Source organism: Komagataeibacter xylinus (assembly GCF_009834365.1).
Classification (GTDB): Bacteria; Pseudomonadota; Alphaproteobacteria; order Acetobacterales; family Acetobacteraceae; genus Komagataeibacter; species Komagataeibacter xylinus_D.
This window is the reverse complement of sequence record NZ_CP041349.1, coordinates 113,813-228,178: the sequence shown is the minus strand read 5'-3', so window position 1 is coordinate 228,178 and position 114,366 is coordinate 113,813. Positions and strand designations below refer to the sequence as shown.

Annotated in this window: 103 protein-coding genes and 11 pseudogenes (2 of these 114 only partly in view); 48 read left to right on the top strand and 66 right to left on the bottom strand. The window is 57.6% G+C overall.

The genetic code is table 11. From position 1 onward, the window contains the following. The 4 genes from FMA36_RS17935 to FMA36_RS17920 all read left to right on the top strand — a co-directional run. A protein-coding gene (locus FMA36_RS17935) for a zinc-binding alcohol dehydrogenase family protein (RefSeq protein WP_159264125.1) crosses the window boundary here: on the top strand, positions 1-658 show its 3' portion. It extends 362 nt beyond the left edge of the window; only the last 658 of its 1,020 coding nucleotides appear in the window; its start codon lies beyond the left edge, outside the window; the stop codon is at positions 656-658. Between the two features lie 77 nt (positions 659-735). Then, positions 736-1,170 carry a cupin domain-containing protein gene (locus tag FMA36_RS17930; RefSeq protein ID WP_159264123.1) on the top strand — a complete coding sequence of 145 codons (435 nt, stop codon included), beginning with the start codon at positions 736-738 and terminating at the stop codon, positions 1,168-1,170. A gap of 523 nt (positions 1,171-1,693) precedes the next feature. Further along, positions 1,694-2,374, top strand: a complete 681-nt coding sequence (locus FMA36_RS17925; RefSeq protein WP_010511735.1) for a hypothetical protein — start codon at positions 1,694-1,696, stop codon at positions 2,372-2,374. Between the two features lie 70 nt (positions 2,375-2,444). Beyond that, positions 2,445-2,747, top strand: a complete 303-nt coding sequence (locus FMA36_RS17920) for a hypothetical protein (protein WP_159264121.1) — start codon at positions 2,445-2,447, stop codon at positions 2,745-2,747. Between the two features lie 352 nt (positions 2,748-3,099). Here the strand turns inward: FMA36_RS17920 and FMA36_RS17915 are convergent, their stop codons facing one another. The 5 genes from FMA36_RS17915 to FMA36_RS17895 all read right to left on the bottom strand — a co-directional run bounded on the left by FMA36_RS17915 (position 3,100) and on the right by FMA36_RS17895 (position 6,355). Continuing rightward, complete coding sequence (locus FMA36_RS17915; RefSeq protein WP_159264119.1) at positions 3,100-3,507, bottom strand: hypothetical protein; 408 nt, start codon at positions 3,505-3,507, stop codon at positions 3,100-3,102. A gap of 13 nt (positions 3,508-3,520) precedes the next feature. Then, positions 3,521-4,333: a hypothetical protein gene (locus FMA36_RS17910; protein ID WP_159264314.1), complete on the bottom strand. Its 813-nt coding sequence runs from the start codon at positions 4,331-4,333 to the stop codon at positions 3,521-3,523. Between the two features lie 110 nt (positions 4,334-4,443). After that, positions 4,444-4,938, bottom strand: coding sequence for a hypothetical protein (locus FMA36_RS17905; protein WP_159264312.1), 495 nt, complete (start codon positions 4,936-4,938; stop codon positions 4,444-4,446). Further along, positions 4,938-5,768 carry an FAD-binding oxidoreductase gene (locus FMA36_RS17900; protein WP_159264311.1) on the bottom strand — a complete coding sequence of 277 codons (831 nt, stop codon included), beginning with the start codon at positions 5,766-5,768 and terminating at the stop codon, positions 4,938-4,940. Before FMA36_RS17900 ends, FMA36_RS17905 begins: the two co-directional genes overlap by 1 nt. A 35-nt stretch (positions 5,769-5,803) precedes the next feature. Then, entirely contained in the window at positions 5,804-6,355 is a 552-nt protein-coding gene (locus FMA36_RS17895; RefSeq protein ID WP_240906605.1) for a hypothetical protein, read from the bottom strand. A gap of 312 nt (positions 6,356-6,667) precedes the next feature. On the opposite strand from FMA36_RS17895, the gene FMA36_RS17890 reads away from it, so the two are divergent. From FMA36_RS17890 to FMA36_RS17865, 6 genes are all read left to right on the top strand, one after another. Next, the gene (locus tag FMA36_RS17890) at positions 6,668-7,420 is read left to right on the top strand and encodes a BRO-N domain-containing protein (protein ID WP_159264309.1); all 753 of its coding nucleotides are present in this window, start codon (positions 6,668-6,670) and stop codon (positions 7,418-7,420) included. A 59-nt stretch (positions 7,421-7,479) separates the two neighbouring features. Further along, complete coding sequence (locus tag FMA36_RS17885; RefSeq protein ID WP_025440137.1) at positions 7,480-7,773, top strand: HU family DNA-binding protein; 294 nt, start codon at positions 7,480-7,482, stop codon at positions 7,771-7,773. A gap of 126 nt (positions 7,774-7,899) precedes the next feature. Next, entirely contained in the window at positions 7,900-8,121 is a 222-nt protein-coding gene (locus FMA36_RS17880) for a hypothetical protein (RefSeq protein ID WP_408885664.1), read from the top strand. Next, positions 8,121-11,339: a MobF family relaxase gene (mobF, locus tag FMA36_RS17875; RefSeq protein ID WP_159264305.1), complete on the top strand. Its 3,219-nt coding sequence runs from the start codon at positions 8,121-8,123 to the stop codon at positions 11,337-11,339. Before FMA36_RS17880 ends, mobF begins: the two co-directional genes overlap by 1 nt. Positions 11,340-11,495: 156 nt before the next feature. Further along, a complete protein-coding gene (locus FMA36_RS17870; RefSeq protein ID WP_159264303.1) occupies positions 11,496-11,720 on the top strand; it encodes a hypothetical protein in 225 nt (74 codons plus the stop codon). Between the two features lie 244 nt (positions 11,721-11,964). Then, the gene (locus FMA36_RS17865) at positions 11,965-12,450 is read left to right on the top strand and encodes a Ros/MucR family transcriptional regulator (protein WP_159264301.1); all 486 of its coding nucleotides are present in this window, start codon (positions 11,965-11,967) and stop codon (positions 12,448-12,450) included. Between the two features lie 119 nt (positions 12,451-12,569). Here FMA36_RS17865 and FMA36_RS17860 read toward each other — a convergent pair. The 9 genes from FMA36_RS17860 to FMA36_RS17820 all read right to left on the bottom strand — a co-directional run bounded on the left by FMA36_RS17860 (position 12,570) and on the right by FMA36_RS17820 (position 21,068). Then, positions 12,570-13,708 (bottom strand): IS3 family transposase gene (locus FMA36_RS17860; RefSeq protein WP_159264299.1). Its coding sequence is split into 2 segments (ribosomal slippage): positions 12,570-13,465 and positions 13,465-13,708, totalling 1,140 coding nucleotides; the frame shifts between segments, so codons are not numbered across the junction. A 279-nt stretch (positions 13,709-13,987) separates the two neighbouring features. Next, complete coding sequence (tatC, locus tag FMA36_RS17855) at positions 13,988-14,767, bottom strand: twin-arginine translocase subunit TatC (RefSeq protein ID WP_159264341.1); 780 nt, start codon at positions 14,765-14,767, stop codon at positions 13,988-13,990. A gap of 23 nt (positions 14,768-14,790) precedes the next feature. Next, positions 14,791-15,189, bottom strand: a complete 399-nt coding sequence (locus tag FMA36_RS17850) for a Sec-independent protein translocase subunit TatA/TatB (protein ID WP_159264297.1) — start codon at positions 15,187-15,189, stop codon at positions 14,791-14,793. A gap of 331 nt (positions 15,190-15,520) precedes the next feature. After that, positions 15,521-15,904, bottom strand: a complete 384-nt coding sequence (locus FMA36_RS19925) for a DUF3455 domain-containing protein (protein ID WP_159264295.1) — start codon at positions 15,902-15,904, stop codon at positions 15,521-15,523. Positions 15,905-16,098: 194 nt separating this feature from the next. Further along, a complete protein-coding gene (locus FMA36_RS17840) occupies positions 16,099-16,323 on the bottom strand; it encodes a twin-arginine translocase TatA/TatE family subunit (protein ID WP_159264293.1) in 225 nt (74 codons plus the stop codon). 1,111 nt (positions 16,324-17,434) lie between these two features. Further along, a complete protein-coding gene (locus tag FMA36_RS17835; RefSeq protein ID WP_240906604.1) occupies positions 17,435-17,803 on the bottom strand; it encodes a hypothetical protein in 369 nt (122 codons plus the stop codon). A 177-nt stretch (positions 17,804-17,980) separates the two neighbouring features. After that, entirely contained in the window at positions 17,981-19,288 is a 1,308-nt protein-coding gene (locus FMA36_RS17830; protein ID WP_159264291.1) for a carbohydrate porin, read from the bottom strand. Between the two features lie 171 nt (positions 19,289-19,459). Continuing rightward, a complete protein-coding gene (locus tag FMA36_RS17825; RefSeq protein ID WP_159264289.1) occupies positions 19,460-19,729 on the bottom strand; it encodes a hypothetical protein in 270 nt (89 codons plus the stop codon). A 100-nt stretch (positions 19,730-19,829) separates the two neighbouring features. Beyond that, positions 19,830-21,068 (bottom strand): cupin domain-containing protein, encoded by a 1,239-nt coding sequence (locus tag FMA36_RS17820; protein WP_395372518.1) that lies wholly within the window; start codon positions 21,066-21,068, stop codon positions 19,830-19,832. Between the two features lie 1,032 nt (positions 21,069-22,100). On the opposite strand from FMA36_RS17820, the gene FMA36_RS17815 reads away from it, so the two are divergent. The 3 genes from FMA36_RS17815 to FMA36_RS17805 all read left to right on the top strand — a co-directional run bounded on the left by FMA36_RS17815 (position 22,101) and on the right by FMA36_RS17805 (position 25,985). Next, positions 22,101-23,273 carry an oxalate decarboxylase family bicupin gene (locus FMA36_RS17815; protein WP_159264335.1) on the top strand — a complete coding sequence of 391 codons (1,173 nt, stop codon included), beginning with the start codon at positions 22,101-22,103 and terminating at the stop codon, positions 23,271-23,273. A 110-nt stretch (positions 23,274-23,383) separates the two neighbouring features. Further along, positions 23,384-25,318: a PAS domain-containing sensor histidine kinase gene (locus FMA36_RS17810; RefSeq protein ID WP_240906603.1), complete on the top strand. Its 1,935-nt coding sequence runs from the start codon at positions 23,384-23,386 to the stop codon at positions 25,316-25,318. Next, the gene (locus tag FMA36_RS17805; RefSeq protein WP_240906602.1) at positions 25,308-25,985 is read left to right on the top strand and encodes a response regulator transcription factor; all 678 of its coding nucleotides are present in this window, start codon (positions 25,308-25,310) and stop codon (positions 25,983-25,985) included. The genes FMA36_RS17810 and FMA36_RS17805 overlap by 11 nt, the downstream gene beginning before the upstream one ends. A 197-nt stretch (positions 25,986-26,182) precedes the next feature. Here the strand turns inward: FMA36_RS17805 and FMA36_RS17800 are convergent. Then, positions 26,183-27,286 (bottom strand): annotated as a pseudogene (locus tag FMA36_RS17800) (IS3 family transposase). Between the two features lie 116 nt (positions 27,287-27,402). Between FMA36_RS17800 and FMA36_RS19615 the strand changes: the two are divergent. Next, positions 27,403-27,672, top strand: a pseudogene (locus FMA36_RS19615) (IS5/IS1182 family transposase); the annotation flags it as partial. Between the two features lie 83 nt (positions 27,673-27,755). On the opposite strand, the gene FMA36_RS17795 reads toward FMA36_RS19615, so the two are convergent. The 13 genes from FMA36_RS17795 to FMA36_RS17730 form a co-directional block, all read right to left on the bottom strand. Next, entirely contained in the window at positions 27,756-28,316 is a 561-nt protein-coding gene (locus FMA36_RS17795; RefSeq protein WP_159264287.1) for a GDSL-type esterase/lipase family protein, read from the bottom strand. Next, complete coding sequence (locus FMA36_RS17790; RefSeq protein WP_159264285.1) at positions 28,307-28,960, bottom strand: hypothetical protein; 654 nt, start codon at positions 28,958-28,960, stop codon at positions 28,307-28,309. The genes FMA36_RS17795 and FMA36_RS17790 overlap by 10 nt, the downstream gene beginning before the upstream one ends. A 1,174-nt stretch (positions 28,961-30,134) precedes the next feature. Then, positions 30,135-32,243, bottom strand: a complete 2,109-nt coding sequence (locus FMA36_RS17785; RefSeq protein ID WP_159264283.1) for an alpha/beta hydrolase domain-containing protein — start codon at positions 32,241-32,243, stop codon at positions 30,135-30,137. 567 nt (positions 32,244-32,810) lie between these two features. Beyond that, a complete protein-coding gene (locus tag FMA36_RS17775) occupies positions 32,811-34,124 on the bottom strand; it encodes a DUF1173 family protein (RefSeq protein ID WP_159264279.1) in 1,314 nt (437 codons plus the stop codon). After that, complete coding sequence (locus FMA36_RS17770) at positions 34,121-36,463, bottom strand: type IV secretory system conjugative DNA transfer family protein (RefSeq protein WP_159264277.1); 2,343 nt, start codon at positions 36,461-36,463, stop codon at positions 34,121-34,123. The genes FMA36_RS17775 and FMA36_RS17770 overlap by 4 nt, the downstream gene beginning before the upstream one ends. 3 nt (positions 36,464-36,466) lie before the next feature. Further along, positions 36,467-37,018, bottom strand: a complete 552-nt coding sequence (locus tag FMA36_RS17765; protein WP_159264275.1) for a hypothetical protein — start codon at positions 37,016-37,018, stop codon at positions 36,467-36,469. Next, positions 36,993-38,174, bottom strand: coding sequence for a secretion/conjugation apparatus DotM-related subunit (locus tag FMA36_RS17760; protein ID WP_159264273.1), 1,182 nt, complete (start codon positions 38,172-38,174; stop codon positions 36,993-36,995). The genes FMA36_RS17765 and FMA36_RS17760 overlap by 26 nt, the downstream gene beginning before the upstream one ends. Continuing rightward, positions 38,171-38,680 carry a lytic transglycosylase domain-containing protein gene (locus FMA36_RS17755; protein WP_159264271.1) on the bottom strand — a complete coding sequence of 170 codons (510 nt, stop codon included), beginning with the start codon at positions 38,678-38,680 and terminating at the stop codon, positions 38,171-38,173. The genes FMA36_RS17760 and FMA36_RS17755 overlap by 4 nt, the downstream gene beginning before the upstream one ends. Next, positions 38,677-39,099, bottom strand: a complete 423-nt coding sequence (locus FMA36_RS17750) for a hypothetical protein (protein ID WP_053324024.1) — start codon at positions 39,097-39,099, stop codon at positions 38,677-38,679. The genes FMA36_RS17755 and FMA36_RS17750 overlap by 4 nt, the downstream gene beginning before the upstream one ends. Further along, positions 39,096-39,344: an IcmT/TraK family protein gene (icmT, locus tag FMA36_RS17745; RefSeq protein WP_053324023.1), complete on the bottom strand. Its 249-nt coding sequence runs from the start codon at positions 39,342-39,344 to the stop codon at positions 39,096-39,098. Before icmT ends, FMA36_RS17750 begins: the two co-directional genes overlap by 4 nt. Further along, positions 39,344-40,507, bottom strand: coding sequence for a type IV pilus twitching motility protein PilT (locus tag FMA36_RS17740; protein WP_159264269.1), 1,164 nt, complete (start codon positions 40,505-40,507; stop codon positions 39,344-39,346). The genes icmT and FMA36_RS17740 overlap by 1 nt, the downstream gene beginning before the upstream one ends. Then, complete coding sequence (locus FMA36_RS17735) at positions 40,504-41,544, bottom strand: type IV secretory system conjugative DNA transfer family protein (RefSeq protein WP_159264267.1); 1,041 nt, start codon at positions 41,542-41,544, stop codon at positions 40,504-40,506. Before FMA36_RS17735 ends, FMA36_RS17740 begins: the two co-directional genes overlap by 4 nt. Then, positions 41,537-41,995, bottom strand: a complete 459-nt coding sequence (locus FMA36_RS17730; protein ID WP_159264265.1) for a DotD/TraH family lipoprotein — start codon at positions 41,993-41,995, stop codon at positions 41,537-41,539. The genes FMA36_RS17735 and FMA36_RS17730 overlap by 8 nt, the downstream gene beginning before the upstream one ends. A gap of 326 nt (positions 41,996-42,321) precedes the next feature. Here FMA36_RS17730 and FMA36_RS17725 point away from each other — a divergent pair, with 326 nt between their 5' ends. Then, positions 42,322-42,711: a hypothetical protein gene (locus FMA36_RS17725; RefSeq protein ID WP_007396668.1), complete on the top strand. Its 390-nt coding sequence runs from the start codon at positions 42,322-42,324 to the stop codon at positions 42,709-42,711. A 210-nt stretch (positions 42,712-42,921) separates the two neighbouring features. Here FMA36_RS17725 and FMA36_RS17720 read toward each other — a convergent pair whose 3' ends face one another. After that, positions 42,922-44,082: a pyridoxal phosphate-dependent aminotransferase gene (locus FMA36_RS17720; RefSeq protein WP_167518070.1), complete on the bottom strand. Its 1,161-nt coding sequence runs from the start codon at positions 44,080-44,082 to the stop codon at positions 42,922-42,924. Between the two features lie 211 nt (positions 44,083-44,293). Here FMA36_RS17720 and FMA36_RS17715 point away from each other — a divergent pair, with 211 nt between their 5' ends. Together FMA36_RS17715 and FMA36_RS17710 are read left to right on the top strand one after the other, a co-directional pair. Further along, entirely contained in the window at positions 44,294-44,671 is a 378-nt protein-coding gene (locus FMA36_RS17715; protein WP_019087395.1) for a helix-turn-helix domain-containing protein, read from the top strand. Next, positions 44,671-45,903, top strand: coding sequence for a type II toxin-antitoxin system HipA family toxin (locus FMA36_RS17710; protein WP_159264261.1), 1,233 nt, complete (start codon positions 44,671-44,673; stop codon positions 45,901-45,903). The genes FMA36_RS17715 and FMA36_RS17710 overlap by 1 nt, the downstream gene beginning before the upstream one ends. Positions 45,904-46,071: 168 nt before the next feature. Here FMA36_RS17710 and FMA36_RS17705 read toward each other — a convergent pair whose 3' ends face one another. From FMA36_RS17705 to FMA36_RS17655, 11 genes are all read right to left on the bottom strand, one after another. Then, positions 46,072-49,155, bottom strand: a complete 3,084-nt coding sequence (locus FMA36_RS17705; protein ID WP_025440153.1) for a secretion protein — start codon at positions 49,153-49,155, stop codon at positions 46,072-46,074. A gap of 13 nt (positions 49,156-49,168) precedes the next feature. Then, positions 49,169-49,570 carry a hypothetical protein gene (locus FMA36_RS19610; protein WP_240906601.1) on the bottom strand — a complete coding sequence of 134 codons (402 nt, stop codon included), beginning with the start codon at positions 49,568-49,570 and terminating at the stop codon, positions 49,169-49,171. A 274-nt stretch (positions 49,571-49,844) separates the two neighbouring features. After that, positions 49,845-50,315, bottom strand: coding sequence for a hypothetical protein (locus FMA36_RS17695; RefSeq protein ID WP_025440154.1), 471 nt, complete (start codon positions 50,313-50,315; stop codon positions 49,845-49,847). A 93-nt stretch (positions 50,316-50,408) separates the two neighbouring features. Continuing rightward, entirely contained in the window at positions 50,409-50,954 is a 546-nt protein-coding gene (locus FMA36_RS17690; RefSeq protein ID WP_159264257.1) for a hypothetical protein, read from the bottom strand. Positions 50,955-50,971: 17 nt separating this feature from the next. Beyond that, the gene (locus FMA36_RS17685) at positions 50,972-51,673 is read right to left on the bottom strand and encodes a hypothetical protein (protein WP_240906600.1); all 702 of its coding nucleotides are present in this window, start codon (positions 51,671-51,673) and stop codon (positions 50,972-50,974) included. Between the two features lie 531 nt (positions 51,674-52,204). Further along, positions 52,205-53,443 carry a DotG/IcmE/VirB10 family type IV secretion system protein gene (locus tag FMA36_RS17680; RefSeq protein WP_110095204.1) on the bottom strand — a complete coding sequence of 413 codons (1,239 nt, stop codon included), beginning with the start codon at positions 53,441-53,443 and terminating at the stop codon, positions 52,205-52,207. Then, a complete protein-coding gene (locus FMA36_RS17675) occupies positions 53,443-54,423 on the bottom strand; it encodes a DotH/IcmK family type IV secretion protein (protein WP_102325803.1) in 981 nt (326 codons plus the stop codon). Before FMA36_RS17675 ends, FMA36_RS17680 begins: the two co-directional genes overlap by 1 nt. Continuing rightward, a complete protein-coding gene (locus tag FMA36_RS17670) occupies positions 54,420-55,055 on the bottom strand; it encodes a DotI/IcmL/TraM family protein (RefSeq protein ID WP_053323851.1) in 636 nt (211 codons plus the stop codon). Before FMA36_RS17670 ends, FMA36_RS17675 begins: the two co-directional genes overlap by 4 nt. A 132-nt stretch (positions 55,056-55,187) precedes the next feature. After that, complete coding sequence (locus FMA36_RS17665; protein WP_180999767.1) at positions 55,188-56,066, bottom strand: hypothetical protein; 879 nt, start codon at positions 56,064-56,066, stop codon at positions 55,188-55,190. A 248-nt stretch (positions 56,067-56,314) separates the two neighbouring features. Next, a complete protein-coding gene (locus tag FMA36_RS17660; protein ID WP_025440161.1) occupies positions 56,315-57,118 on the bottom strand; it encodes a helix-turn-helix domain-containing protein in 804 nt (267 codons plus the stop codon). 355 nt (positions 57,119-57,473) lie between these two features. After that, on the bottom strand, positions 57,474-57,851 hold the full coding sequence (locus FMA36_RS17655) for a hypothetical protein (protein WP_102325804.1): 378 nt from the start codon (positions 57,849-57,851) through the stop codon (positions 57,474-57,476). Between FMA36_RS17655 and FMA36_RS17650 the strand changes: the two genes are divergently transcribed. From FMA36_RS17650 to FMA36_RS17625, 6 genes are read left to right on the top strand one after another with little or no spacing between them, the layout of a single operon-like run. Then, positions 57,850-58,239 (top strand): hypothetical protein, encoded by a 390-nt coding sequence (locus FMA36_RS17650; protein ID WP_239020025.1) that lies wholly within the window; start codon positions 57,850-57,852, stop codon positions 58,237-58,239. The genes FMA36_RS17655 and FMA36_RS17650 overlap by 2 nt on opposite strands. Beyond that, entirely contained in the window at positions 58,236-58,823 is a 588-nt protein-coding gene (locus FMA36_RS17645; protein WP_010511933.1) for a hypothetical protein, read from the top strand. Before FMA36_RS17650 ends, FMA36_RS17645 begins: the two co-directional genes overlap by 4 nt. Continuing rightward, complete coding sequence (locus FMA36_RS17640; protein ID WP_159264255.1) at positions 58,823-60,007, top strand: hypothetical protein; 1,185 nt, start codon at positions 58,823-58,825, stop codon at positions 60,005-60,007. Before FMA36_RS17645 ends, FMA36_RS17640 begins: the two co-directional genes overlap by 1 nt. 9 nt (positions 60,008-60,016) lie before the next feature. Beyond that, the gene (locus FMA36_RS17635; RefSeq protein WP_110095201.1) at positions 60,017-61,429 is read left to right on the top strand and encodes a hypothetical protein; all 1,413 of its coding nucleotides are present in this window, start codon (positions 60,017-60,019) and stop codon (positions 61,427-61,429) included. A 22-nt stretch (positions 61,430-61,451) separates the two neighbouring features. Next, positions 61,452-63,812 (top strand): DotA/TraY family protein, encoded by a 2,361-nt coding sequence (locus tag FMA36_RS17630; RefSeq protein WP_110095200.1) that lies wholly within the window; start codon positions 61,452-61,454, stop codon positions 63,810-63,812. Between the two features lie 23 nt (positions 63,813-63,835). After that, positions 63,836-64,333: a hypothetical protein gene (locus FMA36_RS17625; RefSeq protein ID WP_061275192.1), complete on the top strand. Its 498-nt coding sequence runs from the start codon at positions 63,836-63,838 to the stop codon at positions 64,331-64,333. Positions 64,334-64,738: 405 nt separating this feature from the next. Here FMA36_RS17625 and FMA36_RS17615 read toward each other — a convergent pair whose 3' ends face one another. The 3 genes from FMA36_RS17615 to FMA36_RS17605 all read right to left on the bottom strand — a co-directional run bounded on the left by FMA36_RS17615 (position 64,739) and on the right by FMA36_RS17605 (position 66,727). Further along, complete coding sequence (locus FMA36_RS17615; protein WP_061275198.1) at positions 64,739-65,275, bottom strand: hypothetical protein; 537 nt, start codon at positions 65,273-65,275, stop codon at positions 64,739-64,741. Continuing rightward, positions 65,272-66,276: a thiol:disulfide interchange protein gene (locus tag FMA36_RS17610; protein ID WP_167376464.1), complete on the bottom strand. Its 1,005-nt coding sequence runs from the start codon at positions 66,274-66,276 to the stop codon at positions 65,272-65,274. Before FMA36_RS17610 ends, FMA36_RS17615 begins: the two co-directional genes overlap by 4 nt. A 61-nt stretch (positions 66,277-66,337) precedes the next feature. Beyond that, entirely contained in the window at positions 66,338-66,727 is a 390-nt protein-coding gene (locus tag FMA36_RS17605; RefSeq protein WP_087608997.1) for a hypothetical protein, read from the bottom strand. 541 nt (positions 66,728-67,268) lie between these two features. Between FMA36_RS17605 and FMA36_RS17600 the strand changes: the two genes are divergently transcribed. From FMA36_RS17600 to FMA36_RS17550, 12 genes and pseudogenes are all read left to right on the top strand, one after another. Further along, entirely contained in the window at positions 67,269-67,568 is a 300-nt protein-coding gene (locus FMA36_RS17600; RefSeq protein WP_039736669.1) for a WGR domain-containing protein, read from the top strand. Positions 67,569-67,952: 384 nt separating this feature from the next. Continuing rightward, positions 67,953-68,621, top strand: a complete 669-nt coding sequence (locus FMA36_RS17595; RefSeq protein WP_019092075.1) for a Ros/MucR family transcriptional regulator — start codon at positions 67,953-67,955, stop codon at positions 68,619-68,621. A 77-nt stretch (positions 68,622-68,698) separates the two neighbouring features. Further along, a complete protein-coding gene (locus tag FMA36_RS19250) occupies positions 68,699-68,851 on the top strand; it encodes an AbrB/MazE/SpoVT family DNA-binding domain-containing protein (RefSeq protein WP_029335895.1) in 153 nt (50 codons plus the stop codon). Positions 68,852-68,938: 87 nt separating this feature from the next. Next, positions 68,939-69,253, top strand: coding sequence for a type II toxin-antitoxin system PemK/MazF family toxin (locus tag FMA36_RS17590; protein ID WP_306308847.1), 315 nt, complete (start codon positions 68,939-68,941; stop codon positions 69,251-69,253). Between the two features lie 519 nt (positions 69,254-69,772). Continuing rightward, positions 69,773-70,286, top strand: a pseudogene (locus tag FMA36_RS17585) (transposase); the annotation flags it as partial. A 198-nt stretch (positions 70,287-70,484) separates the two neighbouring features. After that, complete coding sequence (locus FMA36_RS17580) at positions 70,485-70,961, top strand: hypothetical protein (RefSeq protein ID WP_370664434.1); 477 nt, start codon at positions 70,485-70,487, stop codon at positions 70,959-70,961. 11 nt (positions 70,962-70,972) lie between these two features. Beyond that, positions 70,973-72,220, top strand: a complete 1,248-nt coding sequence (locus FMA36_RS17575; protein WP_019092071.1) for a TolC family protein — start codon at positions 70,973-70,975, stop codon at positions 72,218-72,220. Next, positions 72,217-73,368 (top strand): efflux RND transporter periplasmic adaptor subunit, encoded by a 1,152-nt coding sequence (locus tag FMA36_RS17570; protein WP_019092070.1) that lies wholly within the window; start codon positions 72,217-72,219, stop codon positions 73,366-73,368. The genes FMA36_RS17575 and FMA36_RS17570 overlap by 4 nt, the downstream gene beginning before the upstream one ends. Further along, a pseudogene (locus FMA36_RS17565) lies at positions 73,368-76,441 on the top strand (efflux RND transporter permease subunit). The gene FMA36_RS17570 and the pseudogene FMA36_RS17565 overlap by 1 nt, the downstream one beginning before the upstream one ends. Continuing rightward, positions 76,441-77,112, top strand: coding sequence for a response regulator transcription factor (locus FMA36_RS17560; protein WP_007396721.1), 672 nt, complete (start codon positions 76,441-76,443; stop codon positions 77,110-77,112). The pseudogene FMA36_RS17565 and the gene FMA36_RS17560 overlap by 1 nt, the downstream one beginning before the upstream one ends. After that, a pseudogene (locus FMA36_RS17555) lies at positions 77,109-78,445 on the top strand (sensor histidine kinase). The gene FMA36_RS17560 and the pseudogene FMA36_RS17555 overlap by 4 nt, the downstream one beginning before the upstream one ends. 169 nt (positions 78,446-78,614) lie before the next feature. Beyond that, positions 78,615-79,025 carry an RrF2 family transcriptional regulator gene (locus tag FMA36_RS17550; RefSeq protein ID WP_010511654.1) on the top strand — a complete coding sequence of 137 codons (411 nt, stop codon included), beginning with the start codon at positions 78,615-78,617 and terminating at the stop codon, positions 79,023-79,025. Positions 79,026-79,269: 244 nt separating this feature from the next. On the opposite strand, the pseudogene FMA36_RS17545 reads toward FMA36_RS17550, so the two are convergent. The 3 genes and pseudogenes from FMA36_RS17545 to FMA36_RS17535 all read right to left on the bottom strand — a co-directional run. After that, positions 79,270-80,024, bottom strand: a pseudogene (locus tag FMA36_RS17545) (IS5 family transposase); the annotation flags it as partial. 44 nt (positions 80,025-80,068) lie between these two features. After that, positions 80,069-80,980: a sulfite exporter TauE/SafE family protein gene (locus FMA36_RS17540; protein WP_010509936.1), complete on the bottom strand. Its 912-nt coding sequence runs from the start codon at positions 80,978-80,980 to the stop codon at positions 80,069-80,071. A 190-nt stretch (positions 80,981-81,170) separates the two neighbouring features. Next, a complete protein-coding gene (locus FMA36_RS17535) occupies positions 81,171-82,568 on the bottom strand; it encodes a sensor histidine kinase (RefSeq protein WP_025440171.1) in 1,398 nt (465 codons plus the stop codon). A 453-nt stretch (positions 82,569-83,021) separates the two neighbouring features. On the opposite strand from FMA36_RS17535, the gene FMA36_RS17530 reads away from it, so the two are divergent. Continuing rightward, positions 83,022-83,708: a response regulator transcription factor gene (locus tag FMA36_RS17530; protein WP_007396728.1), complete on the top strand. Its 687-nt coding sequence runs from the start codon at positions 83,022-83,024 to the stop codon at positions 83,706-83,708. A gap of 431 nt (positions 83,709-84,139) precedes the next feature. Here the strand turns inward: FMA36_RS17530 and FMA36_RS17525 are convergent, their stop codons facing one another. The 3 genes from FMA36_RS17525 to FMA36_RS17515 form a co-directional block, all read right to left on the bottom strand. Next, positions 84,140-84,847, bottom strand: a complete 708-nt coding sequence (locus FMA36_RS17525) for a VIT1/CCC1 transporter family protein (RefSeq protein WP_007396730.1) — start codon at positions 84,845-84,847, stop codon at positions 84,140-84,142. Next, a complete protein-coding gene (locus FMA36_RS17520) occupies positions 84,837-85,406 on the bottom strand; it encodes a cytochrome b (RefSeq protein ID WP_257997690.1) in 570 nt (189 codons plus the stop codon). Before FMA36_RS17520 ends, FMA36_RS17525 begins: the two co-directional genes overlap by 11 nt. A 258-nt stretch (positions 85,407-85,664) precedes the next feature. Next, positions 85,665-86,147 carry a hypothetical protein gene (locus FMA36_RS17515; RefSeq protein ID WP_087609004.1) on the bottom strand — a complete coding sequence of 161 codons (483 nt, stop codon included), beginning with the start codon at positions 86,145-86,147 and terminating at the stop codon, positions 85,665-85,667. 569 nt (positions 86,148-86,716) lie between these two features. Between FMA36_RS17515 and FMA36_RS17510 the strand changes: the two genes are divergently transcribed. Next, positions 86,717-88,258 (top strand): carbohydrate porin, encoded by a 1,542-nt coding sequence (locus FMA36_RS17510; RefSeq protein WP_110096150.1) that lies wholly within the window; start codon positions 86,717-86,719, stop codon positions 88,256-88,258. A gap of 73 nt (positions 88,259-88,331) precedes the next feature. Here FMA36_RS17510 and FMA36_RS17505 read toward each other — a convergent pair whose 3' ends face one another. The 7 genes from FMA36_RS17505 to FMA36_RS19820 form a co-directional block, all read right to left on the bottom strand. Beyond that, positions 88,332-89,627, bottom strand: coding sequence for a carbohydrate porin (locus FMA36_RS17505; protein WP_025440175.1), 1,296 nt, complete (start codon positions 89,625-89,627; stop codon positions 88,332-88,334). A 249-nt stretch (positions 89,628-89,876) separates the two neighbouring features. Continuing rightward, the gene (locus FMA36_RS17500) at positions 89,877-91,478 is read right to left on the bottom strand and encodes a B12-binding domain-containing radical SAM protein (protein ID WP_025440176.1); all 1,602 of its coding nucleotides are present in this window, start codon (positions 91,476-91,478) and stop codon (positions 89,877-89,879) included. 628 nt (positions 91,479-92,106) lie between these two features. Continuing rightward, entirely contained in the window at positions 92,107-92,805 is a 699-nt protein-coding gene (gene arsH / locus FMA36_RS17495) for an arsenical resistance protein ArsH (protein WP_087609006.1), read from the bottom strand. 20 nt (positions 92,806-92,825) lie between these two features. Continuing rightward, entirely contained in the window at positions 92,826-94,121 is a 1,296-nt protein-coding gene (locus FMA36_RS17490; protein WP_025440178.1) for an arsenic transporter, read from the bottom strand. Continuing rightward, positions 94,121-94,543, bottom strand: coding sequence for an arsenate reductase (glutaredoxin) (gene arsC, locus FMA36_RS17485; RefSeq protein WP_025440179.1), 423 nt, complete (start codon positions 94,541-94,543; stop codon positions 94,121-94,123). Before arsC ends, FMA36_RS17490 begins: the two co-directional genes overlap by 1 nt. Then, positions 94,540-94,893: an ArsR/SmtB family transcription factor gene (locus FMA36_RS17480; RefSeq protein ID WP_087609070.1), complete on the bottom strand. Its 354-nt coding sequence runs from the start codon at positions 94,891-94,893 to the stop codon at positions 94,540-94,542. Before FMA36_RS17480 ends, arsC begins: the two co-directional genes overlap by 4 nt. 155 nt (positions 94,894-95,048) lie before the next feature. Next, positions 95,049-95,177 carry a hypothetical protein gene (locus FMA36_RS19820; RefSeq protein ID WP_258911761.1) on the bottom strand — a complete coding sequence of 43 codons (129 nt, stop codon included), beginning with the start codon at positions 95,175-95,177 and terminating at the stop codon, positions 95,049-95,051. Between FMA36_RS19820 and FMA36_RS19605 the strand changes: the two genes are divergently transcribed. Then, positions 95,162-95,359: an RcnB family protein gene (locus FMA36_RS19605; RefSeq protein WP_240906624.1), complete on the top strand. Its 198-nt coding sequence runs from the start codon at positions 95,162-95,164 to the stop codon at positions 95,357-95,359. The genes FMA36_RS19820 and FMA36_RS19605 overlap by 16 nt on opposite strands. Before the next feature lie 25 nt (positions 95,360-95,384). Here the strand turns inward: FMA36_RS19605 and FMA36_RS17470 are convergent. Next, positions 95,385-95,862 (bottom strand): annotated as a pseudogene (locus FMA36_RS17470) (multicopper oxidase domain-containing protein); the annotation flags it as partial. A gap of 341 nt (positions 95,863-96,203) precedes the next feature. Between FMA36_RS17470 and FMA36_RS17465 the strand changes: the two are divergent. Both FMA36_RS17465 and FMA36_RS17460 read left to right on the top strand, forming a co-directional pair. Further along, on the top strand, positions 96,204-96,833 hold the full coding sequence (locus FMA36_RS17465) for an ABC transporter ATP-binding protein (RefSeq protein WP_110096151.1): 630 nt from the start codon (positions 96,204-96,206) through the stop codon (positions 96,831-96,833). Further along, entirely contained in the window at positions 96,830-97,639 is an 810-nt protein-coding gene (locus FMA36_RS17460) for an ABC transporter permease (RefSeq protein WP_087609007.1), read from the top strand. The genes FMA36_RS17465 and FMA36_RS17460 overlap by 4 nt, the downstream gene beginning before the upstream one ends. 96 nt (positions 97,640-97,735) lie before the next feature. On the opposite strand, the gene FMA36_RS17455 is transcribed toward FMA36_RS17460, so the two are convergent. Next, positions 97,736-98,821 (bottom strand): ATP-grasp domain-containing protein, encoded by a 1,086-nt coding sequence (locus tag FMA36_RS17455; protein ID WP_087609008.1) that lies wholly within the window; start codon positions 98,819-98,821, stop codon positions 97,736-97,738. A gap of 40 nt (positions 98,822-98,861) precedes the next feature. Here FMA36_RS17455 and FMA36_RS17450 point away from each other — a divergent pair. Beyond that, positions 98,862-99,769 (top strand): annotated as a pseudogene (locus FMA36_RS17450) (methyltransferase). A gap of 19 nt (positions 99,770-99,788) precedes the next feature. Beyond that, on the top strand, positions 99,789-100,673 hold the full coding sequence (locus FMA36_RS17445) for an iron-containing redox enzyme family protein (protein ID WP_010509894.1): 885 nt from the start codon (positions 99,789-99,791) through the stop codon (positions 100,671-100,673). 25 nt (positions 100,674-100,698) lie between these two features. On the opposite strand, the gene FMA36_RS17440 is transcribed toward FMA36_RS17445, so the two are convergent. Then, positions 100,699-101,809, bottom strand: a protein-coding gene (locus tag FMA36_RS17440) for an IS3 family transposase (RefSeq protein ID WP_087609009.1) whose coding sequence is annotated in 2 segments (ribosomal slippage) — positions 100,699-101,563 and positions 101,562-101,809 — 1,113 coding nt in all. Because the reading frame shifts where the segments join, the coding sequence is not laid out codon by codon here. 339 nt (positions 101,810-102,148) lie between these two features. Here FMA36_RS17440 and FMA36_RS17435 point away from each other — a divergent pair. Then, a protein-coding gene (locus FMA36_RS17435) for an IS5 family transposase (protein WP_085948970.1) occupies positions 102,149-102,903 on the top strand; the annotation gives its coding sequence in 2 pieces (ribosomal slippage) (positions 102,149-102,488 and positions 102,488-102,903; 756 coding nt in all). A gap of 397 nt (positions 102,904-103,300) precedes the next feature. On the opposite strand, the gene FMA36_RS17430 is transcribed toward FMA36_RS17435, so the two are convergent. Then, positions 103,301-103,825 carry a heavy metal-binding domain-containing protein gene (locus FMA36_RS17430; RefSeq protein ID WP_206065352.1) on the bottom strand — a complete coding sequence of 175 codons (525 nt, stop codon included), beginning with the start codon at positions 103,823-103,825 and terminating at the stop codon, positions 103,301-103,303. 604 nt (positions 103,826-104,429) lie between these two features. Between FMA36_RS17430 and FMA36_RS17425 the strand changes: the two genes are divergently transcribed. Continuing rightward, positions 104,430-105,848 carry an alkaline phosphatase family protein gene (locus FMA36_RS17425; RefSeq protein WP_007396762.1) on the top strand — a complete coding sequence of 473 codons (1,419 nt, stop codon included), beginning with the start codon at positions 104,430-104,432 and terminating at the stop codon, positions 105,846-105,848. Between the two features lie 197 nt (positions 105,849-106,045). Here the strand turns inward: FMA36_RS17425 and FMA36_RS17420 are convergent, their stop codons facing one another. Together FMA36_RS17420 and FMA36_RS17415 are read right to left on the bottom strand one after the other, a co-directional pair. Beyond that, positions 106,046-106,483, bottom strand: a complete 438-nt coding sequence (locus FMA36_RS17420; protein ID WP_231289966.1) for an RES family NAD+ phosphorylase — start codon at positions 106,481-106,483, stop codon at positions 106,046-106,048. 17 nt (positions 106,484-106,500) lie between these two features. Then, positions 106,501-106,866 (bottom strand): annotated as a pseudogene (locus FMA36_RS17415) (antitoxin Xre/MbcA/ParS toxin-binding domain-containing protein); the annotation flags it as partial. 1,101 nt (positions 106,867-107,967) lie between these two features. Here FMA36_RS17415 and FMA36_RS17410 point away from each other — a divergent pair. Next, entirely contained in the window at positions 107,968-108,207 is a 240-nt protein-coding gene (locus tag FMA36_RS17410) for a hypothetical protein (protein ID WP_159264253.1), read from the top strand. A gap of 53 nt (positions 108,208-108,260) precedes the next feature. On the opposite strand, the pseudogene FMA36_RS19960 reads toward FMA36_RS17410, so the two are convergent. Next, a pseudogene (locus FMA36_RS19960) lies at positions 108,261-108,819 on the bottom strand (IS5 family transposase); the annotation flags it as partial. Between the two features lie 507 nt (positions 108,820-109,326). On the opposite strand from FMA36_RS19960, the gene FMA36_RS17405 reads away from it, so the two are divergent. From FMA36_RS17405 to FMA36_RS17395, 3 genes and pseudogenes are all read left to right on the top strand, one after another. Continuing rightward, positions 109,327-110,105, top strand: a protein-coding gene (locus FMA36_RS17405) for an IS5 family transposase (protein ID WP_240906598.1) whose coding sequence is annotated in 2 segments (ribosomal slippage) — positions 109,327-109,654 and positions 109,654-110,105 — 780 coding nt in all. Because the reading frame shifts where the segments join, the coding sequence is not laid out codon by codon here. 57 nt (positions 110,106-110,162) lie between these two features. Beyond that, positions 110,163-110,510, top strand: a pseudogene (locus tag FMA36_RS17400) (IS481 family transposase); the annotation flags it as partial. Positions 110,511-110,716: 206 nt separating this feature from the next. Further along, a complete protein-coding gene (locus tag FMA36_RS17395; protein ID WP_110570269.1) occupies positions 110,717-111,607 on the top strand; it encodes an FRG domain-containing protein in 891 nt (296 codons plus the stop codon). Positions 111,608-111,806: 199 nt separating this feature from the next. On the opposite strand, the gene FMA36_RS17390 is transcribed toward FMA36_RS17395, so the two are convergent. The 3 genes from FMA36_RS17390 to FMA36_RS17380 all read right to left on the bottom strand — a co-directional run. Further along, complete coding sequence (locus tag FMA36_RS17390) at positions 111,807-112,787, bottom strand: IS110 family RNA-guided transposase (RefSeq protein WP_167518069.1); 981 nt, start codon at positions 112,785-112,787, stop codon at positions 111,807-111,809. Between the two features lie 220 nt (positions 112,788-113,007). Then, positions 113,008-113,832, bottom strand: coding sequence for an IS5 family transposase (locus FMA36_RS17385; protein ID WP_159264328.1), 825 nt, complete (start codon positions 113,830-113,832; stop codon positions 113,008-113,010). Between the two features lie 41 nt (positions 113,833-113,873). Further along, on the bottom strand, positions 113,874-114,366 hold the 3' portion of the coding sequence (locus FMA36_RS17380) for an IS481 family transposase (RefSeq protein ID WP_159264208.1). 467 nt of this gene lie beyond the right edge of the window; only the last 493 of its 960 coding nucleotides appear in the window; its start codon lies beyond the right edge, outside the window — the gene reads right to left on this strand; its stop codon occupies positions 113,874-113,876.

The window sequence follows — 114,366 nt, the reverse complement described above, 5'->3', positions numbered from 1 at the left end:
AGCCGCGGCCCTGCCGCTGACAGCGATCACCGCCTGGGAGATGCTGTTCGATCGCCTGGATATCCGTCGGTCAATCCCTGGCGTGAAGCCGGCCGTGCTGATTATCGGGGGTGCGGGCGGGGTCAGCTCCATCGCCATCCAGCTGGCCCGGGTCCTGACCGATGTCACGGTCATCGCCACCGCCTCCCGGCCAGAAACGCGCGACTGGGTGACATCCCTCGGGGCACATCATGTGGTGGACCACAGCAGGCCTCTTGCCGCGCAGGTCGCGGCCCTTCCGACCGGTGCGCCCGGCTTCGTCTTTTCCACGACGCAGACGGATCGGCATATGCCAGAGATTGTCGCGCTGATCGCGCCCCAGGGGCATTTCGGCCTGATTGATGACCCGGCCGCGCTCGACGCCCTGCCGCTGAAGAAAAAAAGCCTGTCGCTGCACTGGGAGCTGATGTTCACCCGTCCGCTGTTCGGCACAGCCGACATGGGCAGGCAGGGCGAGATTCTCAACGACGTCTCACGCCTCGTGGATGACGGGCGTATCCGCACCACGCTTGGAAGGAACCTCGGCCTGATCACGGCGGCGAACCTGCGGCAGGCCCATGCCCTGATCGAGAGCGGTCAGGCAAAGGGCAAGATCGTGCTCGAAGGTTTTTCGGGCTGAAATGGAGAAGACCATGACTGAATCCGCAAAAGCGCTCGTCGAGACAGGGTGTGGAACATGGGCGGAGAACAGGCCTCATGACTGATGAAGAGCATCTGATGACCCTGAACCGTACCGGTGGACGGTTCGATCTCAACAGGATTGCGGCAGCGTTCCCGCAGACCGCGGATACGATGCTGCTGGATACCTATCTGACCGACAGGCCTGAAGCCAGCATCAGGGTGTTCCGGATCTATCGGGACGTGCCGCCGCATTATCATACCCAGTGTGATGAAGTCCTCCATGTGCTTTCGGGAGAAGGGACATTCTGGATTGATGACCCGGCTGAGGAAGCGCCGTTTGTCCCCGGGCACCTGCTGGTCTTTCCGCGGCGTGCGGTGCATGCGGTGCCGCGTATCCTGCGTGATCCTGTCATTTTTCTTGCCATCGACACACCGCGTCGGGCACCGGATGACGTGGTGTTTGTCGATCCTGCCGAAGGCACGCCTTCCGGTTTCATCAAGAGTATCTGAAGTCATGTCGCGGGTCACAGACGAATGGGAGTTGTGTCCCTGCAGCGCATGCCCGCAAAACGCGGCGTAAGCCCAGGGCGTCTGGTTATAGCTGCCTCTCCCGGAAGGCCCGGTTCGGGAAACATCTCTGTTCAGCAGGAAAAAAAGAAAATCAGGGGCGGCCCCTTCGGGGTTCTCTCACTCTGGTTCGCTAAGCGGCTGCGCCGCTAACCTCACTGGAGCCCCCTGCGGGGTCTCCACGCTTTCGCGCAACGGTTCGACCGCTCGCCCGGGGGTTCTTTAGGATGAATACTTATGATATTACTGATAATTCCGCGATTAATAAAATGGGCATAAGGAAATAAAGGAAATAAAAACAGCAGTAAACTAATATTTACTTTTAATATATTGTCTTTCTTATTGTATTTATATTCTGTCTGTACTATTCTTTATTTGTGGAGAGGGAAATGGTTCCCGCCACAGACGCCCCGCCCGGTGCTGGAACACCGGACAGGGCTGACGCCAGACAGAAAGGTTAGGTTTCATGTCCAACGCTACCAACACAATGACCGCCGCCCTTGCTTCCGCGCAAGAGAAGAAAGCAGCCAGCAAGGCAAAATCAGGCCAGAAGGCCCCTGCTGCCCGCCGTTTCGAGGAAGCGGCCCGGCGCGCGCCTGTCATCACCATCGAGGCCGCCGAAGCCCTGATCCCCGTTCCCGACCAGATCACCAAGATCGTTTCCCATTTCGGTCTTGAGGACTTCGACGCCGACGCCCTCGCGGAAACGGCCCGGCAGGCTTTCACCGTCATCGCCCGCAGCCTCTCGCCCGTGCTGGTCGTGACCACATGGAACGGCGAGCAGAACGACAAGGGGCTGGAAATGCACCTCCAGCGCATGGCGGGCGCCGCTGTCGCGTCCGCCTTCGGGGCCGCCCAGTTCTATGACGCCAAGCGCGCGCAGGCCCGCGAACTGTCCTCACAGTTCAACGAGTATCGCGAAGAGGACCGGATGGGCGTCGACGGGCTGGAAAACAGGGCGGCCAACGCCCGCCGCTTCGCAGCCGAGCAGGGGATCAAGGCCGCCGCTCTGGTCGCGTCCGCCCGCGGGGCCCTTGCCGCCTACGAGGACATGATCGGCACCCCGTGGAAGCCCTACACGGCCAGCAACGCCCGCACCATCGACCAGCGGGCCGCAGCCGCCGAGATGGACGCCCTCGGCTTCTGACCGACCCGGCCGGACCCACGGCGGGTCCGGCCACCCACGGCTAGGTACCTTTCCGCAAGGATCGACCCGCATGAGCGAATATGAATCCATGGCAGACCGCGACGAAGCCCTTGAGCTTTCGCGTGCTGCGCCCCACCACGCCTGGGTCCTGACGGACCGGGACGTCTGGCATCGCAATCCTTTTTATCATGGCCCGGAAATGCCGCACCCCGAAGATGACGGCGCCCATGACTTTATTGCCGACCACGGCATCGACGCATGGCGGGAGGCGACCAGGGCCGCAAGGGCCGCAGCCATCGCCGCAGCCGAAGCGAAAGCGCGCGAGATCTCGGACGCCCCCGACCCCTGGTGGCCCGACGATCCAACGCCTTGAGAGACCACGCCGCAGGAGCCCGGAAACCGGGTTCCTGCTTCTGGTGTCCGGGGTCGCCATCGTGCTTGTAAAAAAATGCCCTGAAACCAGCATGTCGCCGCGAGGCGCCCGCCTCAAGCCCGCTACGCGCCGCGCTTCGCGCGGTGAGGACACGCCCCTTTCAGTGAACAGGGCCGCCCGGATCGCAGGGCGGTGCCCCGCGCTCCGGGCAACCCGGTTCACCTCAGGGGCATGCCCTCAGGCCTGACCCGGGCGCCTCGCGGCCCTCCCGGCGGGCAGCGGCCTTCCCTGATCCGCTCCCGGGGAAAACAATGTAGGCCATGCAGTATGCCGGACTGTGGAGATGACAAACCTACTGTGTCGCCCTGCCGAACATGAAGCCCAGCTTGCCGTCATTCATGATGTAGGGCGTGCAGGTCATGCCGGGATGGACCGCGTCGTAGGCTTTTAGCCATCTTGTCGAGACCCAGCCGGGACGCAATGCGAGATTCATGCTCCGGACGTAGCCGTTCGTAGGCGGTGCGTTCGTGGCGACCGGGAGTACCGCCAGCGCGGGCGCAAGGCTCGGGGCATCGTCCCGTGGTTCGCTCTGCAGCGGGATCGGATGCCTGAAATCCATCATGACCCGCTCAGGTGCATCAAGGGCCATGCATCTGTACCCGTCGAGCGCACGGACCGGGGTTCTATGCAGCGCGAAGGCCGGGTGGCTGATGCTGCAGGTGATGGCCGCAAGGATCGCGGCCCGGTGGGAAAACCTCATGCTGGACTCCTCGTCAGCCGGTCAGGATCGAACTGGACGCGGCACTGCCCATTTTTGCTGCGACCGCCGCGCGCCATTGGCCGACCGTGGTGGTTGAACTGATATTGTTCCCCGACATCGCCGTGCTCGATATGTAGGACGACATGAGGCTGCTGTCGTCGGCCGTCGCGATTTCAGCGCCCGCGCTCGGGCCAAAGTTATAATAGGCCCGGGCATCAAGGGCTGTCGGGTTGCTGATGCCACTCTGCTGCAGGCTGGTTGCGGCATCCTTGAGATACTGCGCTGCAGCCACTGCCTGCGTTGCCGGATCCTGCTGGCCCGCCGTGCCGCTGGTGATGGATGAGGCCAGCGAGGGGTCTGCAGCCAGTGCCTCTCCAAGGGTCTGGCTGTAGGTCCCGTTGCTCATCTGGAACGCGCCGGTGATCGTACTGCCGTTTCCGGCCGTGTAGAGGTTCTGGCAACCGGATTCCACCACGCAGGTCGCGGCCAGTGCTGAGGGATTGACGCCCAGCGCCTCGGCGTTCTGGGCTGCTGCATAGCCCCAGGACTGCTGGTATAGGGTCTCGAGCGCATCGCTGTCGGACGTGCCTGCTGTCGTTGTCTGGGTGACGGTGCCGCTTCCGCTGGTGGCCTGGGCTGTGCCCGTCGTGTCCGGGGTCCAGCCACCGAGCCCTGGTTCCTGATAGGTCGCGTTGACATGTGTCGGGAGGCCGCCCGGCACGTTTACTGTCTGTGCGTGCCCGATCGGTGGAACGAGGAGGCCGCATGTTACTAGGACCACGGTCGCTTGCGTCGTGCGGCGGCATGGAAAGGGGAGCCGGATCACCTTGGCCTCCTGTTGCGAGGCGGACAGGATCGGCCAGCATCATGCGACCTGTGTCAGTACTTCGTACGGCGTTTCGGTTCCGGCCCTGAGCGTGTCTATTGTGGACACGCTCAGGGCATCCGTCCGAGCGCAAATCCCGCTATCAGGACGATGGAACTGTATCCCAGGACGCGAAAGGCCGTCTGCAGGTTGTACCGTCTGGTCATGGCCGTGGCCTGGCTCTCGATGGCCCCCCTTAATCCTTTCGTCATATCCGCGGTGATCGCGAGGAGTTTCTTCTCAACCAGTTTTTCGTTGATGGTGCGCAGCGTGTGCACCGCTTCAATGCCGTCCCTGAGGTGACTGCGGATGGCGATCGTGTCCTGCGCCAGGGTTTCGCGCTGCTGTTCGGCCACCAGCCTGCTCTCGGCAACGGAGCGGATGGAGGCGCGCCTGGCTTCAATGCAGAGGGTGCCGATCTGGTCTATCGCTGCGACCAGCGCCGAAAGGACTTCGACTTCGGGCGCGATCGGACGCTCGACCCACTGGGCGGCGACCCGGCGCAGGTTCTCCATTCGGATCGCGAATTCACGGTCCGCCGCCTCGATGTCGCCCTGGGCTGCCATCAGACATTCTCCATCACCACGTCGGGCAGCCCCTTTGGCATCCGGGGCAGATAGTCCGCTCCGAGGTCGCGCAGGAAGAGGGGCACGTCCCGTTTGAGCCAGCGATTGACCCGTAGCCTGTCGAAGACCGAGCTTTTCGGCTGTCCGGGAACCGGCTTGTTCGCAGCAAAATCCATGAATGACTGCCCACGATCCGCGATTTTCTTCAGCCCGTTGATTGCGGGGAAAACTCCATGCGCGGCGCCTCGGTCCAGAGCGTTGAGCACCGCTTCGTTTTCGAGGATCTGGCTGACCGCCTGCGGTGTATCGATACCGACGGGAAGCAGGCCCTCATTTATGACAATAGCCGTGCGGGGCGGCAGGAAGCCATGCTGCTCCTGAAGGTCCTGCAGATAGTCGATGTCCGCATTCTCCATACCGATCATGAAGATCGTCACAAGCGAGACCCCGAGCTCGTCCAGCGCCGCGACAAGGGGAGATGAGCGGATCAGTTCGTGCATCGCGGTCCATCCTCCCCCGATGTCGAGAATCGCATCATGGCGGGATTCAACCAGCTTCTCGATCTGCCCTTCGAGCCAGGCAGCCTGCCCGGTCGGGGACATGCTGTCCGCTTCCAGAACCTGCGGACCAAGCGATGAAAGCGTATGCGAGCGGTTCATGGAATCCGTGTTCCAGATCTCCGGTCTGCCTCCCTGCTGGGCCGTGATCTCGGCCAGTGATTTGAGGAATGTCGTCTTTCCCACCCGCTGGCGCCCGATGGCGACGAGCAGGGTTGGGCGTGTCACCAGCACCGTTGGTTCTGCGGCGTCTGTGGTCGTGGCGGATGCCATGCCTTACTCCCGATGAAAACCGGGCTCCTTCCGCTTCAGTCGCGCAAGAAGGTCCCGCTTGATGGCCTCAGCCCGGGCGCGGCCAATGGGAAAGTTCTTCTCCCCGGTTGTCTCGCTGCCCGAGCACTCTGGTACTGTCGCGGGCAATGATGCGACCTGCGCGTTTTTTTCGGCGGACACTCTTTGTGCGGGTACAGCTGATGCATCGGGGAGGGGGGGAGGTTTTTCTGGCCATCATCGACAAGGTCGGGCTTCCAGTCCTGCGGCAGCCGGCTCGGATGGGTGGTGTGGACGGGGGGATCGACTTCTACCGAGGCGGTCTGTTCCTCAGCATGTCCTTTTCGGGCGTTCCTGACCTGTACCCAGAGCTTCCTTACCTTCCTGAGGCCGGAGTGGTCTGCGGAGATATCGAGGCCGCTTTCGCGCATCACGGCGATGACGGGCTTCCATGAGCCACCAGGCGGTCTGATGGCGGCAACGGCGTCATGATGCTCGGTTAGCCAGAGCAGGACGGAACGGGTCGCTGCCTGGGTGGTCATGGCAACTGCGTGTTCGCGTAGGCGCTTTTGGACATCGATATTGGCCACGGTCAGTATCCCTGTTTCCAGCGTTCAGAGGTTATGTGGGGATTTTCGGCTTCATTGCCACTACAGCGCTCCCTTTCCGCTCCCCTGCCGCTCCCTTATCGCTCCTTTATCGCTCCCCTGTCGCTCCCTCTGATTTAAGGAGCCTCATATACACCATTGCACCGTTGGTGCGGGCGGCTTCGCCGCCAGGAGCGGGGGAGTTGGAAAGGGTGTAAGCAATGCTTAGACCCTTCCGGATGCCGCTGAGCCCATTTTAACAAGAGGTCGCATGTTCCCCGCGCACAATCTCCTTAGGAAAAGGGGAGATATGAGATGCGAGATACCATCCCTAACAGGCCGCGAGTCAGGAAACTGCTCAGTGATCCGGTTCAACCTATTCTGCATAAAAGCGAACGAGACTATCTGACATTTGAAGACACCCGGATCTCAGTTCAGGAAGTCACCGGAAGGCGATGGATCTCGGCCCGGGAGATTTGCTCCATATTGGGCCTCAGCAATCCTTCTGCGACGGTCAAACGGCTTGATGATGATGAATATTGCCGTATTGGCGTGGTGACGGCAGGAGGGACGCAGGAACAGCTCTTCGTCAGTGAAAGCGGAGCCAACCACCTGACGTTCATTTCTCGAAAGCCTGTTGCCAAACGGGTTCGGCGCTGGATTACTGGAGAGGTGATGCCACAGATCAGTCGAACCGGTGCCTATATCCCCGGTGGATGCCCCGGAAGTGGCGTGCAACTTACAGTCACCAGCAGCCAGATGGATCTTCTCAGGCGCCTTTCTCGGCCCGGTCCTCACATGGTTTTTGTGATGCCGGGACAAGAGCCATACATTGAGGAGGTTGATCCTCACCAGTTCATTCACGATCTGGATCGTCACGACGTGGAGGGGCTGGTTCATGCCATGAACCTGATCGGGTCGGTCTGGAGCGTATGCCGCAAAATCGACGGGGTGATGTATTGTTCCGCCGTTCTGCAGAGTGGTATTGGTCGCCAGCTTGATGACGCCATTCGCATCGGGGTAGACCTGTCCCGCAGCATCATCGTGCCCACCCGAGAGAAATCATAAAGCCGCCACGGTTGTGATTCGATCTTTCCGTGTCACCTTAATTGAAAGAGACAGCGTTGATGAAAAGTACCGATCTGATTGACCGTATCGCCGAAGCCACGGGCGGCACGAAGGCCGATGCGAAGACCGCTCTTGAGACCGTCCTGACCTCTATCGTTCAGGCTGCAGAGGTCGGCGACGAGGTATCGCTGCCCGGCTTTGGCAAGTTTACCGTCCGGCACACCGCTGCCCGCATGGGTCGCAATCCGGCGACCGGTGCTGAGATGCAGATTCCGGCCTCGCGCAAACTGGTTTTTGCGCCGGCCAAGGCCGTCAAGGACCAACTCACCGGGGTCAACCAGAAGAAGGCCTGAACGGTCGCATGATTCCGCGTCACGCTTCCCGTGATTCTGACACGGGGGGTGACGATAATGAGCGAGTCAGTCGGAAAACCTAACACGACCGCAAGTTGGGACGACGATATCCGGGAACGGCTTCGAATGATCGAAGACAAGCTGTCCCTGATCATTGAAATTCTCGCCCCGAAGGAATCTGATGGTCCGACACTTGATGAGATCCTCGGCCGACTGGTGACACTTGTCGCCGCGCAGTGCCCTGTTCTCAGGCATATTGACGCCACAACCGGCAGAACCCTCGATATTCAGGAGGGCCGGGCGCCCCTCACCTCTCGACCCGAGGAAAAGGACGGAACGGGTGTCTGATGATGACGTTCCGGAAAATCTCGGCTGAGAGTAGTGGTCGCCTGATCACTGCCTATTTCACGCAGGAGCTGCCAGAGCCAGAGCACGATTTCCGTACCCGGCCCGGAAAAGTGCCCGACGCGGATGGTGGCCGACTGACCAGCTATTACACCGGTCGCGATGGGCGGGCCTCGTGGCGACCGGACATGCGACCCGAGATTGCAGCGGCTCTTGGCATTGATCCGAAGACACCACCTAAGAACGCGCAACTCAATCGCCTGTTTGAAGCAAAGAGGGCCGATAATGGCGATGACTGGTCAAGGAATGCCCGCAAGATCAGTGCCTATGATCTGACTCTGGCGCCACACAAATCAGTTACGCTTGCGGCCGAGTTTGCGCCGACCGAGGCCGAGAGGGCAGCCATCTGGCACGCCATTGATCGGGCAAACGACGCCACCATGCTCTATGTCGCGCGGGAAATCGGCTTCGCGCGGCGCGGTCATGGGGGCGAAGACGGTGCCAACCCGGGCGAGGTCGCCTGGGTGTCATTCCGGCATGATACCGCGCGCCCGACGGTCGAGGCGCGTGACGCGGGGACAGGTCAGACCTATCTGATCGATACGCCAGCAGGCGGCGATCCCCATGCCCATATCCATAATGCCCTGTTCAATGTCGTGGTTACGGAAGAGGGACATGTGGGTTCACTCGACACGAAGCGGCTGCGATCGCGCGTTCACGAATTTGGAGCATATTTCCAGGCACAGCTCGCCGATGAACTGCGCCGGATCGGCATCGCCCAGCAATACGATGCGAGTGAACAGGCGACGGTCATCTCGGCCGTGCCGCAGGATATATCGGATTTCTTCAGCAAGGGACGACGCAACGTCATCAGGGCGGCCAAGGAGTATGCCGCGGCGGAAGGAGCGGACTGGGCGCATATGCCGATCGAACGCAAGCGCCGCATCCTGTCCATGGCCGGCCTGGCAGCCCGGCTCGACAAGGACAAAGGTACGAGTGACCATGAGATATGGCACGAGCAGGCCAGGCGTCTTGGCTGGGAGAAAAAAAGTCTGCTTGGCACGCCAGTAGCGCCCGTGGGCGCCAGGGAACAACGATACGATATTGCCTACCGTTTCGCTGCGCGCCATCTCGCGAGGGAGTTTGAAACAGCCGCCGTGATCGATCACGACAAGCTCAGAACGTATGCGGCCCGGGGCCTGATCGGCACCGGCATCGAGGGTGGCGTGAAGGACATTGATCATGTCGTGGCCCTTATTGAACAGCGTGGTCTTGAACTCGGCGGGGAACGGGTCTCGCTGATTCAGGAGATGCGTGGCGACAGGCTGAGGGTGACGAATTCCGCGCAGATCGCCATTGAGGAGGACCTCGCGATTCAGGCGGCTCGTGCTTCAGGAGACCGGAGCGGGGCGCTGTCGGACCGCCAGATCACGGAAGCGATCGGACGATCACCCCTCGACTTCGCAAGCGAGCATGGAAAGACCCAGAAGGCTGCGATCTACGCTCTTGGCCGGGGCGGTGCGCTCTCCATGCTCACCGGCGTCGCGGGTTCCGGGAAGACGGCCCTGCTGTCTCCGCTGGTTGATGCGTGGAAACATGATACGCGTTATGACACGAATGGTCGCAGGGTTATCGGGATTGCCAATGCCTGGCGCCAGGCGGACGCATTACGTGAGGCCGGCATCTTTGACACAAGCGCGATGCTGCCCTTTTTGGCGCGGCTGGAGCGCGGTGACGTTGATGTGGACCAGAATACGGTGCTGGTGATTGACGAGGTCGGTCAGGTCGGCCCGCGCCAGATGCTTCGCCTGTTACAGTTGCAGCGCGATACCGGTTGCACGATCAAGGCGCTGGGTGACCACGAGCAGGCGCAGAATATCGAGGCAGGGGACGCCATCGAGATGCTGCGCCGGGTCCTGGATCCGGAAGATATGCCTGAGCTTCTGTCCAGTGTCCGGCAGGTATCTGCAAGAAATCGCCAGATTGCTGATCTGTTTCGTGGCGCAGAGCCGGAAGAGAGCGATCTGGAATCCCACGAGTTCAAGGGGGCTGCGGCCAACGCGCATACCGACGAGGAAAATGATGACGACGTCCGTAACAGGTTCCATCTGAAGGAAGTCCGGGACGCGATTGATATGAAACGGGCGGATGGAACGATCCGTCTGGTCGGCGGCGACCATGAGGAAGTCCTGCAGGATATTGCCCGGCTGTATGTGACGCGTCGCGATGCCCTGGCCGCCGAGGGTGCCGGCCTGCGGCGTGGCCGGGCCAAGACGATCAGCATGTCGGCGCTGACCAATCAGGATGCTGCCGATCTGAGTCGGGCAGTCCGTACAATCCTGCAGGAGCGCGGCGAGATCTCGACGCATGAAATCACCGTGCAGGCTATTGATCAGCGCGGCGAAACCTATGATCTTGCGATCGCTATGGGCGACCGGCTTCGGCTGTATCGTCGGACATGGGGCAGTGTGGATGGAAAGGGCGCCACAGTCGGAAATAACGGTGATGTGGTGGAGGTTCTGGCCCATGGCGATGCGGGGCTTCGCGTTCGCACGAAGGACGGGCTTGTTGCCGATGTCGAATGGCGGCGGTTTCGTGACGCGAAGACTGGTCGGCTACTGCTGGGGTTCGGGCATGCCATGACGATTGATGCGGCACAGGGGCTTACTTCAGACGAGCATATCAATGCCCTGCCGCGAGGCGTTGAACTGGCGACGGGATTTACCTCATACGTCGCGGAAAGCCGGGCGCGCGGGACCACATGGACCATGATCTCCGATGGCGCGACGTTTGAGGCGGTCCGGAACCAGAGGGCGCTCGGGGACACGACGCCCATCACCAGTGACGACCTGTGGAATCATGTGGCAAAGAAAATGGCGCATAAACCCTATAAATCATTGGGTACGGATCTGGTTGCGCGAACCCGCAAGGCCCGGGATGCGAGGATCCGGGAACTGATCGCGCTTGGGCGCATGCAGGAGACACTGACGAAGTCAGGTCGCCCCTATGGAAGGGAGATTATTCTGGAAACGCAGGCGCGGCAGGCCGAGCGCCTGCATAAGGCGCGTCTGGCCGAGATCGACACCAGGCTGCAGGTCATGATCAGGAACGCACCAGCGGTCATGACGGGTGCGGAGCAGACGCTTCGGAGCCAACGGGCCGCCCAGGTGCTGGGCAGGCGTCCCCCTGTGCCATCTGCGTCGCCAGGCGCCGCCAGCTAGAGCGTCCGGCTTTCTGCTGTTCTTACCGGATTTGAATCCTGCCGACCATGTGCCATACCGCGACAACATCTCAGATCTGACGCACGCTTTGGTCATTTGCGCAACGAAGTCGGCTGCGTATCGTCAGGCAGGCGGGGAGCAGCAGATAACAGGCCAATGATGGACGATGTGTCTTTCCGGGGAGATCCTGATCCGTTCGACTGCTGGTTGAAGAACGAATTGCGTGCCCGGTTCAATGATGTTGTGCGTGAACCGATCCCTGAAAGTCTGCTGCGCATTATTGGCGCGACTGAAGCTTCCGGGCATGTTCACGCCTCAAGACCTTCCTGGACCGAAGAGGAAGCTGTGTCCGAGTGTTCTGCTGACACCGGATCCAGATGATCTCTTATCGCGGATATGGCGTCTTGATGCTGGGCGGGAAACGGGTAACAGGATTGCCGTAGAAAGCAAGAAGTGTTGACGGTCAGATGAAATACAGATGAGCAGGCACAGGATCCTATTGGATATCTGCTCAAGAGCATACCTGTTCTGCAATCTGCCAAATCGTCGAAAACGCCGAGGACTATTCCCAATAGCGGTGTTATATACAGGGCCACAGTTTTTTCGTCTGTTAAGGTGATGGACAATGCCCGAAGAACAACAAAGACAGTTGGCGCTGACCGTGGAAATCATAACTGCTTATGTATCGGAAAATAAAATATCGCCGGACGAACTTATCAGGCTGATTGGGACTGTTTACAATTCATTGTCCGTCCCGACTACTTCGGGCGTAAAAGAACAGATACCTGCCGTTCCCATCAAGCGGTCCGTATTTCCGGATTATATCATATGTCTTGAAGATGGGAAAAAGCTGAAAATGCTCAAACGGCATCTGCAGGCATCCTATGGCATGACGCCTGAAGAATATCGGCGGAAATGGGGACTTCCATCTCATTACCCTATGGTCGCTCCCAATTACACAGTACGCCGATCGGAACTCGCAAGAGAGATTGGGCTGGGGCGGGATATAATGTCCACTGCCACCAAATCTGGTGATGAGGGCGCGACGGATCCTGCATTGCCTGACAAGCCACAAGGAAGGCGTCGGGGCAGAAAGAAAGCTGTTCACTAGAAGTGGAACGCGCCGTCGGACCGGCCGGCGCGGCGCTCTCCTGGCTCAGGAACGCGGCAATATACGAAGGCAGAACTTCTCTGGACCTGTGACGGTTTTGTGCCGGTATGTGATCTCTTTTACGCGGCTTTGGCCTCGAAAGCGAGTGGGCTGATACTCCCGAGATAGGAGTGGCGCCGTCGCGGATTATAGAAGCCGTTGATGTATTGAAAGATGGCGGCTATTGCCTGACGCCATGTTGGCCAACTTTGTCTCCAGAGCATTTCGGCCTTCAGGCTTTTGAAAAAGGTCTCGATCACGGCGTTGTCGTAGCAATTTCCCTTGCCGGACATGGACGGTGTCATCCTGTATTCAGTCAATTTTTTCTGGAAATCATGGGAACAGTATTGGCTGCCGCGATCAGAATGGAAAATACAGCCAGGTGGTGGATTGCGTAGACGCACCGCCATATCGAGCGCCCTGATAGCAAGGTCCTTTTTGATCCGGTCACTGGCGGCCCAACCGATAACGCGGCGGCTGAACAGGTCAATGACGACAGCAAGGTAAAGCCAGCCTTCGCTGGTCCAGATATAACTGATGTCGCCTGGCCATTTCCGGTTGGCGGCATCAGTCATGAAGTTGCGGCCCAGAATATTGTCTGCAAAACCAAGGGTATGATGACTATCGGTCGTGGCTTCGTGCCGACGCGTACGCACGGGACGAAGATCGTTGGCGTTCATCAGTCGCCCCACACGATGCTCACCAACAGCAAGCCCTGCTTCCTTGAGCTCCATGGTCATCCTCGGACGGCCATAGGTCCGGTTGCTCAGGGCAAAATGCTCGCGGATATGCGCCAGGACCTTCAGGTCGGTGCGCTGGCGCTCGCACATGGGCCTGGAAACCCATGCCCGGTAGCCACGCGTCGAGACCTGCAGGACCCGACACAGGCGCACGATGGGCCAGCGGTCACGATGCGTCCCAATAAACGCGAACCTCACGTCTTTTGGCTCGCGAAGAACTGCGTGGCTTTTTTTAATATTTCCCTCTCCTCCCGTAGGACACGGTTTTCCAGGCGAAGGCGCTCATTCTCCCGGACGAGATCCGTCTGCGCTTCAGCCGCTGTTGCTGTCAGATCGCTCGACCGATACTGCGAAATCCAGTGGCTCAGCGTTGATTTGCCAATCCCCAGATCCGCCGCCGCCTGCGTCCTGGGCAAACCGCTGCTGAGCGCGATCCTGACCGCCTCGCGGCGAAACTCTTCTGTCTGCTTCAATGCCATGGTATCATGCCTCTCTTGTTGAAAGCTTTAAACGCTCAGTCAACCGGCACAAAACCGTCACAGGTCCACTGCAACCGCGGGCTGTAAATGGCCGCATAGCCATGTGATTTCAGAGTGCAGCAGTTGGTATTCGATCCTGCCAAATGCGTTGGCCGATTATATGGTCAAGTCTGTGTCCCCGGTGCTCAGACAGGAAAGCCAGTTTGTCCGAAGGAGCGTTTCCTTTTTAGCCACGGTCTGCCCATTGCAGTTCGATGTCACAATCTAATGGTCCTGATGCTAGCGATTGTCAGCCGTCCGTTCGATTACGCCAGAAGCGAGAATAGAGACTTCGTATAGCAGCATCAACGGGACAGCCAACGACACTTGAGTAATCACATCGGGAGGAGTGATTATGGCGGCGATGGCGAACGAACCCACGCAGGCATAGCGCCGAAAGCTCCTTAAGTGACTTCCCTTTATGAGTCCGAGATAACATAGAGCTGACAAAATCACGGGTAATTCGAAGGCAGCACCAAAAGCCGTAACGATTTGCATCACAAGGCTTAAGTATTCGGAGATTTTGGCCTGAAGTTGTATTTGAGTGCCATCAGGGCCTCCTGCGGCCTGGAATGAAAGAAAAAATTTCCATGCCAGCGGCAGCACCACAAAATATGCCAAAGCGGCTCCCAACAAAAAAAATAGGGGGACTGATATTAATAAAGTCGCAAAAGCTCGCTTCTCCTTGGGATAGAGTCCGGGCGATACGAACATCCAGACCTGCAACAACACAAATGGTATTGATATAAATACGGAAGAAAATATTGAAAGCCTTATGTATGTAAAAAAAGCTTCGCTTAGTGCAGTAAAAATGAGCTGGGGATGATCGCCTTCACGGCGCAGTAAGGCTGTTAATGGCTCTGCGACAAAGTCATATATCCTGTCTGAAAAATGGTAACAGAATATAAAACAGGCCACGATACTGCATAGTGACCAGATTAGGCGCCGCCTGAGTTCCGAGATATGCTCCCATATGCTTACGGGGCTGTCTGCCAGGCGGGCGGTTTGAACATGGTCCATCATAAAATCTCCGAAGCAGAAGCTTATTTCTGCTCATGAGGCGGAGCATGATCTGGCGGCAGTACCGCGTTGACCCGCTCGGCGTGGTCTGCCATCACGTTCGTTGTGTTGTGCGTGGACATCGCCACGATGACTTTTTTTTGCTCGGCGCCAGATCTATATTCGGTATGTGGCTGAAGACAATCCATGATGCGACGAGGATCAACTGACTGCTCGAATGATCGCACTTGGTTTCGAATTTCGCTGAGTTCTAGTTCTCTACTGATGTCAGAAATTCTTTGGACAAACTCACCACGCAATTCACCTATTTTTTTTCGGGCTTCCTTTAGACCGCGCATGATGACAGGCAGATCTTCTGGCCGCAGAAGCATTACGCTGAGCCCCGCTACCACCAAAATTTCGCTCCACGAAAGTCCAAACATGTATTTTTGTCCTTTTTACCTGCAGTTCTGGTGATCGACAGAACTTTTTTAGGTTGGTCCATTCGTGGCCTCTCAGACGTCAATAGTTTCGGCCACATTCCTAGTCATATGGAAACCCGCTCTCCAACATATCCCTTTTCAGCGTGAAATCTGTGGTGCCATAGATGACGGGCACCAGCGTCGCACCGAGCAATTAGACGGCTCCGCACGGCGAGAATCATGTGGATTGTCGTAGGAACCCGCGCAGGCAGCGATCGCCTCACGCCAGCGTTCCACGATGTAAAGGGATCGTTTGCCTGTGCTTTATGGCAATACGCAGCGCGGGGAATTCTTAATCAAATGTGAACCTATAGTTGGCTTCATAGGGCACTCCGAAGCTGAGGTCCTCTAGCGTACACGTACCTGACAATGCCCCGCCCATGGTCTGCACGCGATCGACGTAGCGCGCGCCACTAAGCAGTCCCCTGCCCCCATGTTGCGTAACCTTCAAATGCAATTGCGGCACGTCGGTATGCCTCGCCGAATGTGTCACCTCCATTACGGTGGCTCGAACGGATGACCCATCAGATAGTAACCAACTCGGGCCGGCCGAATGTATCCCATAGTACACATACCCTTCGAATAATTCTGCCGCTGGTTCGTCGAGCTTCCATTCTAATGCTCCTGTCGCGGATCGGTGGCATACATATATTTGCTGCCCCTCAGCATGGAGCATGAATTCCTTTCGCGGTGCTCCACGGGAGGTAGGTTGTCGAGACATGGCAGCACCAGAAGGAAGTAGAAGGGCTACAAGAATTCCACATCGAAGTATAAAACGTATGGGGGCGAGACTGTGACAATTCGTTGGATGAAAGATCATGCCGTTCTCACAACAATCGGACGCTCCTTTGTAACCACATTGCCGTCCTGTCACGAAGGGACAGCCTCTTTGTTGATATGCTCAGTGACTACAGGGCGCTTATCCTCCAGCGAGGTCGGCGGATCGTCGGTGCTAAGATCGCTGATCTCCTTACGGAAGACCTTGAGACCCCTCCCAAGATCACCCATCGTAGATGAAAGGCGTTTCCCTCCACCAAAAAGAACAAGGACCACGCCGAAAACGAGTGCCCAGTGCCAGATACTAAATGAACCCATATTTTATCTCCTCAGTGTTATGCGCGCGCCATCGGTTGATTGGGCCGACCGGGAATAACAGGCCGCACCGACATGGAAGTTCCTCGTCTCTACGCGGGTTTCGTCTCATGACTCGCGCATGGGGATGAGGAACTCGCCGCTGCACCTGGAAGCACCATGAGCGCATAATATTGAGGTCGCCATTGTACTTAGGTTTAGTGAGTCAAAAATTGCGGCAATCCAGACGGTGGCTGTTGATGTGTCGCATGCGGCTCTCCGTGCCATAAATGAACATCATCTCATGTGAACCGCGATCGACAGGAATGGGCGTGCGGATTGGGACGCACCGGTACGCGGAAGTATGAGTTAAGGCGCTGTATTGTCCGCGCCCAATCTGGTGACTGGGTTGGACCGTTTGGGTAGCTGTCTTCTATCCGCACGAAGTTCGGCATGGTCGGCTGAAATCATGCGTCAATGCCCGATTGCAGGACATTATGACAGCCGCGAAGGCTACGTAGTGTCTCGACGACGGCGGTCCAGCCAAGGATAAAATGCGACCAGACGCGGTCAGGTCTGTAAATCTCCCCTGGATTAATTTTGCAAGGATGGTGTCGCTGTTCCGAGCAGTTCGTCACTAGGCCATCCCAGTCCCACCTGTCGAAAAGTGAGAGCTCAGCCCGGTTTAGGCCCGTTCAGCTCGGCTGCAGTTGTGGTCTAACCTAACTGACTGCAGTCGCGCTGCGGCTCCATTGACCTGCTGGCGCTATGTGCTCCATAGAGCAACGCTTTAAGTTTCTGAGCTGACATAAGCAGCAGAGAACGCGTGCGGCGGTCATGTCGGCGTCAGGCCTGTCCCAGCCCCTCTGTCAGGGCCACTGAAGCCACAGGCATTGGCACCCGAGCGCGGCTGTGCCGGCGCAATGTTGCCATAACTCGCGTGGCTGTCAGCTCGGCGTCAGTGACGAGGCGTATCAGCGAGACCCTAATCGCGCGCGCCGCGCCGAAGTTTGCCGGAAGCGATGCGGTATCAGCGCGATTTGCTCGTCGGACTGAAGCGGCATGGTCAGCCGAAAAGCAAGGCAATGTCTATGTTCAATCATACCACTCTAAGGCAGCCGGGCGTGAGAAACCGTCACGGGCCGACCGCCTTAGCGGATCCTGTCGCTCGGTCGAGTTCAGCGAGGTCATGCCACAACCGATCGGTCATGACATTAATATCGCTAGAGACGATGGAAGGAGCCCGGGTTTTGGCCAATAAAGAGAGGTTTTTCCGTTCTCCCAGGATAAGCCGCCCCCGCCAGAACAGCGTAACGGAAACGGCTCCCGTGAGACCCTGGCCGGCGGGGTGTTCAACGTTGATCCTCAGGTGTGGGGGCGGCACGCCAATTTTCTCAAACGCCCGTAGTTGTGTTTCTCCACGGGGGCATGCAATGCCGCGCACAACAGCGTCATGGAGTGCCGAATGCGGATAACCGTTGAAAGTGCCAAACACTGTCAGCATGATACCGGCCTGTACTCCTGGGCATATCAACTCATGGGTTTCTTTTCCATACGCGCTGGACAACCGACCAGACACTAAGGCGTACGTGCAGGCGAGGACAGCCGACATGTGACGCCATTTGTTAAGCTTACGTAGAGAACGTCTGCGCATATTTTTTACAGTCTTTCAATTTATTCATTAGAAGGTTATTTCGCCGTGGATGCCGAATATCGCTTCGTTTCGGACGCGTCGGCCGGCGTTGTCGAGCACGCCTCCACTGGGTGACAGAATCCCTTGAATATCCGGCTGCAGCATCAGCCATGGATTGACTTGCGCCTGATATGTCAGTTCCAGGTGATATTCCCGCTTTTGCCCCGGTAGGCCATCCACCCGGTCGGCTCTTGCCAAAGAGTGGCTCGCGGCACCCACCCCAGCGCCAAGTCCAACGATATCACCATCCCGGTTAAGAGGGTTCTTCAGAGCAATACCACCGTCTACGGCGTAGACGATCTGATTGCGGTCGGTATCGGCAGTCCAGTTACCGCGAATGAAAGCGTCGAGTTCGCTTGAATTCCGGAACTTCTGCAGGGTCTGATCAGCGATGGCATAGACGGACCAATTGGTTTTGTGCAGGCGGCTTGAATCAACCTGGTCCGGAAATCGTCCCGTATCGAAGTAACCACCAATTTTATATATGCCTTCTTTCCCCGCTATTCGCCTACGATATTGGGATTCTGCAAAAAATAGTGCGCCTGTTGAGAAGTTGAACCGGGTTCCAGACGGATCGCTATTCTGGCTCCACGGATCCTGCGTATTGATGAACGGTGCCCCGATGGGGTTATCATCGCCGACTGCAAACAGAAAATTCCAGCATTGCGAGAGCGTGTAACGTAGCCTCACTGCAGGGGTCGCCACGGGAGATACTGGGCCTTGGTCATACAGATCGTTATCGGGCATCATGGGCCATGAAAAAGAGGCATTCAAAAAGCTCAGAGCGACATCGCTGATCATGAAGTCATGTCCAAGATCCAGCTTGCCGATTTTGAATGCAAAGTGCCCATGTGCGAATTTTTGACTGTACCATAACTCGTAAAGCCTAGTGTTGTCGTCAGCTTCAATATTCGAAGTCTGATTAAAAACATAAAGAGGATCATTACTGAAAGGTCGTCCACGAATTTCCATGGCACTGATGTCAAATGTCCCTAAAGGCAGCCCGGTCAAAGTATGTAAATCCGCCAGCATTTCAACCGCCGTTGACCCGACGTAGTTATTTGATGCTTGCGCTCCACCGACTGGGTCGGCCCAGAACTCGTTTGCGTCGGATAAACGGATGTCAATTCCTCGCTTGAGAAGCCAGTCTCGGGCACCTCCCCAGTTCCCGGAAAAATGAGACATTGGGTCAATGCTGTCCGGAACGATCTGCTGCGGTGTTACGCCGGAACTGAAGAAGCGTACAGGGGGAACCTGAGCGCATGCTGTAGTGCATGCACCCGAAAGAAACGCCATGCAAAAAAAAGAATCAGACCACTTCAATCATCTTCACCAATTTGGCTCGCGCGAAGTGGCGGTCTTAGAGTCGATCATATACGACACATTATACATTCTACGTATCAGTTTCTGAGAACATGACGCTATCTGTCTATATTGTTGGAATGGCATGTTATTTTCTTTATAGCATTACGCCGTTCCCATAGGCGTTACATTCGTCAAAAAGTTATTTTTCATCAGATCTATGAAGGTCTGCATTCCAGCTTTTGCAATAGTGTTACCTATATTAACGAACTCCGCGCTCATCCATGGTTTGTCTTTTGCTAGCGTTAGGCATATCGCGTATGAAGCGCCAGCAAGGTAATATTCAAGCTCATCTGCATTCCGCCCTTCGTTGAAGCACTGGCGCGCGACTTCCTGCCCAATGAAAGACGGATCAAATTTTACCCGCAACGACACGTGGCACTCCATTTTGCAAGGACGTGATTTCGAAAAAAACAGGCGGGCATAACAAGGGAAAAAACCGCTCCCGCCATTTAACGCGGGAGCGGTCGGTTGGTCAGAGGGGCATAAAGTCAGGCCGCCCGGTCGGGAATCGCGCAAGCACGTCTGGATCGAGATTCAGGGTCTGTCTGACCATTTCCGGCGGCACATGCGTCAGCCAGTCGGTCAGTGACACCTCAGCGAAGCGATCGGATTTGAATACCGAAATGATCTGCAAGACATCATTTCCCGTATTTTCGACGTAATGACCGAGGCTTTTCTTAATATACCACACGTCGCCCGGATTAAAGTTCGCGGTCTGCGCTTTTGGCCCCGTATTAAACACCGTCACGCGCGCCTTGCCTTTGATGACGAACGCCCATTCGTCAGCGTTTGGATGCCAATGCATTTCGCGCATGCCGCCCGGCTCTATGGTTTCCAAAGCGGCGGCTACAGTCTTGGAGATCGGAAAGTTCCGACTGTCCGCAACCTGCGCCATCCCTCCATGGGTACGGGACAGAGGTTGTGCTTGTGAAAGTTTGTAGATGACTTTCTGGGCACCGGGAACGACCCGGGCGTTTTTCCGATCAACCGGCAGATCCGGTGGGATGTCGCCCTGGAATATCCACAGGTTGTCAAGCGGAATGTTTTTGAAGGCCGCTTCTGGCACGCCGAAGTTTTTTGCAAGAACTTCCGGCGGAGTGTGAGCGAGCCAATCCGTCACCAAGAGGGTATTGAACTCCGAGGATTTCCCATTGTCGAATGCGAGCAGGAATTCTGCGCCATCGGGTCCAAGGCCCTGGAGGGAATGCGGCAGACCGGGAGGGAAATACCAGAGATCTCCAGCCTCAACATCATCAACGCTCGGACGCCCTTCTTCGTCAAGGGTGGTGATGCGGCACTTGCCCGTAAGCATGATTGCCCATTCTGCCTGCTGGTGCCAGTGCATCTCCCGAATGCCGCCAGCGCTGAGACGCATGTTGACACCCGAGATATCCTCGGAAATGGCAAAGTCATCCTGGGTAATTTCTCGAGCCCAGCCACCGTTCTGGATACGTTTATGTGCGTTGTTAAACGAAGCCCAGAATAAGGGCATACCGTCTACGTCAGTTGCCGGCGGAGACTGGAAATCCGGAAACTGCGAGGCGAGCGCAGGGTTTTTCGGTCCCGGGTCGGAACGGCTTGAAGGCGAGACAGCATTCTGCATGCCCTGTGCCGGACGGTCAGGATTTCCGAACGTAGCCGCATGTGCGGCGCCGGCAAGTCCGAAAAAGCTCGCGGCTGAAAGAAATCCTCTGCGTTGCATTGGGTTCATGGTATTCTCCGTTGGTTACCATGATTACAATAGGAACCGGCGCTCAGAGTATCTATTGTACTTAGGTTTAGTTCACGGACGCAGTATCTAAAATTAACTTTACGGTTATGATATTTTTTGCAGTGGCAAACCTACATCGCGCTGATCGTCCGTGTGCGTGCTTACGCCCGATTTGATGAGACCGTATTCGGAAAGTCTTTTTCGTTGTCAGGTCAGTCCGTCGGATTGCACCGCTTTTGCATTAGAAACTTCGCCACTCGAGATCACGTCACCGCGTATTCATATCTCTTCAGGAGGCAGCGATAGAGCATTACAGATCAGACATATGGTAGTGCCGCACGCTAACTGAACACCCGCTCATGAATGTACGTAATCACGGATCATTGACAACAGCAGTCATGATGAACCGCTATTATCATCAGTCTAAAACCAGAGAACCTGGTGGGTGTGACGTAAGTTCTTCTTGATGCCCTGCAGGATGCGATGTTCTCATCGCTCCGTGTAACCATCTTTTATCTGGTTGCCTTACGATTGTGGTTTAGTACGTGCCGCGGCTTCTTCTCGCTGGGCGCGGAATAAGTCGGTTCCTGGGGAGTCGCTGCTGTCTCCTGATCACCGAGACGTTCAGGTTCACCGCCCGGGCGCGTATGATGAATTTCTGGGTCAGCACAAAATCCCGAAAGTGGCGATAGAATCAAAGACGCGCAGCTCGCCAGAAAAAAAAGTTTACGCATAAATCGGTTTACCTCCCTGATTGAAAAAGTTATCGCATTTAACATATGCAGGTTATTGCACGATGCTATTATGGTCGGCTGGTGCCCGCCGGACGGGCACTCCTGTCGGTCGCAGTATTTCGTTCTCCGTCGGCGACTGACCGAAAAGGATGGGGCAAACTGCCGAAAAATGGCGCTCCAAGAAATCATACCTTGGTATAATCGCTCGAATGTCTCGCTTGCCTTATCCTCGGGTGTTATGCGTCCAGACGCAAGCGTGCGGCCGGACAAGCAAAAATCCAAAGTGGGAAGTTACCAAATGGTTGAATTACCCTGGAAAGAAGCCCCTGCTGATACAACCCCTCAGCCTCAGCGCGGGAACCGCGGCGGCACGGTCCTCGGACCGCGCAATCTACCATTAGAACGCGAGAACCCCGACCTAATGGCGTCGCCTGATACCGACGCGGGAACCATTCCCAACCTCAAGTTCTCGTACGGTACGGCGCGTAACCGTCTCGGTACCGGAGGATGGGCGCGCGAAATCACCGAGCGTGAACTCCCGGTGGCAACGACGCTTGCCGGTGTCAATATGCGACTTAATCGCGGCGGGTATCGTGAACTCCATTATCATAAGGAAGCCGAATGGGGCCTGATGCTCGCCGGTAAAGCAAGGGTAACCGCGCTTGACCCACAGGGGCGCGACTTTATCGATGATGTTCAAGCTGGCGATATCTGGAATTTTCCAGCTGGTGTCCCTCATTCCATCCAGGGTCTGGAAGACGATGGCTGCGAGTTTCTCCTTGTTTTCGACGATGGCAGCTTTTCTGAAAATGAGACTTTCCTGATCAGCGACTGGCTGGCCCATACCCCCCGGCACATTCTGGCCAAAAATTTTGGCGTGCCAGCCGCGAAGTTCGATAATCTTCCGAAGGATGTCGAGCATTCACGCTGGATATTTTCAGGAGCCGTTCCAGGGCCGATCGAAGATGAACGGGTGCCTTCCCCACTGGGACAAAGCCCGGTTAAGTACACACATCATCTCATGGAGCAGAAGCCGATAAAAGCAGCGGGGGGTGAAGTGAGAATTGTCGATTCAACAAACTTCCCTGCCGCGTCAACGATCGCTGCTGCCATTGTGGTCGTGGAACCGGGACGGCTAAGGGAACTGCATTGGCATAGCAATAACGATGAATGGCAGTATTTCATCCGTGGTAAAGCCCGGATGACCGTTTTTGCGTCGGGGGGGAAGGCGAGGACCTTCGACTATAGTGCTGGTGACGTCGGTTATGTCCCGTTTGGCATGGGTCACTACCTCGAAAATATCGGGGATGAACCGCTGGTTTTCCTTGAAGCGTTTAAAAGCTCCCAGTTTGCTGACTTCTCAGCCAATCAGTGGCTGGCCCTGTCTCCACATGATATGGTGAAAGCGCATCTGAATGTTGATGACGAGACCATAGCAGCGCTTTCGAAAACCAAGCCTCTCGTGGTCTGACGTACGACGCTTTCCAGTAAGAAATCCCATCGGTCTCCGGTGAGACCGTGGTGCACTTCCACCGCAAGGTCTGCTATACCCCTCTGCCTGACTCAGGCAGAATGACGACGTTGGGAGCCTATGTTGTGACGTTCTCGCCGGTATTATCTTTCCTTGCCATGAGTGGAGGTGCACCAAAAAGATTTTACATCCTTGGGGCTCGATGCATCGCTTTTATTGTTGCGATATGCGTATTTATTCTTAATACTCTGACACAATTCCATGATGCCTTTGCGGTTCTTTATGTCCTCGTCGTGTTTCTGGTGGCAGATACATGCGGCGTAACAATTATTCTTCTGACAAGTGCAGGCTGCATCGCGCTGGCCTGTACGTCTTTTTTGCTGAAGCACTACGGTGAACCTCTGGGCGGCCCATATGCTCGTCTGGCCGTTAGCATCGTTGCAATTGGTGTCGCCGCACAACTTTCGGCAAGAAACAGGAGAACGAGGACATTACTGTCCGAACAAGTGCGGATGCTTGCCCTTACCCACGACACAGTGATCATTCGTGACCAGGACGATACGATCACCTACTGGAATGATGGTGCAGTACATCTATATGGTTGGCGAGAAGACGAGGCGGTTGGAAAAAAAAGTTCTGACTTACTGGGGCGCAGTCCGTTGCCTGCTCATGCAGCGCACGACCTGAAGTCTTCTGGGCAGTGGAACGGCGAGATTACCCGTAATCGCAGATCCGGGGAAACCATTGTAATTGACACAAGATGGATTGTCAGGATCGATAGCGACGGGAGAGAATGCGGCGTTATTGAATTCGGGGCTGATTTGACCGAACAACGTAAGGCGACTGCGGAACGTGAGCGTTCAGAGCAACGATATAGTGCGATCTTTCAGGCCGTCGGGTCCGCCATCTTTGAAGTTGACTGTTCGGTTATGAACATATTAATCAAGGACTGGGAAACACATAGTTCTGTACTGTGGGACGCGCGCGTGGATAAATTCCAAGATTATCCATATATTCGCGATGCAAACGGAGCCGCAGCACTCTTGCTGGGTGCGTCGTCGCCACAAGATCTTACTGGTAATTCGCTCCGAAGTCTCTTCAAAGATCAGGCGGTCTTTCGTGAAGTTCTAAGACAGCTGGCGTTAGGTTACAGCGAATATGAAATCGAAACAACGTTTAACGGCAGCAATAATGCGACACGTGATGTCTTTTTGCGTGTAACCCGGCCATTGAACGATGTGGAAAACCGACATGTTCTCGTGATGGCCTTGGATATCACGGAGCGAAATGAAGCGCAGATGAAACTGCGGGTGGCGCAATCGGAACTCGCACATGCTGACCGTGTCACGACGCTTGGGCAGCTCGCCATTTCGATTGCACATGAAGTCAATCAACCGCTATCCGCGATCATTACATTTGCACGTTCAGGCCAACGTTGGCTGAAAAGGCCACAAGCTGACATCAACGAAGCTTTGTCCTGTTTTGACCAGATCGTGCGCAACGGCACGCGCGCTGGGGAGATAATCAAACGCGTCAGATCCCTTACACGGAAGGAACCTGCCAGCCGGGCTCTTCTTTCCCCCGCTGTCTTGTTGGAAGAGGTTATCCTGCTGCTAAGAGGTGAATTATCTTCGAAAAATGTCGAGTTACGCGTCATGGTATCGCCTGGCTTACCGGCTATTTCGGGCGATAAGGTACAGATACAGCAGGTCATCATGAATCTGATGATGAACGCCATTCAGGCCATGATGACAATTACCGAACGACCGAGGTTACTCGACATCATGGTTGCAGACGGTGAATCCGGATCCAATGCAATTCGCATGACATTCGAAGATTCTGGTCCTGGTTTCTCATGTCTGGACCCGACTGAACTTTTCGAACCGTTCGTCACAACGAAAACCCAGGGCATGGGAATGGGTCTTTCGATCTGCCGTGAAATCATCACAAGTCACGGGGGAACCATTGAGGCAAAAAACAGAGTCCCTTGCGGCGCCAACGTAACGGTGATGTTAAACGCTGCAGGATCATCCCATGGAAACTAAATCTTCCGCGGGTGGCATGCCCGAAGAAGCTAATGGTCATGTACTCGTCATTGACGACGATGCGGACATAAGGGCGTCGCTCGACAGTCTCTTTCGGTCTGCTGATCTCAGGGTTACAACCTTTGGAGATCCTTCGGAATTTCTTGAATCCCAACTTCCGCCTAGTCCTTGCTGTCTTGTCCTGGACGTAAGATTACGGGCCACCGACGGCCTCGACTTTCAGAAGTATCTCATGGAGTCCGGGGCGAACATTCCGGTTATTATAATAACTGGCCATGGCGATATTCCGATGACCGTCAAAGGAATGAAGGCTGGTGCTATCGACTTTCTGGCAAAACCGTTCACTGAGGAGGCTATGCTCCGCGCAGTGTCTGACGCACTCAGCGCCTCATTGCGCTATGCGGGAGAACAGAAGAAGCTTAGTGAAACAAAACTACTCTACACTAGCCTATCACCACGTGAAAAAGAAATTATGGCGTTAGTCGCGAGTGGCTTGATGAATAAACAAATTGCGGGCGATTTGGGTCTCAGTTTGATAACGGTAAAAATTCATAGAGCTAATGTAATGAAGAAAATGGCAGCACAGTCACTTGCTGATCTGGTGCGTCTCGCCGATCTACTGGATGTTAGAGATCATGCTATTACCCGTTACAGCACGCGGAAATAATCCTGCGGTCGTGTATGCACGATCAGTTAATGTATCCGGAAAATGAAGGTGCTTGTGAGGTGTTCAGTCTCGGGATTTGGTGGGTTGGATTGATGAAGTATCTTTATGGTTCTGACGTTCAGATTCTGCAGATGCTAAGAGGCAGCGCCATTTGTTAGGACAGTGTTGGGCGTTGAATAACCTGTACCCGATTGATGTTATGTCGCCATTCTGACGGCATTGCTGCTGGCCATCTGGTCGGGGGTTAACCCCAGACCAGATGGCGTTGGTGCGGTATGATACGCCTCATCAGGCGTAAGTTCACCCAACGGGGTATGCAGACGCTGCCCGTTATAATGGGCGATCCCCTTTGCGAGACCCGCGCGGAGATCTGAGCCGGTCTCAGATGCATGCAGGTAGACCCACTCATATTTCAGTGACGTCCATAGACGCTCGACGCAGACATTGTCCAGCCACAGGCCTCGGCCGTCCATGCTGATGCGGATCTAACTTTCCTCCAATACTTCGGTGAAATGGGCCGTCGTGAATTGCGAACCGTGGTTGGCATTGAAAATATCAGGTGAACCGTAGCGCGTCGGTGCTTCTTGGAGCGCCTCGATGCGGAACTCGGCGCGTCGCCTAACCCATGATCGCCATGAGGTAGAGGAAGCCTCTTCTCCTGGAGGTGTAGGTACTATCAGAACGCCAGGTCTGGTTGGGCCGGTTGATCGTCAGATCCCGCAGCAGATAGGGATATTTCCGGTGCTCAAGATGCGGCACTGTTGTGCGGGGCTTCTGGTAGATTGCCCGCGACGCCATCTTTGGCATGAGCCTGCTGGCTCGTTTGCGGCCAACTTCGTGGTCCAGACGCCGAAGATAACGCGTCATCTGCGCTGACCCTTAATACGGTGTCTTCAGGAGCTGTACCGCGATTAGCCGCTTCCACGCCAAGTTCACCACGTTTTCGGGCATAGGCCGGTAATAAATGCCAGACCACTTAAGCTGAAGTCGCGTATGTATGGCTGCACCACCGAGAGCCGCGGCTGTATCAGGTCGGTCATCTGCGGCCTCTAATTACGCCCAGCTGAGCAAGAGGCATCCCTAAAAAAATCTCGTTTCACCTACAGTTCGCCGATTTTCGCATGTAGCTTTTCTATATCAACTGGACTGGCCGACGCTGTTGACCCCGACTTCCCGGAAAAGATACCCGTCATCCCCGCGATAGCGTGGCATTTCCGTTGGGCGATCATCGTCTGATACACGCCATGTTTAGACGCCAGCTCTGCCAGCGTCAATTCGCCACAGACTGCCTTGAGTGCCACTCGCGACTTGGAATCACTTGATTACCGTTTTCTCGTAACCTTACCCATAAAACCCGTCCTCTGTTCAGGTTGGATTATAGCTTAATCATCGGTCCGAAGATCCGGGACCACCTCTTCTTGCCGCCGCCATTCAGGATGTGACGGACGAGAGCGTTGAACTGGCCTATGTCGATCAGGGAGGGACATACCGGCGAGAAACCTGCGAGAGCAGCACGGGCCTACAGGATCGCCCTTGAGGTCGTCGGCTGGCCGAGCGATCTTTCGCATGGGCATCACGCTGTGGTACGCCGGTTAAGGAATACGAGCGTTGCGCTTCAACACTCGCAAGTCTCCATGTCATTGCGTTCGCGTGGTTCATGCTTAGAAATGCTGCTATACTCGGGTAAGATACATAATACTCTCGAGGTCGTATATGCGTGTAATTAATAAAACGATCAGACAAAGTCAGATCCGCATTAATATGTGAAAATTATGTAGCAGACGGCCCATTACCGTGGCCTGTTAAGCCAGTGAAACTGAAAGCGTTGGCCATGGCGCGGTTTCCTTTATCATTAGGATGCAGATGATCCCCGCTATCAAACTGCGGTGCCATTCGTTCCGGTGCGTCGCGTTCAGCAAGCACTGCGGCAAAATCGGCAACAGCATCGAATATTTCCGCGTTTCGAATCCAGGTGTTCAAACGGCGACGCAAGGTTTCTTTTGGGGGCGTATGGTAGTGTCCGGCAAACGGTGTATCAGGAAGCGCCCCAGCGAATGGTGCTATTGTAGAGGCGGTGACATGAATCCCTGCGGCATGGGCACGTGCAGTTATCATTTTGTAGGTTTGGACCATTGTTTCAAACGATGGTAATGAGACGTCCCTCATAAAAGGGGTGCCTGGAAAGCCGATATCGTTAGTACCCAACTTGAATACTAGCGCGCGTGCTCCGGGCTGGGCCAAAACCTCGCGGTCTAGCCGGGCTAACGCATTGGCACCCATGCCATCACGTAGAAGTTGCGCCGCTGATATACCGGCGTTGATCACAGCCAACCCCAAAGGAGCCGCCCGGTCGGCCAGAAGGCGGGCCAGCGTGTATCGGCATCCAAGCTCGCGCCGGCCCCGTCCGTGATCGAATCTCCGAATGCAACAATCGTGCCGCGTGAGGGTGCTTCAACGAGTACGCTCGCCAGAAACAGCCGAACCGTGGTCGTAGCAGTCGCCTTAGGGCAGATAGCGTCAACCTGTTGACCGGGCAGCAGATACGCGGTGCTGCGGCCCTCCCAATGAAAGCTATTGATGGTGGGTGCTTGCGCGAAGTACATTGAGACTGAAAGAACATCACCTGTATTTACTACTAGGTCGACCGGGTCGGTCAGTACCGTCGCGCCAGGTGGCAGAACGATCGATCGTGAACCCGCCACAGTGATGGTCCCGCGCTGTTTCGGATCAATTTCCGCGCTGTCTGCAGCCAGGGCGCAAGAAATAGCGTCAATATGAACGGACTCATGACCATAGGCGTTGGATAGAAGCAGTCGCGGTGCGCGACCTCCGTATCCGAGTCTCACGCGCTGTCTCACGGTCATGTCAGCAAGCGGAATCAGCTTGGTAGGAAAGATGCTTTCGTCTTTCCAGACTGGCTGAGGGCTTGCGTACCAGGATGGAACGAGGGGTTGGTGGTAACGTGAATTCATCATGCTTCGGTTATGACTCCGGCTGGACTGGTGAGTGAGCGGCGGTGAATATGGCTGCAGCGGGAAAAAATCGGATTCCAGACTGATACATCGTCGTGACTGTTTGAACTGACCCTGATCGCGATCGTAACTATGGGGGTTGACTATCAAGCCAGTACAACAATATGGGCTCATACAGATTTCTGATCTAATGGACTAACCTTCCTGAAATTTATTATGAAACCCTTCTCTTCTTTGTTCTTCTAATAATTTTTTTTGATCAGCGAGGTACAGCATAGAGGTCGACAGAATTATTCAGGCGCCTTTTGGCAACTGGTTGTATTATGGGGACTCGAGTTAAGCTCAGACGTAATAAGAATCTTGAAGTCCGCTTTTTTTATCATAAAAACTACGTAAGCATGTCTTAAACCCGTGCGTCCAGAGGACCGGGATGTCGGGTCCCCGTAGGCACTATTATAGATCGGACTGGCGTCCGTGTGTTACACTTTGGTGTGGATTCGGTCGTTTGTCGGTCTTTGGCTAACACTGCAACTCTGGTAGCCAAATAGATATCCTAGAAATTTTATATCGTTTTCTGTGATTGATGGGTTTAAATGTTTCAAATAATATAAAAAAATAAATTATTTCTCGATATTATACTTAAATATATATTGACTTTTGTTTATGCCTAAAGATCACCGACACTGGTTACGCGAGTAGGCACCCGCTATCCAGAAACTATGGAGAAAAGAGCATTGATTCGATGGCGGCTATCGGGAACGACCCCACGGCCCTAGGCCATACAATTTCCTCTCCATATCCCGGAGAGGAGGGGTCACACCGCATAGCTGAACCATAGCGTCTCGCCATGAAGGAGAGGCTGGCGCCCGCAAAGCCGGAGAGCTTTATGAACGACGAAAATAGGCCGCGGAGCCGAACGTCGGAATTATCGAGAGTGTTCGAGGCATGGGCTGTAAAAAATTCAGCTTACGCGGCCATACAAGAGTCGTGAATAATGAGACTTTCGTCGTGCTAGCATGCACCTGTATAAGAACGGCATGAATACCGGCAGCATAATCTGTTTTAATTTTATCGTTACGATAAAAAAATAGTTGGTCAATTAGCTGCCATAATGCAAATGATAGCTATGTTTTTTTCGATATCACCCGGCGCACCGGACGTTATGGCCGATGTTCGCTTATAGCAAGATATTGCTCTCTTCCGCCTGTTTAATGAGGGTTCGAGTATCCTCGGGAAGCAGCCAGTCCTCTGCCTGCAGCTTGAGTGCTACTTCACGGACCTTTGCGACGAAGCCGGCATGATCACCATAGCGTTCCTCCAAAGATAACCGGGGGTCATTGGTAGCCAGTCGCTCATCGCGACTTATTGGAAATGGAACGAATCCCCCGTAAAATCCGGTGCCGCGCCCAATGCCATACCCTGAAATCCGCTCATTCCAGCCGGTATAGGTGCCCAGACACACGATATGGTGTAATGTGGGTATGCCAGTCATTTCGTTTCCGTCTTCATTGACACGGGGTACAAGAGAAGGCAGGACGCTGCGTATGATTGGTGGCTGCATGCTTACAATGCCACTTAGATCAATATAATCGAAATCGTGCCCTAAAGCATAATCCAGAAAGGGGTTGAGTTTTCCGTCCGGGACTGGGGTATTTGGTATCCTAGGCCATCCCATTGCAGTCGCCGTAGGTTCAACCAGTTCGCCCGCAGCAATCGTCGGGTAGCTTGAGGGCGGTGGTTCGCGTTCCTTCATCACCCACGCAATAAGCATCCTGTTTACAGCCCTCATGGTCGGTCCCAGCGGATTGGGGTTACCGGACATGACTGCTTTCGGCATGCCCGGAAACCATTGTCCCTCCTGTAGGGAAAAGCTCGTCGTCAGGGCCCCATAATGTGTGACGCCAGGAAAGTAGTAGCGACGGACATTAGACGGGAGCGGGATGTCTGCAAGGGCATCGGTTCCAACTAAGTTTGGTGACATACGCAGTCCCCAAAATTCCGATGAACCGAATGTCTCGATTATTTTCGGAATTGTGCCGGTAGCACGACTCCGAGTAAGCAGACTGCTGATTCCTCTTCCTCTTACGGAATCATCATAACTTCCCCACCACAACGTTCCCTCACTGCCGAGTTCATAGAGATTGGCTGCCCCAGATGGCGAGCCAAACCGGACATTGAGCGGTAGCTGTCGGGCCGCGATATGGATGTTCATGCCGTCAAACACCCTGCGACCGTCTTCCCCCTGATTGAAACCCAGATGGACGAAGCTACGCAGAAAATTACCCGCTTGGGATACGCCCGAAGCGACTGTCCATCTTACCGCACCTACCAACGGATTTGGCTGACCCGAAGTATCGCTGGTCGCATGGCGCAGGAATGTAACGAAATCACGTGTCGCGGCAAATCCAATACCAAGTATCTTTGGATCAACCGCTTCATACACTAGCACATAGGCGAAATGGGGATCAAAGCCCTCACGCAGACTGATTTTCGTAGGATCCGGCACGCCAGGAAAGGGCACACTGTCACAGTTCCCGAAACACCAGTCTTCTGAAGCTACTTGAACGGGCGGCCGGTCATCGGCTTCAAAACGGAGCAGGCGAGCGCTCGAAGTATCAAGCGAGGCCGGTGCAGGGCAGGGGATCGGACGGCCGAGGCCCTGAACAAGCGGCAGGGTCACACAGGCTTGCGGCATGTCTCCGAGCCGCACCAGAACAGATCCGGTCAGCTTGTCGCCGTTGGGCTTCCTTGCCACCGGAACACATGCAGTCTGGAGTTCATCATGTGGCGGAATGTCTCCCTGCCAGCCGCTGATCACCCGTATATGGCCATCGGGATCAGCCTGGGCGCGCTCGGGCGTAATATTCTCACCTGTTGCTAGCCCGAACACGCTTAGTCCTCGATTAGGGATGTCATGGAGTACAAGGCCGCTGGCATGTTGCAGGTCTATTGGCTTTATGATCGCGAACGTCGCAGAATAGCTGACACGTTGGCGCATCTTGGCAGGCGCAAGCTTCAGATCGGTGATGATCGCGTTCGGTTGGATGTCTGGGTTAAGTTCACCATGAAACTCGCCGCGTAAAATTTCATATGGATGCGCACCTTTCTTTTGAGGGAGTTGCCTTCTGCTTCGAATGTCCAGTCGGATGATCATGATCTTTTTTCGGTAAATTAAAAATATGATACGGTAATTTAGCCCACCAGAATGTCGTGGGAAAATATTTTTTTCCGATTTGGCGGCAAAGAGACGGGGGATGGTCAGTCCGGTTGGGCTACGCGTTGACAAGCAGTCCTCGGACGACACAATACACAAGTGTTATGTGCCAGCCCAAAGCGTATGCATGTAGCGCTTGCGGCATGACGAAACGCATCTCCAACGGAGTTGGCGCGCTTTCTTCGTTAATCAGTTTCCGGCCGATTTCTTTAGAGCAACCATGATAACCGCGATCAAAACGTGTGTGAAGAGCGGTCAACACAGTTATGCTTTAAGCATGCCCTCAATGCGTGGGTCACGCGTGTAATCTTTGGTAACCGCGCCTTTGCTATCGATAATCCCCATTCGCAGCAAAGCCGCACGGGCTGTCCGCTTGCTCTTCATGTTCGCAAGGGTTTGCTTTCTTATTGCTGCCAGAGCCCCCTGGTGGGAGTTCGGTTTCATGATACTACATATAATGCAGCCAAGTGACGAAGTCACCACGTTTTATGTCAGCGTGCCGGATGGAGATGAGCCTCTATTTCTCGGCGCCTGCGGGATCTCGAAACAAGTAGTCTTCTGGGCTTCAGTTGTCCCAATGGACTGGAGAACACACTCGGTTCAGAGGCTTCGGCACAACATCATTGGCGGATATGATCGTCACGACATGGGTTTTGCTCTGCTTGGTGGAAAAGGCGGTGGCCGGCCACCTATTGTCGCATCCCATGACCACCATCCGCCTGCGCCGAAAGTCATGTTGTAGTAGTTGTCTTTCCCGGCTCGTCTGGCGGCATAGGCCTCGTCCGTGCGGCCAAAAACTTCCATTGGATATCCGGCACTCCGCGCAGTGTCCTGCAGGATGAAATCCGGGAAAACGAGATCCCGTTCCGCGTCGAAACGCAGTGGTTTTTCGAATGCGCGCCCCGCTGCCACGAGGGCATCGGCTACCGCCAGTTCATGACTGCTTTCGAAAGGAAGCATGCTGCGAGAGACGGTCATCAGGGCACCGGTCCTGACTTCCGCCTGGATCCAGCCCCTCCACCGGCTATTGGGCGTTCCGATGGTTCGTGCCGTCACATAGAGCAACGCTACAACGTGTGCCTGCCGCGCCGCTTCGGGCAGAGCGAGCGTGGCTGCCGCCAGTTGGTGCGACCGGGCAAGACGGTTCCTCTCGGCTGCAGGCACTGTCAGAAAGCAGCGGTAACCGTCGCGCTGTCCGTTCAGGGTCATGGTGAAATTGCCCCTGGGATCTGGTTCCAGAGCCTCCACGAACCCGATCAGGAACAGATGGTTTTCCTGTCCTTCTGTCCTGATAACGGCATGGAGACGCCGTCCGAACTTTTCATGCCCTGGGGCAACAGGGCAGAGAAGATCGGAGATCAGTCTGCCCTGCGCCCGGATCCGGGTTCCGGCAGAGGCAATCCGACCCAGGGCCACCGTCGGTGTGCGGTGTCTGGCAAATTGCGGCCGCCATTCGGTCAGCCCCGCCCGTTCCCACAGGAGATGGAGCAGCCCGAGAGGCGTCATCCGGCGCTGTCGCGCCTGTCCAGGCCGATCTGAAGCAGGCAGCGGCGTGTCATCGACTGGCCGGGGTGGCCCCTTGCGGCGCAGGCCGATCGACAGGGTCACAGCGACATCCCCATCCTCACCCTCGCGAATTACGCTATTTACATAGCTGGCGCGCCCACTTTTCTCCGGATCAGGCTTGTAGAACGGGCATGTCTTTTCGTGCAACGACCCTTCATTTGGCCAGACGGCGAGGTGATAACTGTGACTCTCTGCCCGGTAACGGATCTGTAGAGGTAGTACGGCGCCGCGATGCTGGCATAGGCATCGCGCTTTGTCAGAACGCTCCGCGCTCCGGCTTTCATCATATTTTGCCTTCAGGCGGCGTTCCCAGCGCTCCGGGTCAGTCCGGCGCCATTCGAGCTGGAACCTTTCCCCGCCAGGAAGGATGATGATCGTGCCCGTCATGCCGAGGTTTTTTCTCGCAATATCCTGATCTGGGTGAGGATTTCCTTTTCGGTCATTCCGGTGCTGGTCGCGCCCTCCTTCGGTGCGCCTTTTGTCATAGCGTCCCTGACACCCAATATAAGCAGTGCCTGACGCCGGGCTACACCGGGCTGCCGGTCCACGCGGCGTTCAATAGCCTCCAGGCGTCCAAGCAGGTGACCGTCGATGGGAGGTATGGTGCGGGGCGGTGTCTGAAAACCGGGTTTCGGGGTGGAGGCAGCATCACGCAGCATATAGGAAAACGGTGTCAGTATGTCTGTGCCGGCTGTGTGTTCATTCCCTTCATCGTCACTGGCGGTCGCAACCCGGCGTGGTGCGGCGGCGACCGCTGCACCGATCTGTGCAAAATTGCGCAGGATGTCTTGAGAACCTGGACCGAGGCGGTCGACTGCTTCCTGGAGTGCGCGAACATCCGGCTCGTCGTGTACCGTGGTCAGTTCAGACTGAAACAGGCCGCCTTCGATCGTCGCGAGGAGGGCGAGCAACTGCTGGTCCGGGGGCACCCGATTCAGGTCCAGCGGCGCTGCAAGCATGACCGGCTGAGCCATGCGGATCGCGCCTGACCGCCCATTGACGGCGGCAAAGAACGTCTTCGAATGGACGATGCGGCCGGCATACATCGTTATGGCCTCGCCCTCGATGAGTGACTGAAGGTCTGCCCAGGGAATACGGGCGACTTCCCGGACTTCGGCACCTCGTCCTTCCCGGTAACTGCCAGCCGAGTTGCCTTCGAAATGCGTGGCCTGACTGACCTCGATCCGATCGGACTGCTTTTCGATCCACTCGCGCGTGCGCATGGCATCCTGCAGGCGCATGGCGTGGGTGAGGTTGGCGTTGCCGAGCAGGGTAAAGGCTTTGTCGCCGATGCGTGTCGTAAGACCCGGAAGATCCTGAAATCCCAGCCAGAACATGCAGTTCAGGCCGCGTCCCATGGCCAGCTGCCGGTCCATGCCGTCCGTGACGTAGGCGGAGAGTTCGTCGTAGAAAAAATGGAACGGTGCGTCGCCGCTGCCTGCCTTGAGCTTGAAGACCTGCTCGGCGGGGCCGTCAAGGCGGGCGCCAAGAAGCTGGGCCATGACGCCGCGACCGGCCGCGACCACGATCTTGCCCAGTCCGGCCAGCGTATCCGATGAATTCTCCAGCGCGGGCAGCGTGACGACGAGAATGCGGCGGTTCAGCACCACATCGCGCATGTCGATATCAGGGATCTGGGCACGGAATATGTGCCCGAGACTGACGCCAAGCTGTGTGAAGACCCGGGTGAAATACATCTTGGCGTAGCCATGCTGCTCGCTCGGTTTGTTTTCCTTCTGCTCATTCCACGCCAGAGAGGAATCATATCCTGGCAGTTCGCCCAGATAGGCCTGGGCCGGATAGAGGATATCATCGGGAATTTCGGGAACGCTGATCTCGATGGGGTGATCGGAGCCGGGGTTGCGAATCAGGAACACACGATGGCGGGCCAGCGTGCCGATCCAGCGCAGTTCCATGGCGTAGCGCATGGTCTCGATGTTGATCGGCACGCCGTGCGTGTCGCGCATCCAGGTCAGCACCGGCGCGATCGTGCCGGCAAGGCCGACGGCACGGTCCCGAAAGACGCCGTTGGCGTCGTTGCTGGACGGCTCACCAAGCTGGCTGACCAGCATTTCACGGATGGCGTCGGCATTGCCGGTTGCAAACGGATTGAACGTATTGGACTGGCGGATGCCGCTTGCGGTCAGAAAGTTGAGATTGAGAACCTGGTCGTCCAGCCCGAAGCGGCGGGCGAGCGCCAGCACATCGCCGTGGACCGTGTTGTCACCCTTGCCGTCGATCAGGATGAACCCGGATCCGTGCGCAAGAGGATTGGCCAGCAGGGAGATGGCGGATGTCGTTTTGCCTGCACCCGTTGTGCCGGGCACGGCGGCGTGCTGGCGCCCCGCGTCGGATGAAAGCCAGAGTTGCTGGCCGGTCAGTCCGTCCGTTCCAAGATATATGATGCCTGCCGCCGCCTGCGGCCGACGGGTTTTGGGATCAAGATCGTGTTTGTCTCTCAGTCCGCAATACCTGGGCAGATGAAAAGGCAGCACGGGCTGGCGGGTCATGACCCAGAGCGTCAGGCAGAGGGCGAGGGGAAAGGTGATCCCGACGATCGCGGGAGCCAGCACGCTGAGCCCTGCCAGAATCATGAGGGCGAACCCGGAACTGCTGGATTGCAGCTCTTCGGCGATCCGGACCGTGAAGGGACGCGTGTCGCGATAGGTGGAGCCGTGTTTCAGTTGCTGGTGGACCTGCGGTCCGCCGATCTCGCGCTTCACCATGCTTCAGTCTTCCAGCCCGAAAGGAGATTTTCCGGTGCCGATCGTAGGCGCCACGGGCGCGGTTGGTGCCGTGGGGGAAACCGGCGCCGTCGGCGCTGTCTGCGCGCTACCTGGGGGTTGCGGATAAGTGACGACGGGCCGCTGCGTCATGATGCGTCGTGCGGCATCGATTTCCGCGCTCGCCGGGTGACCGTCGGGATTGTCGACCACATTTCCATCGACCGGCATGCGCGCGCCGGAGAGTGGGGGTAGAATTGCAGGCGGCCGTAGCATGCCAGCGGGCCCCGTGTCGGGAACAGCGCGGTCGGAAACCATGGCCTGACGTGTGCCGATGATCAGGATGGCGGCCAGCCCCCCGGCGATGAGCGCGGGCAATGCCTTTTTCAGGCGCCCGCGTCGTGCTGCTGCCGTTTCTGGTACAGTCGGTGCCGCATCGCCCGTCTCCGTCTGCCCGAAATCAGATCCGAGATGGAAATGGAGCGGCTGTAAGCCTGTCCCGTCGAGTTCAATGGTGATGGGCGCCCGGCCATCAGCGTGGAGGATGATACGGGTCATGGGAAGATCCTTGTGCTTCGGGCATCGGGCGCAGGACGGCGAGTGCGTTCTCAACCGCAGGGATGTAGATCGGACGTTGGTGGCGCCGTTCTTCGCTCCAGTGCGCACGCGCGCCGGCGGCCTCGATGCGGGGATTGGGATGAAGGTCTTCGGCCGGGATTTCAGCAGGAAAGCCGAGTGAATGCAGCGCGTACCACAATGATCGGTCGATCAGCTTCACGATGGCGAATGAGGAGGGTGCCAGTACGCCCGCCTGCCGCCGGGCTTCGTGCAGCAGGGTCATGAGCGCGGTCACGCTCCACCCGCTGCGTTCGCAGAGCGTATCGATACAGTTTGTGATTTCCTTGTCCTGCAGGGCAGAGCGGGCGCTTCGCACAACGGACTCTGGCACCGTAAGCGGCGTCAGAGGACCATGCGGACCATCAAGGCCGGCGTCGGCCAGGCCGGCAGAGAGTTCACCAAGCAGGGCGAGGGCGTCCCGGCGCCTCTGGAGGTAGTGCATCGCAAAGGCAACGAGAAGCACCTGTTCGACAGGGGACGCGGCGTGGATGCTGGTCCAGTGGCGGCCCAACTGGCGCGTGAACGCCTCGAGCGCGCCGGTTTCACTGTAGCGGTCCTGTGCATCGACAGCGAAGCGCGCACCCCATTCGGCACGTGTCAGGGCCGGGTCCGCCGGCAGGGGGATACCGTCCGTGGGCGTTACAAGCCTGTCCAGTCGGCGTCTGACGAAGCCTTTCAGTGTTGGAAACATTTCTGCCTGGACCGCGATCAGACCTTCCAGATCGAGCGCTTTTGCAAATCGGCCGGGGGCAGCACGCCACATGCATAACCCACCCAGAAGGGCAATCACGATGGCCACCGGCCATTTCAGGGCATTGCCCAGGATCGCAAGGCCATAATAAAGCTGGATCGCCCGCACCAGGTCCGGTCGATATTGCGCGGCCTGCAACTGGAACCGCAGGCGCATCAGGTCGGGATTAGACGTATGCAGCAGGTTGATCTGCCCCAGCATGGCCCGCAGATAGAAGGCTGTGATCTGCGTATGCCACAGGCTCCAGGCCATGTAGCTGAACAGCAGGACCCCGACGATGATGATGATCGAGGAAAAGAGCAGATAGTCATCGCTGGATGACCATGGGACGCGGTTTGTGCTCATGAGCGATCATCCCTGCGGTTTCTGGCCATCATCGTGAGGGCGATGTCGTAGAAACGCCGGAGATAGGCATTGCCATGGCGTGGGGTATGAGAGTGATAGAATGCCACGGCCTGCCAGAGGTCGCCGTGTGCTTCGTGCATCGCCTGACCAAGGATCCAGGCGCCTGCCTCGATATTGGCGCACGAACTGTCGCGCAGCGCCGCATATGTTTGCGCGGGCGTGCTGTGCCATCGCCTCGCGATGCGATCAACCCATGTCGTGTTGACCTGCATCGGTCCGAGATCCGCCGTGCCGTTACCGTTCGGGCTGACCATTCCGGGGCGGCCGGCCTCGACATAGAGGAGGACGAGCAGCACGCCGCGGGGCACGCCGGAGATTTTTGCCGAAGCCTCCAGACAGGCTGCAATCTGGCGGCCATTTTCTTCGACGCTCGTGGCGCGGGCGGTCGTGCTGGCGGCAAAGAGGGGAAACGCCCCGAGTGCCGCCAGAGCGAGGCGGGGGATCATGTCGCCCCCTGCAAGGTCGGCGCGACATCAGCGATCCGGCCATGGGCTTCGCCCCAGAAGTCGATCAGATGATTGAGGACCAGCGCGTCGTCCATCTCCGCAAGCCTCATCGTGACATCGATCAGACATAACATCACGACCGTAAATGAACCGGCGCGCACCTTGCGGACGGCATAGCCGAGCGCGCTGTCGGGCGTCCTGCTGACATCAAGGGCAAAGCCCGTCCCTGTCAGTTCCAGCCACAGGGCTTCGGCACTGATCAGGAAAATGGGCAGATAGGCTTCAGGGTGTGCCGCGTCAGCCGGTGATATGACCATCCGTTTTCCGGTGCCACGGTCCAGCAGTTCAATCGGCTTGCCGATTTCGGCCAGAAGCCGTGTCTGCGCGGCACTGATCGCCGCCAGATCGATCGCGCTCATGAGAACCGCCTCCTTTGCCATGTCGGCAGGGCGGTGCGGACCGGCCCGATGAGAAAGCGTCGGATGGAGCGTATCGCGGCCGGCAGCGTCAGCCCGAAAAACGAGATCGTCCCGAAAAACACCACGCCGAAGATCCCGATCAGCAGGGTGGTGAGGCTCCAGTGTGTCACGGAGATGAGAATGGGAAAGCAACTGCGGGCATCGAGAATGAAAACCCGGACAGGATAGGCCGTTGCACGCCACATCACGCGTCTCTCCTTTCTTCCGCCAGAGCGGTGTCTTCGGTGATCAGATCGGCATCAAGCAGTTTGCGGATGGCCTTTCCGAAAGACTGGCCCTGCGCCTCGACCGCGTCGGCCACGACGTCCGGCCAGTCTGTTGGCTCGGTCCGGGTCAGCTTGCGGCGCAGATCACGATCGAAGGTGAGGAATTCGCGGATCGCAACACGCCCGCCGCCCTTGCGGGGCACAAGGCGCTGGTTGATGCAGAACCGGAGCGCCTGAGCGAGGGCCGAGACCAGGTTGTCACGTTCCGAGGGGGGACAGAGCGCGATCGCGCGCTGGATCATGAGGGAGACGCTGTCTGCATGCAGCGTCGTGCCCAGGATACCGCCCATCATGGCGATATTGATGGCTGCATTCATGGTCTCGCCGTCCCGACATTCCGTGATGATGCCATCGCTCATCTCGCGGCGTGTCAGGCTGCGGGTGAAGGTGGGAAAAGTCAGGGTAGGGGGGCGGATCTCCGTCTGGCTGATCCGCGATCCTGAAGGCGGACGCAGGTCGTCCAGCAGGAACTCGATGGGCTCCTCGCCGGTTGCCATGTCGCAGTATACGGTCGGGTCCATCAGTTTTTCGATGGCGAGCCCGAATTGCAACGTGGTCTTTCCGGAACCGGTTGCCCCGCCAAACAGGACCATGCCGCTTTTGAGCCTGTTCGTGTCCCGGATTTCCTGTTCGACCATCTGCTGGTCAAGGCTTGCGGGGCGCGCGGGGATTGGACGCATGACGACGTGGACGCCGCTGCCCCGCTTGACCGAAATGGGTGAAAGATTGATCCGGAAACGCAGATTGACCTTGCGGTCCAGTGCCACGCTGTAGGCCGTATCGAGGATATGGCCGACACCAAGCATGGCCATCCCGTCAGAGGCATAGACATGGCCGACGATATCCGCCAGCGCGAGGGAGTCCGTCGCTTTACATGTGGCGTAGCGGATCACGCCGTGCACCTTGATCGTGACCGGATGGCCGGTCTTGATGTCGATGCGCGAGGCGCCGAGGCCATGCGCCCAGCGAAGGAGGGAGTCCAGTCCCGGCGCGTTACGCCGTCGTTCCTCGACCCAGGCAAACGCTTTCCTGCCTTCATCCGGCCAGGGTTCGTCGGTCGTGACGGGGATGGTGATATTCATCGGCAATGCTCCGGATAACCGTAATCGCTTCCGCGCCGGACGTGGCCCTGAAGCCCCGGCTGGCTCGCGATCCGGATCGTGCGGTCATTGAGGTGGAGGGTGTCTCCTCCTCCCACGGCGTCCTGGTGCTCGAACACGACGCGCGGTTCTTCGACGCGCCCGGCGTTCAGCAGCACCCGGTAGCGGGCCATGCCGGTAATGTCGCGCTGCAGGCGCGACAGATCGGAGAGGAAGATCTCGGTCGCCTGCTTCTCTCCATCTGCCCAGCCTTCGGCCACCCACTGGTTCCAGTGTGACACTTCCGCCTTTGTGCGGGGCAGGGCCGCGGCCACCGGGTGATGCGGTTTGCCCCATGTCCGGACGAGATACGTGCGCCAGTCCGGGGGCGCGGATGTCAGTTGTGCCTCCCGGGTGATCTCGAAAACACATTCTGTCTCGTGCGCCACCTGGCCGGTGTCATTGAGCGCAAAGGCCATCTGTGCCTCGGTGACGATGGGGGGCTGCATGAGGGTCTGGCCGCTCCCGATCGGAAGCACGATCGACCGGAAATCATAAGTGGCGTCGAGTGTCTCCTCATGGCGCCGCAGCATCTCGTTGATGGCGAATGCCCGGGCGGCCAGACCGCCCTGCGCGCCGTAAATATGCGCGGCTTCCCGAAGCTGGGTGCTTCGACCGGGTTTCAGGTCATCGCCTGGCTCGTCATTGGGGCGGGTGTTCTGAAGGGCCTCAAGAGAGGGAGGCGCTTCGCCGCCGACTACCTCGTCGAGCGTTGAGGCCCCTGTCACCGGTTTATTGATGGGATTGGCAAGGGCGGGGTCAGCCCCGTCCACCTGATCCGCACCCGGCTGGGGCGGCTGTGGCTCCGGGACCAATGTGCCGCTGCGGGCCGGTGGTGGGGATGGAGACGATGTCGGTAGCCGGACGTGCTGCCCCTCCTCAATGACAACCTTCCCCGTGGAGACAGACGCCGCATGGGTCGGGCTGCCTGCGGCCGTCACGACGATGGCCGAAGATAGAAAGAGCGCCATCTTACGCATGCCAGGCCACCGTTATCGCGTGGTGAAGCGGGTCTACCGAGACCATGGCCTGATCTCCGGCCTGATCGCCCAATGTCCGAAGGATATCCACCACGGCGGCAACACTGTTGGTCGCGACGCGCATTGATCGGGGATGGCCGGTGACAATCACGCTATAGCCAATCTCCTGGCCGAGTTTTGCGACGGCCTTGCCCAGCGGGCCGTCCCACACGAACCAGATCCGGCGGGTCAGGTCATCGGGGAGCGGGGGTTGGTTGGCAGATGCCACGACCGGAGACGGGCGGATGCTGCCAAGTTCCCGAAGATCAGTCGTGGTCTCTGCTATTGACCGCTGCAAGGCCAGTTCAGGATTGGCCATGCCGGTCGTCGCAATGGGAGAAGGTGACGACAGGCTCTGCGCACAGGCGTTGAGCGCCATGGGCAAAAGAAAAATGAGCAGAGAATGTTTCATGAGCTTCTCCGGATAACGGAAGAAGCTTCGAAGATCATCTTGCGACTGCTGCAGCAAAAATTGGCTGCGTTGCTTTTTCTTTCATGCAGGCCCCGAGAGCGGATTCGTGTCCTCTTTTGGGGTATGCTGTCGCCGGATTGACGCGCAGAATTGCGTGGGACAGGAGCAACCCTTTTCTGTTTTCGGCTCTGAACGTGAGGGGATCACCGGCAGCCATCCATGTTGCTGACAGTCCTACCAAGCATCTGATGTGCGCTGAACAATCTGTATCGATGGGACACAATGAGGTATGTCGATGATATGTAGCCGAGAGGGTAGAGTGCAGGATGAAGATCATCAGAACGGCCATCGTGATGGCGATCATTGCAGGCACGAGTGCCTGTTCGTCCACGGGTGATGCTTCCATAAAAAAAACAACCATCGCGGAAGTTGATCAGAATATTCATGATGGTGTGACAACTTCATCCCAGGTGCGTCAGATTTACGGTGAACCGGGGCAGAAAACCTATGAAGATGGTTATGAGGTCTGGATTTATAGTTTTACGTCCGGCAGGGAGGATGGTCTTTCAATAGCGCAGGACGTAGTCGGACTTGGCATGCTTGGAGAAAGATCAAATAACAAAAGCAAGATGCTGACTGTTGTGTTGAGTAACGGGATCGTGCTGAAGCATAGTTTTGCCACCTCGCATTTCAGTTCCAGCAGTGGCTTGAGGTAGTAATATCGCAGGCAGGTAATGGTTTGGTATGAATGTATTGATCTGGGCAAGGCATGCAGCAGGGGTTGACTATAATCAAGACGTGTGCCGCAGAACTTAAGTTGGAAGAAACTACCTGCATGGTCCGTAGTAGTGGGTCGCGGTAAGTGCGTATTCGCATGTCTCCTGATCAGAAACACAACTATACGCGCTCCAGACGTATATCCCCCTTTAAATCACTGCATTGACGGGTAAGCGGTCCTTCTGGTGACGAAACCATGGGACCATGCGGCGGATGGCTTCTTCAATCTGGTCCGTTGCGACCGCAAAGCTGAAACGGATGAAGTATTTCCCGTCTATGGGGTCGAAATCAATGCCCGGTGCTGTCGTAACACCCGTATCCAGCAACAGGCGCTTGCAAAACGCCATGCTGTCATCCGTCAGGTGCCGGATATCGGCATAGATATAGAACGCTCCATCTGGTGGCGCGATATGGCGCAGCCCCATTTCGGGCAGGGCACGCAGCAGCAGGTCACGATTGCGCCGGTAGGTTTCCATATGCCCTTCAAGCTCATCGCGGCAGTCGAAGGCGGCAAGGGCCGCGTGCTGGCTGAGGGCGGCGGGCGGCAGGAACAGGTTACCCATCCGCGCGCGGGCGGCTTCCACCTTTGCTGGCGGGACAACCAGCCACCCCAGCCGCCACGGCGCCATGCTGAAGTATTTGGAAAAACTGTTTACCACCAGCGCATTGGGATCATATTCCAGAATACTGTGCGCGCGTTCGCCAAAACTCAGGCCGTGATAGATTTCATCCGATATGATGCAGATCCCGTGCGCGCGACAGACGTCAACAATGCGCCGTATTTCATCAGGAGACAGGATGGTACCGGTGGGGTTGGCGGGACTGGCCAGGATCAACCCGTCGGGAGCAGGTTCAAGCGCGGCAATGGCGTCGGGGGTCAACTGGAAGCGTTCTTTTTCCCCACATGGAATTTCAACCGGTTTCATATGGAGCGAGCGCACGACATTGCGGTAGGCCACATAACCCGGTCGCGCCATGGCTACATGCGCGCCGGGCACAAAACTGGTCATTAGCGCCAGAACCAGCGCGGGTGATGCGCCACAGGTCAGGATAATCTGTTCAGGCCGGAGCGAAACGCCATATGTTTCGTAATAGTGCAGGGCGATCCGTTCCTTCAGGGGCTGGCTTTCCCAATAGCCCATGGGGTCTGTCGCCAGTATGTGCTGGGCGCGTTCGATCGCTGCGCTTGGCGCGCCGGTGGAAGGCTGGCCAAATTCCATTTGAATGATGCTGCGCCCCTGCGCGGCCAGTTCATGCGCCAGTGCGCTGATGGACAGCGCGTGGAAGGGATCGATTGGCGGAACAGGCATCATGACCTCAAGGTGGAAAATAGACTTATAGGGTGATGATCGCCCTGCGACCAGAAACCGCCCTTGGAAATCAGGCGGCCTGCCCAACGCTTTCTACGCGACGTGCCAGTTCCTGCCAGGAACGTGTTGTGAAGGGCAGAGGCTGTGGAGTTTACAGAATTCCATATATGATGCTATAAGGCACTTTATATGCCAAATATGAGTGATAGTAATGGGCTCACCAAAATCCCGTGCGGCTCTTGAGCGACTGGGGCGTGACCTTCGTGGCGCGCGCCTGCGGCGCGGCATAGCGATAGCCGACCTGGCCGCTCGTGCCGGCACGTCAGCAAGTTCCATCGCGCGCCTGGAAAAGGGAGACCCGGGTGTGGGGATCGGCACTCTGGCCGACGTGCTGGTCGTGCTTGGTCTTCTGGACCGGTTGGCCGACCTGATTGATATCCGCAAGGATGATCTGGGACTGGCGTTGGCTGCTGAACGTCAGCCTCGTCGAGGCCGGTCTTCTGCGACCACGTTACGCAGGCAGCAGGATAAGGATAAGGCCACGCATGGGGGAGCGGATGTTATTGATATGGACGGTGCTTCGTTCTGATGCCTGATTTCAGCGCCCATGTCGTTCTTGGCGACAGCCTGACTCCCGTGGGTCAACTGCGTTTTACGCAGGCAGGTCCACGGCAGTTTTCGACCTTCACTTATGATCCGGCCTGGGTCGAGAATTCTCGGGCCTTTGCCATCCAGCCAACCTTTCCCCTTGGCTCTGGGCCGTTTCATGCGGCTGGCCAGCCAAGGAACGTGCGCGATGCCCTTGCGGGTGTCTTTGCTGATGCTGCGCCCGACAGTTGGGGGCGCAGGCTTCTCGAGCGTGCCTACGGTAATGGGCTTTCCGAGTTTGAATATCTCACACTGTCGGATGACGTATGTCGGCAGGGTGCGCTTCGTTTCGCCGATGATAACGGAGAAATCATTCGTGGCGGCGCCGATGACACCATACCGCGTCTGGTCGATCTTGCCGCTATTACGGCTATCGCGCGGGCATATGAACAGGGCAAGGACATATCCGAAAGGGATATGCAGGCGCTCGCTGGTGCAGGTGGTTCGGGTGGGGCGCGACCGAAGGCCAATGTTCGGGACGGCGATGTGCTCTGGCTTGCAAAATTTACCTCGGTTCACGACCAGTGGCCAATAGAACGTATTGAAGTTGCCACGCTTCGTCTGGCAAGAGCATGCGGAATCCGGACGCCAGAGGTCAGGCTGGAACTGGCTGAAACGCCGTTTCCTGTGGCTCTGATCCAGCGGTTTGATCGGCGTGGGGCTGGCCGGATTCCTTATATTTCGGCGAGGACTGCTCTGGGGAAAACCGGAACGGAACTGGGTTCCTATACGGAGATTGTCGATTTTATCCGGACCTATGCCGCCGATCCCCAGGCAGAGTTCCGCGAACTCTTCCTGCGTCTGGTTTATACTATTCTCGTGTCAAATAAGGACGATCATCTGAAAAATCACGGATTTCTCTATGTGGGCGCTGGACACTGGCGGTTATCCCCCGTTTTCGATGTGAATCCAGCACCCGACCGTAACCCGCATCTGGAAACGGCGATACTGGAGGGCGGTCCGCATGATCGGTCCATCCGTCTGGCACTGGAGGCGTGTGAATTCTTCGAAATTACCCCTGCTGAGGCCCGGCAGATGATCCGCGTGACAGCGCGGCGAATTTCGGATGAGTGGAGGCCTGTTCTGCGAGAGGTTGGTGTTTCCGGGGCGATGGCGCGTCATTATGAAGCCGCCTTCATAAACGATCAGATCGGGATCGCGCTAACGATCTGATAGTCACATATGACTGATAATATCGTATAATATGCCAGATACGACACATAAATTTGTCGAATCTATCCCTGCCAGACGTCGCCGCGCTATTGATCGAACAGCATGGTCAACATCATTGTGTCCGCAATGATCGGGATGTGAGGCCGTCAGGAAAATATCGGTCACCTTCTACCCAATGGTAAATTCGAGTTCCGATTGTTCATCAATGGCGCGCAGGGTTTCATACAATCCTGCGGCCACGCCTCTACCTTCCACGATCTCATCCGCCAGTTCATCCAGAACGCCGGCAAACGCTTCATCGGTCGCGAGACCGAAAACATTCATGCGCTCGCTTTTTCTGCGTTCGATCTCGCTGTTTGCTGTTCCCGAGGGAAATACGGTGGCGAGCATCCGCAGGGCTCGGGCAAAGTGGATCCGTTTGTAAAGGCGCGAACGGAGCGCCGTGTCGCCAGGCGTCGTCGAGAAAGACCAGAGTTCGATTGGCCCCAGGACGTTCACCAGAAGCTGTTCATACTTTGCTTCTCCGGCCGACATGTCCACGAAGAATGGCGCACCATTCTTTCCCGGTCCCGGCAGTGCGTTGCGGATCACATAGGCGCTGGCATCGGACAGCTTAAAGCGTCGGATAAGGCTGTCTGCCGTCTCCTGATCACCGCATTTGAGGACCCATCGGGCGGTTGATATCTTGTAAAGGTCCTCGCTGAAATCGGTATGGTTCTGTGAAATGAAGGCGAGTTGGACGTTGTGCTTGCGCCCCTCGCGGCCGTCGCGGACAGCCTGCTTGTCTACCTGGGGCGCTGGTTCGGTACGGTGCCACTCATCGAAGTCGACACGCTTCGTCGTTTCATACATCTCAGTGAAGCGGGCGAGATGATAGTCCCGCATGGACGGGGGCATATGCGGGTCGTCGGCATAATCGGGATGGAGAAAGAAATTCCGGGCCAGGATATGGCGGCCAAGCATATACATGAGCGCTGTCTGGCGGTTGGCCGCGGGAGAGCCGGATGGTGCCACCTCGGCAAGATCGAGAACGATCACGCGCGCGTCCCCCATATCCAGCCTTGTCGGGGACGCCAGCATGGGAAAATTCTTGATCACGTTCATGATGTAGCGATCAAACGTGTCGATCAGGCTTTCTCCAGTTTCCAGGGTGATCTTGGAATAGCGTTTTTCGATTTCCGGGCTGCGGGCCGCAATCAGCAGATCCTGCAGGACCGGTACTGCATGGCGCTGGGCAAAACCTGCAAGGCGGTATTCCCTGAGATTGACAAGGGCATCGACGACATCCCGCCACCATGTCGGATCGTCCTCTCCCGCATGGTGGGGCAGGCTGATGCCCAGCGATGTTATTGCGGCATCGACGTCGGGCTCGATCCCCGGAGTGTAGATTTTGGGCGTGCCCCCCTGCACCCCGGTACAGAGGCGGTAGGCTTCATCAATCACGTCCTCTACCAGATGGTCCATGCCCTCCCACGGCCTGCCATCCAGCGGCGTAGCAAGGAGCGAGATGAAATTCTGCAGGAAAACGCGCTCGAGTGGCAGAGGATATTCCAGTCCGACCTGGGTATCGAAGACATTGACCTCGAAGCCCGGGATTGCCTGCATCTTGACGTAAACCGCCTCGTGCTGGCGTTCGGGGCCAAGCGCGTTGCGCAGCATCTCGATCAGTCCGCGCGAGGACGGCCCGATATCGAGCTTGCCGATATAGGGGAGCTTCGTGCCGTGGCTGCTGATCGCGGCGCTGCTGAGGATCAAGCCCAGCAGAATGGTATTGGCCAGAACGGATTTTCCGCCGCCAGGCGGGGCGATGATAATGTCTACGACGGATGGGCGTAGCCCGCCCCCGGTCGGATCATAGGGCCAGATTGAACCATCGGGTTTGCGGAAGAGAATGGATCCCCTCTGCCACGGTGACGCACTGCGTGCCCACGGCATCATGGAGAACGCGTCACCGACAAGAGCGAGCGATGAGGTCGCAGTCGAACCGAGCGCCAGGGCAGGGACAGAACCCATGGCCGCCTCCAGCGGATCGCCAGAGATCCGCGTTGTCTTGCTGTTGCCCCACGCATCAATTGCCTGGGAGAGGTCCGACGCCTGCCGTCGCAGCTTCGCCTCTGCTCCAACCGGAGCCCAGGTTGTGGCGGTCATGCGCATCCGCACGGAATTATGGTTGTTTTTCTGGCGCTCCAGCTTGAGTGCGGCAAACGCCCGTCGAATGTCGCTATTTCCGGGAAACATCGCCAGAAACCCGGCTCCGGCTTCCTTGAAGCCGAAGGCGGCGCGGCCGCCACCCTCCAGGATCATGGCGCTGCGCCACGGCAGTCTCTTGCGGCCAAGCACGCTGGAGAGTTCGGAAAACGGGCGCGGATCCTCTGGGCCAATCGTCATGTCGACCGGGGCGTATGTATAATCCCCCACGGTCACGAGCTGTCCGCCTTTCGTTTCGGCGTCGGCATTGAAGATCTGGTCCCGGATCGCTGGCCAGAGCAGGCCCTGCGGATGTGGCTGCGGGTCATCCAGATCGTCCGGAAGCCGTGGCATTACCCGGTCACCCAACAAGGTCGGTTTCCAGGCGGAGCCCGCCGTTTCACGATAGGTCGCTTCGCGCGCGACCTGCAATGCCTGATGTGGACCGAGGAATTCGCAGGAAATGTCGAACCCCTGCAAGGCGGCCTGGACGCGTGAAATGAACGATTCATGGCGGGCCGCCATGATATCGGAGCGCAGGGCAAAACGTTGGGTATTGCCCACGCGAGGAAATTGGGAGGCAAGGGTCCGGCGCTCCTCTGCCACCTGTTTGCGGTCCTCACGTGTCAGCACGCTGGGCCGGGTCCACAGGACATAGCAAGTGGTCTCCCAGCGCATGACGTTTGGCCAGCGTCGGCGCCTCTCTTCGATGACGTCCGAAAGGTCCGCTCCGATCTGTCTGGCTATGGACCGGCAACCATTGAGACTCAGGCGGTCAATCTCGATACCTGAGCGCTCGGGATCGGAAATATACCATCCCACAATGGCATGGCCACGTTCTTCAAGGAGACCCTGCAATTCTATACGCTGCTGCTCGGCGAGCGCTTCCACTTCCTGCCGCGTGCACATGCGACGCAGGCCATTGATGCGCAGTACGGAGACATATTCACCGCGTTTGGTGATGAGATGGTCCCCGTGCGTACTTTCCACATCGCAGAATGAGGCAAGGGGCTGGCGCAGCCCGAGGCTGATGCCGGCCAGCAGACTGGAAAGAATACCGCCCATTGATATGATCCTGTCACGTCATGACCGGTTGGGGATCGGCATCAAGCCATTCCCTGACAAGCGCCGGGTAGATGTCGGTGGGGCCGTTATGGAGACGGCCCAGGGGGAAGAGCCGGATGCCGTCCATCAGGGCGGTCGCGCTTTCATTGATCTGCGGGTCAGCCCGGTTCGCCATCAGCAGGGCAGTCGCCAGCAGTCGGGGAGAGGTTGTCTCCAGCCGCCGCCGGGCTTCGGTCGTTCGCGCGTGCAGAGCGCGGAGCACAGCGAGAGCGCTTTTGCATTGCGCAGGCATCATCGCGGTGTCCGACCCTGACGCGATCGCGTCCATTGCACGATGCCAGACGACATCCTGTCCGTTTGGCCCATTGCCGAGCGTCTGCATGAGGGCTTGATGCGCGCAGCGGGTCAGGGTCATGATGCGGGCCTGCGGCAGTTTCGGCCACCATATCAGGACGGCTTCGCGTTCAATGGCCGGACGGGTCGGATCCTGCAGGATGTTGCATAAGGCGCAGACAGGCCCGGGTCCGTCACCATGCCATGGAAACCTGCGACCAGGCGTTATCAGGCCGCAGCAGGCACATGTGAAAAGGCCCGGCTCACCCATCTCCCCGGCGTCTGGCGCTGACGGATCCCATGGGCGCGGCAGCAGCCGGAAAGACTGTGTGAGACGGGCCATTGCGATCGGGTTCCTAGCCGCCGCTCGTGAATTGATAGGCCTGAGCCTGCGTACCAACGGTTGCCGAGCCACCGGACGCGGTGTTGGCAGCCTTGTTGATCCACTGCGGACCCGTTGCGAAAAGACCGCACAGCACGATGCCGGCGATTGCCATACCGACCTTTCCGGGCGAACGGTTCTGTTCGTTGCGGCTCTGCCAGGCCGCCCATACGCCGCCGATGAAGCAGATGAAGGCAGCGACATACATGCATGCAGCAGCGACAAAGCCGCCCGCTGTCAGTCCCTCCTGGGCGGTGGCCTGCATCTGGGCCCCGATACCGTTTGCGCTGCCGGTTGCGGATTGGGCCAGCGCATGGCTGGCAATGAGGATCGGGACGGCCAATGTGCCAAGTGCCGTGACGGCACGCTGTCTGTATCCGGCCCGTTGTGTCACCAGACGCGTCAGTCGCGCCGCGCTGGTGGTGCCTGTGCGAGAGAGGTTCATGGTCGAGGGCTCCGTTGAAAGAGGGATCATGTCCCCCAAATCATTGTTCTGTCGGCAACATGCGACTTCGAACGCTTTCTTTGCGGACAGGACCTAGCCGGACGTTGTCCAGTGGTTCAGGATCCAGGTTGCTTCCTTGACGGGATTGAGGAGGATCACGCCGAAAACGAACTGGATGAGGCAACTGAGTTTTGAGCGGTTTGTTTTTCCGGTCGCTGACGCGTTCCACGCAACGACCGCCATGAACGCCGCCCAGGCGCCGAACATTTCGAAGAACAGGGCGAAATCACTGACGATTGACAGGATGGCATCCTCTGGGCCAGTCCCGGAAATGACGCTTCCCGTCGTCGCTTCCGTGTAGCCGGTGACAGAAGCTCCCAGCGCAACCTGCGTATCGAGACCGGCAGAGGTGGTGGATTTTGTGAGTATCCTGTCAAAAGTGGCAAAGACGCCGGACAGGACAATCCCGATCCAGGGCACCCAGGGACGGCCGACGAACGGGTTCTGGGGCTGGCGCTGCTGCCATAATCCCCATGCCCCGGTCAGGAAGGCAATCCACGCTGCAATATAGCAGGCCATTGGCAGCAGCCAGGCCATGGCGAGAGCGAGATCGTTGACGAGGTTGACCAGACCTTGCACGTCGATGTGTCCTTGCCTTACTGGATGATGCCGCGTTCAGCCTGGATCACCCACATCGTGCCGCGTTGAGAGATGGCGCGCACTCGACCATATCCGCGGAGATCGGTGCCGATTTCGATTTCGGACTGCGGCGGTTGTCCGGCCGGCGCAGCGTCGTCCTGCACCATGGCAAGCTGGGGAGATGCGGCAAGTATCCGGTAGTGCGGCGTCCATGTCGGGGGCGGAGCAGGAGGCATCTGGCGCATTTTCGCTGTCCGGGACGCTGGAGATTGCGGCGGCGTTGGTGCTGGCTGCGGCTCGGCCGCCGCCGCTTCCAGAGCTGCCCGTGCCTTGTCGGCCGCGGCGCGTGTGGCGGCCGGTCCATCTGACGGGGGTGCTTCGGCGTCGGCCACGGCTCGTTTCGCTTCGAGGAGCGACATCCGGCGGTTGAGATCCGAAGCCTTTGCCGTATCTGCGATACGCAGCCGGTCAAGATCCTGCCGGAGCGCTGCGATGTCGCTGCGGGTCCGCTGCACCAGTGCTGCTTCTTCCGTTACAAGCTGCAGCACCTGCAACTGGTCGTCCGATGTCATGGGAGCCGCTTGCAGCCGGGTTGCTTTCTGGACCGCATCGTCGGTTGGAACGGCCGTTTCGATGCCGATATCGTGTCTCTGCGTAGGCGTGTTCTCAGCCGACGGAGTTGCCGGTATTGGGTCGGCGGGATGGGGCGGCTTTTTCATCGCAAGGAGTGCCTTGAGATCCTCATCTGTAGCTGAGACCTGAGGTGCCGGGGGTGATGGCAATGATGTAGGTGAGTGCCCTGGCGCTGGAGACGCTTTGGGGCCTGCTGGTAGCGGGGCGGAAATCATTCCGACTTCCTGGCCCACGGGAGACGCCTGCCTCTTTGTTATGCCCATCACGAGGAAGAGGGAGAGCAGACTGCCGACGGCAGTACCCGCGATGATGACCTGCCTGCGGCGCGGAAGCGCCCTGAAAAGGGCTATTGCATGTGGAACGGGTCGGTTTCTGTCAGGTGCTGCTGTCACAGGTTGCGGGTGAGGAGAGAGAGGCTCGGCAATTGTGTCCGGTTCAGGCGAAGGGTCAGGCTCGGGCGTCGTGCCCAGCTTGCGAAACGGAACAGGTTCAATGCCGCGATCCGCGCTGAACGGATCCCGGGACGTCGTTGCGGTTGCGGCTGAGGTCATGGTGAATGCTGCCTTCTGGTAGAGAGTGCAGAATTCGCCGATATCATGCGACCGGTGCCCGAAAACTTACTTCTTCATGACGACGTCCGACATGAAGATCACGCCAACACTGACCTGAGCGGCAAGATTTACGCGCGGCTGGGTCGGCATCTGCTGCATGAGCGCGCTGTTGACCTGCGAGGCCGCTGCACCGGCCGCCACGCCCAGTTGTTGCGGGAAATTCAGTGACTGGACGTAGTTGACGTTGCCGAGGGCTCCGATCGAACCGGTCGTGTTCGACGTCATCTCGATCGCCTGCCCGAGCCCTTGGACAAAGGCGGCTGCGGCGGGAAGAACAAAGCGCTCGACGTATAGCTGGTCAACGCTTGAGGCCACCGCAGCTTCCATGGTGTCCGGCGCAACCACCATACCTTCGACCTGGATCGGGGTCGGATCATTCTTATGGAAGACCTGATCAACGCGGACAACCAGCCTGTTCAGATGTCCCCCGGCCCTTCTGACGGATGCTTTCATCCTGTCGCCAGCGAGTGGACCTGAATCAGCTTCCAGGATGATTTCTCCCCCGAGATCGCTGTTGGTTGCTGAAACCGTATGGGCGTAAATCCCCCGCCCGGCAGGAACAAGGACGCGGGAGAGGGCCGTCTGGGAATTTGCTGTCGCGGCCGAAGTTATTGAAGGGGAGACCACCGGTTTTTTTGTCTGTTCCCTTCCGATTTCCGTCTTTTCATACAGGACATTTGTGACAGGAAAGCGTCCATCAAGACGGCCCGCGAGATCCATGATCGCATGTCTGTATGCGGTGATGGCGTCTTTCTGGAGCTGTGGGTCACGTGGCATGGCTGCACGGAAGGCTGCATCCGTCTGCACTGGTACGACGGGAACGCTTGGCACGACCTCAGGCGCGTGCGGGGCTGGCGCTGCGGCGGCCTTGGCCAGCGCCGGGTTGACGTCCGCCCCGACCTCCTGGGCGACTGGGGGCGGGGGAAGCTTGTCGTCGGGATGGGCGGGCGTGCCCGGTGCAATATCGGGTGAATACGACTGTCCCGCAGTCTGTGCCCGACCTGCCTCGTCGCGGATCTGATCTTCGCGGAGTTCCTGCTGGCGCGGATTGGAATTCAGGCCGCCGGGCAGGGGGTTGGCGGCGGGCGGCCTGCCGGGGTCCGAGCGTGGAAGCTCCTTACGGTGGATGGTGGAGATGAGCAGCGTGACACCAAGAACGGTGCCTATACTCCCAAGGATTGCGAGCAGACGCCGGTTTCCGCCCCGCGACGCATCACTGAGCAGCTGGTTGAACCTGGGTTTCATCACTGTGCGTCCCTGATATGGGCCGAGACCGTCCGTCCCGCATCGGAGAGAAGGACAACGGGGGACTCATGGAAGGCATAGAGCGTGTATCCCCCTTCACCCTGCTCCATGCTGTCCGAGGAGGGCGTCATGAGATGAAGGCGCGTGCGAAGATAGACCTCGTTTCCAATCCGCCAGGCGCGTACGTCATCGGGTGAAATACCCTCGACGGCCAGCGGAACGGCTGACGCTGGTGGAATGCCGCTTAGCATGGCGTTCATGTAGGGCTCGCCTGTCGCGGGCACTCCGGGGCGGCTGTCGACCGGCTCCCGGGCATTGGGCCCTCCCTCGGACATGCGAACGGTCAGGTTGTCATCGTAGGATCCACGTCCCGCGATCAGCAGGAAGGAGACCGGCTTTGGCGCGTTCTGAAGCGTTACGAGCAGTCCACCTCTGGGCTGGAGCGACATCGGTTCGATATTGATGGTATTGGAGCCCTTGAACGGGACGCAGGTATAGAAACCCGTTGTCTCAACCGCAGGATTCCCGGCCGACGCGCCGCTTTTGCCGGAAGCACAGTTCGTGCTGCCGTCCGGGTTGGCGGAATTGCCAGACGTATTCCATGCGATCGGCCAGGGCTGTCCCGTGCTGTCCACGAAGGACAATGCGGTCGGATAGCCTTTTGTCGTAAAGATCAGGCTTGTCTGCTGACCAGGCGCAAAGGAGACACGGATCGCAGGGCGCGCATTAGGGGTCGCGAATTCCGTACCGACCTGCTCCGTGGCACGACGCACGTCCTTCAGGCGTTCCCCCAGCCGAAGGATTTCTTCGGGGGTGAAAGGAATGGCCTCATGCTCGGCCTCACCTTCGGCTGCCTGATCCTGATCGTCTGCAGGTGTCGTTGCCGCAGGCCCGGGCTGTGATGGCTGCTGTGCGAGTGCCGCAAGTGGCAGGATGGACAGGGTCAGCGGAAAGAGAGAAAGAATTCGCACGGTTGTCACTCCCTCCCCGACGAGACGACAAGCTGTTCGATGGCCAGTCCATCCGGGTGATCCAGGTCCTCCACGCGATCAATCGTCACGGTTGCCATCAGCATTTGCGTGTTCTGCTGGTTCACGTTTTCGCAGGTCTGGATGAAAGGAAACTGTATTACGTAGCGCGCGTGTCCCTGCACGACTGTCTCGGCGCGTACGGTCGCGGCCCGTGTCGGCTGCGCATAACAGAGCAGTTTTGCATCCCTGAGTTTCGCCAGATTCCCCTGCGTAATGAAAGACTTTGCAAAGGTGTTCCATCCGTTGAGCGTGTAGTGAGCGCCCGCGGTGTTCATCTGGGTTGGAAAATCACGATAGTTGATGTTGTAGGGTGCGATCGCCCATTTGACGGCCCAGCCGAGAAGCTGATCCTGGCCAAGTACCGGACTGGTGAGGGCCACGGCCGGTCGGGGAGCATTCTGGCCGTCAACGTAGAAATAGAGGGGTGTGGGCGGGTGTGCACGGATATAGGCGTCGTGCGCCGCGAACACGATGACCACGCCCGCCAGTGCGATGTTGAGCAGCAGTGATCTGTCTACAACAATCCCCTGAAAGTCGGGGTCGGTAAGCCGCCTGGTTACTGCGGAATTAAACAGCCGCATGGCGCGCCTCCCTTACGGGGGCATGAAAAAAGGTGGTCATCACTCTACTCTCATTTCCCGACGGTGATGAGAGCAGGCTGGAAGTCTATCTTGCGACCGGCACGTTTTTTCTTTGACGGTTCCCGCTACTACTCAGGCGGCAATGCCATGCGTGGCGGCAATGCTGCGGCGGTATCGTCTGCTGACCCGGTCACCACCCTTGCGGGTGGTCCAGAAAAAGCATCCGCTCTTGCAGAGGCATTCCCGCCGGATGTAGTGGTGTTCGCCGATATAATATTCGGCCCTCGCGTGAATGAACCAGGGCACTTTGGCGCCGCGTCGTGGCGGAAGCTGTTCCCAGCAGCTTTGGGATTTCAGCGCGCTTTCCGAAATAAGGAAGTCCCGCGCAATTTCACGCGGGTTCTGAAATGCAAAATGGCGGTATGCGATTTCAATGTTGGCGGCCTCGTGCCACCGTACCTTGTCTCCTCCCTTATGTCCTGTGAGGGTCAGCTTGTTGAGGCTGTTCCTGACAAGCCATGTCCGTCCCCGCCGGGCTTCATGAGGAAGCAGGGAGGCCTGTTCCCATGTCAGGACAGCTTCGGGATCTGCGGGAATGGCGCTCCGCTTTTCGGCAAGTATGGTCTCCGCCTGTATTTTTGAGAGCCTGATGCGCGGTGGCAGGCCAAGCTGCTTTCTTTTTGCACGCACGCTCCCGGCCGAGCGGCCAAGCATCTCGGCTATGTCGGCGGTTTTATCACCACAGAGCCAGCGTTGGCCAAGGATGAGCAACTGGGTCCTTGTCCATGCTCCCCTGCGTGCAGGCGCTTCATAAAAAACATTCTGGGGTCGGTCGGCCCATTGCGCGACTGACTCCTTTACCTCCTGCACTGTCAGGGTAAGCATTGTCGCTACAAGGACCTCGTCGCACAGCCTGGCATAGAGGGCGCGCGTCATTTCTGGCGTGGGATAGGTCTGAAGCCATGTAAACAGACCGTGTTTTATAACCTGGCCGAACGATGCTGACTTCATGGCGGTATGCCCTCGTCATCGCGTTTTCGGGATAGGCTGCGTGTTTTGGCAATAATATCTCTTAAGCGTTATATAACCGTCAAGAAATAAATAGCGCAGAACGCGCTAATATGACTCCGGACGCGGTTTCCGGTCCGCGTTGGTGATCAGCCGGGGCACATCACCTGGAATGGACAGTCCAAGGCATAGTGCCTGCCATAAGAAAGGAGACCCCTTTCCTGGCAGCCTCCATACCTTCATGCACCCGGTCAGTGGTTTGCGATATCGTCGAGGTGACCAATAATGGACTCGAGATCAGCGAGGGCTTCGAGTTGTGATTGCGCGGACATTGCCCACGCGGTCATGTCCAGGGAACGCAAAAGGTCTGCGTCGTCATGTATTCCCGGGATCAGGTAATAAACGGAGACAGACAGTCCTTCGGCAATGCGATAAACCGTTTCAAGGCTTGGATTTCTGAGTCCTGCTTCGATCAGGCTCAGGCTGGTCAGGGAAACGTGTGATTTATGGGCGATCTGGCTCGCTGTTGCCCCCTGAAGCGTCCTGAAGATCTGAATCCTGCGCCCAAATATCTCGAGGAGGTCCTGCCGTTCCCCCGAGGTGAAGGCGACACTGTGTGAATAATGATCGATCGGCAATCTGGCCGGTATTTCCGGCAGGTTAAACGTCTTTGAAATATTGCCAATAATGTCGCGTAATTTCTGGATTGCCAGATTGTAGTCCGAACACTGCTTCATGGTTTTTTTCAGCTGCGTGGCGGATGCCGCCAGATCCAGATGGGCAAACCATGTACCTTCTGGTGCACCTTGCGGAAGAATATCGCGCGGATCTATTTCAAATACCCGTAGCAGCGCCGATAATGTTTCCAGGGAAACCGGACGACCTGCTTCGATGCTCCGTATGACCGATACATTCAACCGTGCCAGTTTGGCGAGGTGCACCTGCGTCCAGTCAAGCGCCGTCCGCCTGTCATAAATGATTTCCCCGATGTCTTTATATAATTGGCCGGATGCAAATAAAGCCTCGGCTTGCATCTTGCCATTGTCATGGGACATTTTCGTTTACTCTCACGGCAGGCATTTTCCTCAGCAAAAGAAACTTCCAACATCCAGAAGATATCGACTGGCCGCGTCCTGACAGCGGATCAGCCGTGACGGAACGTCATGATAGTCGAGTTGGAGCCCGTAAAAAAGGTGTCTGAGGTCGCAAAGGCCGCTGCTCTGGTCAGGAGAGCTTGATGGAGACACTCATATGCCTGTTATGCCTGCCGTGGTTATGGCGCTGGCCTCTGGCCCCATATCTGCCACACCTGCCGCGTTTCATCTGGTCCAGACAACCTCTCCGGACACTCCGCCCCGGCCGGCATTGACGTTGCCCTCAACGGGGACGACCGGCGGGGAGACCTTACCCTCACCGGGAGATGCTGGTCAGGAAGGGCCGGGCGTATTGCCGGGTACTGGTACGGATCCTCGAACATCCGGCAATGTTCCAGCCCGTCGATATTTCCATATCGCCAGTGGATACGGAAAGCAGGTTCCACTTGGCTTCGCCGTACGCCAGATCGTTCCGCATGGGGTGCGCGTCGTGTTCGCGGCGGACGTGGACACCAGCGTTCCTGTTGACTGGCAGGGCGGCCGGGAATGGAACAAGGTTCTGGCGACCACGGTAGCCCAGGCGGGCGACGTCATTGATGTCGGCCATAATAAAGTCGCGGTCCGACATCGAATTCGCTGACCGGTCGCATGATGGCCCGACACCTTCGTCGTAACCACCCGAGGAAGGTTCCATGAACAAGCCCTCATCCGTCCGGAAATCCGGACCTCCTTCCCCGATGCCCAATGTCGCCCTTGCGCTGGATGCGCTCGGCGAGATCTGGCGCATCAGGGGCGGAAAGGACGTCATTGCGATGTTGGACAATGATATGACAGCGAGGACGGCCTGGTACGCCATCCTCGCTGGTGTTGCGCCGCATGAATGGCCTGATCTGGTCAGCTCCCTTGACGCGCTGATCCCCTATCTGCGCGGCCGCAGGGACCTGTTGTCGCCGGACAGCCCTTTTGGACGTGGCGTGATCTCGGAAAGCAGGCGCCAGGCGCTTCATCGCCTTCTTGCTCCGCAAAGGATTGCCCTGCTGGAGGCTGTGACGCGTCCGGCTACACGTCAGGAGGCCGCATGATCCGTCTGCGCTTCCGTGTCCTGTTGTCAGTGGCTGCCGCTCTTGTATCGATACAGGGGCATGCGCAGACCACGTCATCAGGCGCCTCTGGTGCCACGACATCTACGGGAAGCGTCGGCTGCGCCGCCCTGACCCAGGCGGCGGCAACAGCCGTAAACGAACGCGTCCAGGCCAACGACGCCTATGAAAAGCAGCCGGATAGCGTCAACGGCCTGTCCTGCCTGAGCAATTTTTTCAACGGCACCGGACTGAATCTCATCACGAACGGCCTTGACCCCGCAGCCCTCCTGCAGGCCGTCGAGGGCCAGATAGGCGGCCAGGTCTGTCAGGCCGCACAGGCGGCATGGGGTAACGCCATGGGGTCGACCCAATGTGGACTCAGTCTGTCAGGCGTTAACCTGGGGCTCGGTTTTGGCTCGAGTAGCGGACTCATGTGCCCGAGCCTGAGCTTCGGTGGTGGTGGTCCGCCAATTGCGACCGCCATTGCGGGGACGTCGAGCGGTACGACTGACCTGTATATCAACGGCTCTCCCCAGCTTCCGACCGGATACAGCCTGAGCAATCTCGTGGACGGAGTGTTCTGATGCGCAGGCTGCAGATGGTTGCCATTGGTGCCGCTTCGTGCGTCTGCGTGCTGGCAGTCACGCCGCGTCCGGCATACGCGCTTTTCAGTGATGCTGCGGTCGTTGCAGCGATCAAGCTTCTCCAGGCGTTCACGGGCAACGCCCTCAATACGATGACGAAAAACCTGACGGACAGCATCGATTCAAATCTCAGTAGCCTTGCAAACCCGAATTCCGTTGCGTCTCTCCTGACGAAGGGTTTCACGCAAGTTGCCAATTACGCGAAAGCCCAGGTCGGTGCCCAGTCGCAACTCATGGATGCCCAGGACGCGGCGATGGCCGGATTTCTACGGCGTCAGCAGGAAACCGGAATCCGGGACGAGCATATGATGAATCCGGAATTCTGCGCGGGCCTTGATGCCCAGCAGTCCACCGTGGCCGCGTCCAAGGCGGCTCGATCCGCGGTGTATGCCATTGCGACCGTGAGCGATCCCCGTGGTGAGGCAGGTCAGGGGACTCCCTCCTATTACGGCAAGTCACAGGGCACGGATGCGAACATGTCCCTGCACCTCAAGCGCTACTGTTCATCCGACGACGTGGCGCAGGGGCTCTGCTCTTCCGTGTCCCGGCTGCCGAACGCCGACCAGCGTGCCGCCAGCCTGTTCGGCGCCGATACCCTGTCCGCGGATGGCGCAGTGGATGCAGCCAATGATTATGCGACCACGCTCATCCAGCCGGTAGCGCCGGCGGCCCTGCGTGGCGAGCAGCTGTCCAGCCTTCGGGGACGTGAAGCCGCAACCCGGCGCCGGTCGTACAACAGTCGTATGTCTCTTGCCCGCTGGGTCACGGGCTACGTCACATCTCTTGGCGTTCCGTCCGTCACGCTGACGCAGGACCAGAAGGCCGAAATGACGGCCGAGGGGCTCGCACCGCTCGACAAGGCGTCATGGCTGCAGGCCATGGCGCTGGAAGTCAATCGCAGGGTCTCCAGCGTAAGCTGGAACGCCTCGCTCCAGGCAATGCCTCCCGCGTCCGTCATGCGCGAAGTTGCCACCGAGATGGCGCAGTCCAATTACCTTGCGCTGCAGAACTACCGTCTCGGGCTCTACCTCGTGACCATGGGAGCTGCCCGGGTTGCGCAGGAAGAAGAGGTCGCCTTCAAGGACGGCCTGACACCGATGCCTTCCCCCACGATCAATCCCTAGAGGTTTGCCATGTCTGAGGCCCAGCAGAAAACCGGCGATATCGAGGATGTGCTGAAAACCCTTGATCGCGTGCAGTCCGAATACAGGAAGCAGGCACCCGGGCAGGCCGCTGCATATGATCGGCTGCGGCAGGAATCCCGTGAGCCTGACGTCCATAATGATCCCGGCTTCCGTACGCGCGTCGCATACGCCGTGCAGGATGTAGAGCGCCTTTTGGGACCGACGCTTGAAAAGGAGCATCCTCTCCGCACCGAGATGACAGAGCGCGCGGCGCATTACCCAGGTCTGAACGAACCTGTGGTCGCTGCGATGATGCGTGAAACGCATCGCCTTCAGCAGCCAGAAGTAAACGCGATCCGGACACTTGCCAGCGAACTGGTTGAAGGACGTCAGGATCCGGACCACCCGGACATCGCGCACACCATCGAGAACCTGAGGGCGACCGTCTTTCCCGAACCAGGGCATCAGCCAGCGCCAGGGCATGACCATGCTGCCGGGTCTGCGCACGATGAGAAAGGTCAGCCGGACAAAACCCGTGGAATGGCGTCGCCGGGGGAGGGCGCTCCGCCTGGACCGGAGCAGTCGGCCAGCAGTCAACCCGGACAGACCCATACGACGGATCCTCAGAAGGACTTTCGAGAGAAACAGACAGGTCCGGCAAAAGACGCGCCGGAAAGCCGATCGACGATGGATGGCAACGGCACAAAGGAAAAGGCGGCAGCGAACACACGGGAAACGAACGGGGCGGCCAGGGATCAGGAGGACGTCAAGGTTATTCGCGGTGGCGGCTTTGCCCGCCTAGCAGAAGCGATTGCCTCGCGCATTGATAGCCAGCCTGCGAGCCCGGCATCATCGTGGATGGAAAAGGCCGCCGATTTCAGCACCCGGCTGCACAACGCGCGTGACGAAAAGAGCCTGGAGGCGACCGAACGTCTGGGAAAGCAGGCGGTGGAGGCCCTGCGTGACCTCAGGGAGCGGCCAGCTTCCTCCATCATGGCGGCGATTTCAGATGCAGGAAAGGGCGACCCTGACGGTGTTGCCGGTGTGTTGTCGGAGATGAAGGCCGGTGGCCGGTATGCGGATCTGCATAGCCAGTTTGTGACGGAGAAACAGAATAACCAGGCATTTGCGGCGCAACTGGAGAATGTCACCAGCAAGCTCGAAGCCTACGGAAAGGGAAGGGAAGCCGCCGAGGCAACAGGCCAGCGCATGGGAATGCCCGGCAGTGTGACGCAGCGCTTCACCCAGATCGATGCCGAGATCGGCAGGACTGCTGCCGAAGTGCCCGGAAAAAAAGAGGGGGCCAGTGCGCTGGAAGACATGAGCGAGAAGGTCCGCGAGATGATGCACAAGGCTGTGACTGCAGTCACGGATTTCATGACGCGGATGAATCCCGGTCCCACCGCCAGTCCTGCGCCGTGACTGTGCTGCTGGAGGACAAACCATGACGCCCTTTCGTCGCCCTGTATTTGCCATCCTGCCGCTTCTGTTTCTGTCGGCTCTTACCGTGTCCGCGGCAGCGCAGACGGTTGTTGCGACCGGTTCGGGAGATGCAGCCAGCAGCACGGGCTATAACGTGACATGGGACCTGCTTGATCCGGGCAGTGACTGGGCGGCGCAGGTCATCCGGTCCGTATTCCCGGTTTTCGGCCAGGATACGGGCGCGCCCAGCATCGGCAATGAGGCGACCGTCATAGGAACCATGATCGGGTGGTTCTCCGGGTTCGTCATGGCATTTGCGATGGCGGTCGTAAGCTATATCTACTTCATGAACATCCACCGGGGTGCAGAAACAGCGCAACTCCTTGGTAACAACCAGACCAGCATGTCGATCGTGCGGATCGGGATTGCGGCCATCCTGATGTGGCCGCTTCCGACAACCGGCTTCAATGCGGCGCAGGCCGTTGTCGTGCAGGGCTCGCTTTGGGGCATCGGTATGGCGAAGGTCGTCTATGACAAGGCGAAGCAAGCAATCGGACCAGACGGCAAGGTCATCGCACAGCCCCTTATCCCCGGCACAAAAGGGATTGTGACCGGTCTTGTGAAAAATGAGTTCTGCCGGGCCATTATTAACATTGCTGCGAATAACACGAACCTGATTGCGGCCCCGACCGGGCAGACCGTCCTGTCCGTGACCGGCGGGAAGATGGGAATCATCAACTATTCTTACAATATGGCAGCCGGCGCAGGAGACGGGACACCAGTTTGCGGGGCCGTAAGTCTGCAGGCGCCCAATACTGACGCAGTGAATCTGGCTGGTTTCCAGGTCGACCAGGCGGGTATGCAAAAACAGGTTCTTGATTCCGTGATCCTTGGCGACATTCGCAGCCAGGTTGCGCAGGTCGCGCAGAATTACTGGCAGACGAAAACGACAGCGTCCCTGGCCCCACTCATGACCATCATCGTCAATGCCACCAACGATTATGCGTCGCGTCTCACGACGCAGGCGGCACAACTGCGCTCGAAGCTTCAGGACACGGTCAACAATCAGACGCTAGCGCTCCACCAATGGGGGATTTCGACGAACGGAGATGCGGTCAACACCAGCAACCAGATGGATAATCTCGGGTGGACTGGCGCAGGAGCCTACTATCTCGAATTCGCGCGCCTCAATGGCCAGACCCTGTCTCTCATGACCGCAACGCCAACCATCACTACGCCATCCTATTCCGGTCTCGGAAACTATCTTGCCTCGGACATTGCGCCCCTGGTGCAGTCTGCGGACACCTTTATGGAGAACATCGACAGCATGGTTGCGACGCAGGATGGCGTGACCGCGCCAGGCGGGAATGCGGACCTGTACACGGGCGCGATACCGGGTGGAGACGGTGCAGGTGTGCTCGACCAGCTGTTCCGCGCTCTGCACCTGAACGATTATGCCCTGCAGATCGTAACCGGATTTATCGAGCCGTCCGGGACGAACGGCTACTGGACGGATCCGTTTGGCAATCTCATGTCACTTGGAAACTGGATGATCACGACTGCCCTTCTCACGATGGGCACTGCGTCGGTTCTTTCTTCTACGGCCGGGACCGTTGGTATCGGCGTGCTGTCGCTTCTGAGCGGGAATCCAGAAGGTGCCGTTGCGGCAGGGGCCGGGCACGCGCTGATGCACTTTTTTGGCGCGCCGATTATCGGCGGCTGTTTCGCCATGCTTATGCCAGGCCTCACTATCGCCTATGTCATCCCGATGATCCCGTTTGTCATGTGGATGTTTGCCGTGGCTGGATGGTTCATCATGGTCTGTGAGTCCGTGATTGCAGCGCCTCTGTGGATGCTCGCGCATATGACCATGAACGGGGAGGGGCTGCACGGTCATGCAAAACAGGGTTATGCCCTTCTGTTCAATGTCATCTTCCGGCCGGTGCTGATGCTGTTCGGGCTTTTCCTTGGATATTTTATATTTGATTCAGTGTCGTGGCTGATCCACATGTGTTTCGGCATTGCGGCCGGACTGGTGCTGTCAAACGGTTGGATTGTCAGCAACTTCCTCGGCATGATTGTTCTGGTTAGCCTCTTTGTCATGATTCATGTCACTTTGGCGTTCATTTCATTCAGGATGATCTCGATCCTGCCCCAACGGGTTCCCGCCATGATCGGATTCGGTGACGTGGATCGCGTTGATATCGACCAGTTCAGCAGGGACGCCGCCGTTGTCGGTATGGCGGGCACGTTGCTCTCGATTCAGCAGTCTCTGGCAGGAAATAAAGCAGATAATCAGAATGGGCCGGGACAAGGCAACGGTGGCATATCTTCTGGTGCTCGGGCTCTAATAAGTGATACAACAATGAAAAAGAGCGTCTGACTTTAGGGTCAGGAGGAACTGAGATGTCGAACTATGGTGGCCTGAGCGGGGCTGCAGCGTTCATGTTGGGACGTGCATCGCACCAGTACGAACAGACGCTGGGAAACTCCATACAACGTGCGCTTTACGGCCGACGGTCTGCGCGACCGACAGAAGCCGATGAACTCGCTGACCTGCTTTCGCAGATGACAAGTTTACTGCGACAGAAGAACGCGGAATCTGACAGACTTGAGGAGCATCTGCTCAGATCCAGGGAATATGCTTCTGGTCTGGAGGCTCAGATCAAAGACCTGAAAGACACCCTCGCTCTTGCAGATGCAGCAACTGCGCGGCAGGCAGCTCAACTCAAGGCTGCTGGGGACCGAGAGGAACGCCTAGCGTGCGATCTTGAGGCAGCCCACGACAAATACCATCGACTTAGCGATGAGCATACAGTGCTGAAGACTAAAGCCGAGAACATGGAACGACGGATTTGGGGCTACCTTTCCATGGAAAATGAATGGAGAAAGCGGCAGCCCTAGTCGCAAGATCTTTGGTCAGGATGGTCGCCTCTACGCGGGAGACCATTCGTGAAACATTTCATTCTGCCTCTTGTCCTCTCCCCATGGCTTGCGGCATGCAGCGCTGGCAACGTGTCATCCGCTGCCCATGTGCATGGCCCAAAGGCTCCCCCAACCAGGCATGCGCGTTATGATCCGCACGCTGCATACGGATCGACACACGTAATCTGGACACCCCCCACGTACGATCGCGCCGGTACGATCGTCCGGCCTGATGATCCACGGGCGATGTCGGGGCGCGAGGATTATGAACACGCCTCTTGGGCAACAGGCGCTCAGGGCGGCGACAAGAACGCGCCTCCCGGCACGTTCTGAGTGCTCCGCCGATCCTGTCTATTCACCAGCGCAATGCAGACGGACTTGCGCTTACGGCCTGCGGGGAATGAGGCTGTCGGCGGTGGCGACAAATTGGCGAGCGGAACCTAGGCGGCGTTCGCGGATCTGCCAGTTGAGCCACGCGTTCTGAAACGCCACGAGTGTCAGAAATGTCCAGAAGGGCGCGAACTCCAGCGCAGCAAGGATTTGGCTGCCCTTCCAGTGGGAAAGGAGCATTTCTCCGGTCCAGCCAAGAACCAGAACAACGGCGAGCATACTGGCAGCGAGCGCCCGCCTGTATGTCTCATGTTGTCTCTGATCGAGTAAGATCGCGACAACGCGGGGTTCGACGCCATATTCGGCAGCAATCGCGGCGATATCAATAGGGGTACCGTCTGGCGCCCGCGGGTTCTGCATGCCGGCTTTAGGCTTTAGTAATGCCTTCCCGAGGGCTTCAATCAGCGCGGCATTTCTCGTCACATCGGACCAGGCGACCAATGTACGTGGATCGCCAATCACCAGGCGGGCAAGCTTGCGCGTTCTTGCAAAAAAACGTCGCGGGCCGGTCTGGTCCTGTCGTGTCTTCATTGCGAGACCGAGGTGAGAAACGTGGCGACATCGGTGGGAACGCCGTCGATCCGGCCGATCCGGCCATTGCGGTGCATCCAGACGAAGGTTGGGGTCCCTGTGAGCCCTAGCTGCCGTGCAATCTCCGTATTGCGGACAAGCTTCTCCCCACTATCCGGTTCAGGTGCAGTCAATTCCGGGTTTAGACGACCGTTGACCCACGCTTGTGCCATTTCGTTTGCCGGAAGCGACAGCATGGCTCTCGCATTGACGGTACTAGCGCCATTATCCTCGTAATCAAGCAATGACAGCGGGACTATTTTCAGGCGAACTTTCCCGGCATCGACTGCGGGCTGAAGGATATGCATCGCCTTCATCGAGTAGACACATTGCGGGTCTATGAACATAATGACTTCTGGCGCTGAAGGTGTCCCTATAAGGCCTCCCGAGAGACCCTGGAGCCCGGACTGTTCGTTAGCGTCGGATGAAGCGCCAGAGATACTGATTTCTGGGACGGCTCCCGGAATGCCCCTGATCTGGTCTTTCGTGATATCCTGTCCGGTGGCGCCCCACATGCGGGCAGCGACTGCTGCCTTGCCATCCGGGGTCGCATAGATGACCTGAAAACGGTTATCTGCCCGAACAAACATTCCCCTGATGCCATCGACCGGTGCGAGATCGTGGGCGCGCGACCCGGCCAGGGAACGTAGGGTGTCGTAGGGTACCGGGATCAGCGTGCCGCTAAGCACGATCGCGTGGCTTTCCGGGGCGAAAAAGACCAGGAGTTCGTTCCGGGTATGGGCAATGCCAGCTTCGAAGCCGTGGAGATCGGGTAGTTTTTCGATGTTGGCCCCGGCGATCCCAAGGTGGGCAACTGCATCGGTCCTACCTTTATCATTGTGTTCCAGGGGCGGCCCTATGGTGTCGCTCCTGGACTCAATCGGAATAGACACAGAGCATTGCTGTCCTCGCGCTGGCACGTGCATGAACAGGAGAAATGGCAACACGTAGAAACTGCGCATGGCGGACTCCGGACAATACCTATGTCCCGTACGCCCTGATCACGCGACTACGATTAAAAAATCATTCCTTGTTGTTCCCCCTTTCTCGAGACAGGGGATTTTCAAAAGCAGGGTTAATCGGGGGGAGAATAAACGTCTCTTCTGCCTCGCTTCCTAACTCGTCGACTGACATCTCGCTTATCATTTTTACAAGGATATCAACGCGGAGTTGCAAATAATGGCAATCCGGATAGTCCTTTTTCAATTGACAGCCTTTTTCGTAGCAAAGCATCAGGATAGGATAAAGCGCCTGCGCCTGCTCACGCCTCGCGATTGAAGTTTTCGCCGGAGAAGCGATATATTCAATATTGCACCTAAGCGCTAAAATTGCTTGAACCAGCGTTAGACATAGCTGTCCAGATGGTTCGTCATCGATAAGCTCGAAACGCGAGTGAAGTTCATCAAACTTCATGTCATCCTCACACGGATCAAGACGAACACACTGAAGCAACGCAGTGCACGGTTGCCATGTTTCTTACGGAGCGCTGGAGCGGCATAACCCGATATACTTTGCTATTATTCACGATTTTCGTCGTGATTTAATCTGGTCACCTAGCTCCACGGAATCATGATCAGGCTACCCAATCTACACGATTCCGTATCGTTGTAACGTATATCTCATTATTGTTACCGAGTGTTTCGTCGATATTCTGCGGGCAACGTATGTTCGAAACATGCGGAGCTATTGCTGGGTGATCGAAGGGCAGTCATGCCTGGATGGCAAGAAAAAGCGTCTTCTACGTCATCTTGCGATCGGTCGTGGCTTGAAGCAACCACCAACATGCTGGATGACTGACGTATCGGAAGACATCCGCATCGTACCATCCGACCCATAGATCGCAGGAAATGATCCATGCATGCTCCAAGCGAAGTTGCAAAAGGCTGAAAGAAGTTCAGAATATCTGTACTTGGATAATAGATCATGTTAGCATCATGCGATGCGCAGGACCAATATGACATCCAGAAGATCAACGAGCGCCGTTCCCCCAGAGAAAACAATACAGCTTGGACTGTTCCCACTATCGGTCCAGTTGCGCCGTATTCAACCCAGTTTCAATGAGTGGCGGTATTACGGACTGTCAGTTCAGCCCGACCTGTTCGGTGGTGCCGCGCTTGTTCGTAACTGGGGCAGGATCGGGACAGCTGGCACCCAGCGCGTGGATCTCTATCCGGATGAAGGCGCCGCGGTGAATGCCCTGACCGCGATGATCCGTTATCGCCTGAAACGCGGCTATATCGTTACACAGCCATGACTGGCTGCATTACCTGCAGGGGTAACCCGGTGTGATCATCGGACAGGTGATAGAGATAAATACTGTATCCGCTCACCACGTCATGGAAAATTCGTGTGTGGATATATTCGGACTAAAAAACTTATCATCGACATTGGGGTGAGCCGTAGTTTTCGTGAAAGGCCCGTTGCATAAGCCAGTTTACGCCGTCTGATAGCGTAATCAGGGGCAGGCTCCGCCGCATACAATTTGCGTAAAACTTGATGTTCATGGTGCGATGTGATCGATGTATGCAACGTACCGCAATATATAATTCAGCTTTCGATACGCCATATTTTGCCGATTGCATATAGACTTACACTCCGGCAATGTTATTCGGTAAAAATATAGCGGAGAGGCTTTATCATGGACCAATCAGACGACCTATCCCCGGCAATTGTAATTGCCATGAGCGACATCGTGGCAGCGCATCTCGGCAATACCAATACCTCTCTGCCGACAGAACATGTCCCGGCGTTTATCCGCGATGTCTACGCTGCTATCCGCGAAACAACACCGGCCACAGAGAAAAACAGCAGCATTCCTGCCCAGCAGCCTGCAGTTCCAGTCGGGCAGTCGGTGTTTCCTGACCACATCGTCTGTCTGGAAGATGGCAAAAAACTCAAAATGCTCAAGCGTCACCTGCAGACAAGGTACGGAATGACGCCAACGCAATACCGAGAGAAGTGGCAGCTTCCTATGGATTATCCCATGGTTGCTCCGGAGTATGCCAAAATGCGGGCGGCTCTGGCGCGAGACGCGGGTCTTGGACGCAAGATTTTGGTTCCCCCGACCGGTCCCGTGGGCGAGGCAACTGTAGTCCCTTCTGTTGATAGTGCGACGAAAGAAATATCGGTCGATACTTCTGAGGCCGTAGTGCCCGCCAAAAAAACGATTTCGAAGCGATCCAGGTCGTCGGCAACTGAAACCGGATCTTCCGCAGCATCGCCAAGGAAAACGCCGGGTTCCAAGACTTCAGCGAGACCGCGTGCGATACGGAAGACCGGCACGAAAGCAAAAGGGGCCAAGGTCTGACTGATCAGCCCGGCCTATCGGGCTTGGTTATAAGGCAACTAGGCATCCATGCATCACCCGAACGTCAGGATGATCAGATGATGAATGTCCATGAGGAAGGTGATCGAGTTATCATTGAGCCGGTTCGCGCCACACTGCTCAAACTGGAAGATCTCGTCGCCGGGATTACCGATCTGAACGGGCATGATGAAATTGACTTTGGACAGTCTGTAGGTGACGAAAGCTGGTGAGCATCAAATCCCAGGTCACGTGGGTTCCTGACTGCGGCGACATTGTCTGGTTGGAATTTGATCCCTCAGCCGGGGCGGAAACGGGCTGTGCATCGGCCTGCGGTGCTTCTCAGCCCTGCAAGTTATAATGCCAAAGCGGGGATGACGCTTTGCTGCCCCATGACCACTAAAATCAAAGGCTATCCGTTTGAAGTAGCCGTGGTAGTAAAACCCGCCAGTGTGGTCCTCTCTGATCAGGTGAGAAGTCTGGACTGGCGGATGCGGAACGCGAAGCTCAAAGGAAAGGTCTCGGCAAAGGAAATTGAGGCAGTTCGTCAGCATGCCAGATTACTGGCTGGCCGAGGGAAACAGGGAAGCCCGAACATTTCAATGTATTCAAACATGTCCTGCCGGACTTCTTAATATGTGTTGTAGGTTCGACGCTGCATGCGCTTGTCTGATGAGCGATCAACCACGTTCTACGCCGACATACAGGGCAACGTTGGCCTCTGCGCCAGAAAACGGAAACATGAGATGTGCAGCACAGCCGAACAGGGTCACGTTCGGTTGCGGCTGCCAGCACATTCCTGGCGGTAGGTTGCTATACGTTAGCAATGGCACCGGGCTGTGGTCGGGTTTTGTACTCTAATTGGGCAGGGGTGTGAAATCACCTGTTTCAGTCTGGGTGCGGGGTGAGTCTGGAGCCTTATCCTGACGCCGATGAGCGTTCAAAACGCCGGGTACCGGCTAGACGAGCCATCAGCCCGCATATGAGTGCGGCTGCACAACGCGGGCCTATGTATGATACCGGTGATCGGGTTGAAAAAGGCAGAGCTGGGTACCGAGGGCACGACAGCATCATGTCCGTCCGTAGCAAGGAACTTTAACAGATGCTCAAATCCGAGATACGAGCCTAGCCAGCTGTGGCAGAGCAGCACAAGTGGGCAAGACGCCACGCCTTCGGTGGGTGTTATTGACAGCCAGCCGGTTAAAACCGCTACAACAGCGGCCGCTGTGGTTATGACGCGAGCAAAAAAAAATCAAGGGTCGCGAGCGGCATATCTCGACCGACACGCTGTGTCATGTCGTGGCAGCTGTCGTGCATCCCGCCGACATTCAGGATCATAACGGTGCGCCGCTGGCAGCAACCAAAATACGCTCATTGTTCGCTTGGCTGCGCCATCTGATTGGTGAGGGTGGATATGCTGGCGAGAAGTTGCGTGGTGTGCTGGTCGAACGTGGCCGACGGACGATCGAGATCGTCAAGCGCAGCGATCGGGCTGAAGGCTTCATCATCATGCCGAAACGCTGGATCGTGGAGCATCGCTTCGTATGGCTCGGACGCTGCCGCCGTTTCACGAAACATGTCGAGGCACCAATCTCGTTATCCTGTGCACAGGTGATGATTGTCCATATCTGCAGGGTGCTGAGACAAATCAATCAAACCGCTTTCTAATTCAGGCTCTAACAGAGCCTTAAATTCACATATGAAATTATCGCTTACTCTAAATATAGAAATGATAATCATTTTCATAATATAAATTCTCTTTTGTAGACCGGATGTTCAGGTTCACGTCAGGTTTCTCTGTTACCGTCAGAAAGTCATCGTCGTGATGGCAGGAACTTTATGTACGCCGGGGAACAGACGCTTATTATGCAAAGGATAGTGCGGGATAGTCTGTATGCAGCCTGTATTTTCTTCCTAGGGGTGTCGGCCGCTTGGGCGGATGATGGGACAGAGGGCATATGTATGACGGTCCGGCATGGTATACGTTTGCATGTAGATGGCATGTATGGGGGTTATCCCCATTCCGTACTGCGTGACGCCGTGCTGCAGGGCGTGGCGTGCCCCTCTGATGAAGCTGAACGGCATGTCTTCGGTCTCATTGCCGACCCGCCGCCACACCTGCGTATTTCCGTTACGAGGCCCATGGGGCAGGGGCAGCAGGGGGCGATTTCGGCCCGGCTGTTCTCGCAGGGGCATTTTGTCATCGGGGAACGCATGTCCCTTTCGCCCCTGGCGCGTTCGCAGTCCCCGTTTTCGGTCACGTCCGAGATCAATCTGCTGATGGCGCGACTGTGGAGCGATTTGGCCGAACGGATCAGCCATGGTGGTCGCGCCATTCCATGATGGCCTGAAGCATGAACCGCGCCATCCCCCCCATCGTGTCGATCGCCATGGCCTGTGCCCTGCCATGGATGGCCCTGGCCCAGGACGCCCGCCCTGGCCCATCCTTCCATGAAGCCGTCGGCATGGCCTGGGCGATCGATCCCGTCCGCACCGAACTTCAGGTCGGCCATCATTCCGCCCGCGCCCGCGCCAGCGCTGCCGGGTCATGGTTTGCCGGCGGCCCGACCCTGTCGGGTGAATACATGGATGACCACATGCTGGGCAGTAACGAAGGCTATACAACCTATCAGGGCGGCGTGTCGGTGCCGCTGTGGCTGCCGGGGCAGGGCAGCGCCACGAAACAGGTCGCCAGCGCGGAAGCCGCGTCGATTGATGAACAGCTCAATGTCGAACACATGGCACTGTCCATCCGGGTGCTTGATGCAGGCGCCGCCGCCCTGATCGCCCGCAGCCGGGTGGATGTGGCCCGCACCCTGTATGATGCGACCGCGCGCATGGCCGCCAGCGCCACGCGCGCGGTGCAGGGGGGCGAACTGGCCGCGACCGACGGGCAGGTGGCGCAGGCGGCGATGGAGAACGCGCGCGATGAACTGGCCCTGGCACAGGAGGAAGCGCAGAACGCGACTACGGCCCTGGAGGTGCTGCTGGGGCGCCCGGTTGTGCCTGACCTGAGCCGTTATGGTGGCGGCGACGTGACGCAGGCCCGTTTTGTCAGCCCGCGCGACATGGAAGACAACGATCCCCGCATAAAGGTCGCGCACCGCAATGTGGAAGCCGCCGAAGCGAACATGAAACTGGCGCGCCGTTCGTTCATGCCCAACCCGGAAATCGGCGTGGACGCCATTCATGAAAAGCAGTACGGCAGCCCGTGGGATGATCGTGTGGGCGTGAATTTCAGCATCCCCCTGCCCAGCGAGGTCCGTAACACGCCCATCATGTCCGAAGCCCGCAACCGCCTGGCCACGGCCACCAGCCAGGAAACGCAGGCGCGGCGCATGGTGCATCTGGAAATGATGCGCGTGCGTGAACGCCTGATCGCGGCCACCACGGCACGACAGGCTACCCGCAGTGCCGCAGAGAATATGGAAAAGCGGGCCCAGGCGCAGGAACGGGCCTGGCGGGTAGGCGAAGCCGGTGTGGATACGGCGCTTGCCGCCCGGCAGGCGGCCGCCAATACCCGACTGGCCAGTGCCCGGGCTGAGGTGGAATGGCATGTCGCCAGCATCCGCATGCTGATTGCAACAGGTGTTGTGCCATGAAGCGGATTGCCTCCATCCTGTTTCTTCTCGGCCTGCCCGCCCTGCCTGCCCATGCCGGGGAGGGGGCGCTGCCCCCGATCGTGAAGCTGGACGGGGCGGCGGTTGCCAATGAAGGGGTAACCATCGTCACGGCCACGCCGGGTCGCGTGGCACCCATGCTGCCGGTCATGAGCCGGGTCATGCCCGATACGACGCGGGTCGTGCATATCCATCCCGCCGGCAGTGGCAAGGTGCTGGCAGTAATGGTACAGCCCGGAGCATCCGTGCAGCGGGGGCAGGCGCTGGTGCGCTATCAGGATCATTCCCTGCATGTTGCGCGCCTGCAGGCGGTTCAGATGCGTGCAGCGCTTGCTGCCGCCATTGCGGCCCGGACCGATGCGGCAGGCGCGGTGCAGCGGGCTAGGGCACTGGCTGGCGAGAGCATATCATTGGCCGAACTGCGCCGCAGGCAGGACGTGCTGGCACAGGCGGATGCCACCATGCGTGCACGCCAGGCGGATGTGGACACGTTGGGCCACCGTTTTGCCGAGGAGTTCAATTCATCATCGGAGCAGGACAGTCAGGGCGCGGAAGACGAAACCTCGACCCTGATCTCCCCTGTCAACGGCATGGTGCAGGTGATCGGTACGTCAGTGGCGGGTGATGTGGACCCGAGCATGGATGTGGCCACCGTCGCGGATCTGTCCAGCATATGGCTTGTCTCCGACATCCCGCCGGACCAGGCGGCGCGGATCGCACCAGGCGGCCAGCAGGTAACGCGGACGGCAGACGGCCCGTTTACATCCCGTATCGATACGGTGGACGGGATGGCCAGTTCCCTGACCGGGCTGGTCCGGGTCATAAGCCGTGTGTCAAACCCCACTGGCGCGCTGGTGCCCGGTATGGTGCTGGATTCCGCACTGGCTCAGCGTGACAGCGTGGCGGGTCTTGTCGTGCCGTCCGAAGCCATCCAGCAGATTGACGGGCGCAGCGTCGTGTTCGTGCGGGTGAACGCGACGGACTACCGGCCGGTCGTGGTCGATGTGGCACTGGATGACGGGCGGCAGGCAGTGCTGCGTTCCGGCCTGACAGAGGGCGAGCCGGTGGTGGGTCATGGTAGTTTTGCCCTGCGTTCCGTCATCGGTCTGGCCGGAATGGATGCAGACTGATGGCACATGCCTACCTTGCCACCCTGATCCGCGCGCGCATGCTGGTGCTGGGCGGTCTTGGCCTGCTGCTGGCCGCGGGCATCATGACTGTCCTGGGCCTGCCGGTGGAAGCGGTGCCGGATATTTCGCCCCGGCAGGTTCTCGTCTCGGTCGTGGCGCCGGGCCTTGCGACGGAGGAAGTGGAAAAACTCATCACCTTTCCCGTCGAGACCAGCATGACCGGAATCCCCGGCATGACTGACCTGCGTTCCGTATCGCGCGGCGGCGTCTCGGTGGTGTATGTGCAGTTTGCCGATGATACCGACATCAACCTGGACCGCACCCGCGTGAACGAGCGCATGCAGCAGGCGCGTTCAAACATATCCGTGCCCGGCATTACCGTCAGCATGGGGCCGCTGGCCACTGGCATGGGCGAAATCATGCAGTTCCAGATCCGTGGCGCGGGGCGTTCGCTCATGGAACTCAACCGCATCATGAACTGGACCGTGGTGCCGCAGATGCGTCTTGTACCCGGTGTGGTGGATGTCAACGTCAATGGCGGGGCGGAAGAAACCTATGAGGTGACGCTGGACCCCGCGCGGCTGATCGGCAGCAACCTTTCGGTAGGCGAGGTCTATCGTGCGGTGGATGCCGGCAACGCGGCATCCGGCGGCGGATGGATCACGCACCATGCCGAACAGCAGAGCGTGGTCGGACGCGGGCTGGTGGGCAGCCTTGCGGATTTTGGCAATATCGCCGTGCGGACCAACCCCGATGGCTCCGCCGTGCGGCTGCGTGACCTTGGCCGCATCACCAGGGGCGCGCGCACCCGTCTGGGGGCGGTAACGCGTGACGGGCAGGGCGAGATCGTGATCGGCGTGGTGATGATGGAAAGCGGGGCGAGTTCCAACGCAACGCTTGCCGCCATCAACCGTGCGCTGCCGGGCATACGGCAGGCTTTGCCCGCAGGCGTCACGATCGAACCCTATTACACCCGCGCCACCCTGACCGGGCAGACCATCGCCACCGTGCGTGACAACCTGGTCATGGGCGCCGTGCTGGTGGTGGGGGTGCTGGTGGTGGTGATCGGGAGCTGGCAGGCCGCCCTTGTCATTGCCTCGGTCATTCCGGTTGCCCTTGTCTGCGCGATGGCGGGCATGCGGCAGTTCGGTATCTCGGCCAACCTGCTCAGCCTTGGCGCAATCGATTTCGGCATGATTGTCGATGGTTCGCTGGTGGTGATCGAACATGTGCTGTCGCGCAGGGAGGAGGAGCCGGACGCCGAATTCATTCCGCTGGTCATCTCCTCCGTGCAGCAGGTCATGCGCCCGGTGGGGTTTGCCATACTGGTCATCATCATGGTCTATCTGCCGATCCTGACCCTGCAGGGGATCGAGGGGCACATGTTCCGCCCCATGGCGCAGACGGTCATCATGGCGCTGCTGGCGTCGCTGGCGTACTGCTTCATCTGCGTGCCCGTTCTGGCCGCCCTTGCGCTGGGGGGCGTGCGGCCTGCGGGTGATACGCGGCTGATTGCCTTCCTGCGCCGGCCCTATACCCATATGGTGACATGGGGGAAACCCATCCACGCATCCTGTTTGGCGGTACGCTGGTGGTGCTGGCCCTTTCAGCGGGGCTTGCGATGAGGCTGGGCGGTGAGTTCATTCCCCAGCTTGATGAAGGGGCGCTGGCGGTCACCACCACGCGGCTGCCCTCGGCCTCGCTTGATACCGTGCTGGCTTCGGTCACGAAGCAGGAGCAGATCCTGCGCAGCTTCCCTGAAGTGCGCGCGGTGGTCAGCAATACCGGCACGTCCGCCATTCCCACCGACCCGATGGGCGTGAACGAGACCGACAGCTTCATCTTCCTCAACCCGCCCTCCACATGGAAAACCGCCCGCACGCAGGCGGGGCTGGTCGCCGCGATGGATGATACCCTGCGGCGCGAACTGCCCGATGCGCTGTATTCATGGAGCCAGCCGGTGCAGATGCGCATGGATGACCTGCTCTCTGGCGTGCGCACGCAGATTGCCGTCTCGATCTTTGGCGATGACCTGGCCATGCTGGCCGAGCTGGGTGACCGGGTGGTGGCGGCTATGTCCGGCGTGAAGGGGGCAGCGGACGTGGCGGCTGCGGGGGACGGCACCGTGCCGCTGATCGTGGTCGACATTGACCGCACGCAGGCTGCCAGCCGCAATGTGGCGGTGCAGGACATTCTCGATACGGTGGAGGCCATAGGCGGGCATATCGGCGCCCGGCCGGTGATCGTGGATAACGCCATCATCGGCACGCAGGTCCGCCTTGACCCCCGCGTGGCGACATCCGCCGCCGCCATTGGCGCGCTGCAGGTCCGGCGGATGGACGGGCAGGGGAATGCGATGCTGTCACAGGTGGCGCATGTGCATGAAGTCGATGGGCCGCCGCGCATAAGCCGCGACCGGGTACGCCGGCGCATGGTGGTGCAGGCCAACGTGCGCGGGCGTGACCTTGCATCATTCGTGGCCGAAGCACAGGCCCGTGTGGCGCGGGACGTAAAACTGCCTGCAGGATATAACATGCAGTGGGACGGGCAGTTCCGTAACCTGCAATCAGCTACAAGGCGGCTGGAGATCGTGCTGCCCGTTGCCCTTGGCCTGATCTTTGCGCTGCTGGTGGTGGCGTTTGGCGCGGTGCGGCCCGCGCTGCTGGTGTTCGTCAACCTGCCGGTGGCGGCAACCGGCGGCATCGTGGCGCTGACGCTGCGCGGCATGCCGTTCAGCATTTCGGCGGGGATCGGCTTCATCGCGCTGTTTGGCGTGGCGATCCTGAATGGCGTGGTGCTGGTCAGTGAGATCGCAGCCCTGCGGGCACGGGGAATGGCCGTGGCACAGGCGGCCTTTGCGGCCGCGGAATCCCGCTTCCGTCCCGTCATGGCCACAGCCCTTGTCGCCAGCCTTGGCTTTTTTCCCATGGCGTTTTCCGAAAGTGCGGGCGCGGAAGTCGAGCGCCCGCTGGCCAGTGTGGTGATCGGCGGGCTGGTCACGTCCACGTTGCTGACCCTGCTTGTGCTGCCATCACTGTATGCCCGGGTCATGCGGGAAAAGGATCAGGACTGATGCGTATCCTTATTGTCGAGGATGAATACGATCTGGGTGTGGCGGTGCAGGAGCGCGTGGGTCTGGACGGGCATGCCGTGGACTGGTTCACGACGCTGGAGGACGCGCGCGCGGCCATGGCAACGGTGGATTATGATTTCATGCTGCTCGACCTTGGCCTGCCCGATGGAAGTGGGCGCGACCTGTTGCGTGAGGTCCGTCGGACATCATCAGACATCGCCATCCTCATCACCACGGCAGAGGACCAGATCAGTGACCGTATCGCGGGTCTGTCCGAAGGGGCAGATGATTATATCGTCAAGCCCTATGACCTGAATGAACTCGTGGCACGTATTGCGGCAGTGGCCCGCCGGTATGCATCGCCGCGCAGGCACGCGCACTGCCGCGTGGGAGAGATTACGATAGACCGGGAGAACCGGTCTGTATCGCGTGATGGCGAGCGGCTGGACCTGACCGCGCGGGAATGGAGCATCATGGAACTGCTGTCGCGCAGTCCGGGCCGGATCTATTCGCGCCAGCAGATTGACACCGCGCTGTATGCGCTGGACCGGGACGTGGACAGCAATACCGTCGAGGTTTTCATCAGCCGCCTGCGGCGCAAGGTCGGCAACACGGTCATCCGGACCATACGCGGCCGTGGCTACTGCCTCGATGCAAGGGACGGCGCATGAAAAGCTGGAGCCTGTCTACCCGGATCATCAGCAGCGTACTCATGGTCGTGATACTGGGGCTGCTGATCCTCAGTGTCGCGGTAGGTGGATTTACCCGCTACGAGGTAACGGAACGGCTGGACAACTCGCTTCAGGAAGTTTCCGAGCGCCTGCAGACGGCTGTGGAGACACGACTGCATGATCCGGGTGCGGCGTCGTCCATCGCCTGGCTGCCGGAAGTCGGGCCACGCACCCTGGCCTATCAGATCGTGGATGTGACCGGGCATGTCGTGTTGCGTTCCCAGAATGCCCCGCAGGACGCATTCGAGCGCGCGTGGCGGACCGGGTTTGCTAATGTTCCGCATTTTCGCGTTTATGTCGCGTCACCCGTGGCGGAGAAATACCGCGTTCTTGTGGGGGAACCGACCTTCCACCGGCGCGAGGCCGTCCGGCGCGCGATGCTGATCTCTGTCGTGCCCATGCTGCTTTTCATGCCGGTGATCTGGTGGCTGGTGCGCCTGATCGTGCGGCGCGCCCTGCGCCCGCTGGACCTGCTGCATGACGAGATGCGCGCACGTGGCAGCGGCAACCTTCAGCCCATTCCCCCCTTGATCTCCCTGACGAACTAGTCTCCATCCAGCGCTCGATCAATACGCTGTTGGCGCGGTTGGAGGCAGCGCTCTCTACCGAGCGCGCCTTTGCCGCAAGCGCTGCGCATGAACTGCGTAACCCGCTTGGAGCCCTTCTGGCGCAGGTACAGATGCTGGGCCGACTGATGCCGGCGGCTTCGGATACGGGCCGGCGGGTGGAGCTCATTGCCGACCGGACCCGCAGGCTGGGCCGCACGGTGGAAAAACTGCTGCAGTTTTCCCGCGCCTCGTCCGGCGTCGCTTTCCGGCGCGACCGTTTCGACCTGATGACCGTAGTGCATGTCCTTGTCGATGATCTTGGGCATAATCCGTGTGACGGGCAGGGCATTGTCATCGCGCCAGACGGGATTCACCACATATTCGTACATGGTGACATGGATGCGACCGGCATCATGTTGCGCAACCTGCTTGAAAACGCCCTGCTGCATGGAGGGCACCATATGCCCGTGCGGGTGGCCGTGCTACCAGATGGTGGAATCGACATCACCAATGACTGCCCCGCGCTGCCACCCGGCATATTCCAGCGGCTGACTAGCCCATTCGTGCGCGGCGGGACCGGTAATCATGGCAGTGGCCTGGGTCTCGCCATTGCCAGTAATATCGCTACCCAAATGGACGTTACTCTGCGCTTACGTTCCCCACTTACAGGATCTGCCAGAGGATTTGGTGTGTGTGTCACCTTTCCAAACTCGAAGGTAACCTAATTCATGACAGTAGAGGAACAGACGCGCAGGCAACTCCATTTTGCGTACTCTACTCCCCTATGTCACGAATGCCCTGCGTCACGGTTGCCTGGTACAGCAGCCCGTTGGCAATATTCTGAGAGGCTGCTTGGGAAAATCAGTCAACACGTGCCTATGGGTGGTGGGGTTGATGCCTCTTTCGCTGCGTACCGACTACGCTTTCCGTGTGTTGATCCACTTGGCGTGTAATCCTGATTCGCGTGTTACCGTCAGGAACATCACTGAGTTGCAGGGCATTTCGCACAATCATCTTGTGAAAGTTGTACAACACCTGTGTCATGCCGGGATCGTACAAGGTACCCGGGGAGGTACTGGTGGCATCCGTCTGGCTGTGTCTGCCAGAAACATCAACGTCGGTCATATTATGCGGCTCATGGAAACTGAAAAAGAATCCCCTGGCGCCTGTCACCCATCTGGCAATAACCAGTGTATACTGGGCAATGCTTGTCAGTTTCGCCATCTCATAGTACAGGCCGTTGATGCATTTATGGCATTTTCCGATGGAATGAGCTTACTGGATCTCACTAGTGGTTCAGGATAATGTGTTTGCTCACTTTTCCATCCTGGCATGATGCCTCCCTCAAACAGTTGATAGAACATTTGAAGCCGTCGATGAAAAAAATGTCACTGTAGTCATAGTGAATCTCGTGTGAAGTAAGATTCATATAATCTTCAGGTGCAAAGTTCATTTTGTTGCGGGTAATATAATGATAGCGGACGTTATTATTATTACGGTGTTGAAAGATTTTTACCAAAGTACGGACGGCTTCTAGGCTCGGGACACATAGCCAGAACATGACGGTTGCGGTGAGACAGATGGCTGAGAAGAAGACGGTCGGGCATCTGTTGTAGCGGGTTGCAACCCGCCGCCAGCCCTTGAGCCTTCCGAATATGATCTCGATGCGATTGCGGCGTTTATATTTTCTCTTGTCGTATCTGACCGGTTTTCCGCGAGATTTCTGTCCTGAAATGCAGGGCTTTTATACCTTTTGCTTCCAGGGCGTCCCTGAACCAGTCGGCGTCATCCCCGCGATCTCCCGGCATCCATTGTGCTTCAGGAAGACTATCCAGCAGGGCAGCGGCATCGGTATAATCGCTTATCTGTCCCGCAGTCATGAAAAAGCTCAGCGGTCGCCCACTCTGGTCGGTGATCGCATGCAGCTTCGTGTTTATGCCCCTCTGGTGCGGCCGATCAAGCGACCTGGATCCCCTTTTTTAGCCGCACGCTCGAAGCCGTGCGGTGTGCCTGGAGATACGTCGCATCAGTCATGATGGTCTGGGGCTCTGCCTTTCCGGCAGCCAGACCGTCCATCATCCGGGCGCAGATCCCCATGGCGCCCCAGCGCTTCCAACGGTTTTAGAGCGTCTTATGTGGACCGTATTCCCGGGGCGCACCGCGCCAGCGCAAGCCGTTCCGATTGACAAAAATGATGCCGCTCAGCATTCGGCGGTCATCAACGCAGGCTCTACCATGGCTCTTAAAGAAAAAGGGCCGCAGACGCTCCATTTGTTCGTCCGGCAGCCAAAACAGGTCGCTCATCTCCAGTCTCCTCACAGAGCCTGAATCAGATTCCCGCACTTAAATCAATGGGTTGTTATCATAGGGGATGAAGCCAGTCTGGAAAGCACTCGGGGGCTCAACTCGCGTTCATCACCATTTTCCCATTCGACCGCGAAAGTGTGTTGTCGCCATGACACGGACGCTGCGGCTTCATGGGCTACGTGGGCGAAATGCACCGTGACATTTGCCTGCCGCGCTAACTGACTACTGGCGGAGATCACCATCATGACACCCGCCACGACCATGGCGGCATGACCAATATGGTGAAACAAGCGATCATGCAGGTGCGGCAACAGGTACTTCATGATTATTGATGACAGAACCGCCGCCGCAGCAACAGCGATACCCGCAATGCTGGCCCGGGTATTCAACAGGCCGAACTCAGCGTAGAGAGCGATCTTGAGCACATGCAGCATGATTTCGTTGGCCGCGCGGGTTGCGACGATTTCTTCCTTCCGCAGACCAAGTCGATAATAAAACCCATTGAACACCAGGCCGACCGCTCCGGTAAAACCGGAAATGAAGCCGGCGGTAGCACCCAGCACGTGCAGTTCGATAGCGTGGGGCGTTTTCACAGTGACCTGGGGTGCAGGCTTGCGAAAGAGAAGGGGAAGATTCCCCATCAGGAATACGCCAAGAAGCAGCGACAGATAGGCTGGCTCCATACGGCTCAATGCCCATGCGCCCAGGGCGGCGAAGGGCAACGCGGTGGGCGCAAAATGCCGGACGATGTCCCACCGGATCGCCTGCCGGAACGAGATGATGCGCGTCGCCGAACTGGCAACTGTCCCGATCGACAGGGCGGCTGGCACCTGAGTGCCAGGCAGCACCAGCCCCAGCAGGGGCATTAGGAGCAGCCCGGCACCGCCTCCCGACACGGCGCTCAGGCCAAATGCCGCGGCTGATGCAACCAGAATCAGGGACCAGAGCAGCATGGTTTGTATGAATCCCGATTTGGATCCCTGCTCGCCGGGACCGTTGCAGGCGGCCACATCGCATGGGCGCGCGGCATCATTATTTCTGGCGAAAGCTCACGGGGATGTCAGCTTACAATGCCCCAATCTTCAGTCGTATTTGCACATCTCTAACGAGCCAGGAGGTCTGCTGTCTATGAGGCCGTGAAGGCTAGAGCTCTATGGGTAATTTAACGATACACCTTACGCCAGGGTTGTTGTGAGACAAGACGATCGTGCCCCGGTGCAGTTGTACTACGGCTTTCACCATGGTAAGCCCTAGCCCGTTACCGTCATGCGTACGGCTTGTATCAAGACGGACAAAGCGGTCGAATACCCGAAGCATGGCTTCGTCCGGAATGCCTGGACCATTATCGGCTATTTCTATCGTGATGGTCTTGTCCGAAAGCATTATGGTCGCTGTGATGGTGGTCTGGTCGGGCGTATGGCGTACGGCATTCTCGATCAGGTTGGAGAACGCCTGCCGTAAAAGGACTGGATGACCGGTGACGGTAGGGCAGGCGGGAATGATTTCGGTTTCCAGGCGCTGTCCATTGTCTTCGATAACGGAGCGATACGGTTCTAGAACTGATTCCAGAAGTCGTGCGGGATCGAGGGGTTCCATTTCGTTGTTCCATGCCCCGGACTCAAGTTGCGCCAGCTTGAGCAGCGAGGAAAATATTTCCAATGCGGCATCCAGATCCTCGATTGCACACTCGACCTGCTCATGCATGGTATCGGAAGGTCCATGTGCCCCAATGGCGCGCTCAAGATTCTGGCGCATACGCGCCAGCGGGCGGCGCATGTCGTGCGCGATGTCATTGGAGACCTGTTTCAGACTTGCAATCAGGTATTCATTCTGGTCGAGCATCGCATTGAGGCTCTCCGAGAGATGATCAAGCTCATCATCCGTGCCACGTAGCGGGATGCGGCGAGACATATCGCCCTGCATGATGCTCCGTGCCGTCCTGCTTATCGTCTCGATCCATTTCAGGATCAGGTTGCTCAGGAAAAGGCCGCCTGCTACCCCTATCAGACCAAATCCTGCAATGCCCCACAGGATCGTTGTCCATAATGCGCGTTGGAGATGCGTCAGGGGCGAGGCATCCATGCCCACGAAGTAATAGCCGCCGTCATCAAGGCGATAACCTATTCCATAAACGATATCCTGGTTGATTTCTTTCGGCAGGCGATGGGACCATGCCAGCCAGCGTTCGCCCGGCACTGGTCGCAGATGCAGCATGTTGCCTGCGACAATGACCTGTCCGGGGTCCTGAAGCAAATAATGGAAACCGGGTTCATGTTCGATCAGTCCTTGCACAACTGGCAGGAGATGACGGACATCCGCAACACCAGCATCTGCAAATGTCTCATGGCTCTCGTTCTCCACTTCCCGGCGGATCTGCTGGCGCATGGTTGACTGGCTGTAAAGGCCTGACGTTATAGTCATGACCATGCCGCCCAATATAAAAAGACCGGCGAACAACGTGACGATACGAAACGACGTCGTGGCGATGATACGTCGTGTCTCCACATTTCGGCGTCGGGATATCCTATTCCACGACATCATTGGACATATTTATCATGTAGCGACATCCTCTCAGGATATGGATGACCGGACAAGATCCACCCGTCCCCGATCATGACAGGTCCGGTTGGCATAGGCTCCAGCCCTGTAGCCTGACTTTACCCCCAATGGTCTTTCCGCGTTAACCCCTTTGCCTTGTCCTGTCCGGAGAGAAATTACCGTCTTTTATTTTTTATATGCCTGCGCGTACGTAGTATTTGTTTTAATACCGTATAAAATATAATACATATACATCCACATTTATGATATGTATCACATGAAATATTGATATTATTTATTCTGTATTCAATTTGGAGACATGGTCGATACATTAAAAAATGCCAATAATTGTCTATCCATCGTCATGGATGGTGTCATGTAACAATGATTCTGATAACCTGATCAAGAACTCAGTCTCGCTGGGCGGGACATTAAATTTGTTGATTGGCCTGCTTCATGACGCTGGTAACACGCCCCCGCCTGCTTTTGGTTGAAGATGACCACGCAACTACGGATTACGTGCGGCAGGGACTGGAGGAAAGCGGAATTGACGTGGTTTGTGTCGCTAACGGGACCGATGGATCGCAGCATGCCCTGTCGCAAACGTGGGATATCGTCATTCTGGATCGCATGCTGCCTGGTCTGGATGGACTGACAATTCTCATGCGCATGCGCTCTTATGCCATCATGACGCCAGTCCTGTTCCTGACGACGATGGATGGCGTACCAAGCCGTGTCGCCGGTCTGCGGCATGGTGCGGATGATTACATGATCAAGCCATTTGCATTACGCGAGTTGGTCGCGCGCGTGCAGGTACTGCTTCGTCGATCATCTTCCTTCCAGCATACAACAATAATGAATGTGGCTGACGTTGAACTCAATCTGCTGACGCTTGCAGTGACACGGAATGGCGAAAAGGTTCTTCTGCAGCCTCAGGAACTAAAACTTCTGGAATATTTCATGAGGAATGCAGGCACGGTGCTTTCCCGGCAAATGTTGCTGAAGGATGTCTGGCATATGGATTTCCCGGTTCGTACGAACATCGTCGAAACGCATATTTGTCGTCTGCGGGAGAAACTGGGGCAGGATGGCCAACCTCTGATCCACACCGTCAGGGGTAGCGGTTATGTCATGAGTGCGTGACTCCCTGGCGGTATAGGATGATCTTGCATGCATGCCCGGTTCGGCCATCCTGGATGAGATAGGTACGCAAGCAGGATGACCATGGCGTGTAGGCAAATGCCTTTCGGTCCGACATCGTAGTCGGCCATTAATGATCGCAGCGACAACGGAATAGAGATCACTGCGCATATAATTCGCGTCCCGCAGGAGAAGCGGGGTTCCCATAGCCGCCTTGGGAAAGTCTTCAAGGAAGTTGATGCCCACTATCTATTGCCGGGATAGCATAATCCCACAGACCTATTTCTATGTAATATTATATTGTTTTTGTCACGATATAAATGAAATGCAAGTCGCATGCAGAGCACTGAAACGACTGCCTTTGATAGCACAATTACAAGAAGTACATTCACGATATCATTCCATTCATTCAATATACAGAAATATTTAATACATTATGTCTGTACCCCGAATATCCGGCCGATGGCAGCCGTCACGGCCATCGCTACGATGCCCCAGAATATGACCCGCATTGCCGGACGCCATGGTGAGGCCCCACCTGCACGCGCACCCACGACTCCCAATACCGCCAGACCAATCAGGGATACAGCGGATACACTCCACGAGACCACGCTGGCTGGCGACAGCAGGGCTGCCAGCACGGGCAGTATGGCACCGGAAGAGAATGCGCTAGCCGATGCAAAGGCGGCCTGTACCGGACGCGCCGCTGTCGCGTCCGAAATGCCGAGTTCATCGCGGGCGTGCGCCCCCAGTGCATCATGCTTCATGAGCTGAAGGGCAACCTTGCGTGACAGAATATCATCCAGGCCACGCTGACGGTATATCCCGGCCAGTTCGCTCACTTCAGCGTCCCAGCTACTGCCAAGCTCCTTTTTTTCGCGGGCGAGGTCAGCCTTCTCAGAATCCGCCTGCGAGCTAACGGACACATATTCCCCCGCGGCCATGGACATGGCCCCGGCAGCCAGACTGGAAATTCCAGCCAGCAGGATGCTCCCCTGTGTCGCATGGGCGCTGGCAACGCCGATGATCAGGCTGGATGTTGACAGGATACCATCATTCGCCCCCAGAACAGCGGCCCGCAGCCAGCCCAGACGGGAGGTCGCGTGGATTTCTTTGGGGCGCAGCGGTATTTTACTTTCCATATTCATCGGATACATTCCCTGTCAGCAGCATTCTCTGAAAAACATTGTCCCGGAGAATGAAGTAATGAAAACACGCGGCCAGCGCATGACCCGTGGCAAGCACGATGATCAGCCAGCCATTCCACTGGTGCAGCCAGTGCAGAATGCCGACTGTCGATGTCGGAAACCTGCCAAAGGGCGGCATGATCTGGATGGACAGGAAACTCATGGCCTGCCCATTGCCCCATCGCCACAGATACCCAAGGAGGATTTCCAGCAGGACTAGCCCATACAGGCTGTATTCCACGTAGCGCGCCAGCATGGCATCAAGCCAGCGATCGGCGGCGCGGATCTGCCGCCCCCAGCCTAGTCGCCATAGCAGGCGTGCGGGAAACAGAACGCTCAGTACCATGCCTGCCGTCAGGTGGGTCACCACCAGTTGATGGTGTAGCGGGTTCCGGAACAGGCCCCATAAATTCGCGGTTGCGAACTGCAACATGATAATGGCCGTGCATCCCCAGTGGAAAATGATTGTTGGTGCGTCATAACGTGCTGGGGAAAGGCCAGATTTGTATTTCATCCGAACGATCATATCACTCAAACATGACGCGAACCTGAACGATTGGCCGCCTTGCCGATACCTGCGGCCAGTTGGTGTTCAGACTGTAAAAAAAGAACGGAGATGGTAAACCCACGACGACACCGGCAGCGAGCAAGGAACCTGTATCCAGATAACTGTGTGGCGCCCGTGACCTAATGACATCGCAGAATATGTGCAAGCTACGGCCATTTTCGGTAAACCGGATCGCAAATGTGATGGACTGAGCGTGTTTCCCCATTATGGAATGGCACGCTTCCCCTGTGCGATCCGGTTCGCCAGATCGCCCCATAGGCGTGCTGTTGCAAGGTTGATGTCTGCCTTTACCGAAAAAGGAGACTGGGTGCGTGAGAAAGGAGAGAGGGACATCCGTTCGCCGATAACGAAATGCCCTTGTGAAAACAGCATGATGGACAGCGATCCCTGCTGGCCCTGCCCGATGGGGCGCATGACGGCAATACGCATATGGGGCGGCGGTATCGCAATGGTATGGAAAGCGCGTAGTTCTGCATCCCCCGAAGGACAGGCTACGCTCTCCAGCACCGCATCACGCAGGACGGAATGGGGATATCCGCCATACGTGCCGTCGACATGCAGCCGGATACCCTGTTCCACTGTCTCGCAAATACCGTTTGTTTCTGTTTCTGTTTCGGCGCGCGCCACACAGCCGGATATGCTGACTATCATCAGGATTGCCAATCCGTAATTCACTATCGATCTCATAATATTTGTCCGGCCTCCTGGCACCTGACCCTGGCCATGCCATCATGCCGATGCTCGCTGTTCTTGTAACACGCAGACATGACGTGAACCTGAACACGGAAAATAAGGTCACGGGGGAGACGCTGCTAGCAAGAGATCAGCCGTTATGAGCAATGGTAGGGCCGCCAATCCTTGTAGCAGGCAGCATGGTACTCAGTATTACCACGCATGCCGGCGATCATTTTGTGCAGGCAGCCAAAGTGAAAAGTCTGAATTGTTTTCCATAGAAGCGGCAGCCGCGATAATTTATTTTCCGCTATGTGTTTTCGTCCATCGCCAAAGCAGAATAGACACCTTTTTATGACCTTCAGGCATATTTTTTAAAAATAATAAATTAAATTACGAGAACGATATAATATCACAATTCTCTTTTATTCACATTGTGTCTTTAACAAAAACATCATGTTGTGGAAAGAAGACCGGGTATATGATATCTGTCTGGATTACGACCTTTTTTACGATAATATGAGAAACATTTGCGACCGTGCGAACTGACATCACGCAGGATTCCGGCGGTTTGCGTTACCCGATTGTTCCGGCGTGTATGTGAGGGAATTTTCTTCTGGGGCATCGGCGGTTTCATCTCCGTTGCGGGGCAGGCCCAGACCGCCATTGCGGGTGGGCAGGCCCATCTGGGCGCCAGTACACCTTTCTTGGCCCAGATTGACCCGGCGACCGTGCGTGATTCCTGGCAAGCAGGCGCAATCACGACCAGCCACAGCCAAGATACGCCGTCTGCCGGTGGGAGCCTGCTGGGGAATATGGGGGGACTGCGTCCATGGCTGGCCCGCTACGGCCTGACGCTGAGCATTCAGGACGTCAACGAGTTATGGGGTAACGCCACGGGCGGGATCGGCAGTACCAATGGCGATGGCAGGGGATCGGGCACGGGCCCTTCCTATATCGGCATTACCATGCCGACCCTGATGGCGGATCTGGAAAGGATGATCGGGCTTAAAGGCGCGACAATCAACATCAGTGCCCTGCAGATCCGGGGACGTGCCGTCACTCAGGACCATCTGGGCAATTTCAACCCCATCAGCGGATTTGAGGCGGATCGCTCCACCCGCCTGTTTGAACTTTGGTACCAGCAGTCCTTTCTCAGGGGCGCGCTGGACGTCAAGATCGGCCAGCAGGATCTCGATACGGAATTCCTGATCAGCGATTACGCGTCCCTGTACCTCAACGCCAATTTCGGATGGCCAATGGGTCCTTCGGTCAACCTTTATGCTGGCGGTCCTTCATGGCCGCTTGCAGCTCCCGCAATCCGGTTGCGCTACCGACCCGGTGAAAAATACACATTCATGTTCGCGGCGGCGGATGACAATCCGTCGGGTAATCAGGATAGCAGTGTCTTTGGCGTGACCGGAAACCCGGCGGACCCCACCAGCCAGACCATAAGGGATGGAAGTGGCACGCAGTTCAATATGGGAACCGGCGCGCTACTGATTACCGAAATTCAGTATGCCTTCAATCCTCAATCTGGCGACAGTGGACGCGCGGCCAGTCATCCGGGCCTGTCAGGCGTTTATAAACTTGGAGGCTATTATGATACGGCACGATTTCCGGATTATCGATATAACACACAGGGACTGTCTCTTGGCGCGGATGGTGGTACACCCCGCTGGGATCGGGGAAACTGGCTGATTTACGGGATAATCGACCAGTTGATCTGGCGTCCGTCGCCTGATGCATCACGCGCACTTGGCCTGTTTGTCCGGGCGACGGGTAATAGTGGTGATCGCAATATCATAAGCTTCGCCATTGATGCCGGCCTTAACCTGAAGGCGCCCTTTTCAGGCAGGACGAATGATACACTTGGTCTGGGCTGGGGTATCGGTCGCGTCACATCAGGCGTGCGTGCCTATGATCGCGCGCGCGGTGCCCTGGTGCAGGGAAACGAAAATCATTTTGAACTGACCTATCAGGCCCAGATCACACCATGGATGGTCGTGCAGCCCGATTTCCAATATGTCCTGAACCCCTCGGGCGGCACGGGAGATCCATCCTGTCCGACGCACCGGATTGGTAATGAAGCCGTATTCGGGTTGCATACCAATGTGAATTTCTAGATGAACCTGGAATGAAAAGGCGGGACAACACAGTCTGGTCGGATCTTTTCAAAAAAACCTTGTACAGAGTGGTTCAGAATGTTACGCTGCTATGCAGACCGAAGATGGCTTCGTCATGCACATGCTGCCCTTTATTATCGAGAACACCACCACTGGGCGATATGATGCCCTGAATATCAGGCTGAAGCATGAACCATGGCGTGATTGGGATCTGATAGGTCAACTCCAGATGATATTCGGTGCCCTGCATGGGCAGGCCAGAACGCCGGTCCGCCTGGGCAAGATAGGGACTAGCCGCCCCCAGGCCCGCACCAAACCCCGCCATGTCGCCTGCACGTCCAAACGGCCCCTTCAGGGACAACCCAGCATCTGCGGCATAGACGATCTGGTTGCGGTCGGTGTCCGCTGTCCAGTTCCCCCGAATGAAAGCGTCAAGCTCCGTTATTCGCCCGAAATGCTGCAGCGTCTGATCCGCAATGGCGTAGACGGCCCAGTTGGTTTTATGGTTTTTTCTGAGATCGGACTGGTCGGGAAAGCGTCCGGTATCAAAGTAACCGCCAAGTTTATATGTGCCCTGCCTTCCGTACAGGGTCCGCCGGTACTGGACCTCCCCGAAGAAAAGAGCGCCCGTGCGGAAACTGAAGCGCGTGCCACCGGGGTCGCGGTTTTGGTTCCACGGGTCCTTCGCGTTGATGAAGGGGCCGCCCACAGGATTGTCATCGGCTGCCGCGAACAGGAAATTCCAGTGTGGGGACAGGGTATAGCGTAACCGTATCGCAGGCGTGGCCACGGGGGAGACGGGGCCTTGGTCATACAGGTCATTATCGGGCATGATGGGCCAGGAAAAGGACGCGTTGAGGAAGTTCAGCCCGACGCTGCTGACCATGAAGTCATGCCCGAGATCCAGCTTGCCAATCCGGAAGGCCAGGCGTTCTCCCATGAATTTCTGGCTGTACCACAGTTCATATAGCCGCCCGTTATCATCCGCTTCGATATTCGATGTCTGGTTGAAAACATACAGGGGCGTATTACTGAATGGTCGCCCACGGATTTCCATGGCGCTGATGTCAAATGTACCCAGTGGCAGGCCCGTCAGGGTGTGCAGATCCGTCACCATTTCAACCGCGGCGGACCCGATGTAGTTGCTGGATGCCTGCGCGCCCCCCACCGGGTTGGACCAGAATTCATTGGTATCCGATATACGGATATCAATTCCCTGTGCCAGCAGCCAGTTCCGTATTCCGCCCCAGTTGCCGGACAGATGGGTGCGCGGGTCAATATGGTCGGGAATATTCTGCTGTGGCGTAACGCCCGCGCTCAGCACGCTTACGGGAACAGGCTGGGCATATGCAAAAGAGCAGGTTTTCAATAATATGATTGTATGTAACCATATATGATGATTATGCCAGATGCGCCTCATTTTTCGAAAAAATATCGTATAATAAAATCTAAAACAAATTATTTATTGAACAATTCTTTTCATTAATTCAATATATATTTTGATAAGTGGAATAGCTTCGTTATGTCGGAATTTATACGAAATGCGCTTTAACAGGCAATGCATATTAGCGCCTTTATTGTACATCATGCATACTCCTTCATCTTCCCTTAACACGGTTTAGGCTGGCACGAGTTCTGCCTTGACATGACGTACAACGGGCGGCACATGCCAGCGGCCCTGTTCCACATCCGCGATCTCGCGGTCGATCTCGGCAATGACCTGGCGTGAAAACGGGCCAAGATGCAGGTAAAGCGCGCTTGTCATCACCACATAGGGCAGCGCGCGCGGGTTATGCAGGGCGCAGTCCAGCATCATGCGCCAGAACTGCCCGGCCGTTCCCGGCCCCGCACGGTGGATGCGGAACATGAGCCGGACAAAGCTGCGCAAATCACCCTTTATCATCCGGTGCGCGCGCTTGCGCCCGAGCATCCGGCCCAGCCTGCGCACGCGGCCGAAATAGGCGACTGGGTCATAGATGGCCGCAAGCACCGTCCTGTAATCGTTCAGCACGTCGCGACGCGGGCGTTTTGTCTCGAAATTCAGCCCCGCCGTGCATTGGTCGCCCGACTGCGTCTGTTCACTGCCGGAAAAAAGGCGGCCTTCCGCCAGCAGGCGCCGCGTCAGCTGCGTCGTGGGCAGGGCGTAAAGCAGGCCGACCATGCAGACTGGGATGGACGTATCCTCGATACAGTCGATCATGCCCTGGGCGACACTGCCCTTTTCGCTGTCGAAACCCACGATGAAGCCCGCATTGACGAAAATCCCGGCCTTGTGGATTGTCTCGATGCTCTGCTGCAGGCTGCGCCGCGTGTTCTGCTTTTTCTGCATCAGCACGAGGGAGTCTGTATCCGGGCTTTCGATGCCGACGAATATGGCGAAGAAATTGGTATCGGCCAGGCTGCGCAGCAGGTCGGCATCATCGGCAAGGTTGATCGATGCCTCGGTCGAGAACTCGAATGGAAAGTTCTTCTCGTTCTGCCAGCGTTTCAGGTCGGGCAGGAATTTCTTGAGCGCCTTCTTGTTGCCAATCAGGTTGTCATCGACAAAATCCACATGTCCGCGATAGCCAAGCGCGTACAGGGCATCGAGTTCGGCCATGACCTGCGCATTGGTCTTGGTGCGCGGCACTCGGCCATAGAGTTCAATGATGTCGCAGAACTCGCAACTGAACGGACACCCACGCGAGAACTGGATGCCAACATGTAGGTACTGGTCAAGCTTGAGCAGATCAAAGCGCGGCAACGGACTTTTTGTAACATCCGTCTTGCCCATTGGTGCTTCAAACACGCCCTGCCGCGCACCGCTGCGCCAGGCCGCGACGAAATCATCCATGATTTCCTCGGCCTCGCCCAGTACCTGAAAATTGGCGGCGCTGTAAAGCGATGGGCTAGAGGTCACGTCGGGGCCACCCACCACCACCGGCTTGCCGCGCGCGCGGCAGGTCTCGATGATGTGCAGCGCATCATTGCGCTGCGGCAGCATGCCGCCGGTCATGACCATGTCGGCCCAGTCGTAATCGGCATCCACAAGGTCTTCGGTATTGCGGTTGACCAACCGGACTTCCCAGTCCCGGGGCAGGAGGGCTGCGACCGTGACCAGGCCAAGGGGGGCCGCCGGATAGCGTGCGCCCGCAAGATCGCAGGCTTCCTTGTAGTTCCAGAATGAATTGGCGTTGAAAAGCGGGAAGATCATCAGGACCTTGCAGGTTTCGGTCATCATGCAAGGATCCATTGCTGCAAGGACTGGTCATGATCAAGACAGATGCCTTCCCGTCCATTTCGAGACGTGGCAGCCTCAGGCAGGGCGCAACTCGACTGTAAGGGTAACATGGGGTGAACCCCTTTCGTAGTGGTGTCGGTCAGGTGGGCCGGTACAATATCGGTGACCGCCACTATTGCTTTTATCCTGGTAATCTCGAACGACCGTGGCCAACGGCATGAGCAGGCTATGATGCCCAGGCACATCAAGGCGGTATAGGAAGATCGCTATATGCGAAATCAGGACACGGTGTTTGTCTTCACGTCAGGAGGGTGTTGACCACAAGAACCTTGGTAGTTTCTTGTGGATCGTGACGGATTTTACTGTTTATGGAGGTTTTCAATTGGAAAGATTCCATAACGCTATGTTCATGACAAAGTATTTCTTTTTGTTTTTACAAGAGCTTTGATAAAGCGACAAGATGGTCGCACGAAGATTGGGGTTTATTAATCCAGATCACAGGATCACGGATACGGTAAGCCTGAAGTGTTGCCGCTTTGGCGTTGGCTGGAGCGTAGCAGGCTTACGGCCCCGCAGCATGGCCGCCATCCGCAATCACCACGTTGAACGGTTCCGTCCCGTCCCGGCCTCACCGCGCTTCAGGCGGGCGATGGTCCTGCCTGCGCTCGCTATAGCGATCAACGAGGTAATCGGCCCGGTCCCGCAGCAGCCATGTGAACTTCATCAGTTCCTCCATGACATCCACCATGCGGTCATAGAGCGGGGAGGGCTTCATCCGGTCATCATCACCGAATTGCGTATAGGCCATCGGCACGCTGGACTGGTTGGGGATGGCGAACATCCGCATCCATCGGCCCAGAACCCGCAGGGCATTGACGGAATTGAAGCTTTGCGATCCGCCTGAGACCTGCATCACCGCCAGCGTGCGGCCCTGCGTCGGACGGATCGAGCCTTCGGACAGTGGCAACCAGTCGATCTGGTTTTTGAACACAGCGGTTATGTTACCGTGCCGTTCGGGGCTGCACCAGACCTGGCCTTCCGACCAGAGCGAGAGTGCGCGCAGTTCCTGCACCTTCGGATGGGTGGCAGGTACGGAATCCGCCACCGGCAGGCCGGTCGGGTCGAATATCCGCGTTTCCGCGCCGAGGGCTTTCAGGATGCGCTCCGCCTCCAGCACCAGCAGGCGGCTGAACGAGCGTGGTCGCAGCGAGCCATAGAGCAGCAGGATGCGGGGCGGATGGTCAACCCGTGGGTGTGGCTCAAGCCGCGCGAGGTCAACCCGTTCGAGATATTCCGGATGCAGGGCGGGCAGGTCAGGTGCGGTCATGGAGCGGTTCCCTTCATGCGTTACGGGTGGCTGACCCGGGGCAGCCACAGGGCCAGCGCGATGAGCGTGGCCAGCAGGACCGGCGGGGTGATGGCCAGCCCGACCTTCATGTATTGCCCCCACGTGACCCGATGATTCTTGGATGCCAGCACATGCAGCCACAGCAGTGTTGCGAGACTACCAATGGGCGTGAATTTCGGCCCGAGGTCGCAGCCGATGACGTTGGCATAGATCATCAGGTCGCGTGTCAGCGGCGTGATGTCGTGAGCCTGCTGGATCGCCAGCGCCCCGACCAGCACACTCGGCATATTGTTCATGATGGACGACAGAACAGCCGCTAGAAAGCCGGTGCCGATGGTGGCCGTGAACGTCCCTTGATGACCGAGCCAGACCAGTGCGGTCGCAAGATAGTCGGTCAGCCCGGCATTGCGCAGCCCATAGACCACCAGATACATGCCTAGGGAGAAGATCACGATCTGCCACGGGGCACCCCGCAGCACCTTGCGAACAGAGATCACCCGGCCATATCCGGCGACGAGCAGCAGGATTGCAGCAGCCAGGCAGGCTACGACACAGACCGGGATATGAAACGGCGCGGTCAGGAAATAGGCCGCCAGAACCAGGGCTAGCAGCGGAAATGCCGCCCGGAATACATGAGGGTCACGAATGGCCGTGGCAGGTGCGGGCAGTTCGGCGACGGGATAGGTCGCAGGCACCTGCCGCCGGTACCACAGCCACAAGACGGCCAGCGTTGCACCAAGTGCTACCAGATCGACAGGGACCATGATCGTGGCATAGCGATCGAACGCAATGCCAAAGAAATTGGCGCTGACGATGTTCACCAGATTGGAGATGACCAGCGGCAGGCTGGTGGTGTCCGCGACGAAGCCGGTCGCTATGATGAAGGCCAGGGCTGCAGTATGGCTCAGGCGGAGCTGAGTGAGGATGGCGATGACAATGGGCGTGAGCAGCAGGGCCGCGCCGTCATTGGCGAAAACCGCTGCAATGGCCGCTCCCAGCACCACGATCAGCGGGAATAGCGTCTGGCCTCGCCCTTTGCCCCAACGCACCGCGTGCAGGGCGGCCCAATGGAAGAACCCGGCCTCGTCCAGCAACAGCGAGATAACGATCAGCGCGATAAAGGTGAAGGTCGCGTCCCAGACGATGTGCCAGATGACCGGAATGTCGTGCCAGTGGATCACACCAGCCGCCAGAGCCACGGCGGCACCTGCCATTGCGCTCCAGCCGATGCCCAGCCCCCGAGGCTGCCAGATGACAAAAACCAGCGTGACAACGAAAATCAGAAGCGCCAGCATCAGACGATCCGCTTTCCGGATTCATCGACGGTTTTCTCGTTGTCCGCTTTGACGAATGCGCCCTGCTGTGGGTTGGGCAGGATGTCCAGAACCGTCTCGGACGGACGGCAGAGCGCAACGCCGAGCGGGGTGACGACGATCGGTCGGTTCATCAAGATTGGGTGTGCGATTATGGCATCGATCAGCGCGTCATCGCTCAGGGCCGGATTATCGAGGCCAAGTTCGTGAAAGGGCGTGTCCTTTTCCCGCAGGACCGAGCGCACCGGAACGCCCATAAGGGCAATCAGATCGACCAGTTCCGCACGATTGGGAGGCGTTTTCAGATACTCGATAATGCGAGGCTCCTCGCCGCTGTTGCGGATCAGTGCCAGCACATTGCGCGACGTGCCGCAGGCCGGGTTGTGATAGATCGTGATGGTCATGAGCAGGATTCGGGGGACGGACAGCAGGAGGACAGGGTCGCGATCAGGGGCGCACAGAGTTCGGGACTGCCCGCACAGCAGTCCCTGACGAGGAAGAGCATCAGGTCCTGCAGGCGAGCAAGACAGGCGCGATAGACGATCTGCCGACTGTGGCGTTGCGCGCTCAGCAGGCCGGCACGTGTCAGGATCGCGAGGTGGGTCGAGATCGTGTTCTGCGGCATATCAAGATGGCGAGCGACATCTCCGGCGGGCAGGCCGTCCGGTTCATGGCGCACAAGCAGGCGGAAGATAGCCAGCCGCGTGGACTGGGACAGGGCGCTGAGCGCGGCAAGGGCCGATTCCATATCCATATATCTTTGATTGTGGATATATAAAATAATGTCAATCCCTGTCCTGGCGCGGGGGGGGGGGGCGTACGTTCATGCATAAGCCATGAGAGCCTGTGTTCCTTACCCTGCTTGCCGATGGAGGCACCATGATAGATCGATTTCCGGCCGCCATCCTGTCAGCCTGCCTGATCCTGACCAGTGCGACGGCCCGTGCGGATCCGCCATGGGGGCATGGCGGTCATGACCGTCGTGGCAGTGGCGGGGCCGTGACTGGCGGCGCTACCATGGCCTGTGGGCACCGCCATCAGGCTATTACTGGATGCAGTCCGGAGCGCAGTACCTGCTTGTGGCGGCGGTAACCGGACTGATCGCGGGCGTGGTTGCTGCCACTACAGGCGTGGCGATGCCTGTACCGGTCGTGCCGGTCGTGCCTGCTTACCCGACGGCGCCCTATCCGGCAGCACCAGCTTATACGCCACCTTATTGAATGGGCCGTTGATCGTGAATGACCTGTAGCCGACCTCGAACCCCTTCGTCCCTTGCGTGGCGACCGCGTCGGCGCCCTTTCCCAGCCGCTGGAGTTCGGCTACCGGGTCGCCCGCAAGCGCACCCACCGCCATGTCGCCGCCACGGCTGAAGAATGGCGCGAATTCCTTCAGCACAAGGAATATCTCGCGGTCATGGGCGCCAGGATTATCCTTCGGCTCGATATAGACCAGCCCGACCTGCCCGGTATAGGTACCACGGTTGAGATCGCCCCCGGCCATGCCAATGCACCAGTTCCGGCGTATCGGTATCATTGAAGATGTCGATCACGCTGAGCCTGCCTTCCTCAAGCCGCAGCAGGGGGCCGGGAAACTGGCCATTATAAAGCGTGGTTGAAATGATGCGCCCGGGGGCAAGTTCGACCTGTCCCGTGGCGATCCGCAGCGTATGGTCCGCTTTTCCACCCATGACGGGGCCAGCGCCACGGCCCCGGCGCGGGATCATGGCCGCCGGCGTCGTTCGTCCGGACAATGCCAGAAAGGAACGGCGATCCAGCATCATGGTAATATCCGATTATGGGCAAACAGGCAGGGTTCCCAACGCCTACAGCGTTGGCCGGTTTCATCGGGCTGGCGCGGGGGCAGGCCGTCCTGTCGCCGGGACCTGTCCATAAATGGACCGTAGCCCGGGCCATGCACACCGGCGCGATGCCGGTCGCCATGTCCGGCGAGGATATAATATTTCCTCATATCGAGAAATTCAGATATGGGAAAAGGCCCGGGACTGGACGCAACGTGGCTGATGTCTTCGCGCGAACGGGCAGGGATGGCTGTTCAGGAGGATGGATGACTGTAGCGACAGATCAGGCCAGGCCTGTGGCGCTGGAGGTACTGGCCATGCGCAGCGTCCATGGTGGCCCGTTTGCATTCACTGTCCCGGCGGGGGCGTGCGTGGCGATCACCGGGTCATCAGGCAGCGGGAAGTCGGTACTGCTGCGCATGATCGCGGATCTTGACCCGCATGAAGGCGATGCACGCATCGATGGACAGGCCTGCTCGGGCATGCCTGCGGCGCAGTGGCGCCGCCTGGTGCAATATGTCCCGGCGGAACCCGCGTGGTGGTCCGATATCGTGCTGGACCACATGGTGGATACGGACGCGGTGCGCGCGCTGGTCGCGCGCCTTGGCCTGCGGGAAGACTGCCTGCGCTCGCCGCTGTCACGCCTGTCCACGGGGGAACGCCAGCGGCTGTCCCTGATCCGCGCCCTGCTGCTGCATCCCCGTGTCCTGCTGCTTGATGAACCCTGTTCGGCGCTGGATGCCGCCACGACGGACAGGGTTGAAGCCGTTCTTCAGGAGGCAAGGGCGCAGGGGACGGCCATTGTCCTGGTCTCGCACGACATGGGGCAGGCGGGGCGCATGGCCGGGACGCGGTTCCGGATGGCACGGGGACACATGGAAGAAATCGCGCCATGACACCCATAGTGCTGACGACCGGGGACATGCTGGTGGCCGCTGCCCTGATCGCCATCGGCAGCGCGCTGTCGTTCCTGCTGTCGCTGGGGTTGCAGCGGGTGCTGCTGGTTTCCGCCGTGCGCATGGCGGTACAGCTTGCGCTTGTCGGCAGTGTGCTTTTGTTCGTGTTTGGTCATGCCTCCGTGTGGCTGACCATCGGGCTGCTGGCCTTCATGTTCACCGCCGCCGCCCGGGAAGCCGGGTCACGCCAGCAGGTCCGCCTTGGTCTGTGGTGGCATTTCGGGATCGCGGGTGCCTCCACGGTAACAGGGACGGTCATCGTGGTGCTGATCGGGCTGTTGACCGGCCTCCAGCCCCACCCGTGGTATGTGGCCCGCACGGCCATTCCCCTGACGGGCCTGCTGCTGGGCAATGTCATGAATGCAACAAGCCTGTCGATGAATACACTCCTGTCCGCCATCACGCGCGAACGGCAGGCCATCGAGGCGCGGATCATTCTCGGCGCGACCCGCGCGCAGGCAATGAACGGCCTGATTCGCCAGGCCATCCGGACGGCCCTGCTGCCGACGCTGAACCAGATGGCGGCCGCCGGGATCATTACCATGCCCGGAATCATGACAGGGCAGATCCTGGCGGGGATGAACCCCTTGGCAGCCTCAAGGTACCAGGTCCTGCTGATGTCACTTATCGTCAGTGGCAACCTGATCGGCGCGACAGCCGCGGCCCACCTGGCAGCCTGGCGGCTGACGGACAGCCGGGGGAGGCTGCGGCTGGAACGCCTGCTTCCCCGATTGCAGAAGGGGTGAGGCGGTGGAACCACGTATCATGGCATGACAGCGCCGATCAGGGTCATACAGATGCGGAGCCTGTTTCCAGATCATGATCCGGGCTGCACATATGAACTAATTGGACGAAGGATAGCGCCGCATCAGCCTGAGTTGCCGCCACCATGCCGTGGCCAGCGCCATTGCGCTGATCGGGACCGCGCCATCGGCCCGCATCCGGGCCGCCAGCGCGAACAGGGCCGCCTGCTTGGCGAACACGCCACGATAGGCATCCCGCAGGCGCATCGTCGGGTCCCAGAACTGGATGGCTTCGGATCCGGCGCCGTTGATTTCGATAATCCGGAACTCTCCGCGTTGCAGGGCCGCCTCGCTGCCAAAACGTACGTCCAGGCGACCGAAATGGAAGCCGTGCATGGAGCGGGCTATGGCATCGACACGGTCTTCAAGGGCAGGGGTATTGAGCCGCATGGCATCCTCATAGCGGCCGCCCACCCGCAGGGACGCGACCGTGCCAAGGATGACGCGTTCGCCACGCATCGGAACATGGTCAATCCCTCTGGTGGAAAGGGCGCGCCGGTAATGCCCGATCCGCGAGCACAGCCGTGGGTCGGCGGCCATCAGGGCCGCGATGGAACGCACGCCGTCGCCCGTGACCTGTGGGGAATGCCGGATGGCGAGACCGATAAGGCGGCCATGGGCTTCGGTCGGGCCACGGCTGTAGAACAGTCCGGCCTCAAAGGGGCCGGGCACGAATTCCTGCAAGAGGAAGCTGGCGTCGGGGGGGAAGGCCGCGATGTAGGCCGTCAGCCCATCTACGACATCGATCCGTCGCACGCCATGGCCGCACCAGCCGATATCGGGCTTGGCAACCAGCGGGTAGCCCAGTGTCCGCGCCATGGACGCTGCCGCCGGGATGTCAGCGGGGGAGACGAGGACGGTACGGGCGACCCATGGCGCATGCGCCTGACCGATCCGGGCCAGGCAGGCTGCTTTTGATTCGCCTGCCAGTCCCCCGGTCTCGATCGCCGGATTGACCACCGATGGCAGCGTCAGGCTGCGATAGCGTAGCCCCAGCCATAGCCACTGCAGGACAAGGGGTATACACAATACCGGCTTCGGAAGCCGTTCCATCGCACCAAAGCTGCAGGCGTTGCCAGCATGGTGGGAACAGGCGTAATTCGTGCTGCGTTGGGGCTTCATCATGGACAATCCTATCTTCCCCGCGGCAGTTCGGGATCACGCAATGCAACAGGTGGGGATCACGCTGTTGCGATCAGGCTACAGGTTTGTCTGCCCCACGCCAGAGACCCAGCGCCGCGTCAACGCGCGACCGGGTAATGGGTGGGCGGCGAACCCCGTCGATATCTTTGGCTGGAGCCGGCCCTTCCGGCGTGATGCGCTGCCCGTGTCCCTCTTTGCGCAGGCGACGGAAGCAGGGATGCTTGTCGCTGATAACGGGGCCTGGCGCAGCCGGTTCCGGTTCTCCACGCTGGGGGCAACGGGTTCTTCCATTCCGCCTTTCCCACCGTGGCGGCGGATGCGGTGTTCTTCGGCCCCGACAGCTACCGGTTCGGCGCGGTGCTGGCGGCCCACCTGCGCTCCGCCCCGCCGCCCGTGCGGGCAGTGGACATTGGCTGCGGCACGGGACTTGGCGCGATCATGATTGCACAGGTCTGCCCGTCAACCGAAGTGGTGATGGTCGATATCAACCCCGACGCATTGCGGCTGGCGCGGATCAACGTTGGTCTTGCCGGCGTCGGCGGCATCATGGCGTGGCAGGGCGATCTCCTGTCGGGGCTTTCGGGTGCATTCGACCTGATCATCTCCAACCCACCCTATCTGCCCGATCCCGGTTGCAGACTGTACCGAGATGGCGGCGGCAGGCTGGGGGCGGGCCTGTCACTGGCGATTGTCAGAACGGCCATGGAGCGGCTGACGCCCGGCGGGACGTTGCTGCTCTATACCGGGACCGCAATCATCAATGGGGACAATCCCTTCCTGCGCGATGTGGTGGCCCTGCTGGATGGCCGGGAGTTTACGTGGGCAGCCACTGAGCTCGATCCGGATGTCTTTGGTGAGGAGCTGGAGAATGGTCCGCTATCCACGGCGGAGCGGATCGCGGTGATCTGCCTGACCGTGACACGGCGATAGCAGGAGAGGCATGGTGTCAATGAACAATATCCTGACGGGCAAGAGTAGCGACCGGGCGCAGCGGGAACTCCATCTGGCACTGGCCGGGCTCAATCGTCTAAGGCTGACGCCGTGCCTGCCCGAGGAGGACGGTGCGGCGGGACTGGATCTGCCCCGTCTGCTGGCGGAGGAAGCGGGTTTTCTGCGCTCCCTGCGCGAACAGGTCGCACCGATCGCCGCCCAGGCTCCCCGGGAGCCCGCGGCTTTCCTCGCATGGTTCGAGGAACTGGAACAGACCGGTCCCGGCCAGCACGACAGCCTTTTCCCCTGGCTGGCGCATGATGCATCCCGTGAGGCCATGTGCTGGTTCCTTGAACAGGAAGCCGCAGGGGAAGCGGGTTTCGAGGACCTGACGGCACTGGTCCAGGTCCGTATGCCAACGCGCCCCAAGTTGGAATTGGCGCGCAATTACTGGGACGAAATGGGTCATGGCCGGGAAGCCGGCATGCACGGTCCGATGCTGGCGCATTTGGTCCATGCCCTCGGGCTGCGGTCCCAATCGGAGACGACGGTGTGGCAGTCGCTGGCCCTAGCCAACACCATGTCCGGTCTGGCCTGCCGCCGGCATCTGGCGTTTCACGCGGTCGGCGCGTTGGGCGTGATCGAACTGACCGCGCCGGGTAGGGCGGCCATGGTCGCGGCAGGGCTGAAACGATTGGGCGTGCAGCCCGATGACCGGCATTATTTCGACCTGCATGCCGTGCTGGATGTGCGCCATTCCGCAACATGGAATGCAGAGGTTATCAGCCCGCTCATCGCGGAAGATTCGCGTCGTGCCCCGGCCATCGCCGAAGGCGCCCTGATGCGGCTGGAATGTGGCGCGGCCTGCTTTCGCCGCTATCGGGATCATCTGGGCCTGAAGTGACCCTACCCCGAGCGTGCCCTCAGTTTTAAGTTAGGGTCTGTGGGTTGCTGTATGCCTTGTCGGTGTGTTGAGCGAAAACCTCTGGGGTCATGCCCCCGAGGCTGGTGTGGGGCCTGACGGCATTGTGGTCAGGCCGCAAGCCCTTGATGACCGAACGGGCGTGGGCGAGGTTGCGGAACAGGTGCTCGTTGAGGCATTCGTCACGGAACCGGCGGTTGAAGCTCTCGATGAACCCGTTCTGCTGCGGATTGCCTGGTGCGATGTAGTGCCACAGCACCGACCGTTTTTCCTGCCAGGCCTCGATCGCGTTCGAGGTCATCTCGGTGCGGTTGTCACGGACGATCATCATGGGAAAGCCGCGCTGTTCCCCGATCCGGTCGAGTTCGCGGCCGAGCCGTTCGCCTGGCAGCGACGTATCCGCTACCAGCGCCAGGCACTCTCGCGTGTAGTCGTCCACCACTGTCAGCACACGGAAGCGTCGTCCGTTGTTCAGCGCGTCCGAGACGAAGTCCAGGCTCCATCGCTGGTTTGGCCCGTCGGGCAGCATCATCGGCGAGCGCGTGCCCATCGCCCGTTTACGGCCGCCATGCTTACGGACTGACAGCCCTTCCTCGCGATACAGCCGGAACAGCTTCTTGTGGTTCATCACCAGCCCCTCCCTGTCGAGCAGGATCTGCAGGCGCCGATAGCCAAATCGTCGTCGCTCTGCAGCCTGTTCACGCAGCCGCCCCCGCACTGTGGCATCATCCGAGCGGCGTGACGCATAGCGCCAGGTCTTCGGATCCATGCCAATAAGCCGGCAGGCCCGTCGCTGCGAATAGTCTTTCTCCCGGATCGCGCAGGCCACGGCGTCCCGCCGCAAACCGGGCGTCACGAGTTTTTTGCCAGCAGGCCTTCAGCGTCGAGACGTCCATTACGCTCTCCGCCAGGAGCCGCTTCAGCTTCGTGTTCTCTTCTTCAAGAGCCGTCAGCCGACGCGCTTCCGACACTTCCATGCCGCCGTATTTCGACCGCCAGGTGTAGAAGGTCGCGTCGCTGATCCCGTGCCTGCGGCACAGATCCGCAGCCGTCGCGCCCACCTGATGCTCCTTCAGGATCCCGATGATCCGCTCCTGTGTGAAACGTGCTTTCTTCATCGTCTGTCTCTTATGGACAGACCTTACTTCAAATCGAGGGCATTTCAGGGGGCAGGGTCGATATTCCCGAACTGGGAACACTGGGAAATGGACAGGTTGTTGGGCTCGCAGACCAGGCAGTGAGGAAAGTGGCAGGGTAAAAGCTTTATTCGGGTTGGTCGGATTCATGTCAGAAACGCTCTGTACATGCCTACTCTGGTTGCCATGCGGCATAACCCTGACCTTCGAAGCATCTATCTTACGGCGTGTCGTCAGTTAAGCCCTGAATGTGGCACGTGTGGGTTGTACTTTATGGCTGCGTGTGCTGACTGTTTTCCCAGTTTTGGGGGAGACAGAGGGATGCGGCGCTATGGTTTACGCGATGACCAGTGGGAGCGGATAAAGGATCTTCTCCCCGGTCGTGAGGGTTATGTCGGCGGCACTGCGGCGAACAACCGTCTGTTCGTGGAGGCGGTACTGTATCGCTATCGCGCGGGCATTCCATGGCGCGACCTTCCTGCCCGTTTCGGGGACTGGAAAAACGTGCACCGGCGTCTGCGCCGCTGGTGTGAAAGCGGTGTCATCGAACGGATATTTCGTTATCTGGCCGCTGATCACGACAACGAATACATGATGATCGACAGCACAATTGTCCGGGCGCATCAGCATAGTGCCGGAGCTCTCAAAAAAGGGGCACGGATCAGGCCATCGGACGATCACGAGGCGGGTTGACTACAAAGATCCATGCCATCTGCGACGCTCTGGGCAATCCGGTGGAACTCGGCATCACACCGGGACAGGACGCAGATATCACCCAAGCGGAACCGCTTCTGGAAAACATCGACCCGGATGCTTTCCTTGCTGACAAGGCGTATGACGCGGACAGGTTGATCGATCGGCTGATACAGCGCGGGATTACCCTGGTCATCCCGCCAAAACGCAACAGAACAACACGACGGAAAACCGATTTTTCCCTTTACAGCGAACGAAACCTTGTTGAGAGGTTTTTCAATAAACTCAAGCAGTTTCGCGCTATCGCAACCCGCTACGATAAACTGAAGTCAACATTCCTTGCAGCCGTGCAGTTCGCCTCAATCATGATCCTGCTTAACTGACGACACACCGTAGCTGGGCACTTTTAAGGTGCGCCTTGGCGAAGCGCTTGCCGACTGTATGGACGAGGTCGGAAGACATCGAGTAGCCGCGTGTATGGCTTGCCCGAGCACCGTGGCTGACATCCTACAGCGCGGGGCACGGCGATCACGGCTTCATGGGACACGAGAGATGGGCGGACGGCCGTGTCGTTGAGACCGTGCGCGACTGGCGTACCGAGGAGATGTCGCTCCACGTCGTGCGCCTGACATATGCCACGCGCCCACGCGTGCGGAACTCGTGCAAAGCTTCATGGTCTACCTGACGCGACGCTGGATCGAAGGTTTCGTCGGAAGAGATGCGATGGACTAAGACCACGAACGTCCGCTCCCGAGCAGGTTAGACGGGCGGCGGCGCGTCTTAGATGAGGGAGATAGCGGACCAACTATATGGAACCAGCATGGTGCGGGTCCGTAGGGCGCCGAGCCTAAGCGCATTGGTGACGACCGTGAGTGGGATGGCAAGAACGGGGGCCACGATCAGGCGGTGCGTGAAGTCCTTCAGCTCCGAATTGTCGTCAGGCTGTTCGGTCGGTTCCTCCGCCTCCAGCGCAATGCCGCAAAGCGCGCAGTTTCCAGGATGGTCCTGCCGGATCTGCGGACGCATGGGGCATGTCCAGATCGTGTGGCCACCAGTAGGCGGCCAGGCAGCGGTCTGGGGCGCATGGCGGTTCTGATCATGGCAGGCCATATCATGAATCGCCTGGTCGTGGCCCATTCCCTTCTTTGGTTCCATAGTATCGGGGCTGCTCATCGGCTGAAGTGTCATACCGCATATCGGGCATTTGCCGGGATGCGCTTCCCTGATGTCCGGATGCATCGGACAGCTCCAAACGGCACCAGATGTGGACGTATGCTGACCGTCCATCTGCTGTTTTCCTGACATGCGGTCTCTCCCGATGGACGCAACGGGTAAAGACGAGGAAGAAGAGGCGTCTCGGTCAGACATTTAGAATGTCATGGTACATCCGCAGTCGAGCCGAAGGAAGAGTAAAGGGTCTGAAGCCGTTACCCTATTGATTGGATATGAAAACGTGCCTCAAGGAGGCGTCATCGGTGTGGGACCCGATTTGGTCATGGCCAGTTTCTGCGACTGGATCTCTGTCTCTAACCATCAGGGGTTACGTGGCGTCGCCACGCGGGATATACTGTTGGGAGAAGGGCAACGCGGATATGCCGAGCTAGTGTCTGTACAGAAACTGCGGGCTTGTTCTCTACATTCTCTTGTGTCACCCGTTTAAAAAAGGGGATTAGCGGAGTTCCCACAAACTAGTGTATGAGTATAGCTGGTACTGTAACAATATTCGGGGGCTTTTGGCATTCTGTTGGGCGGGGCAGTCAGCCCGTGATCATTGGGAACTGGGACTTGATCAATGACTGAGACGTGGGTTTCGGGTCCGGGAGATTTGTATGATTTACAAGATAAAAGAAAATAACTTTCTGATATATGACTTATTAAATGGTGTAAAAAATAAAAGGAGTGGAAATCAATGGGTATTGAGCACGTAGTTGTATTAATGCTAGAAAATCGGTCATTCGATAGTATGTTTGGACAGTCGCCATCGTCCACCGATCCGATCGACCGACTAACGGGAACGGAGACTAATCCCTGGCATCATCCGGACGGCTCCGTCGAATCGATAGCCGTGTGGACTACGGACGGAACCGACCGTCAGGTGGTGCGCATTCCAGATCCTGATCCCGGTGAATCATTTAAAGACATTTACGAACAGATTCATGGACGCCAGGAAAAGGGCAGCTTGGCTTCGAAATTACCAGACATGTCAGGATTCGTAGATAATTATATGGCCCAGCCTGATCGCCCGGGTTCGCGTAGTCCTGAGTCAGTCATGCATTTCTTCACCCCCGATCAGCTACCTGTATTGACGACGCTGGGTCGGGAATTCGGCATTTCAGACCGTTGGCATGCATCTGCGCCATGTCAGACATGGCCAAACCGTATCTTTGCGCATACGGGCACGTCTGGTGGATGGGTCAATAACTATCCGGACAAGCTCCCGTTTGAAATGCCCACCGTATTCAACAGATTAAGGGAGGTTCATAAGGATTGGAAAATATATTTTCATGACTTTGCGCAATCGACGACTTTGTCCTCTCTTTGGGAATTCTCGCTCTCGAATTTCAAATATTTTGAGGAGTTTGAGAATGATGCGAGAAAAGGGACTTTACCCGCGTATAGTTTCATCGAGCCGCGATATTTTGCTCACCCCATTTTGAGAAAGATGCCCAATGACCAGCATCCGGCGCACGATGTCGTATACGGGGAGGAACTCATTGCATCGGTCTATAATGCGGTTCGCAATGGTCCCTTATGGGATAAGACACTTTTAATCATTACCTACGATGAACACGGAGGATGTTATGATCATGTGACTCCACCAGCAGCAGTATCACCCGACGATAAACATCAAGATGGTTTTAATTTTGATTACTTCGGTGTCCGTGTCCCTGCAATAATCATCTCACCATATGTAAAGCCGGGTCACGTATTCAGGCCACAAGGCAATACCCCTTACGATCATACGACAATAATAGCGACACTTAGAAAACTATTTGGTATTCGTTCTCTAACCAAACGTGACCAGGCAGCGCCGGACTTTCTTGATGAGCTTCTTAAAACACCTGACAATCAAGGTCCAAGCAGCGTTCAGGCTTCAACGTCTTATTCGATGCGTGATTCGATTGATGCCGTCAAAGAGCCTTTAAACAGCCTTCAGATCAGTCTGGCGCAGGCAGCTAGACAATTGCCAACCGCTGGCGCTGATCTCGCGCTTCACAACAAGCGCGTCGCGGCGATGACTACTGCTCAAACGTACCCGTCGACCGTTGGAGAGGCATCTCTCGAAATTCAGGCTCATATGAACGCATTTACAGGACGGAATGCATAATTGCCGCTTGGTTGTTTGTCGCTCCTCAAAAAGAGGGGCGCCCGTTGTTATGGTTGGTGATCGACGTGACGTAATGGTCCCAATGGCTTCCGTTGGGACTTTTAACCGACTAATATCGTCGCAAGTCCTTCATTTATTCTCGGTTTACGACCATGACGTTGCGGTTGCTGGCAAACGCTTTTCATCGTCGATGACGGTTACGCGGGAGGGTAGACTGTCTGACCACTGCCAGAAGACCAGCTTCCTGTCATTTTCCATTGCTCCGGGGGCAAAACTCGGGACGATGATGCCAGCCACACCATTGGCTGTGAGCATTTTTGCGAGTTCCCACGAGGGCGGCATCTTGCCCTGATCGGCAAGATCTTCCCAGGGGCAGGGGAGGAGAAACCGCGATTATCAAGATTGGACGGGTCGGTCAGATCGAGGACGGGTTCGCTATCGACGTCATAGCCACAGATGGTCAAGGGCTGAGGCTTGAACGGGAAGCCTTGCTGGGCCTCGAGCCAGGCAGTCTCCATCCGCAGAGATGTGTAAAGGGCAGGTGTGCCGTCCAGGTTGAACCGGCCTCCATGAAGCGCCGCACCGTCGCCTGACAGTGGGGTGAAAGACCAGCGGGGATTATGAGCCCGGAACACCCGTCCGGTAAACCTCGCGCGTAACCGCCGGTTGCAATCCGATCGAGATAGCGCGCCGGACGGCGTCGGCGTATCTTTCCCGAACGAGCGCCTCGGCAGTCTGATCACCGAAGGAGGGCAGGGGCTGTGACCGATACCATGCGAAAGCCTGTTGGGCTGAGCCCGCCCATGGCCGGACACGATTGAGGATCTCGACCATGTCGCGCAGCCTCGCCTGGGTGGTGGGGCGGCCGAGGCGGGCACTTTTGGAGACGGCGTCGCGGGACAGGCCCAGGGTGGCAGCCAGTTCGCCACGAGTGATATGCAGCATGCTACTCAGCCGTTCGGCCGCGATCAGTCCGGACGGATCGTAGGCGTCAGTAGAGAAACGTGGTCTCGGACATGACAGGTTGCCTCATATATTGACCATAGAATGGGATTATATATGAGGCGGTCTGTCCATGACAAGGATTCCAATTGGATATGCCCATGCGTTTTGGCATGATTACCTTGTCACGCGGCGAGACGGGGTATCTTGCTGTCCGCTAATCGCAAGTATCATTGGTTGCCTTCCCGAACAATCAAACTTGTAAATCCCATAAGTTTTGTTATGCCAACAAACTGACAACTTGTAGGCTGCTGGTCTAATGCTTTTTTTGGCGGAACGCACTGAGAGCTATGCAATCGAAGACCTCCATAGGATATGCCATATCGGTGCAAGCCTGCACACGATCGCCCGCTCAAAGTGATCGAGGCTTAATACCTTTTTGAGTTAATGATACGTTTGTTCGTTAGGCCATCGGGCCTTGATTGGGGCAGCAAAAAACCTGAGCAATGAATCGGCAGGTGGATCGGACAGGTAATCTCTCTCTTCTGCAATGGAGCAGTACTCGCCAATCAGTTAAACTTCCATCCCAAGCATATGCTGGTTTGTCTGGTCACAGATACGCTAGACGAACCCTTTGCCATGCGGATCCGCATGGCTGCAAAGCGGGCTGCTAAACCATGCATGGTTCGACGACGCCAGTTGACCCCGCGCAGTGTAACAGTTTCCGGCAGCTTATAGGCATAAACCGGCAGCTGCTGCAATAACGGATGAACGCGGAATGACCCGTATTTCTCGCTTGGAGACATCGGATCCTGTTGGCTGGAGTGACGCGCGGTAACCGCCACTGCCTGGCTGCAGGCTCCCCCACTCAGCACCTAGTAGCCTGCATCCACCGTAGCCGAAGCCGATACCTGCGGCACAGCGGTGGTCGATCTCGTCGATACCGATCTCCGGCGTGGTCTTGGAGCCCTGTTGTTCCATTGGAACGCCAACTTGTCTCAGACGTGCCAGATATACCGTCGAAATATCAAGCAGGAGCAGATGGAGTGATAGCACCAACGGCTCTGTTTTCCTGTCTAAGTAGTGCTAGATAATGGCAGACTTGCCAAAATGATGATGGTAAAAAAACATAACGCTAGATAGACATAAGGAGTGAAATTGTAAAAAAGGAGAACATATGATGAATGTCTACTCAATTAATCTCATCGTCCCGGAATCAATAGAAATATATCTTTCCGATAAATCTCCTGCCGGAACAATTGATGCAGGGAAATATGTTGCTGAATTAAACAATGGTCAACAATCTGGTTCGTATTCATTATATGAAGCTGACGAAAACTTTGTAAAGGGCGCTCTAAAAAACGCGAATGTGCATCTTTCAGTAAATTCTACGGGTCAGGTTAAAATTTTAGAATAAAATGCGGTATGACAGGATGTAATCCTTCGCCAGTCTGTTTTCTGCGATGCACTTCGGCCTTTGCGTGATGGAATGACCAGAAAAATACCGTGCAGTAGCAGATCCCGACGGAAACTGTCGCTTGTCATACCCCGATCAGCCAGCATGGCCCTGGGATTTGAAGTCGGCAGTTTCACCAGGGCACATTTGGCTTTACAGTCTGAGACCTGCTCCCCTATGAGATCAGAGTTGAGCGGACGTTCCTCATCGTAACATTAGGCATGAATCTTGCTCGTAAAGCCACCGCGTGATCGACCAAAACCTTCCGGATAAGCGCCCTTTTGCTCCTGCGGCCTGCGAACTGGCGCGGACAACGGTGCTGTCGAGCATATGCTGCCGGTCGTCGGTCAGGTCCAGATCCACCAAGGTTTGCAGTAGGGCGTCCCATCCTTCCCGCTGTTCGGCCTAACGGCGAAACCGGACATACAAGGAGTTCCACTTGCCGTAGAGTTCGTGCATGTCCCGTCGGGGGCATCCAATGCGCGGGACACGCAGAATGCAATTCAGGAACAGGCGGTTGTCTCAGGCTGGTCGAGCCCAACGTCCGCATTCAGGCAGAAGAATGCGGACCAATTATTGTCCATTCCTAATCCGGTAGATCGTCTTGTACCACATCTGTTACACTACGCTGCTTTGCCAAAGCAACCAGTGAAACAGATCTTTCTCCAGACCAATCGGTCTTTTGTCAGCGCAACCTAGTCATGCAATGTCTGGCGGTTTATACTATCCACGCCAGCCGCATCCATCAGGCTGGCCACGTCACAGATCGCTGCGAGGGCCAAAAACCGGTATGCAGGGTTTACATTCCAGCGGCGTGCCGCAAGCCACCTCAGGTCAGGGGATCAACAGAGTCCTCTCGGGGCTTTACCGGTGCAGTCATCGGTCAAAGCCTAATAAAATCAAGAGAATTAAAACCGACGCCAATCGTTACTTTACACACGGTTCAGCGTCTACGCCATTTGGTATTTGATAAGTGCCATTTATACCCCACTACGCTTCAAACGTTAGGTTCTGTTGACAAAAGGCCTTTTCAGACTGGCCTGGACGTGATTGAACACTGGTCTTTACGGAGACCTGTGGATGCGTGGCGACCTGACGGACGAGGAATGGGCAATCATTGGCGGACTTCTGCCGCCTGAACGTGGCCGCTGGTCCCGGCCAGCACAGGATAACCGTCTGTTTCTCAACGGAATGTTTTATGTCCTGCGCGTCGGTTGCCCGTGGCGGGACATGCATGAGCGCTATGGAAAATGGAACTCGGTCTATGTGCGGTTCCGTCGATGGGCAGAACAGGGTGTCTGGGACGCTCTACTGGAAACGCTGGTCGAACTTGGCCTGACCGATGACTGGCAGCACATGATCGACAGCACGGTCGTTCGGGCTCATAGCCAGGCGGCTGGCGCAAAAGGGGGACACATAAGGAAGGCTTTGGTCGAAGCCGCGGCGGCTTTACAAGCAAGATCCACGCCCGCGCTGACGGTCAGGGACGCCCTCTTGGATTTGAACTGACGGGCGGTGAAATTTCTGATTACTCCGGCGCTGATGCCCTGATGGACCTGCCGGTCGTGACACCGCGCCGACTTCTGGCCGACAAAGGGTATGATAGTGACAGGATACGGGAGAACCTGCTTTTCCGAGGTATTCTTCCTGTCATCCTGCCGCGTTCAAACCGCACAGAGAATATCCCTTGCGACTTCTGTCGTTACCGGGATCGCAACCGTATCGAGCGGATGTTCAACAAGCTGAAGCAGTTCCGACGTATCGCCACACGCTATGACAAGACAAGAAAATCTTTCCTCGCCTTTCTCAACCTCGCAGCCGTAAAACTGTGGCTACCGTCTTTTGTCAATAGAACCTAGGTGTTTAGTCCCAGGGTTTGATGGTGTGGTATTTTCACGCGAGTGGAAGGAAGCATTATGGGACAGATACGTCATGGCAGCGCCACGACCACGCACGCGGTGCGAGCAGCAATACAGCGATCGCAGGCTTCGCTCTCGGCGCTGAGCGAGAAGTTTGGGATCAATCCAAAAACGGTGGCGAAATGGCGGAATCATCCGACTGTCGAGGATCAGAAGACCGGTCACCAAAAGCCGCGCTCAACGGTTCTGTCCGAGACGGACGAAGCGATGGTCGTAGCTTTCCGGCGACATACTTTACTGCCGCTGGACGATTGTCTTTATGCGTTGCAGGCCACCATTCCGCATCTGACACGCTCAGCCCTGCATCGCTGTTTTCGGCGTCATGGGATGTCACGTCTGCCTGACGCAGCCATTCCATCTCAAGAGCCATGGTCGTCCCCTAATGGATGACCGCCATGTGCTGAATTGGATCATTTTCGTCAACCGTGCTCGATCGTCATGTCGTCTCGGCGCAATTAATGATGCGCGGTCCCAGCATTTTACGCATGCCCGTCGTGTATGTTTATGTGATCGGTCACAAGCTACTATTGTAGATATCGCAGAGGAAGGACATGAATCCTATTAAATCAGTTACAGATTTCGTCGGGATCATCCTGAACCGAAAAGTTACTAAAAACGCGGTCGTGACCTATCGCGGCCATGGCAGTACCGATTTCAGATTGACCCCGTCCATTTTTCGCAAGACAGCCACATGCAAAAATGAGCATATCCTTTTGCGTGAACTTATCGCTGCTCATCCCGAGGATTTCGACCGAGATACAAGCGCGTTGGAGATGTTAGTACGGATGCAGCACTTCTCTCTACCTACGCGGTTGCTTGATGTGACGATGAATCCACTGGTGGCGCTCTATTTCGCGTGCGAGAAGGTCAAGCAGATTATACCTGTCCTAGGCGAGAAAAGTAGGAGGAATATGGACGGGCACGTCGTCGTGCTTAGCGTCCCTAAGCAACGGGTGCGATACTTCGACAGCGATACTGTGAGTTGTATCACAAATCTAGCACGCCTCTCGTGGAATTATAAAAACGAAATAGACACTAATTTAGACTTGGAAAAGTTCAATAATAGCACATCTATCAAAAGACTGCTTCATTTCATCAGGCAGGAAAAGAATGGCTTCCTGGGGGAGATCAACCCTGCCGATCTGGATTCGATTATCCTAGTAAAGCCCAAGCAGAACAATAAACGCATTCTGGCGCAGGCTGGAGCTTTTTTTGCATTCGGCTTAAAAGACGAAATTGGATCAAGATCTGGCGACCGGATTAGAGTGAATCACATCGTCATCCCTGCCGATGCTAAAAGAAATATTCTCAATGAACTTGATAAGCTGGGTATAAATGAGAAGACTATGTTTCCGGACATTGAACGTGCCGCACGTTACATCACGGGAACATTATCGTCTAGCAATGCGGCGACGAAGCTGCTGCGGCGTCCTGCTGAATAGAGCTTGTTCGTATAAAACTGATTGCGAACTACCGAACATGCCACTGAAAACAATGGCGGTGACATCGGATAAGTTTATTCTAAATCAGACATTGCGCAACGGGCCGACGTTGCCTAATTTACTATGATTTAACTGACTTACACTATTAAAAATATAGGCTGTCGTGTTTTGTGTCTGCTGCTAAGAGTATCCGTTGTGGTCAAGCGGCTTTTGGCGTCCAAAGCCGATCTTTGTGAAGCAGGGCGTTTGCGAGGACAACGAGCTTTCGCATGATTGCGGTAATGGCGATCTTGGCGTGTTTTCCCTTTGCGATAAGGCGATCGTAAACACGCTTGAGGTCTGGGTTGAACCGCATGGCGACGATGGCCGGCATGTAGAGAGCTTGTCTTACGGTGGCACGACCACCCTGGATGAAGCTGCGGCCTCGCCATGTGCCGGACTGGCGCGTGATGGGTGCCAGCCCGGCCAGTGCAGCTGCCTGACCTTCTTCCATCATGCCGAGTTCGGGCATGTCGGCCAGAAGCGCATGAGCCGTGACCCTTCCCAGTCCCGGAATACTGGCCAGCACGTCCCGGCGTCGAGACAGATGCGCATCTTCCGCCTCGAGCGCGTCAGTTGCCGCATCGAGGGATGTGACCTGCGCCTCGATCTGCCGCAGGCGATGACGCGCGTGGCGCTGCAGCAAGCCGATCGTGAGGGTCCTGAGACGATTGAGCGTTGCCGTGCGGTCTCGCATCAAACTGCGGCGCGCAGCCATCAGTTCGGCCAGACGGTTCTGTAGATCCGTGCGGACTGGACGCGCCACCGGATCCAGCAGGGCACCATAGCGTGCCAGCATCAACGCATCGACGCGATCTGTCTTCGCGAGTTTGCCGGTGGCTTCGGCGAAACGCCGCGCCTGTCGTGGATTAACCTTGACCTGCGGGATACCAACGGCCGCCAGGCGTTCCTCCAGTGTGCGGTGATAGGGGCCGGTTGGCTCGAACACCACCCGGGCAGCGGCTTTGATGTCGCCGATCCAGCGCAGAAGAGCGGTCTGGCCCTTGCGGGTGTTGGCGACACGGACGGTATCACCGCCGGGGTGACGGGCGGCGTCGAGATGATCCTTGGATACATCGATCCCAATTGTGATCGATGCGGGTGGCAACTCGGCCTTGGAAGCCGCAACTGGATGCGTCATCTTTTCCATGTCCTATGCTTGTCATCCGAGGCCGAACCTCGGGTATCCGTTCAGGGCACAAGGAAAAGAAGGGGTGGTCATACTCTCAAGACGACCCATTACGGTCTGCCTGTTGCCGACCCGTCCCCTTCCTGATTTTTCCGGGGTGGCCACCCCGGAAAAATCAGTCCTTTGTCGCACGCCGCGACACGGAATGCATAAGACAAGCCTGTTTGGAAAATCATGGATGAGCATTTCTGCGCATGAGATTGGCGCCCATGGCGACGAAGATCATGGCCTGTGACACGTCGACGCGGCGCTCGTAATCACGCACGAGCCGGCGCCAGCGGGTCATCCAGCCAAAGGTCCTCTCGACCACCCAGCGTCGCGGCAACACCTCAAAGCCCTTTGCTCCGTCACGGCGGCGGATAATTTCGACGATGAAATCCAGGTAAGTCGCCTTGTCCATCAACTTCAGGCGGTCATAGGCGCCATCGGCGAACAGATGCTTCACCCACGGCCAACGCTTGCGGATCGCATCCAGGATCATCTGAGCACCGGCACTGTCGGAGATGTCGGCTGGAGTGAGGTTGACCATCAGGAGGCGCCCGTCCGTGTCGACGGCGATATGCCGCTTGCGCCCGACGACTTTTTTGCCGGCATCGTAACCCCTTGTCCTCGCATGAGGCGCCTTGATGCTCTGGCTGCCGATCACCGCCGCTGTCGGACTGGCCTCGCGGCCTGCCTGTTCCCGGTCAAGCATCAGTTCAACATCATGGATGGTCTGGAACAGGAACCGTCGCGCCAACTCACGAAACCAGCCATAGACCGTGCGCCAGTGCCCGAAGTGGATCGGCAGCATCCACCAACCGCAGCCTGAACGAACGAGATTGCGCACCGCGTTGATCACCTCACGGAATTCAACCTCCCGTGGGCGGCCACGACGCCCAAGACTTGGCATCAATGGCGCGATCCGCTCCCATTCATCGTCCGTCATGTCAGACGGGTAGCGTTTCGTCTTGCTGATAATCCCGGCCATCCGGCCCCTCTGCTCTGGCGTCCACATCCAGAGCTTGAAACACATCAGATCGATTTTCCAAACAGGTTCTAAGTGTTTAGTCCCAGGGTTTGATGGGTTGGATTGATGATGAATCTTTCCGGGTCTGAAGTCCAGATCTTGCAGATGTATTCACAGGGCGTGAGACCTTTGAGGGTCTTGAGCCTTCGTCCAAAATTATAGGCGGCTATGAAATCATTGAGGTGAGACCTCAACTGCTCATGGCTGTCATAATGAAAGCGTTTGACGGTTGCTTCCTTGATCGTGCGGTTCATCCGCTCGACCTGGCCATTGGTCCAGGGGTGATTGGGCTTTGTCAGGCGATGCTCGATCCCGTTGGCCTCGCAGATCATGTCGAAACGCATGGAACGTGACCATGCCATACCGCGGTTACGGGGCTGCTCGGCGAACTGGATGCCATTGTCGGTCAGGATGGTATGAATCCGGTAGGGCACGACACGCAGAAGATGTTCGAGAAACTCCCAGGCGGTTCTTCTGTTGGCCTTGTCCGCGAGTTGCACCACCGCGAACTTGCTTGTCCGG

What these genes read in the sequence shown, in the direction of transcription:
- FMA36_RS17930 (WP_159264123.1), top strand. Translation starts at nt 736, where the DNA reads ATGACTGATGAAGAGCATCTGATGACCCTGAACCGTACCGGTGGACGG.
- FMA36_RS17925 (WP_010511735.1), top strand. Translation starts at nt 1,694, where the DNA reads ATGTCCAACGCTACCAACACAATGACCGCCGCCCTTGCTTCCGCGCAA.
- FMA36_RS17920 (WP_159264121.1), top strand. Translation starts at nt 2,445, where the DNA reads ATGAGCGAATATGAATCCATGGCAGACCGCGACGAAGCCCTTGAGCTT.
- FMA36_RS17915 (WP_159264119.1), bottom strand. Translation starts at nt 3,507, where the DNA reads ATGAGGTTTTCCCACCGGGCCGCGATCCTTGCGGCCATCACCTGCAGC.
- FMA36_RS17905 (WP_159264312.1), bottom strand. Translation starts at nt 4,938, where the DNA reads ATGGCAGCCCAGGGCGACATCGAGGCGGCGGACCGTGAATTCGCGATC.
- FMA36_RS17900 (WP_159264311.1), bottom strand. Translation starts at nt 5,768, where the DNA reads ATGGCATCCGCCACGACCACAGACGCCGCAGAACCAACGGTGCTGGTG.
- FMA36_RS17890 (WP_159264309.1), top strand. Translation starts at nt 6,668, where the DNA reads ATGCGAGATACCATCCCTAACAGGCCGCGAGTCAGGAAACTGCTCAGT.
- FMA36_RS17885 (WP_025440137.1), top strand. Translation starts at nt 7,480, where the DNA reads ATGAAAAGTACCGATCTGATTGACCGTATCGCCGAAGCCACGGGCGGC.
- FMA36_RS17880 (WP_408885664.1), top strand. Translation starts at nt 7,900, where the DNA reads ATGATCGAAGACAAGCTGTCCCTGATCATTGAAATTCTCGCCCCGAAG.
- mobF (WP_159264305.1), top strand. Translation starts at nt 8,121, where the DNA reads ATGATGACGTTCCGGAAAATCTCGGCTGAGAGTAGTGGTCGCCTGATC.
- FMA36_RS17870 (WP_159264303.1), top strand. Translation starts at nt 11,496, where the DNA reads ATGATGGACGATGTGTCTTTCCGGGGAGATCCTGATCCGTTCGACTGC.
- FMA36_RS17865 (WP_159264301.1), top strand. Translation starts at nt 11,965, where the DNA reads ATGCCCGAAGAACAACAAAGACAGTTGGCGCTGACCGTGGAAATCATA.
- tatC (WP_159264341.1), bottom strand. Translation starts at nt 14,767, where the DNA reads ATGGACCATGTTCAAACCGCCCGCCTGGCAGACAGCCCCGTAAGCATA.
- FMA36_RS17850 (WP_159264297.1), bottom strand. Translation starts at nt 15,189, where the DNA reads ATGTTTGGACTTTCGTGGAGCGAAATTTTGGTGGTAGCGGGGCTCAGC.
- FMA36_RS19925 (WP_159264295.1), bottom strand. Translation starts at nt 15,904, where the DNA reads ATGCTCCATGCTGAGGGGCAGCAAATATATGTATGCCACCGATCCGCG.
- FMA36_RS17840 (WP_159264293.1), bottom strand. Translation starts at nt 16,323, where the DNA reads ATGGGTTCATTTAGTATCTGGCACTGGGCACTCGTTTTCGGCGTGGTC.
- FMA36_RS17835 (WP_240906604.1), bottom strand. Translation starts at nt 17,803, where the DNA reads ATGCTGACAGTGTTTGGCACTTTCAACGGTTATCCGCATTCGGCACTC.
- FMA36_RS17830 (WP_159264291.1), bottom strand. Translation starts at nt 19,288, where the DNA reads ATGGCGTTTCTTTCGGGTGCATGCACTACAGCATGCGCTCAGGTTCCC.
- FMA36_RS17820 (WP_395372518.1), bottom strand. Translation starts at nt 21,068, where the DNA reads ATGAACCCAATGCAACGCAGAGGATTTCTTTCAGCCGCGAGCTTTTTC.
- FMA36_RS17815 (WP_159264335.1), top strand. Translation starts at nt 22,101, where the DNA reads ATGGTTGAATTACCCTGGAAAGAAGCCCCTGCTGATACAACCCCTCAG.
- FMA36_RS17805 (WP_240906602.1), top strand. Translation starts at nt 25,308, where the DNA reads ATGGAAACTAAATCTTCCGCGGGTGGCATGCCCGAAGAAGCTAATGGT.
- FMA36_RS17790 (WP_159264285.1), bottom strand. Translation starts at nt 28,960, where the DNA reads ATGATGAATTCACGTTACCACCAACCCCTCGTTCCATCCTGGTACGCA.
- FMA36_RS17775 (WP_159264279.1), bottom strand. Translation starts at nt 34,124, where the DNA reads ATGACGGGCACGATCATCATCCTTCCTGGCGGGGAAAGGTTCCAGCTC.
- FMA36_RS17770 (WP_159264277.1), bottom strand. Translation starts at nt 36,463, where the DNA reads ATGGTGAAGCGCGAGATCGGCGGACCGCAGGTCCACCAGCAACTGAAA.
- FMA36_RS17765 (WP_159264275.1), bottom strand. Translation starts at nt 37,018, where the DNA reads ATGACCCGTATCATCCTCCACGCTGATGGCCGGGCGCCCATCACCATT.
- FMA36_RS17760 (WP_159264273.1), bottom strand. Translation starts at nt 38,174, where the DNA reads ATGAGCACAAACCGCGTCCCATGGTCATCCAGCGATGACTATCTGCTC.
- FMA36_RS17755 (WP_159264271.1), bottom strand. Translation starts at nt 38,680, where the DNA reads ATGATCCCCCGCCTCGCTCTGGCGGCACTCGGGGCGTTTCCCCTCTTT.
- FMA36_RS17750 (WP_053324024.1), bottom strand. Translation starts at nt 39,099, where the DNA reads ATGAGCGCGATCGATCTGGCGGCGATCAGTGCCGCGCAGACACGGCTT.
- icmT (WP_053324023.1), bottom strand. Translation starts at nt 39,344, where the DNA reads ATGTGGCGTGCAACGGCCTATCCTGTCCGGGTTTTCATTCTCGATGCC.
- FMA36_RS17740 (WP_159264269.1), bottom strand. Translation starts at nt 40,507, where the DNA reads ATGAATATCACCATCCCCGTCACGACCGACGAACCCTGGCCGGATGAA.
- FMA36_RS17735 (WP_159264267.1), bottom strand. Translation starts at nt 41,544, where the DNA reads ATGCGTAAGATGGCGCTCTTTCTATCTTCGGCCATCGTCGTGACGGCC.
- FMA36_RS17730 (WP_159264265.1), bottom strand. Translation starts at nt 41,995, where the DNA reads ATGAAACATTCTCTGCTCATTTTTCTTTTGCCCATGGCGCTCAACGCC.
- FMA36_RS17725 (WP_007396668.1), top strand. Translation starts at nt 42,322, where the DNA reads ATGAAGATCATCAGAACGGCCATCGTGATGGCGATCATTGCAGGCACG.
- FMA36_RS17720 (WP_167518070.1), bottom strand. Translation starts at nt 44,082, where the DNA reads ATGCCTGTTCCGCCAATCGATCCCTTCCACGCGCTGTCCATCAGCGCA.
- FMA36_RS17715 (WP_019087395.1), top strand. Translation starts at nt 44,294, where the DNA reads ATGGGCTCACCAAAATCCCGTGCGGCTCTTGAGCGACTGGGGCGTGAC.
- FMA36_RS17710 (WP_159264261.1), top strand. Translation starts at nt 44,671, where the DNA reads ATGCCTGATTTCAGCGCCCATGTCGTTCTTGGCGACAGCCTGACTCCC.
- FMA36_RS17705 (WP_025440153.1), bottom strand. Translation starts at nt 49,155, where the DNA reads ATGGGCGGTATTCTTTCCAGTCTGCTGGCCGGCATCAGCCTCGGGCTG.
- FMA36_RS19610 (WP_240906601.1), bottom strand. Translation starts at nt 49,570, where the DNA reads ATGACCCTGACCCGCTGCGCGCATCAAGCCCTCATGCAGACGCTCGGC.
- FMA36_RS17695 (WP_025440154.1), bottom strand. Translation starts at nt 50,315, where the DNA reads ATGAACCTCTCTCGCACAGGCACCACCAGCGCGGCGCGACTGACGCGT.
- FMA36_RS17685 (WP_240906600.1), bottom strand. Translation starts at nt 51,673, where the DNA reads ATGAAAAAGCCGCCCCATCCCGCCGACCCAATACCGGCAACTCCGTCG.
- FMA36_RS17680 (WP_110095204.1), bottom strand. Translation starts at nt 53,443, where the DNA reads ATGAAACCCAGGTTCAACCAGCTGCTCAGTGATGCGTCGCGGGGCGGA.
- FMA36_RS17670 (WP_053323851.1), bottom strand. Translation starts at nt 55,055, where the DNA reads ATGCGGCTGTTTAATTCCGCAGTAACCAGGCGGCTTACCGACCCCGAC.
- FMA36_RS17665 (WP_180999767.1), bottom strand. Translation starts at nt 56,066, where the DNA reads ATGAAGTCAGCATCGTTCGGCCAGGTTATAAAACACGGTCTGTTTACA.
- FMA36_RS17660 (WP_025440161.1), bottom strand. Translation starts at nt 57,118, where the DNA reads ATGTCCCATGACAATGGCAAGATGCAAGCCGAGGCTTTATTTGCATCC.
- FMA36_RS17650 (WP_239020025.1), top strand. Translation starts at nt 57,850, where the DNA reads ATGAACAAGCCCTCATCCGTCCGGAAATCCGGACCTCCTTCCCCGATG.
- FMA36_RS17655 (WP_102325804.1), bottom strand. Translation starts at nt 57,851, where the DNA reads ATGGAACCTTCCTCGGGTGGTTACGACGAAGGTGTCGGGCCATCATGC.
- FMA36_RS17645 (WP_010511933.1), top strand. Translation starts at nt 58,236, where the DNA reads ATGATCCGTCTGCGCTTCCGTGTCCTGTTGTCAGTGGCTGCCGCTCTT.
- FMA36_RS17640 (WP_159264255.1), top strand. Translation starts at nt 58,823, where the DNA reads ATGCGCAGGCTGCAGATGGTTGCCATTGGTGCCGCTTCGTGCGTCTGC.
- FMA36_RS17635 (WP_110095201.1), top strand. Translation starts at nt 60,017, where the DNA reads ATGTCTGAGGCCCAGCAGAAAACCGGCGATATCGAGGATGTGCTGAAA.
- FMA36_RS17630 (WP_110095200.1), top strand. Translation starts at nt 61,452, where the DNA reads ATGACGCCCTTTCGTCGCCCTGTATTTGCCATCCTGCCGCTTCTGTTT.
- FMA36_RS17625 (WP_061275192.1), top strand. Translation starts at nt 63,836, where the DNA reads ATGTCGAACTATGGTGGCCTGAGCGGGGCTGCAGCGTTCATGTTGGGA.
- FMA36_RS17615 (WP_061275198.1), bottom strand. Translation starts at nt 65,275, where the DNA reads ATGAAGACACGACAGGACCAGACCGGCCCGCGACGTTTTTTTGCAAGA.
- FMA36_RS17610 (WP_167376464.1), bottom strand. Translation starts at nt 66,276, where the DNA reads ATGCGCAGTTTCTACGTGTTGCCATTTCTCCTGTTCATGCACGTGCCA.
- FMA36_RS17605 (WP_087608997.1), bottom strand. Translation starts at nt 66,727, where the DNA reads ATGAAGTTTGATGAACTTCACTCGCGTTTCGAGCTTATCGATGACGAA.
- FMA36_RS17600 (WP_039736669.1), top strand. Translation starts at nt 67,269, where the DNA reads ATGACATCCAGAAGATCAACGAGCGCCGTTCCCCCAGAGAAAACAATA.
- FMA36_RS17595 (WP_019092075.1), top strand. Translation starts at nt 67,953, where the DNA reads ATGGACCAATCAGACGACCTATCCCCGGCAATTGTAATTGCCATGAGC.
- FMA36_RS19250 (WP_029335895.1), top strand. Translation starts at nt 68,699, where the DNA reads ATGATGAATGTCCATGAGGAAGGTGATCGAGTTATCATTGAGCCGGTT.
- FMA36_RS17580 (WP_370664434.1), top strand. Translation starts at nt 70,485, where the DNA reads ATGCAAAGGATAGTGCGGGATAGTCTGTATGCAGCCTGTATTTTCTTC.
- FMA36_RS17575 (WP_019092071.1), top strand. Translation starts at nt 70,973, where the DNA reads ATGAACCGCGCCATCCCCCCCATCGTGTCGATCGCCATGGCCTGTGCC.
- FMA36_RS17570 (WP_019092070.1), top strand. Translation starts at nt 72,217, where the DNA reads ATGAAGCGGATTGCCTCCATCCTGTTTCTTCTCGGCCTGCCCGCCCTG.
- FMA36_RS17560 (WP_007396721.1), top strand. Translation starts at nt 76,441, where the DNA reads ATGCGTATCCTTATTGTCGAGGATGAATACGATCTGGGTGTGGCGGTG.
- FMA36_RS17550 (WP_010511654.1), top strand. Translation starts at nt 78,615, where the DNA reads ATGCCTCTTTCGCTGCGTACCGACTACGCTTTCCGTGTGTTGATCCAC.
- FMA36_RS17540 (WP_010509936.1), bottom strand. Translation starts at nt 80,980, where the DNA reads ATGCTGCTCTGGTCCCTGATTCTGGTTGCATCAGCCGCGGCATTTGGC.
- FMA36_RS17535 (WP_025440171.1), bottom strand. Translation starts at nt 82,568, where the DNA reads ATGATGTCGTGGAATAGGATATCCCGACGCCGAAATGTGGAGACACGA.
- FMA36_RS17530 (WP_007396728.1), top strand. Translation starts at nt 83,022, where the DNA reads ATGACGCTGGTAACACGCCCCCGCCTGCTTTTGGTTGAAGATGACCAC.
- FMA36_RS17525 (WP_007396730.1), bottom strand. Translation starts at nt 84,847, where the DNA reads ATGGAAAGTAAAATACCGCTGCGCCCCAAAGAAATCCACGCGACCTCC.
- FMA36_RS17520 (WP_257997690.1), bottom strand. Translation starts at nt 85,406, where the DNA reads ATGAAATACAAATCTGGCCTTTCCCCAGCACGTTATGACGCACCAACA.
- FMA36_RS17515 (WP_087609004.1), bottom strand. Translation starts at nt 86,147, where the DNA reads ATGAGATCGATAGTGAATTACGGATTGGCAATCCTGATGATAGTCAGC.
- FMA36_RS17500 (WP_025440176.1), bottom strand. Translation starts at nt 91,478, where the DNA reads ATGATGACCGAAACCTGCAAGGTCCTGATGATCTTCCCGCTTTTCAAC.
- arsH (WP_087609006.1), bottom strand. Translation starts at nt 92,805, where the DNA reads ATGACCGCACCTGACCTGCCCGCCCTGCATCCGGAATATCTCGAACGG.
- FMA36_RS17490 (WP_025440178.1), bottom strand. Translation starts at nt 94,121, where the DNA reads ATGCTGGCGCTTCTGATTTTCGTTGTCACGCTGGTTTTTGTCATCTGG.
- arsC (WP_025440179.1), bottom strand. Translation starts at nt 94,543, where the DNA reads ATGACCATCACGATCTATCACAACCCGGCCTGCGGCACGTCGCGCAAT.
- FMA36_RS17480 (WP_087609070.1), bottom strand. Translation starts at nt 94,893, where the DNA reads ATGGATATGGAATCGGCCCTTGCCGCGCTCAGCGCCCTGTCCCAGTCC.
- FMA36_RS19820 (WP_258911761.1), bottom strand. Translation starts at nt 95,177, where the DNA reads ATGGCGGTGCCCACAGGCCATGGTAGCGCCGCCAGTCACGGCCCCGCC.
- FMA36_RS17465 (WP_110096151.1), top strand. Translation starts at nt 96,204, where the DNA reads ATGACTGTAGCGACAGATCAGGCCAGGCCTGTGGCGCTGGAGGTACTG.
- FMA36_RS17460 (WP_087609007.1), top strand. Translation starts at nt 96,830, where the DNA reads ATGACACCCATAGTGCTGACGACCGGGGACATGCTGGTGGCCGCTGCC.
- FMA36_RS17455 (WP_087609008.1), bottom strand. Translation starts at nt 98,821, where the DNA reads ATGATGAAGCCCCAACGCAGCACGAATTACGCCTGTTCCCACCATGCT.
- FMA36_RS17445 (WP_010509894.1), top strand. Translation starts at nt 99,789, where the DNA reads ATGAACAATATCCTGACGGGCAAGAGTAGCGACCGGGCGCAGCGGGAA.
- FMA36_RS17430 (WP_206065352.1), bottom strand. Translation starts at nt 103,825, where the DNA reads ATGTCAGGAAAACAGCAGATGGACGGTCAGCATACGTCCACATCTGGT.
- FMA36_RS17425 (WP_007396762.1), top strand. Translation starts at nt 104,430, where the DNA reads ATGGGTATTGAGCACGTAGTTGTATTAATGCTAGAAAATCGGTCATTC.
- FMA36_RS17410 (WP_159264253.1), top strand. Translation starts at nt 107,968, where the DNA reads ATGATGAATGTCTACTCAATTAATCTCATCGTCCCGGAATCAATAGAA.
- FMA36_RS17395 (WP_110570269.1), top strand. Translation starts at nt 110,717, where the DNA reads ATGAATCCTATTAAATCAGTTACAGATTTCGTCGGGATCATCCTGAAC.
- FMA36_RS17390 (WP_167518069.1), bottom strand. Translation starts at nt 112,787, where the DNA reads ATGACGCATCCAGTTGCGGCTTCCAAGGCCGAGTTGCCACCCGCATCG.
- FMA36_RS17385 (WP_159264328.1), bottom strand. Translation starts at nt 113,832, where the DNA reads ATGTGGACGCCAGAGCAGAGGGGCCGGATGGCCGGGATTATCAGCAAG.